Annotated in this window: 102 protein-coding genes, 1 tRNA gene and 2 riboswitches (2 of these 105 cut by a window edge); of the genes, 49 read left to right on the top strand and 54 right to left on the bottom strand. The window is 43.4% G+C overall.

Annotation, left to right across the window (positions count from 1 at the left end):
- On the top strand, window positions 1-116 hold the 3' end of the coding sequence (locus ACLI09_RS03230; protein ID WP_411418152.1) for an NAD-dependent epimerase/dehydratase family protein. Its footprint begins 814 nt before the window's first position; 116 of the gene's 930 nt are visible here — the last part of the coding sequence; the start codon falls outside the window, past its left edge; its stop codon occupies window positions 114-116.
- Between the two features lie 223 nt (window positions 117-339).
- On the opposite strand, the gene ACLI09_RS03225 is transcribed toward ACLI09_RS03230, so the two are convergent.
- Both ACLI09_RS03225 and ACLI09_RS03220 read right to left on the bottom strand, forming a co-directional pair.
- Window positions 340-663, bottom strand: a complete 324-nt coding sequence (locus tag ACLI09_RS03225) for a nuclear transport factor 2 family protein (protein WP_411418151.1) — start codon at window positions 661-663, stop codon at window positions 340-342.
- Window positions 664-683: 20 nt separating this feature from the next.
- On the bottom strand, window positions 684-1,466 hold the full coding sequence (locus ACLI09_RS03220) for an SDR family oxidoreductase (RefSeq protein ID WP_411418150.1): 783 nt from the start codon (window positions 1,464-1,466) through the stop codon (window positions 684-686).
- Between the two features lie 131 nt (window positions 1,467-1,597).
- On the opposite strand from ACLI09_RS03220, the gene ACLI09_RS03215 reads away from it, so the two are divergent.
- Window positions 1,598-1,954, top strand: coding sequence for a winged helix-turn-helix transcriptional regulator (locus tag ACLI09_RS03215; RefSeq protein WP_411418149.1), 357 nt, complete (start codon window positions 1,598-1,600; stop codon window positions 1,952-1,954).
- A gap of 166 nt (window positions 1,955-2,120) precedes the next feature.
- Here ACLI09_RS03215 and ACLI09_RS03210 read toward each other — a convergent pair whose 3' ends face one another.
- Together ACLI09_RS03210 and ACLI09_RS03205 are read right to left on the bottom strand one after the other, a co-directional pair.
- The gene (locus ACLI09_RS03210) at window positions 2,121-4,904 is read right to left on the bottom strand and encodes a T9SS type A sorting domain-containing protein (RefSeq protein ID WP_411418148.1); all 2,784 of its coding nucleotides are present in this window, start codon (window positions 4,902-4,904) and stop codon (window positions 2,121-2,123) included.
- Window positions 4,905-5,097: 193 nt separating this feature from the next.
- Window positions 5,098-5,171, bottom strand: a tRNA-Arg gene (locus ACLI09_RS03205).
- Window positions 5,172-5,330: 159 nt separating this feature from the next.
- On the opposite strand from ACLI09_RS03205, the gene ACLI09_RS03200 reads away from it, so the two are divergent.
- Window positions 5,331-5,843 carry an adenine phosphoribosyltransferase gene (locus tag ACLI09_RS03200; RefSeq protein WP_411418147.1) on the top strand — a complete coding sequence of 171 codons (513 nt, stop codon included), beginning with the start codon at window positions 5,331-5,333 and terminating at the stop codon, window positions 5,841-5,843.
- Window positions 5,844-5,906: 63 nt separating this feature from the next.
- Here ACLI09_RS03200 and ACLI09_RS03195 read toward each other — a convergent pair whose 3' ends face one another.
- The 4 genes from ACLI09_RS03195 to ACLI09_RS03180 all read right to left on the bottom strand — a co-directional run bounded on the left by ACLI09_RS03195 (window position 5,907) and on the right by ACLI09_RS03180 (window position 9,092).
- Window positions 5,907-6,179 carry a hypothetical protein gene (locus ACLI09_RS03195; protein ID WP_411418146.1) on the bottom strand — a complete coding sequence of 91 codons (273 nt, stop codon included), beginning with the start codon at window positions 6,177-6,179 and terminating at the stop codon, window positions 5,907-5,909.
- Between the two features lie 6 nt (window positions 6,180-6,185).
- Complete coding sequence (locus ACLI09_RS03190) at window positions 6,186-7,241, bottom strand: WD40/YVTN/BNR-like repeat-containing protein (protein ID WP_411418145.1); 1,056 nt, start codon at window positions 7,239-7,241, stop codon at window positions 6,186-6,188.
- 211 nt (window positions 7,242-7,452) lie between these two features.
- Entirely contained in the window at window positions 7,453-8,361 is a 909-nt protein-coding gene (locus tag ACLI09_RS03185; protein ID WP_411418144.1) for a bifunctional metallophosphatase/5'-nucleotidase, read from the bottom strand.
- On the bottom strand, window positions 8,361-9,092 hold the full coding sequence (locus tag ACLI09_RS03180) for a 5'-nucleotidase C-terminal domain-containing protein (RefSeq protein WP_411418143.1): 732 nt from the start codon (window positions 9,090-9,092) through the stop codon (window positions 8,361-8,363). The genes ACLI09_RS03185 and ACLI09_RS03180 overlap by 1 nt, the downstream gene beginning before the upstream one ends.
- A 114-nt stretch (window positions 9,093-9,206) precedes the next feature.
- Here ACLI09_RS03180 and ACLI09_RS03175 point away from each other — a divergent pair, with 114 nt between their 5' ends.
- From ACLI09_RS03175 to ACLI09_RS03145, 7 genes are all read left to right on the top strand, one after another.
- Window positions 9,207-9,719: a DUF6913 domain-containing protein gene (locus ACLI09_RS03175; RefSeq protein ID WP_411418142.1), complete on the top strand. Its 513-nt coding sequence runs from the start codon at window positions 9,207-9,209 to the stop codon at window positions 9,717-9,719.
- 2 nt (window positions 9,720-9,721) lie between these two features.
- Complete coding sequence (dapA, locus tag ACLI09_RS03170) at window positions 9,722-10,618, top strand: 4-hydroxy-tetrahydrodipicolinate synthase (protein ID WP_411418141.1); 897 nt, start codon at window positions 9,722-9,724, stop codon at window positions 10,616-10,618.
- 276 nt (window positions 10,619-10,894) lie between these two features.
- Entirely contained in the window at window positions 10,895-11,701 is an 807-nt protein-coding gene (locus ACLI09_RS03165) for an outer membrane protein assembly factor BamD (protein ID WP_411418140.1), read from the top strand.
- 9 nt (window positions 11,702-11,710) lie between these two features.
- Window positions 11,711-12,028: a DNA-directed RNA polymerase subunit omega gene (locus tag ACLI09_RS03160; protein WP_411418139.1), complete on the top strand. Its 318-nt coding sequence runs from the start codon at window positions 11,711-11,713 to the stop codon at window positions 12,026-12,028.
- A 13-nt stretch (window positions 12,029-12,041) separates the two neighbouring features.
- Window positions 12,042-13,253, top strand: coding sequence for a bifunctional phosphopantothenoylcysteine decarboxylase/phosphopantothenate--cysteine ligase CoaBC (gene coaBC / locus ACLI09_RS03155; protein ID WP_411418138.1), 1,212 nt, complete (start codon window positions 12,042-12,044; stop codon window positions 13,251-13,253).
- The gene (locus ACLI09_RS03150; protein ID WP_411418137.1) at window positions 13,246-14,130 is read left to right on the top strand and encodes a DUF4835 family protein; all 885 of its coding nucleotides are present in this window, start codon (window positions 13,246-13,248) and stop codon (window positions 14,128-14,130) included. The genes coaBC and ACLI09_RS03150 overlap by 8 nt, the downstream gene beginning before the upstream one ends.
- Before the next feature lie 66 nt (window positions 14,131-14,196).
- Window positions 14,197-14,700 carry a hypothetical protein gene (locus ACLI09_RS03145; protein ID WP_411418136.1) on the top strand — a complete coding sequence of 168 codons (504 nt, stop codon included), beginning with the start codon at window positions 14,197-14,199 and terminating at the stop codon, window positions 14,698-14,700.
- Window positions 14,701-14,846: 146 nt separating this feature from the next.
- On the opposite strand, the gene ACLI09_RS03140 is transcribed toward ACLI09_RS03145, so the two are convergent.
- Genes ACLI09_RS03140 through nadC form a run of 3 tightly spaced genes read right to left on the bottom strand, consistent with a single transcriptional unit; the run spans window position 14,847 to window position 17,081 of the window.
- Complete coding sequence (locus tag ACLI09_RS03140) at window positions 14,847-15,275, bottom strand: DUF2147 domain-containing protein (RefSeq protein WP_411418135.1); 429 nt, start codon at window positions 15,273-15,275, stop codon at window positions 14,847-14,849.
- Between the two features lie 21 nt (window positions 15,276-15,296).
- Window positions 15,297-16,223: a YihY/virulence factor BrkB family protein gene (locus ACLI09_RS03135; protein ID WP_411418134.1), complete on the bottom strand. Its 927-nt coding sequence runs from the start codon at window positions 16,221-16,223 to the stop codon at window positions 15,297-15,299.
- On the bottom strand, window positions 16,224-17,081 hold the full coding sequence (gene nadC, locus ACLI09_RS03130) for a carboxylating nicotinate-nucleotide diphosphorylase (RefSeq protein ID WP_411418394.1): 858 nt from the start codon (window positions 17,079-17,081) through the stop codon (window positions 16,224-16,226).
- A gap of 353 nt (window positions 17,082-17,434) precedes the next feature.
- Between nadC and ACLI09_RS03125 the strand changes: the two genes are divergently transcribed.
- The 6 genes from ACLI09_RS03125 to ACLI09_RS03100 all read left to right on the top strand — a co-directional run bounded on the left by ACLI09_RS03125 (window position 17,435) and on the right by ACLI09_RS03100 (window position 22,084).
- The gene (locus ACLI09_RS03125) at window positions 17,435-17,905 is read left to right on the top strand and encodes a hypothetical protein (protein ID WP_411418133.1); all 471 of its coding nucleotides are present in this window, start codon (window positions 17,435-17,437) and stop codon (window positions 17,903-17,905) included.
- Entirely contained in the window at window positions 17,902-18,528 is a 627-nt protein-coding gene (locus tag ACLI09_RS03120) for a hypothetical protein (protein ID WP_411418132.1), read from the top strand. Before ACLI09_RS03125 ends, ACLI09_RS03120 begins: the two co-directional genes overlap by 4 nt.
- Before the next feature lie 193 nt (window positions 18,529-18,721).
- Window positions 18,722-19,222, top strand: a complete 501-nt coding sequence (locus tag ACLI09_RS03115; protein ID WP_411418131.1) for a DUF6978 family protein — start codon at window positions 18,722-18,724, stop codon at window positions 19,220-19,222.
- Window positions 19,219-20,004: a DUF1828 domain-containing protein gene (locus ACLI09_RS03110; RefSeq protein WP_411418130.1), complete on the top strand. Its 786-nt coding sequence runs from the start codon at window positions 19,219-19,221 to the stop codon at window positions 20,002-20,004. Before ACLI09_RS03115 ends, ACLI09_RS03110 begins: the two co-directional genes overlap by 4 nt.
- Window positions 20,005-20,296: 292 nt before the next feature.
- A complete protein-coding gene (locus ACLI09_RS03105) occupies window positions 20,297-20,542 on the top strand; it encodes a hypothetical protein (RefSeq protein ID WP_411418129.1) in 246 nt (81 codons plus the stop codon).
- Between the two features lie 669 nt (window positions 20,543-21,211).
- A complete protein-coding gene (locus ACLI09_RS03100; protein WP_411418128.1) occupies window positions 21,212-22,084 on the top strand; it encodes a class I SAM-dependent methyltransferase in 873 nt (290 codons plus the stop codon).
- A 96-nt stretch (window positions 22,085-22,180) separates the two neighbouring features.
- On the opposite strand, the gene ACLI09_RS03095 is transcribed toward ACLI09_RS03100, so the two are convergent.
- Window positions 22,181-23,413, bottom strand: a complete 1,233-nt coding sequence (locus ACLI09_RS03095; RefSeq protein ID WP_411418127.1) for an ATP-binding protein — start codon at window positions 23,411-23,413, stop codon at window positions 22,181-22,183.
- 370 nt (window positions 23,414-23,783) lie between these two features.
- Here ACLI09_RS03095 and ACLI09_RS03090 point away from each other — a divergent pair, with 370 nt between their 5' ends.
- Entirely contained in the window at window positions 23,784-24,197 is a 414-nt protein-coding gene (locus ACLI09_RS03090) for a VOC family protein (protein WP_411418126.1), read from the top strand.
- A 316-nt stretch (window positions 24,198-24,513) separates the two neighbouring features.
- Here ACLI09_RS03090 and ACLI09_RS03085 read toward each other — a convergent pair whose 3' ends face one another.
- Both ACLI09_RS03085 and ACLI09_RS03080 read right to left on the bottom strand, forming a co-directional pair.
- On the bottom strand, window positions 24,514-25,446 hold the full coding sequence (locus tag ACLI09_RS03085; protein ID WP_411418125.1) for a hypothetical protein: 933 nt from the start codon (window positions 25,444-25,446) through the stop codon (window positions 24,514-24,516).
- A 368-nt stretch (window positions 25,447-25,814) separates the two neighbouring features.
- Window positions 25,815-28,343: a YCF48-related protein gene (locus tag ACLI09_RS03080; protein ID WP_411418124.1), complete on the bottom strand. Its 2,529-nt coding sequence runs from the start codon at window positions 28,341-28,343 to the stop codon at window positions 25,815-25,817.
- Window positions 28,344-28,517: 174 nt separating this feature from the next.
- On the opposite strand from ACLI09_RS03080, the gene uvrA reads away from it, so the two are divergent.
- From uvrA to ACLI09_RS03035, 9 genes are all read left to right on the top strand, one after another.
- Window positions 28,518-31,349: an excinuclease ABC subunit UvrA gene (gene uvrA, locus ACLI09_RS03075; RefSeq protein WP_411418123.1), complete on the top strand. Its 2,832-nt coding sequence runs from the start codon at window positions 28,518-28,520 to the stop codon at window positions 31,347-31,349.
- Between the two features lie 128 nt (window positions 31,350-31,477).
- The gene (locus ACLI09_RS03070) at window positions 31,478-32,203 is read left to right on the top strand and encodes a TIGR00730 family Rossman fold protein (protein WP_411418122.1); all 726 of its coding nucleotides are present in this window, start codon (window positions 31,478-31,480) and stop codon (window positions 32,201-32,203) included.
- Window positions 32,204-32,339: 136 nt separating this feature from the next.
- A complete protein-coding gene (locus tag ACLI09_RS03065; RefSeq protein WP_411418121.1) occupies window positions 32,340-35,174 on the top strand; it encodes an aminopeptidase in 2,835 nt (944 codons plus the stop codon).
- A gap of 195 nt (window positions 35,175-35,369) precedes the next feature.
- The gene (locus ACLI09_RS03060; RefSeq protein WP_411418120.1) at window positions 35,370-35,735 is read left to right on the top strand and encodes a VOC family protein; all 366 of its coding nucleotides are present in this window, start codon (window positions 35,370-35,372) and stop codon (window positions 35,733-35,735) included.
- Complete coding sequence (locus tag ACLI09_RS03055) at window positions 35,735-36,241, top strand: N-acetyltransferase family protein (protein WP_411418119.1); 507 nt, start codon at window positions 35,735-35,737, stop codon at window positions 36,239-36,241. The genes ACLI09_RS03060 and ACLI09_RS03055 overlap by 1 nt, the downstream gene beginning before the upstream one ends.
- Before the next feature lie 169 nt (window positions 36,242-36,410).
- The gene (locus ACLI09_RS03050) at window positions 36,411-36,584 is read left to right on the top strand and encodes a hypothetical protein (RefSeq protein WP_411418118.1); all 174 of its coding nucleotides are present in this window, start codon (window positions 36,411-36,413) and stop codon (window positions 36,582-36,584) included.
- Between the two features lie 217 nt (window positions 36,585-36,801).
- Complete coding sequence (locus ACLI09_RS03045) at window positions 36,802-37,230, top strand: META domain-containing protein (protein ID WP_411418117.1); 429 nt, start codon at window positions 36,802-36,804, stop codon at window positions 37,228-37,230.
- A gap of 88 nt (window positions 37,231-37,318) precedes the next feature.
- Complete coding sequence (locus ACLI09_RS03040; protein ID WP_411418116.1) at window positions 37,319-37,831, top strand: hypothetical protein; 513 nt, start codon at window positions 37,319-37,321, stop codon at window positions 37,829-37,831.
- On the top strand, window positions 37,828-38,682 hold the full coding sequence (locus ACLI09_RS03035) for a hypothetical protein (protein WP_411418115.1): 855 nt from the start codon (window positions 37,828-37,830) through the stop codon (window positions 38,680-38,682). The genes ACLI09_RS03040 and ACLI09_RS03035 overlap by 4 nt, the downstream gene beginning before the upstream one ends.
- Before the next feature lie 166 nt (window positions 38,683-38,848).
- Here the strand turns inward: ACLI09_RS03035 and ACLI09_RS03030 are convergent, their stop codons facing one another.
- The 3 genes from ACLI09_RS03030 to ACLI09_RS03020 form a co-directional block, all read right to left on the bottom strand.
- Window positions 38,849-39,094, bottom strand: a complete 246-nt coding sequence (locus ACLI09_RS03030) for a hypothetical protein (protein WP_411418114.1) — start codon at window positions 39,092-39,094, stop codon at window positions 38,849-38,851.
- 221 nt (window positions 39,095-39,315) lie between these two features.
- Window positions 39,316-39,708, bottom strand: coding sequence for a glyoxalase (locus ACLI09_RS03025; protein ID WP_411418113.1), 393 nt, complete (start codon window positions 39,706-39,708; stop codon window positions 39,316-39,318).
- A 42-nt stretch (window positions 39,709-39,750) separates the two neighbouring features.
- On the bottom strand, window positions 39,751-42,156 hold the full coding sequence (locus tag ACLI09_RS03020; protein ID WP_411418112.1) for a thiamine pyrophosphate-dependent enzyme: 2,406 nt from the start codon (window positions 42,154-42,156) through the stop codon (window positions 39,751-39,753).
- A gap of 494 nt (window positions 42,157-42,650) precedes the next feature.
- Between ACLI09_RS03020 and fabG the strand changes: the two genes are divergently transcribed.
- From fabG to ACLI09_RS02995, 5 genes are all read left to right on the top strand, one after another.
- Complete coding sequence (gene fabG / locus ACLI09_RS03015; RefSeq protein WP_411418111.1) at window positions 42,651-43,400, top strand: 3-oxoacyl-[acyl-carrier-protein] reductase; 750 nt, start codon at window positions 42,651-42,653, stop codon at window positions 43,398-43,400.
- 33 nt (window positions 43,401-43,433) lie between these two features.
- On the top strand, window positions 43,434-45,461 hold the full coding sequence (locus ACLI09_RS03010; protein WP_411418110.1) for a hypothetical protein: 2,028 nt from the start codon (window positions 43,434-43,436) through the stop codon (window positions 45,459-45,461).
- A 262-nt stretch (window positions 45,462-45,723) separates the two neighbouring features.
- Entirely contained in the window at window positions 45,724-46,155 is a 432-nt protein-coding gene (locus tag ACLI09_RS03005; RefSeq protein ID WP_411418109.1) for a hypothetical protein, read from the top strand.
- 99 nt (window positions 46,156-46,254) lie between these two features.
- Window positions 46,255-46,731, top strand: a complete 477-nt coding sequence (locus tag ACLI09_RS03000) for a DUF6146 family protein (RefSeq protein ID WP_411418108.1) — start codon at window positions 46,255-46,257, stop codon at window positions 46,729-46,731.
- A gap of 30 nt (window positions 46,732-46,761) precedes the next feature.
- Window positions 46,762-47,073: a DUF6787 family protein gene (locus ACLI09_RS02995; protein WP_411418107.1), complete on the top strand. Its 312-nt coding sequence runs from the start codon at window positions 46,762-46,764 to the stop codon at window positions 47,071-47,073.
- Window positions 47,074-47,206: 133 nt separating this feature from the next.
- On the opposite strand, the gene msrA is transcribed toward ACLI09_RS02995, so the two are convergent.
- Window positions 47,207-47,884: a peptide-methionine (S)-S-oxide reductase MsrA gene (msrA, locus tag ACLI09_RS02990; protein ID WP_411418106.1), complete on the bottom strand. Its 678-nt coding sequence runs from the start codon at window positions 47,882-47,884 to the stop codon at window positions 47,207-47,209.
- 100 nt (window positions 47,885-47,984) lie between these two features.
- On the opposite strand from msrA, the gene ACLI09_RS02985 reads away from it, so the two are divergent.
- From ACLI09_RS02985 to ACLI09_RS02965, 5 genes are all read left to right on the top strand, one after another.
- Window positions 47,985-48,656, top strand: a complete 672-nt coding sequence (locus ACLI09_RS02985; RefSeq protein WP_411418105.1) for an ABC transporter ATP-binding protein — start codon at window positions 47,985-47,987, stop codon at window positions 48,654-48,656.
- A 130-nt stretch (window positions 48,657-48,786) separates the two neighbouring features.
- A complete protein-coding gene (locus tag ACLI09_RS02980; RefSeq protein ID WP_411418104.1) occupies window positions 48,787-49,551 on the top strand; it encodes a TIGR02757 family protein in 765 nt (254 codons plus the stop codon).
- 103 nt (window positions 49,552-49,654) lie between these two features.
- Window positions 49,655-50,278, top strand: coding sequence for a glycoside hydrolase family 19 protein (locus ACLI09_RS02975; protein ID WP_411418103.1), 624 nt, complete (start codon window positions 49,655-49,657; stop codon window positions 50,276-50,278).
- A 129-nt stretch (window positions 50,279-50,407) separates the two neighbouring features.
- Window positions 50,408-50,902 carry a hypothetical protein gene (locus ACLI09_RS02970; protein ID WP_411418102.1) on the top strand — a complete coding sequence of 165 codons (495 nt, stop codon included), beginning with the start codon at window positions 50,408-50,410 and terminating at the stop codon, window positions 50,900-50,902.
- Between the two features lie 41 nt (window positions 50,903-50,943).
- A riboswitch (Fluoride riboswitch) is annotated at window positions 50,944-51,006 on the top strand.
- A 40-nt stretch (window positions 51,007-51,046) separates the two neighbouring features.
- Window positions 51,047-52,324, top strand: coding sequence for a voltage-gated chloride channel family protein (locus ACLI09_RS02965; RefSeq protein ID WP_411418101.1), 1,278 nt, complete (start codon window positions 51,047-51,049; stop codon window positions 52,322-52,324).
- Between the two features lie 214 nt (window positions 52,325-52,538).
- On the opposite strand, the gene ACLI09_RS02960 is transcribed toward ACLI09_RS02965, so the two are convergent.
- Window positions 52,539-53,390, bottom strand: coding sequence for an SDR family oxidoreductase (locus ACLI09_RS02960; protein WP_411418100.1), 852 nt, complete (start codon window positions 53,388-53,390; stop codon window positions 52,539-52,541).
- Between the two features lie 151 nt (window positions 53,391-53,541).
- On the opposite strand from ACLI09_RS02960, the gene ACLI09_RS02955 reads away from it, so the two are divergent.
- The 3 genes from ACLI09_RS02955 (at window position 53,542) to ACLI09_RS02945 (ending at window position 56,142) form a co-directional block, all read left to right on the top strand.
- The gene (locus tag ACLI09_RS02955) at window positions 53,542-53,913 is read left to right on the top strand and encodes a winged helix-turn-helix transcriptional regulator (protein ID WP_411418099.1); all 372 of its coding nucleotides are present in this window, start codon (window positions 53,542-53,544) and stop codon (window positions 53,911-53,913) included.
- A gap of 149 nt (window positions 53,914-54,062) precedes the next feature.
- Entirely contained in the window at window positions 54,063-54,497 is a 435-nt protein-coding gene (locus ACLI09_RS02950) for a response regulator (RefSeq protein WP_411418098.1), read from the top strand.
- Window positions 54,498-54,675: 178 nt separating this feature from the next.
- Window positions 54,676-56,142 carry an aminoacyl-histidine dipeptidase gene (locus ACLI09_RS02945; protein WP_411418097.1) on the top strand — a complete coding sequence of 489 codons (1,467 nt, stop codon included), beginning with the start codon at window positions 54,676-54,678 and terminating at the stop codon, window positions 56,140-56,142.
- Between the two features lie 93 nt (window positions 56,143-56,235).
- On the opposite strand, the gene ACLI09_RS02940 is transcribed toward ACLI09_RS02945, so the two are convergent.
- From ACLI09_RS02940 to ACLI09_RS02925, 4 genes are all read right to left on the bottom strand, one after another.
- On the bottom strand, window positions 56,236-57,060 hold the full coding sequence (locus ACLI09_RS02940; protein WP_411418096.1) for a hypothetical protein: 825 nt from the start codon (window positions 57,058-57,060) through the stop codon (window positions 56,236-56,238).
- Window positions 57,061-57,185: 125 nt separating this feature from the next.
- The gene (locus ACLI09_RS02935) at window positions 57,186-57,383 is read right to left on the bottom strand and encodes a hypothetical protein (protein WP_411418095.1); all 198 of its coding nucleotides are present in this window, start codon (window positions 57,381-57,383) and stop codon (window positions 57,186-57,188) included.
- Between the two features lie 2 nt (window positions 57,384-57,385).
- Window positions 57,386-57,952, bottom strand: coding sequence for a pentapeptide repeat-containing protein (locus tag ACLI09_RS02930; RefSeq protein ID WP_411418094.1), 567 nt, complete (start codon window positions 57,950-57,952; stop codon window positions 57,386-57,388).
- A complete protein-coding gene (locus ACLI09_RS02925; RefSeq protein ID WP_411418093.1) occupies window positions 57,952-58,461 on the bottom strand; it encodes a DUF6265 family protein in 510 nt (169 codons plus the stop codon). The genes ACLI09_RS02930 and ACLI09_RS02925 overlap by 1 nt, the downstream gene beginning before the upstream one ends.
- Window positions 58,462-58,598: 137 nt before the next feature.
- On the opposite strand from ACLI09_RS02925, the gene prfA reads away from it, so the two are divergent.
- Entirely contained in the window at window positions 58,599-59,672 is a 1,074-nt protein-coding gene (gene prfA, locus ACLI09_RS02920; protein ID WP_411418393.1) for a peptide chain release factor 1, read from the top strand.
- Between the two features lie 88 nt (window positions 59,673-59,760).
- Here the strand turns inward: prfA and ACLI09_RS02915 are convergent, their stop codons facing one another.
- The 24 genes from ACLI09_RS02915 to ACLI09_RS02800 form a co-directional block, all read right to left on the bottom strand.
- Window positions 59,761-60,012 (bottom strand): DUF5615 family PIN-like protein, encoded by a 252-nt coding sequence (locus tag ACLI09_RS02915; protein ID WP_411418392.1) that lies wholly within the window; start codon window positions 60,010-60,012, stop codon window positions 59,761-59,763.
- A 35-nt stretch (window positions 60,013-60,047) separates the two neighbouring features.
- Complete coding sequence (locus ACLI09_RS02910) at window positions 60,048-60,956, bottom strand: leucine-rich repeat domain-containing protein (protein WP_411418092.1); 909 nt, start codon at window positions 60,954-60,956, stop codon at window positions 60,048-60,050.
- Between the two features lie 183 nt (window positions 60,957-61,139).
- A complete protein-coding gene (locus ACLI09_RS02905; protein WP_411418091.1) occupies window positions 61,140-63,689 on the bottom strand; it encodes an alkaline phosphatase PhoX in 2,550 nt (849 codons plus the stop codon).
- A gap of 220 nt (window positions 63,690-63,909) precedes the next feature.
- Entirely contained in the window at window positions 63,910-65,748 is a 1,839-nt protein-coding gene (locus ACLI09_RS02900; RefSeq protein ID WP_411418090.1) for a cytochrome-c peroxidase, read from the bottom strand.
- 318 nt (window positions 65,749-66,066) lie between these two features.
- Window positions 66,067-67,698, bottom strand: coding sequence for a T9SS type A sorting domain-containing protein (locus tag ACLI09_RS02895; RefSeq protein ID WP_411418089.1), 1,632 nt, complete (start codon window positions 67,696-67,698; stop codon window positions 66,067-66,069).
- A gap of 146 nt (window positions 67,699-67,844) precedes the next feature.
- The gene (locus ACLI09_RS02890; protein WP_411418088.1) at window positions 67,845-69,071 is read right to left on the bottom strand and encodes a SusE domain-containing protein; all 1,227 of its coding nucleotides are present in this window, start codon (window positions 69,069-69,071) and stop codon (window positions 67,845-67,847) included.
- A gap of 211 nt (window positions 69,072-69,282) precedes the next feature.
- Window positions 69,283-71,055: a class I mannose-6-phosphate isomerase gene (locus ACLI09_RS02885; RefSeq protein WP_411418087.1), complete on the bottom strand. Its 1,773-nt coding sequence runs from the start codon at window positions 71,053-71,055 to the stop codon at window positions 69,283-69,285.
- An 8-nt stretch (window positions 71,056-71,063) separates the two neighbouring features.
- Window positions 71,064-72,266, bottom strand: a complete 1,203-nt coding sequence (locus ACLI09_RS02880) for a glycoside hydrolase family 76 protein (protein WP_411418086.1) — start codon at window positions 72,264-72,266, stop codon at window positions 71,064-71,066.
- A gap of 19 nt (window positions 72,267-72,285) precedes the next feature.
- Complete coding sequence (locus ACLI09_RS02875; RefSeq protein ID WP_411418085.1) at window positions 72,286-73,857, bottom strand: RagB/SusD family nutrient uptake outer membrane protein; 1,572 nt, start codon at window positions 73,855-73,857, stop codon at window positions 72,286-72,288.
- A 12-nt stretch (window positions 73,858-73,869) separates the two neighbouring features.
- A complete protein-coding gene (locus tag ACLI09_RS02870) occupies window positions 73,870-76,893 on the bottom strand; it encodes a SusC/RagA family TonB-linked outer membrane protein (RefSeq protein WP_411418084.1) in 3,024 nt (1,007 codons plus the stop codon).
- Window positions 76,894-77,046: 153 nt separating this feature from the next.
- The gene (locus ACLI09_RS02865) at window positions 77,047-77,958 is read right to left on the bottom strand and encodes an ROK family protein (protein WP_411418083.1); all 912 of its coding nucleotides are present in this window, start codon (window positions 77,956-77,958) and stop codon (window positions 77,047-77,049) included.
- Window position 77,959: 1 nt separating this feature from the next.
- On the bottom strand, window positions 77,960-78,682 hold the full coding sequence (locus ACLI09_RS02860; protein ID WP_411418082.1) for a GntR family transcriptional regulator: 723 nt from the start codon (window positions 78,680-78,682) through the stop codon (window positions 77,960-77,962).
- Window positions 78,683-78,838: 156 nt separating this feature from the next.
- Complete coding sequence (locus ACLI09_RS02855; protein ID WP_411418081.1) at window positions 78,839-81,007, bottom strand: TIM-barrel domain-containing protein; 2,169 nt, start codon at window positions 81,005-81,007, stop codon at window positions 78,839-78,841.
- Window positions 81,008-81,152: 145 nt separating this feature from the next.
- On the bottom strand, window positions 81,153-83,321 hold the full coding sequence (locus ACLI09_RS02850; protein WP_411418080.1) for a GH92 family glycosyl hydrolase: 2,169 nt from the start codon (window positions 83,319-83,321) through the stop codon (window positions 81,153-81,155).
- Between the two features lie 16 nt (window positions 83,322-83,337).
- Window positions 83,338-84,774 carry a glycoside hydrolase family 125 protein gene (locus ACLI09_RS02845; RefSeq protein WP_411418079.1) on the bottom strand — a complete coding sequence of 479 codons (1,437 nt, stop codon included), beginning with the start codon at window positions 84,772-84,774 and terminating at the stop codon, window positions 83,338-83,340.
- A gap of 24 nt (window positions 84,775-84,798) precedes the next feature.
- Window positions 84,799-87,102 (bottom strand): GH92 family glycosyl hydrolase, encoded by a 2,304-nt coding sequence (locus ACLI09_RS02840; RefSeq protein WP_411418078.1) that lies wholly within the window; start codon window positions 87,100-87,102, stop codon window positions 84,799-84,801.
- A gap of 2 nt (window positions 87,103-87,104) precedes the next feature.
- Entirely contained in the window at window positions 87,105-88,910 is a 1,806-nt protein-coding gene (locus ACLI09_RS02835) for a glycoside hydrolase family 2 protein (RefSeq protein WP_411418077.1), read from the bottom strand.
- A gap of 61 nt (window positions 88,911-88,971) precedes the next feature.
- Window positions 88,972-90,138 (bottom strand): glycoside hydrolase family 76 protein, encoded by a 1,167-nt coding sequence (locus ACLI09_RS02830; RefSeq protein WP_411418076.1) that lies wholly within the window; start codon window positions 90,136-90,138, stop codon window positions 88,972-88,974.
- Between the two features lie 67 nt (window positions 90,139-90,205).
- Window positions 90,206-91,333 (bottom strand): SusE domain-containing protein, encoded by a 1,128-nt coding sequence (locus tag ACLI09_RS02825; protein WP_411418075.1) that lies wholly within the window; start codon window positions 91,331-91,333, stop codon window positions 90,206-90,208.
- 26 nt (window positions 91,334-91,359) lie between these two features.
- Window positions 91,360-92,979 (bottom strand): RagB/SusD family nutrient uptake outer membrane protein, encoded by a 1,620-nt coding sequence (locus ACLI09_RS02820; protein ID WP_411418074.1) that lies wholly within the window; start codon window positions 92,977-92,979, stop codon window positions 91,360-91,362.
- 11 nt (window positions 92,980-92,990) lie between these two features.
- Window positions 92,991-96,110, bottom strand: a complete 3,120-nt coding sequence (locus ACLI09_RS02815) for a SusC/RagA family TonB-linked outer membrane protein (RefSeq protein WP_411418073.1) — start codon at window positions 96,108-96,110, stop codon at window positions 92,991-92,993.
- A gap of 252 nt (window positions 96,111-96,362) precedes the next feature.
- On the bottom strand, window positions 96,363-97,397 hold the full coding sequence (locus tag ACLI09_RS02810; RefSeq protein ID WP_411418072.1) for a LacI family DNA-binding transcriptional regulator: 1,035 nt from the start codon (window positions 97,395-97,397) through the stop codon (window positions 96,363-96,365).
- A 323-nt stretch (window positions 97,398-97,720) separates the two neighbouring features.
- On the bottom strand, window positions 97,721-98,890 hold the full coding sequence (locus ACLI09_RS02805) for an MFS transporter (RefSeq protein ID WP_411418071.1): 1,170 nt from the start codon (window positions 98,888-98,890) through the stop codon (window positions 97,721-97,723).
- A gap of 15 nt (window positions 98,891-98,905) precedes the next feature.
- Window positions 98,906-101,260, bottom strand: coding sequence for a GH92 family glycosyl hydrolase (locus ACLI09_RS02800; RefSeq protein ID WP_411418070.1), 2,355 nt, complete (start codon window positions 101,258-101,260; stop codon window positions 98,906-98,908).
- Window positions 101,261-101,500: 240 nt separating this feature from the next.
- On the opposite strand from ACLI09_RS02800, the gene ACLI09_RS02795 reads away from it, so the two are divergent.
- Entirely contained in the window at window positions 101,501-102,229 is a 729-nt protein-coding gene (locus ACLI09_RS02795) for a GntR family transcriptional regulator (RefSeq protein WP_411418069.1), read from the top strand.
- 159 nt (window positions 102,230-102,388) lie between these two features.
- Here the strand turns inward: ACLI09_RS02795 and ACLI09_RS02790 are convergent, their stop codons facing one another.
- From ACLI09_RS02790 to ACLI09_RS02780, 3 genes are read right to left on the bottom strand one after another with little or no spacing between them, the layout of a single operon-like run.
- Window positions 102,389-103,303 carry a helix-turn-helix domain-containing protein gene (locus ACLI09_RS02790; protein WP_411418068.1) on the bottom strand — a complete coding sequence of 305 codons (915 nt, stop codon included), beginning with the start codon at window positions 103,301-103,303 and terminating at the stop codon, window positions 102,389-102,391.
- A gap of 18 nt (window positions 103,304-103,321) precedes the next feature.
- Window positions 103,322-103,576 carry an Atu4866 domain-containing protein gene (locus tag ACLI09_RS02785; protein ID WP_411418067.1) on the bottom strand — a complete coding sequence of 85 codons (255 nt, stop codon included), beginning with the start codon at window positions 103,574-103,576 and terminating at the stop codon, window positions 103,322-103,324.
- A 4-nt stretch (window positions 103,577-103,580) separates the two neighbouring features.
- The gene (locus ACLI09_RS02780; protein WP_411418066.1) at window positions 103,581-104,324 is read right to left on the bottom strand and encodes an SDR family oxidoreductase; all 744 of its coding nucleotides are present in this window, start codon (window positions 104,322-104,324) and stop codon (window positions 103,581-103,583) included.
- Window positions 104,325-104,757: 433 nt separating this feature from the next.
- Window positions 104,758-104,853: riboswitch (TPP riboswitch) on the top strand.
- 67 nt (window positions 104,854-104,920) lie between these two features.
- Here ACLI09_RS02780 and thiS point away from each other — a divergent pair.
- Genes thiS through ACLI09_RS02740 form a run of 8 tightly spaced genes read left to right on the top strand, consistent with a single transcriptional unit; the run spans window position 104,921 to window position 111,529 of the window.
- Window positions 104,921-105,127 (top strand): sulfur carrier protein ThiS, encoded by a 207-nt coding sequence (gene thiS, locus ACLI09_RS02775; RefSeq protein ID WP_411418065.1) that lies wholly within the window; start codon window positions 104,921-104,923, stop codon window positions 105,125-105,127.
- Window positions 105,128-105,168: 41 nt separating this feature from the next.
- Window positions 105,169-106,992 carry a phosphomethylpyrimidine synthase ThiC gene (thiC, locus tag ACLI09_RS02770; protein WP_411418064.1) on the top strand — a complete coding sequence of 608 codons (1,824 nt, stop codon included), beginning with the start codon at window positions 105,169-105,171 and terminating at the stop codon, window positions 106,990-106,992.
- Between the two features lie 2 nt (window positions 106,993-106,994).
- Window positions 106,995-107,594, top strand: a complete 600-nt coding sequence (locus ACLI09_RS02765) for a thiamine phosphate synthase (protein ID WP_411418063.1) — start codon at window positions 106,995-106,997, stop codon at window positions 107,592-107,594.
- The gene (locus ACLI09_RS02760; RefSeq protein ID WP_411418062.1) at window positions 107,567-108,319 is read left to right on the top strand and encodes a hydroxymethylpyrimidine/phosphomethylpyrimidine kinase; all 753 of its coding nucleotides are present in this window, start codon (window positions 107,567-107,569) and stop codon (window positions 108,317-108,319) included. Before ACLI09_RS02765 ends, ACLI09_RS02760 begins: the two co-directional genes overlap by 28 nt.
- Window positions 108,309-108,935: a thiamine phosphate synthase gene (locus ACLI09_RS02755; RefSeq protein WP_411418061.1), complete on the top strand. Its 627-nt coding sequence runs from the start codon at window positions 108,309-108,311 to the stop codon at window positions 108,933-108,935. The genes ACLI09_RS02760 and ACLI09_RS02755 overlap by 11 nt, the downstream gene beginning before the upstream one ends.
- Window positions 108,923-109,696, top strand: a complete 774-nt coding sequence (locus tag ACLI09_RS02750) for a thiazole synthase (protein WP_411418060.1) — start codon at window positions 108,923-108,925, stop codon at window positions 109,694-109,696. The genes ACLI09_RS02755 and ACLI09_RS02750 overlap by 13 nt, the downstream gene beginning before the upstream one ends.
- A 10-nt stretch (window positions 109,697-109,706) precedes the next feature.
- Window positions 109,707-110,822: a 2-iminoacetate synthase ThiH gene (gene thiH, locus ACLI09_RS02745; RefSeq protein ID WP_411418059.1), complete on the top strand. Its 1,116-nt coding sequence runs from the start codon at window positions 109,707-109,709 to the stop codon at window positions 110,820-110,822.
- Window positions 110,819-111,529: a HesA/MoeB/ThiF family protein gene (locus tag ACLI09_RS02740; protein WP_411418058.1), complete on the top strand. Its 711-nt coding sequence runs from the start codon at window positions 110,819-110,821 to the stop codon at window positions 111,527-111,529. The genes thiH and ACLI09_RS02740 overlap by 4 nt, the downstream gene beginning before the upstream one ends.
- Window positions 111,530-112,063: 534 nt before the next feature.
- On the opposite strand, the gene ACLI09_RS02735 is transcribed toward ACLI09_RS02740, so the two are convergent.
- The 4 genes from ACLI09_RS02735 to ACLI09_RS02720 all read right to left on the bottom strand — a co-directional run.
- A complete protein-coding gene (locus ACLI09_RS02735) occupies window positions 112,064-112,318 on the bottom strand; it encodes a hypothetical protein (protein WP_411418057.1) in 255 nt (84 codons plus the stop codon).
- A gap of 81 nt (window positions 112,319-112,399) precedes the next feature.
- Window positions 112,400-113,770 (bottom strand): S41 family peptidase, encoded by a 1,371-nt coding sequence (locus ACLI09_RS02730; protein WP_411418056.1) that lies wholly within the window; start codon window positions 113,768-113,770, stop codon window positions 112,400-112,402.
- Window positions 113,771-113,887: 117 nt separating this feature from the next.
- Window positions 113,888-114,637, bottom strand: a complete 750-nt coding sequence (locus ACLI09_RS02725; RefSeq protein WP_411418055.1) for a hypothetical protein — start codon at window positions 114,635-114,637, stop codon at window positions 113,888-113,890.
- Between the two features lie 126 nt (window positions 114,638-114,763).
- Window positions 114,764-115,343: the 3' portion of a T9SS type A sorting domain-containing protein gene (locus ACLI09_RS02720; protein WP_411418054.1), read on the bottom strand. Its footprint extends 296 nt past the window's final position; the window shows 580 of its 876 coding nt (coding positions 297-876); the start codon falls outside the window, past its right edge — the gene reads right to left on this strand; its stop codon occupies window positions 114,764-114,766.

Raw genomic sequence — 115,343 nt, 5'->3', positions numbered from 1 at the left:
ACGAATTCCCGCTGCATTTTAGTTCCGCTAAGTTTGAAAAAGCGTTTAATTTTGTACCCACATCGTATGCAGACGGGATTAAGGAGACCGCCGCATGGCATTTGAGCCGGGCTTAGGGTACTGCTTGATGCGCTAAAAAAGCGTAAAAAAGCTCCAAATCAATAACTTGTAGCTCTTTGTTATCATAAAAGGGGGAAAAACCATAATAATTATCGTGGTAGTTTTTATGCAATGCTTTCTTCCTTCAGGTTGCATCGTCTCTATGGTTTTGCAACAACTCATGATTTAAACTATTAATACAGGGGAGCGACTCAGAACCAGGCACTCCCCTTGTTTTTCTTATTCTGTTACTTTCAAATGCCGGATCAGTCCGCCAGCAATATCAAAGTGAAATTTTAATACGATAGGGCTTCCGGGAAATGTGCCGGAACACTCCGCCGACAGGATGCTTGCCGTTCCATTTTCGATATATTCAAGAGGTTTCATTGTAGTCCGGTATTTTTTGTTCGCCTCGTCAATCCACTGCCTGATTTCCGGCTTCCCATTGTGGGTTTTGCCTTCATCAAATACCACGGCGGTTTCAGAAAAACAATCCGCATAGGCAATGCTGTCAAAACTGTTTTGCGCATTAACCAGGTCTGTTATTACTTTTGGTAAGTTCATGTTGTTATTTTTTTAGATTATTAAATTGTGGGTACTGTACCGCCATCGATTACATATTCAGTACCTGTCAGGTAGCCTGCCCTTGGTGAAACAAGGAAGCCTACTAACTCGGCTACTTCTTCGGGTTGTGCAGGCCTGCCATACGGTATTCCACCCAATGCATCCATAACACCTTGTTGCGCTTCTTCTACGGTGCTGTTTGCATTTCGCGCAATCTCGCCGAGCCAGGCTACCGATGCAGATGTGTTTATCCATCCCGGGGAAACCGTAAGTACCCGGACACCTTTTGGTGTAACTTCATTGGATAAGCTTTTGCTGTAATTTCTCAATGCTGCTTTTGCGGCGGCATAAGGCAGGGTAGAATCATAAAGGGGCAGTATGCCCTGAATAGAGGCTATATGGATAATAACACCACTTTTCTTACCTATCATTTGCGGCAAAAATGCCCTGTCCAGCCTAACCGGGGCCAGTAAATTGGCTTGCAGGGTTGATACCCAGTCTTCATCAGTTAATGCGTTAAATCCGCCTGCAGGCGTTGTTGAAGAACCCAGGTTGTTGACCAGGATATCCACTCGCCCATACATAGAGAGTACTTCGCTTACCAGCTTTTGCGCATCTTCTGCCTTACTCAAATCGGAAGGGATGAAATGCAGCCGGTTGTTTTCATTCTCCGGAACATTCCGGGCGGTTATAATCACCGTTGCCCCGGCTTGTAGCAGCCTTTCGGCAATGGCCCTGCCTGCCCCTTTTGTACCACCTGTCACTAAGGCAATCTTGCCTGACAATTCGTTTTGATAATCCATTTTTTACGTTTAAGTTTCTTTGTGCAAATCTCGGGAGTACGTTAGTTCCTCACAAGTACGGAGTTACGAATCATATAGGGATAAATTATTCCCCTATTGTGCATATAAGAACATAGGATTACTTTTGTGGTATGTATGAGAGAAAAACAATACCGAACCTTAATTGTGGCCTTGACCTGATAGGTGAAGTACTTTATGGCAAATGGAAAGTACGTTTGCTTTGGTTTATCGGGCAGGGGCATAAGCGCCCAAGCGAACTGCAGCGCAAAATACCGGATGCTTCCCGCAGGGTTTTAAATATCCAGCTGAAGGAATTAGAAGAACATGAACTTGTGACAAAAGTTATTTACCCTGTTGTGCCTCCTAAAGTAGAGTACAGCCTGACCGATTTTGGAAAAACGCTGATTCCGGTAATTTCAGCTATCGGGAATTGGGGAGATGAACATGAAGAACGTTTACGGTCGCTTATTTTAAAACGTTTTGATTAATCCCAAAGGGTGTAATCCTGTCAGGGTTAGTTATTCCGCACATCAAAACACATAAGGTTTTACAACCAAAAAAAGCTTAAAATCATTGATTTTAAGCTTTTTAATACGTGACCCCGACGTTGACAGATCCAGATCGGCCTTCATGTAGAGAGATTATGTTTACATATTATTGTTTTATAAGTTTAGCAACTAATCCTCCGGCGGATGTTATGATATATATGCCGGGACTTATATTACTTACATCAATATTATTATTTCCGGGTACTAATAACGCGTTCATAATGCTTTTTCCCGTAATGTCTGCAATCATAATTTCCGCGGCATTATCTACTTCGATATATAAATAGTTTACTACAGGATTTGGATACATCTTCCAACCGTTTGTTACAATTGTATCGACACCTGCAATCGCTATTGTAAAACAATCAGATGTTTGAGAACATCCGTTTTGGGAAACAATCACAGCATAAGAACCATTTTCGGTTGGCGTAAAGGAAGCCCCTGTTGCCCCATTGACTGATTGGTTATTCACACAATTAATCCATTGGTATGTTGCCTCAGTTGCAGATGCTGTCATCGTATTTTCCTGCACTGTTACACCGGCATCAACAGAATTTACTTCAACTGCCATTGTAGCTGTAGCAGCGCACTGCCCTGCATTTGGCGTAAAGGTATACGTGGTCGTCATAGTATTATTTACTTCCGGGCTCCACGTACCGGTTATGCCGTTATCAGATGTTACAGGCAGTGTAAACAGGCCTCCTGCGCAAATAGGCGCAACCTGGGTAAACGTTGGTGTAATGTTATTGCTAACTGTAACCGTCATTATAGTTGCTACTGCACACTGCCCTGCATTTGGCGTAAAGGTATACGTGGTCGTCATAGTGTTGTTAATTGCCGGGCTCCACGTACCGGTTATACCGTTATCAGATGTGAGGGGTAGTGTAAACAGGCTGCCTTCGCATATTGGTGCAATTTGGGTAAACGTTGGTGTAATGTTATTACTTACTGTAACCGTCATTGTAGTGGGTACTGCACACTGTCCTGCATTTGGCGTAAAGGTGTATGTGGTCGTCATAGTGTTGTTAACTGCGGGGCTCCACGTGCCGGTTATACCGTTATCAGACGTGAGAGGTAGTGTAAACAGGCTGCCTTCGCATATTGGTGCAATCTGGGTAAAAGTGGGTGTATCATTGTCAGAAACGCTCATTGTAACAGTATTGCTTGTAACAGTTGTGGTAGTGGCACATGGGGCATTGCTTGTCATGATTACAGAAATCAAGTCCCCATTAGCAAAAGTTGAAGCAGTATATGTTGTGCTGTCCGTACCAACATCGTTTCCATTGAGTTTCCATTGGTAAGAGGGCGTTGTACCGCCATTTACCGGTTCGGCAGTAAATACAACGCTTTGTCCGCTACAAACTGATGCTGAAGGGGAAGATATAGCAACTGAAGGGGTACACACCGGTAGGGAAGGGCCTATTAAGCACAGGTTAAAAGCGGCGCTGGAAAGCTGTCCCGCCGCATTTAATACCCTTATGTAATATACCTGCCCTGCAACAAAATTAGTACCTTCATAAGCCTCAGATGTACCTGTGGAAGAGTTATCACATAGTACTGCGGTACCGGCACAGGAACCCTGAAAAATCTCAAACGCGGGATCACCCGCATCGGCTGATAGCTCAATGTCCATATTAACATCAGTAGCTACAAATTTATACCACACATCCTGAACTACTAACCCCGCGCATGAGGCGGCAGTGTTACTTATTGTAGCATTGCTAAAGGTTCCGCCGGTATAGGTACAGGTAGTGCCCGGTATAAGCCACACCGCATCGGCACATAAGTCGTTATGCGGCACCACACAGCCCATAACCTGTGGTGTATTGTTTTGGGTGTTATTGCCGTTTCCAAGCTGGCCATAATAGTTGGCCCCCCACGTAAGGTAGTTACCACCGTTTTCAATACCCACATAGTGGTTACCCCCCGAATAAACCTCACGCCAGGCCGTACTTGTACCGGTTTGCACCGGTATAAGCGAACTTATATAATCGGCATTATCTCCCCATGTCCAGAGGGTTCCGTCGGCCTTAATGGCCATAGTATGGCTGGCATAAGCTATAACATACTTCCAGGCGCTTCCGGGAGAAATTTGTATGGGGGTGGTTACATCTACGCTGGTTCCGTTGCCCACCTGCCCGTCATTATTCCTGCCCCACATCCAGAGGGAACCGTCGGTTTTAAAGGCAGCCGTATGGTAATGGCCGGTAGAAAAAGAAGCCCAGTCTGTGTCTGTCCCAATCTGGGTAGGAATCGACACTCCTGTTAACGTGCCATTCCCTAACATGCCCTCATAATTAGCGCCCCATGCCCATCGTGTGCCATTATTTTTTAATGCTATAGAATATCCGTAGCCTGCGGAAACCTGTTTCCAGTCATTTTCCACACCTATTTGTATAGGGGTAAGGCTGTTTTGGCCTGTGCCGTTACCTAATGCCGAAAAGGCATTGCTACCCCAGGCCCAAAGGGTACCGTCCTCTTTAATGGCCAGCACATGAAAGGGCCCTGATGATATCTGCGACCAGTCGTTTGCTGTGCCGATTTGTACAGGCACGTTTGAACCATTATACATTGTTCCGTTTCCAAGGACTCCCTGGAAATTGCTTCCCCACGACCATAAGGTGCCATCCTGCTTTATTGCGATGGTATGATCTTCGCTGGCACTGATAGCCTTCCAGAGGCTACTGCCCACCTGTACTGGGATGTTACTATTAGTGGTGGAGCCTATGCCCAGTTGGCCGTTACCATTGGATCCCCAAGACCACAATGTGCCATCTTCTTTAATTGAAACCGAATGGGTCCATCCAAGGGAGAATGACTTTTGGCATTGTGATGCTACCGCCGCAGACATGAATAAGGCAGCAAGCAGAAAAGATATATTTTTTATCATAGTAACACTTTTATGGGAATAGGCGGCAAAGTTATTAAAATAGCTGAATTAACATTATTGCAGAAGATAAATTACTTAACATTAACAACTTAATAGTACAAATTAAGAATATAGAATATACTGAGTAATCAATACCTTTAAGGCTATAAAACAAAAAATCCCTAAATCGGTATGATTTAGGGATTTTATATCGTGACCTCGACTGGATTCAAACCAGTAACCTTCTGAGCCGTAATCAGATGCGCTATTCAGTTGCGCCACGAGGCCATTTTGCATTCAAACCCTTAGTACACAGGTGTGTTTCCATTGCCTGATTACTTTACAAAATAATATTTTGCTTTAGCGTTCAGTGAACTTGTTTGCGGGTGCAAATATACATATTAATGCGTAACTTGCAAGCCTCTTTTACTATAAAAACTAAAAAAAATGGCACTCCACCAGTATATACGTGACATTCAGGATTTTCCAAAACCCGGAATACTTTTTAAAGACATAACACCGCTGCTGGGCAATCCGAATGCTGTTAAAGAATGCCTGGACCTGCTCCTGCTCAACCTGCGCGGGCAAAAGATAGACAAGGTAGTAGGCGCCGAAAGCCGTGGATTTTTCTTTGCCACCCTTATGGCGCAGGAGCTGGGCGCGGGTTTTGTGCCGGTGCGCAAGCCGGGCAAACTGCCGTATGAAACCTTTTCTGCGGCCTACGAACTCGAATACGGCACCGATAATCTTGAGGTACATACCGATGCCATAATGCCCGGCGAACGCGTGGTAATACACGACGATGTGCTGGCGACGGGCGGAACGGCAAAAGCCCTGTGCGAACTTGTAGAAAAACTGGGCGGCGAAATAGTGCAGTGCAACTTTACTATGGAATTATCCTTCCTGAACGGGCGTGATAAACTGGCACCGTATGCAGTGTATGCGCCGCTGGTGTATTGAAGCTTTTAGCTTTCAAGCTTCAAGTTGACAGTTGATGGTTTGCTCACGAGGACTCTAATTATATTAAAATGCTATATTATTATCATTCAATATTTTTTGTAAACGGATAATTTCATTTACTAAATCCGGAACTACATTTCTTGCCATGGCAATAAAATCCTGATCTTCTTCTCTAAAAGTATAAGATTCCATGTCGTAATCCCTATCGCCATCCTCCCCCGTCATTATAAAACTACTGCCACTAGTAAAGTCTCGTCCTTCCCTGTAAGATACCCAGGGACCTTTAGTAGCTTTATCAGTTACTTCGATTATTTTATCTAAATCAATTTTATTCATAGCTTTTTACTTCAATTTAAACCTTACAACATTCTTCTGGCCGGCGGCAATTACAGTATGATTATCCGCAAACTGCAGCACGTTAAGATTAGTGGCATCGTGAATCTTTTTCCAGGTGGCGCCCTGGTCGTAGCTGTAAAAAACGCCGTTACGGCCCACGGTAATCAGTTCGTTGCCGTTGCTGCCGGGTATAAACTGCACGCACGATATGTAGCCGGGGCCACTCCCCTCTCCTGTCAGTTCCCAGGTCTTGCCTCCATCGGTGGTGAGCATTTTGTTGCCTTTATTAAGGTCGGGCTTCTCATAGTTACCTCCACCGGCAAAGCCAATGTTTTCATCATAAAAATCAGCTGAAAATATCCCGGTCATCTCACCACCCTGTAGTATTGGGGTATCAGCCACTGTCCACGTTTTGCCTTTATCTTCCGACAAAAACACGCGCGACTTTTTCCCTCCGGAAACAATCCAGGTCTTGCTGCCCTTAACAATAATATTGGTATTGCTGGCTGCAAAGGCTGCTTCACCGTCGGCTACGGGTGGAAGGTTAGCACAGTCGCGTTTTTGCCAGGTTTCGCCGCCGTTCGTAGTAGTCAGTATGCTCAGGCAGCCTGCCTGCGGGTCGCCCATTGCAATGCCCTCCTTATCGTCATAAAACTTCATACAGTCGTAAAACACCTTCTCCCCTGCTTCGGTATACACCTTGCGGGCTATTTTGCTCTCTTTGGAAATTTTATACAGCAGCGCAGGTGTGGCCACGCTAAGTACAAACACGTCGGTTTTGGTTTGGGCCAGTGACCTGAATTCAGGGAAAATTGTATCGCTGGCAATAATGCCGGAAAAATCCTTTTCACCCGTAAGCGATACATAGCCGTATTTACCGCCGTCTCCCGAGTACCATACCTTATCGCCATCTACAGCCAGCCCGCGGATGCTTATAAGGGTATCAGTAAGCAGGGTGTCGGTTTCAACGGTTGCAAATGAGGAGGCAAGGGCTTTTTTTTCTTCTTTTTTGCAGGAAAATAAAACCAGCGTGGTAAGGGCTATTAAGCATATTTTTTTCATAGGGAGTGAGTTTAAGCTAATATAGGGAATTTTGGCGGAAGTTGGATGTCCGGGGCTAAGGAAGGCGGAGCAGGAATGTCCGAAGAAAACAAAAGCCACGAATTACACAAATTTCACTAATTTAATCCGTGTAATTTGCATAATTCGTGGCTGCTTTTTCAGGTAAGGTTCTATTTCGAACGGAGCGCAGCGAAATGTAAGACTTAATACCCTACACTATAATAGTTTTGCCGCTACCGGATTTACGTCCGTTTTCAAAAGTAAAGTCGAGCCTGCCCACGTTAATGCCAAAGGCGCCCACCTGGTTAATAAGCACATCTTTACCATCAAGGTTTTTCTGGATGTAGGGTTTGGAAAGGAACGTATGCGTATGCCCGCCTATGATGGCATCAATATTTTTTGTGGTACGCCCCAGCATAAGGTCGCTTGGCTTCTGGTTGTCGTTATCGTAGATAAAGCCCAGGTGGCTCAGGCAGATTATCAGGTCGCACTTGTGGTCGAGCTTTAATATACGGCTCATGTCCTGCGCTACGTCAATCGGGTTATTGTATACGGTTTCCTTATACAGTTTTTTATCAACCAGGCCGTTAAGCTCTACCCCAAGGCCAAAGATGCCTATTTTAAGCCCGCCCTTTTCAAATATTTTATACGGTTTTACAAGTCCGTCCAGCACCGTGTTTTTAAAATCGTAATTAGCCGATACAAAGTCAAACGTTGCGTGCGGCATCTGCTTATAAAAGCCATCGATACCGTTATCAAAATCGTGGTTGCCCAGCGTGCCCAGGTCGTACTTAAGCATGCTCATGAGTTTCATTTCGAGTTCGCCCCCATAATAGTTAAAGTAGGGCGTGCCCTGAAAAATGTCGCCGGCATCGAGCAGCAGCACATGCTCCTCTTCCCTGCGCACCTGGTCTATCAGCGTTGCCCTGCGCGACACCCCGCCCTTATTGGCATACTTAGGGTCGTCTACCGGAAACGGGTCGATGTGGCTGTGCACATCATTAGTGTGCAGTATGGTAAGTTTTTTTATTTCAGGTTCGGCAAAGCTGCTTAATGATAAACCGCCCATAAGAAGGGCGCTCCCGGCAGCGGTTTTTTGTATAAAATCCCTCCTTTTCATTATTTCTCCTGTATTATGCGTTCTGTACGGATAACGGGCAGCGTATCTACCTCCTTAAAATAATCTATAAATAAGTCCCTGAGTTTATAATCCAGGTCATAGCGGGAAACGCCTTTGGCAAAAAACGCCATGTTGTCGCCGCCGTTAGCAAGGTAGTCACTCGTGGCAACATTATATATCTTATTTTGCTGCACGGGCTTGCCCTGCACGGTAAGTTCTTTAACGTTACCATCTTTATCAAACACCACTTTCATTCCACTCAGCGGGTGCGGCTTGTGCTCTTTGGCCAGGTACCGGGCTATTTCCCCCAGCTGTTCGCCCTTAAGTGCTATTACCACCACAGCGTTTTCAAACGGCATTATTTCAAAGGCGGTACGTGCGGTTACCGGGCCTTTGGCAATTATAGAGCGTATGCCCCCGTGGTTCATAAAGCAGATATCTACATGGCGGTGCTCACGCTGCATCAGTAAATTATCGGCTTTATCAAAGGTAACATCGGCCATCAGGTTGCCTATGGTAGTTTGCCAGCCGTTAATCGTTTTGCTTTTGTCAAGGGTTTCCGGGCAATAGGCAATTACGCTGTCCAGTTCCTTATTTATATGCTGGCGGTATGGCTTTACAAAATCCTCTATATCAGCAACATCGGCATACTCCGCGGTAACAGGCAGCTGCTTGCCTTCAATTTGTGTGTTTTGCAGTTTGTTAGAACCACAGGCAACAACGGCTGCCATTGTTAAAAATAACACAAACCGGTACATAGTTGTGTTATACTTTTTGTAATTTACCATTGTAACTTGGCCTTAATTTCAATAAATTTGCGTTCAGGCAATAAATGTACTATGTTTTTGAAGTTTATTAAAGATTTCAACCTAAAAAAGATTGTTAACAAAACATTATCGAATTATACGGCTCCGGCTGCAGAAGGAAAGATAAAAACGGTTGGGGTCATCATAGACGAAACCTACTTTGCCGAACGCGAAAAGCTTATACAGGAAATTGCCTCCCACGGCATTGCCGCAGGTAATATAGAAACACTCAGCTTTTTTGAACGGGTTAAAAAAGACCGCCTGCCCACATGCTGCTATTTTACATATAGCGATATAACTGCGGGGGGAATATATACTAAAGATGATGTTAACCAGTTTATAAACAAGCCCTTTGATTTGCTCATCAGTTATTATGACGTTCAAAAACCCCCTCTTTCCCTTGCAACCCTTAAAAGCAAGGCACTGTTTAAGGCCGGATTTTCTACCGTAAACAACCGCTTTAATGCATTTATGATAGCAGGGCGTGCCGAAGATTTTAAAGGATTTATTTCCGAGCTTTTTAAATACATAGTGATTTTTAATAAATTGTAACCATGCAGTCGTTAACAGGTACCGGGGTAGCGCTTATTACCCCTTTTAGAAAAGATTTTTCGGTAGACACCGAAGCGCTTGAGAGGATTGTTTCCTTCCAGGTGGAGAATGGCATTGATTACCTTGTGGTGCTGGGCACTACCGCAGAGGCCGCGACGCTTGATAAGGCCGAAAAGCAACTGGTTATAGCTACCGTTATTAAAGCCAATGCGGGCAGGCTGCCGCTTGTTATAGGGATAGGCGGAAACAACACTAAGGAGGTTATTGAAGAAATTAAAAGTACCGACCTCTCTGCATTTACAGCCATACTTTCGGTATCGCCCTATTACAGCAAACCCACGCAGGAAGGCATATACCAGCATTTTAAAGCCATAGCAGCCGCATCGCCCCTGCCTGTAATACTGTATAACGTACCCGGCCGAACTGCCAGCAACATGTTGCCCGATACGGTTATCCGCCTCGCGAAAGACTGCCACAACATAGTAGCCATTAAAGAAGCCGCCGGGGATATTGTGCAGGCCATGAGGCTGATACAGCGCGCGCCAAAAGGTTTCCTGGTAATAAGTGGTGATGATATGATAACCCTGCCCATGATACTTGCCGGCGGTGCAGGTGTAATATCGGTTATAGGCGAAGCCCTGCCAAACGAATTCAGCCGGATGGTGCACCTTGGCCTTGAGAAAAAAGCCGATGAAGCCTATGAGCTGCACTATAAAATAGCCGACAGCATCGACCTTATATTTGAGCAGGGCAACCCTGCCGGTATTAAGTATATGTTTAAGGAGCTTGGGCTGTGCGAAGATTTTGTGCGCCTGCCGCTGGTGAGTGTTGATACTAACCTTGCCGGGAGGATAAGCGCATTTTTAAAGAAATTTAAGGCCACTCCGGAATTGGTGTAGCACATTGGCAACTTATTACACAGAGTAACACGGAGGTTTCACAGAGGCTCACAGAGAATTTAAAGTTTTAAATCTCCGTGTATCTCTGAGAAACTCTGTGACACAATTCACAGCAAAAACACAATAAATCATACTATTTTCAGTTTAAGGGAAGGTGCCTATACAGGGCATCTTTTTTTGTGGAGGCTGCCCGCAAAAAATATTTTGTATTGAATAATTATTAACTAACTTTGCGGTTGCTTTTAAAACTGCACGCGCAGTGCTTGAAACTTTATTATGGCAAGATTTTTTTATACCCTTTTACTGGCACTACTGCTTACCTCGTGCAGCCAATTTCAAAAAGCTTTGAAGTCTGAAGACACCAAGCTTAAATATGATGTGGCCCAGGAGCTTTATGAAAAGGAGAAGTATGCAAAGGCAATTCGCCTTTTTGAGCAGATAGCGCCATCATACAGGGGCAAGCCGCAAGCCGAAAAAATGTTTTACATGTATGCCACGGCGTTATATAAAACCAAGTCATACTATACCGCAGGCTACCAGTACGACAGTTTTACGGCGACTTACCCCAAAAGCACAAAAGCAGAAGAAGCCGCTTTTTTAGGATCTAAAAGCTACTACTACCTTTCTCCCCGCTATAGCCTGGACCAGGTAGATACTTATAAAGCGCTTGAAAAACTACAGGCGTTTATAGACCGCTACCCTAACAGCCAGTACATGCCCGAAGCAAACCAGCTGGTTAAAGAACTAAGCTATAAGCTTGAGCTTAAATCATTTTCTATCGCTAAGCAATATTTTGATACTGCCGAATACTTTGGCGATTATACAGCGGCGCTAAAAACGCTTGACCTTTTTATGGAAGAGTACCCGGGCAGCGAACTTAGGGAAGACGCACTTTTCCTTAAATTTAATTCGGCTTATGAACTGGCCATAAACAGTATAGACAGCAAAATGCAGCAGCGTTTGCTGGATGCCAAAGAAAGCTATAACGACCTTGTAAAATATAAGGGCGAAACAAAATATAAAGACGATGCAGATAAAATGCTGGATCGTATAAACAAAGAATTACAGAAATTTTCTAAATAAAAGCGCACCATGGACTTAAAGAAAACAACGGCCCCCGTAAATACCATTACCTACAACAAGAATAAGATTGAGGAGCAGACAGGTAACATTTATGAAGCCATTACCATTATTGCCAAAAGGGCAAACCAGGTTAACAGCGAGATAAAAAAAGAACTTATAGAAAAACTTGAGGAGTTTGCTACCTATAACGACAGCCTTGAAGAAATTTTTGAAAACAAAGAACAGATAGAGGTTTCTAAATTCTACGAAAAACTTCCTAAGCCACACGCGCTTGCCGTGCAGGAGTGGCTTGAAGGCAAGGTTTTTTACAGGGAACCTAATAACTAATACACCTTTTTCCATGTCTGTTTTAAGCGGTAAAAATATCTTGCTGGGCATATCCGGAGGTATTGCCGCCTATAAAACAGCCACGCTGACAAGGCTATTCATAAAGGCAGGTGCACATGTACGCGTAGTCATGACACCTGCCTCTAAAGATTTTATTACCCCCCTTACCCTATCCACACTCAGTAAAAACCCGGTACATTCATCGTTTTATAACGACGATGACGAAAACGCGGTATGGAACAACCATGTGGAGCTTGCCCTCTGGGCCGACCTTTTTGTTATTGCACCCGCCACGGCCAATACTATGGCCAAGATGATTTCGGGCAACAGCGACAACCTCCTTATAGCCACGTATCTGTCGGCAAAATGCCCCGTGTATGTAGCCCCGGCTATGGATCTGGACATGTACCATCACGGCTCCACTAAACATAGTTTTGAAAAGCTGAAATCCTTTGGCAATACCATTATACCGGCAGAAAGCGGCGAACTGGCCAGCGGGCTGCACGGCGAAGGCCGTATGGCCGAACCTGAGCATATTGTAGCTTTTCTGGAAAAAGATATTGAAGGAAAATTACCCCTGCGCGGAAAAAAAATACTGGTTACCGCCGGCCCCACATACGAACCGATAGACCCCGTGCGTTTTATAGGCAACCATTCGTCCGGCAAGATGGGGTACGACATAGCCCTGGCAGCTGCCAACGAGGGCGCAGAAGTAATTTTGATAAGCGGCCCCACGCACCTCACGGTACAACATGCCAATATTACACTTGTAGGTGTAACGTCAGGCAGCGAAATGTATAATGCCTGCCATGAACATTTCGGCAAAGTGGATACCGCCATAGCCGCCGCCGCCGTAGCCGATTACCGCCCGAAAGTAGTGGCTTCGCAAAAGATAAAAAAGAACGACGGCAGCCTTATCCTGGAGCTCGAAAAGACGCGGGACATACTGGCATCGCTGGGCGAAATAAAAACGGGCCAGTTTTTGATAGGCTTTGCCCTGGAAACCGAGAATGAAATTGAAAATGCAAAGGCTAAGATCCGTAAAAAAAACCTGGATTTGATAGTACTGAATTCGCTTAACGATACAGGTGCAGGTTTTGGCAAGGCAACTAATAAAGTTACCTTTATAAACAGTAACTTTGAGGAGGAGCCTATGGAGCTGAAAACAAAGGAAGCGGTGGCCCTTGATATAATTAATAAGATAAAAACGCATTATAATGTATAAGTGGATAACAGCTGTGGCACTATTTTTAACCCTTACCCTTCAGGCGCAGGAGCTTAACGGTACCGTAACCATAAGTTTTGACCGTATTACCGATGCTAACCCGGAGATATTTAAAACGCTGGAGAAAGCCGCGCAGGATTTTGTAAACAACACGCGCTTTACTACCCGCAACTTTAACAGAAACGAACGCATTACCTGTTCGTTCTTCTTTAATATTTCTGCCTTTAACAACAACAATTTTACCGCTACACTGCAGGTTAATGCCCTGCGCCCGGTGTTTAACAGCACCTACACCACTCCCCTGATTAATTACAGCGATAAGGACGTAACGTTTACTTATAACCAGGGCGAAAACCTAATTTACAACCCCAGCACTTACGACTCTAACCTGGTATCGATACTGGCGTTTTATGCAAATATGATACTGGGCCTTGACGGCGACAGCTATGCCGAAAATGGTGGTACGCCTTATTTTGAGGCTGCCCAGGGCATAGCAACTGTAGCACAGGGAGGCGGCAGCAAGGGATGGAGCCAGCAGGATGGCAACCAGAACCGCTTTGTATTTGTTACAGATATGATGAGCAGCACCTTTAGCCCGTTTAGGGAGGCCATGTACAGCTACCACCGACATGGGCTTGATACCATGGCAGATGACCCTAAAAAAGGCAAGGAAAACACCATAAAATCTGTAAAAAAACTGGGGGAGCTTTATAAAGTGCGCCCTAATGCCTTTCTTACCCGTATATTTTTTGATGCCAAGGCAGACGAAATAGTGTCGATGTTTAGCGGCGGGCCTAATGTTCCCATAACAGAGTTGAGTGAAACCCTTAACAGGATATCGCCATTGAACGGCAGCAAGTGGGGGAAGATTAAGTAGTATTTAGTATTAAGAATTAGGTACAAAGCATTAAGACTGAGCCGGAAATTTTGAAACCTGTAGGATATGAAAAGCTCTGTATTAACAATGATGCTCTTTGCATTTAGCCTGACAAATGCCCAGGAAATGGAAATTTCTGAGGCTGATTTATATGAGAAAGCAGAGGCTAGCATGACTGAATATTACGACAGATATGCTGAAGCTGATTCAGCTATTATCATAACTAAAACATATCAATACTATTCGTCATTAGTCAAAAATTTCCCGAAGTCGGAAAATTATATTTATTACTTGTACACAAAAGGTTGCTTCGCTCACGATAGAGCAGAACAGAAACAATGTTTTAAAGAAGTTTCTGAATCAGGCTCCTGGACATATTATAGGCGAAAAGCGCTTATCTATTTGTGTTCCTACGCCATTGATGAGAAAGAATTTATTAGCGCAAAGCAGTATTTAGATGCTATTGGCAAAATGAAAAAACCAACTTTTATATGTGGAAATGAAAGAGAGACATACAATTCTCAATTAGAAGCTGTTCGTAAACGCCTAGAGGTTGCAATGAAGGATTGATATTCTCAACATCCACGCTGTATATTAGCCTGTAAGCTTTCCCGCTGCCGGCATCTACTCGCCTAAAATAAAAAACGCGGCTATTGACCGCGTTCTGTCTACTATCTTTTATCTTTTTCGGTTAATTTGAACTTCGTAATTCAAAATTACTTAACCCTCGTCCAGTACTGCGTCCTTCCGAGCAATGATACGCCCAGGTAGCCGCGCACTTTCAACTTATCTTTACCTTCAAGCTTTATGGTACAACTGTATAGCTTGCCTTTGTTAGGGTCAAGGATGTCGCCATCGGTATATTCATCATCATCTTTAGTAAGGCCCTTAATAATGGTTAGGCCCAGTATTGGCTTGTCTTTATCGGCACCTGAACAATCCTGGCATTTTTTGTCTTTGTTAGCAGGGTTAAGTATTTCAACCACTTTGCCATAAATCTTACCGTCCTGCTCATATATCTGAACAATCGACTTAGCCTCGCCGGTTTCATCATCAAAGGTTTTCCACTTTCCTGTTACCTGTGCCGTGGCTGAAAGTATTCCCGTAAGGGCCACAAATAAAATTGTAAAAATTATACGTTTCATAATTTAAGCTATTAGTTAATGCTAAATATACAAATTTTTTCTTTTTAATTTATGAATCAACGCATTTAGTTCAAATCCCAGTAAAAGGATAAAACAGTTAATCCATATATACAGCATTAATACAAGCAGCGTGCCAATACTGCCATACAACTCATTATACTTGCTAAACCGTACCACATAGATACTGAAACCGAACGAAGTAAGGCCAAAGAGCAGGGTACTAAATACCGAGCCATAGCTAAAGAAAGCGGCACTGCGGGTTTCCTTGGCGGCAAATTTAAACAGCAGGCTGGTGGTGGTTAATATCATCAGCAGCAGGAAGATATAGCGGCCCCACTGCAGCAGGCTTATCTCGGCGGGTATATAATAGCGGTTGCTGAATTTTTGAATAATTACCTCAAAAAATACAATGGCCGCCACAGTAATGATAAGCAATATACTAAGCACCAGCGATAAACCAATAGCAAGCGCATATTGCCTGAAATAGCGCCGCTTTATGGTAATGTGCATACTGCTCTGGAAACCGCTGAGTATGGCATTCATACCGTTGCTCATAAGCAATATGGCAAGTAAGATACCCGTGCTAAGCAGGCTTTTATGGCTGTTTAACAGAATGTCGGTCAATATATTAGCAATGGCATCATAGGTATTTGGCGGTACGTTATCGGCTACAAACTGCATAAAATCTTCCTGGAAGTTATCCAGCGGGATATAGGGTATCAGGTTGAGTATGAACAGCGCAAACGGGAACAGCGACATAAAAAAGCTAAACGCAATAGCCCCTGCCCTGTAGCTAATATCACCCTTAACAATTCCGGTAATATACAATTCAAGGAGATGGTATAGTGTAAGCCCTTCAGAATAAGGCAGTTTTATGCTTTTACCAAAGCGCACCAGGTTCTTTATCAAAGGAATGCGCTCCAGCTTATGTTCCAGTTCCACCGACATTTAAAATGCTTTTAGGCTAAGGTCCATGTTGTAAACCGAATGGGTCAGCGCCCCGCTCGATATATAATTCACGCCGCATTCGGCATAATGGCGCATGGTATCCTCGTTAATGCCGCCGCTGCTTTCGGTCTGGCAATAGTCGCCTATAAGGGCAACTGCCTCACGGGTAGTGGCATAGTCAAAATTATCCAGCAGTATGCGGTGCACGCCGGGGTTGGCTATAATTTCGCGCACCTCATCAAGGTCGCGCGCCTCTACTATAATTTTAAGGTTCAGGCCATTATCGTCCAAATACTCTTTAGTTTTTGTAATGGCCTGGGCAATTCCTCCGGCAAAATCTATGTGGTTATCTTTAAGCATTACCATGTCATACAGGGCAAAACGGTGGTTCTCACCGCCGCCTATTTTCACGGCCCATTTCTCTAAAGCCCTGATTCCCGGGGTGGTTTTTCGGGTATCGAGCACGCCCGTGCCGGTACCGGCCAGTATATCCACATACTTTTTTGTCTTGGTGGCAATGGCGCTCATACGTTGCATGGCGTTGAGTACCAGGCGCTCCGCTTTTAGTATACTTTGCGAAGAACCGTGCACATGAAAGGCAATATCGCCGTATTTAACGGGTGTTCCGTCAGATATAAACACCTCAACAGCAAGCGATTGATCTACATAAGCAAACACTTTTTGGGCAAAATCTACCCCTGCGAGTATGCCGTTGTCTTTAACCAAAAGCTTGGCGCGTCCGGTAGCGGTGGCGGGAATGCAGGCAAGTGAGGAGTAATCGCCGGGGCCTACGTCTTCGCGGATGGCATTGGCAATGATAATATCGAGTTCGGTCTGGAATTGCTGTTCAGAAATCATGGTTTTGTATTGTATGGCTAAGGTAGCGATTTTTTTTTGGAGCATCTTTTCATCGTCCACATTACTTTGCACAATGTTACACATTGTGCATTTTTTTGCCAAAAATCAAACTATTGATTTACAAATATTTACATTTTCATCTTCCACTTTTATAAAAAATACTGTAAAAGATGTTTTGCTTTCGAATTTCCATAGCGATTTTCTAGGCAGGTTGTACTGAAAGAATGGCTTCAGTACTGCGGCTTAAAATGGGTTGTAATTTTGTGGCGTGGGGATAGCAGAAGAATATACCTACTGATGGGTATTTTTTATATGTTAAAATTTTGTAAATTTCAAAATCATAAATCAACACAATGAGCAAACCCACCTACGTAATTTTACTGGCAACCGCCCTGCTATTTATTTATAACCATTTTATCTACGACCCCATTGCAGGAGAGGGCCCCGAACTTGACGCGCTAAACGACCTGCAAAAGCAAATCTTGGCCACGTTAAGCGAAATGACAAAATTGTTAATAAGCCTTTCTACAGCATTATTTGGCCTTATCGGATATTTTGCGCTCGAAAACTTTAAGAAGGTTGGCAAAATCGAATTAAAATTCCAGGCGGATTTTGTGGCTGCCTTTTGCGCTACCGCTATCTCATTAGACTTTGGCTACATTTTTATGGAAAAGCTTGTTGAACTTTTATCCGTAGGCGTTTTTAATCCCTACGACCGTATTATAAGCATACCCCGCAACCTGCAAATCATAGCGTTTTTGTGCGCCTTATTTTTTAGTGGCAGGCTCATCCTCAGAAACCTTTTTAAACCTGTTAGAGCATGAAAATACAGCTATTGTTACTCATCATCTCCCTGGGGCTTTCAGGCTATGCGCAAAACGCACCGGTAACCGACACGCTCAAAACAAACATAGATACCGCCTTTAAACAGTATGAAGAAAAAAGCCAGGTGTTTATAGCACAAGACCTGCAGGACAGCCTTAAAACCGAATATTATAATACTGCATCCGGGCTTACAGCAGATCGTTTTGATAATCCTGGCAGCGCAAAAACCCTCATTAAGTATTATAAAACCGCACCGGGGATACACGAGATTCTTGCAGACTTTACTAATAGTACCGACCAGTTTGATGAGGTGTTTTCTATAGGGCGTGTGCTATATATGAAAATACTTTTTGCTACAAAAAACGACGGTGTTGTTATGTCGATGCGACCGGGTACCCCAAACAAGTATGCCCGGCTTTTAGTTAGCGTAAAACCAGCCAACCAAAATGCATTTATTTACTTAAACGGTACTAAAAACTGTACTGTTGCCCAGGCCACAAAGGGGCTGCGTGTACACAGCGGCAAAAAATATAGAGTAGAAATAAAATCAGGCACAAAACTACTTTGCTCCCATGATGTTATCCTAAGTAGTCAGGAATCAAAGGATATTAGCTGCCCTTAACAGGAATTTAATTGCGTGATATTACGCGTATTTGCATACGGCTTTTTTTGGGTGGTTGTGATGAAGGGAGTGGTTTATCAATAAGTAATGGGTTATGATTTTTGTGGTGGGGGGAGTGAAGAGAAAATACATACTAATTAGGTATTTTTTGAAATGTTAAAACATTATATTTACAATGTATATCCAATAGCAAATGTTAACAAACGAAGATGTCAAATATCTTTTAGAACTTGAAAAAGTTTTAAAAGATCCTAATCAGGTAATTGATTTAAAACAGAAAAAAAATAGTATTGATCTTATTTCGCTTGAAGACTCTTCATGTAACTTTAGATTAGTAATAACAACTAATCAAAAAATTATTCTAAAAACTACATTACATCATTTGGAGAGCAACAACTTTACTGGATTGTTACGGATAGATTTTAAAGGCGGGCACAAAAACCCAGAAGAACTAAATTCTCATGTTCCATCATTTCTAATACCCTATGCTGGCAAATGGTTAGAACCTGATCAACCGCATATGCATTATTACGTGGAAGGCTATCGTCCACTAGCTTGGGCAATGCCAGTCATGGATACTGATTTTCCGATTAAGACTTTGGAAAATGTTAGCGATTTATATGACTTAATATTTAACTTTGCAAGGAGAATAAATATTATATCTCAACTTTCCCTACAACAAGCTATATTTTGAACTGGATTAATACATACGTCGATAACTATTATAAATGGCTAAGAGAAAAGACATTTATACATCAAGACTCGTCAACTGATTGGTCTCTGATTAGTACTCCTTTTCTTGGTGCTTTCAATGATACTATTGATATATATGCTCAAAAAAATGGCACTCAATTAGTTTTAAGTGATAGTGGTGAGACATTGAGTAATTTAGAATTGCAAGGCGTGCATATTCAAGGTTCAAAAAGGAGAAGGATATTACTTGACCAAATTCTTTTGAATTACGGTATTAAAGAAAATGATGATGAATTATTTCTTGAAACCAATCTTGAAAATTTTTCTCAATCTAAGCATAAACTCTTATCAGCAATAATTGAAATTAATGATTTGTGTGTATTATCACAGGCTAATGTAAGTTCAATCTTCAAAGAAGACGTTAGAAGTTATTTGGATGACTTAAACATAATATATACTCCTGATTTTATATCTAAAGGGAGCACTGGGCTTGAATTTAATTTTGACTTTCAAATCGCGCAGAGAAATAGAGAAATAGTTATCAAGTCTTATAATTCCGTTAATAAGTCAAACTTAACGAATTTTCTATTTTCATGGGAGGATATAAAGCCAGTGCGTGAAAAAACTACCAAAAAAAATGTTTCTGCAATTGCGATAATAAACGATATCGATAAAAATATTAAGCCAGAGTTTCTAGAAGCTTTGAAATCAAGAAGTGCTGATTATATTTTATGGTCTCAAAAAGACTCAGAAGAAAGTCATCGTCTTATTTTTGCAGCCTAATATTTACCGCGCTCTGTGCCTCCGCTCGCAAAAACGGTGCGTGAAGAAAGCTACCCTCCGCCTTCATCCCCGATTGCGCAGCATCCGCTTCATCCGCGTTTCGTTTACAAGTAACCATTAAATGAATTAAACAAATTATCTTAAAATAAATTGCCTGTGCGGCACGCACTATTTATAAACGGTCTATTTACAAATAACTCAAATACAGTTATTTATAATTTCCCTAACATATATTATCCGTAAATTTATACTACATCGAAAATAATAGTATAACCCACTAAAAATAAAAGCTATGGATATTAAGTTAGCAAATTGCTGTGGCAACTGCCACTACCATGTAAAAGGGCAACTGTGTAGCGTACACGAAGTAGTTACTGCCGAAACCCAGGCCTGCCCCGCTTATGAGTTTCGTGCCGTACTAAGCCGCGAGTCAGACTGTTTAAAATGTGCCAAGTTCCAGACCGAGCATTGCGCCCACCCCCATAAATCGGGCGAAGGCATGCTGTGCACCGTTTACTACCCAAGGATAGTGGCGTAACCGGTGTGTATGAGTTGATAGTGGTTAGCTGCCGGTGTGGGCAGCTGCAAATAAAATAGTATAATCGGGCTGCCCTTTTGGGTGGCCTTTTTTTATTTGACTAATTAGGTGACTAAGCCGTTGCCGCTTCGCCCTCTTCGTTATCGCGCCTGTTCTTAAAGGGTATCGATGCTATAAAGGTAGTACCCTTTATGCAGCTCCCTATCCTAAACGCACTCTCTTATAAAAACCCAAACCGTAGCCTAACATCTTTCATCGTAGCACCTTTAAATATAATTTTGAATTAAATCATACTTAAAGATTATGATGAACAAAATGTAGGGTACATTTTTTATTACTACTACGAGACTGTTTTGTATACTCTGCAAATTCGGCATGGCCTCGGGGCCATAGCAAAGAGGCTTTCAATATAGAATTCAGCTGCGGCTTCCGCGCCGTAATGCAATACTTCATACTCTTATCGAAGTATAGCAAAATTTTAAAATCTGTAAAAACGACATGCAATTTTTATAGTATATATTTTAAAAACACCTCTTTTTAATAATTCCTTATTTCTTCAGTACCAGATATTTTTTTAAAATTTCTTTAACCCAAATTCTTAGCTACCCTTAGTATTTTCATCTCTGGGTATATGCACCTTAAACAATAAATATATTTAATACACACCGCATGACGAATGAATTTAAAGAACTTTTAAAGCCCGCTACTGCTTTTGAAGAAAAAGACACTTACATTGAGTTTCCGGTACTGCGCCGTTCGCAGTCACTTGAGGCCAATGCTTATTACTTTGGCCACCCTGAGTGGGCTGAAGAGTACCTTACCTACTGCCACCGTAGTGATACATTTAAAAACCGCTGGCTTACTGCAGCAGAAGGGTGGGACGATAAAGTGGTAATTGATATAGGTTGTGGGCCCGGTAACATACAAGCAACGCTGCAAAGCAAGCCAAAAATGCTTATAGGCATAGATGTAGCACCGGAATCGCTGCGCCTTGCCGCTAAACAGGGATATACTTCCGTGCTGGCCGATGCTAATAATTTGCCGTTTAAATCGAGGGTTGCAGATATTGTGGCTCTTAACGCTGCGTTGCACCACACGGAAAATATGACCAGCGTGCTTAAAGAAGCGGCGCGGCTGGTAAAGCCCGGGGGTGTACTTATTACAGATCATGACCCCCAACATTCGGCATGGAATTATAAGGGCATTGCTAAAGCAATGTGGATTGCACGCCTGGCATACTATAGGCTGATAGGCCACAGTTTTCATAAATCGTCTGAGCAGCAAAAATGGGCATTGGCATGCGAAACCCACCACAAGCCGGGCCATGGTGTAACAAAAGAGTTTTTTGAATCTGTGCTTCAACCACTTGGGTTCGACGTAAAGGTATATCCCCACAACCATCATTTGGGCAGCGAAATATTTAATGGCGATACAGGACCGGTGGAGTTTAAGTACAAACTCGGTAATTTTTTATCAGGACGCAATCCTTCTGCCCCGCACAGCGCATTGACGCTTATGTGTGTCGCAAAAAAGGTACTGTAGCCGTAAAAATACTTACGCGCAACTTTATCTCTTACCAATAGGTATTAATTTAATTATACAATTGAGGCTGCCCCCGGGGCAGCCTCAATTGTATAATTAAGCCGTTGCAGCTTCGCTTCCCTCAGTATCACGGCGGTGTTTAAAGGGTATTGATACTATAAAGGTGGTACCCTTTTCTTTACCCGGGCTCATGGCATAAATATTACCCTTGTGCAGCTCTACAAATGATTTTGTTATCGAGAGGCCCAGCCCGTTGCTGGTTTCCTTACCGGTAGGCTTAGAACTTAGCTTGGCAAACTTGGTAAATAGCTTTTGCATATCGCCAAAGGTAAGCCCCTGGCCCTGGTCTTTAACCTCTATATGCACATAGTTGCCGGCTTCGCGGGCGCTTACTTTTATAGTGGTGCTTTCGTAAGAATATTTAATGGCGTTGCTCAGGAGGTTGTGCAGCACATCTGATATCTTATTACGGTCGCCTTCCAGCGGCGGCAGCGTATCCTGCACATACAGTTCTATAATTTGCCTTTTGCGGTGCGCCAGCAGCTCAAAGTTATTTACCAGGCGGTTAAACATATCGCGCAGGTCTACCGGCTCTATGTTAAGCGCCAGGTCTTTTTCTTCCAGCTCGCTGTGGGCAAGGTAATCGCCCAGCCTTTTTTGTATGTTAGCTACTGCCGATTTTATGTTGGCCGTCATCTTCTCGGCCATACCCGTATTTTTGGTCATTATCTCATTTGCAAGCTTTATGCTCGCAAGCGGATTTTTAATTTCGTGCAGCGCTATGTTCATCAGGTTAATTTGCGACTCTACACTCTTGCGGTAGCGCAGCCTGTTCTCCAGCTTGTCTATAACAATAGTACTCAGGGTACGCAGCATTTCCAGCTGCTGGTCGGTAGGGCGCTCGCGCGGTACCGAATCTACCACGCAAATGGTACCCATATTAAAGCCCTCGGGCGACTTAAGCGGTGCCCCGGCATAAAACCGTATACCGCCCTCGGCAGCCACATATTTGCTTTCCATAAGCGCATTATGGTCGTGCGTATCCTGAAAAAGGGTAATATCTTCCTGCAATATGGCCAGTGAGCACAGGCTGTCGTTACGGTCTACCTCATTTACAGGCAGCGAACTAAGGTTCGACTTAAAAAACACGCGGTCTTTATCTACAAAAGAGATAAACGCGCTGGGGGTACCAAAGATTTGAGATGCCATAAGGGCTATCTTATCAAAGGTGTCTTCGCTGTGCGTATCCAGTATCTGGTATTCGCGGAGCTTTTCCAGGCGCTCTTCGTCGTTTTTAGGTATAATTGATGCCGGCTTTTGGTATATCATACAGGTTAACGGGAATATTTATTGGTTCCACAAATATTCAGTTATCGAAAGTACGGCGAAATTTTCGATATCCGTTAAATACGGTTAAATGTTATAATAATTTTAGTATAATTTTGTAAGAAACGGGGTTGCCGTAGATTTTATGATTCGCTAAGTGTTTGATTTGCAATAAAGGTAATTTACCGAAACGGCGATGTGTACCGATTTCTGTGCTCATTGTAACCAGTCCCCGCCGTCGCAGGTTTTAGGTCGCGGCTTTTCCGAAGACACAAAGGCACAAGGTCGCAAATACCCCCTTAAGTTGTCGCTTATGCACATTAGCGGGCACGGGCCGCTACCCTACCTTTGGGTAAACTAAATCAAAACACGTATGGCAACCCAAATTTTTGTAAACATCCCTGTTAAAGACCTTGATAAATCGGTTACATTTTTTACGCAACTGGGCTACACCTTTAACCCACAGTTTACTAACGAAAAGGCCACCTGCATGATAATCAGCGACACCATTTATGTAATGCTGCTTACCGTGCCTTTTTTCCAGACGTTTACCACAAAGGAAATTGTAGATGCCCGCAAAGCCGTAGAAAGCATCATTTGCCTTTCTGCCGACAGTAAAGACGAGGTGAATGCAATGGTAGACAAAGCGGTAGCCGCCGGTGCCACGGTACCCAACCCGGCAACCGACTACGGCTTTATGTACCAGCACAGCTTTGAAGACCTCGACGGCCACCACTGGGAATTTGTATGGATGGATCCAAACGGCGCGCCCGAGCATGTGGGGTAGCATGAAATACCAGTTTATTTTAAGGCGGGGCGACGCCTCTTCCGACGGCTGTGCTAATTCGGGCAACACCCTAATGCGCACCGAACCGCAGCAAAGTGGGGAAAGTGTTGAGATGTCTCCTACCGTCGACATGGAACGAACGCCCGAGTGAAGCTTTTTTCCATTTGCTTCGCCTGTTCGGGCATTAGCCCTCGGGTCGACCGAAGTGGAAAAATCTCTATTAAAATGGCTCCTATCGTCGACATGGAACATGCGCCCGAGGAGGCTATTCCCCTCCTTCGGAGGGGTGCCGCAGGCGGGGTGGTTTTATGGTTATCTAATAATAAGTTATCTCATTTTTTTGCCATTTGTCCTTACCTTTTTCTACCCACTCTTTTAAAATGACATCACCTTTTTCATTATAAGTATATTTATAAATCTCATTGTCTCCATTTTTATTTTTGATATTGGTGAGATTACCATTACCGTCATAAAAGTATTCATGGATAACAGCACCTTCCCTAAAAATGAGCATCTTGCTTCGCTTACCATTTTTATAAGTAATATTTCCTGTATCAGGTACATCATCATTCTGGAGCTTACTAACCCATTTGACAAGTTTACCCTTTCTGTCATAAAAAGTTTCATCATAAGATTGCAACACTAACTGATTTGATTCATCCGTATCCCAATATTCTTCCCTTATGTGCAGCTGAGTTTGATATTTTTTTGTACAACTGCAGGGCCTTTCAATTGACAGGCAATCGTGGGTGGTTGTAAGTCCTAATTTGTCATCATAAGTATATTCGACATAACCCCAGTTTACATCTAAAGGCAACATACGGGTTTCATACACTAATTTATCGTCCTTATAAACATAGTGAAGTTCAAATATACTCCCGTCAGGGTCAGTTATTATCCTTTTAACCACTTTGTTTTTTTCATATTTATACTCTTTAATGCTGTGTAAGCCATCATAAAAATAAGAGTCTTCCCTAACCAAAAGCTTATCATCATAGGTATAAAAAGTCGTAGGAAAGTGTAAAGAATCGCGCATTGGATGCCGCAGGTCCCTATCCTTGTTTGTAATACGCTTAATGAGCCTGCCATGCTTATCAAATTCATAGAAATGCATAAAGCCCAAATCATCAGTTTCTATAACCCTTTGAGCCCTTTTATGATATCCTATGCTTACATTGGTCTCGATTTCCTGAGCGTGGCAAACGCAAAAGAAACAAGAAAATAGTAAAATGGAAATATATCGAAGCATCGTGTCGAATTGTTGGTTTTCAAATATATAAATGTTAACGTCAATATCAATAGATAATTATCTACTTACTCCATATCGTTTACATGCTATTTCTAAAAAACTGCGACTGCGGCTGAAAAGCATACAAACTCCCCCGCAGGCAGGGTGGTTTTACAAATGGAACGCGGATGACAAGGATTGAGCGGATAGACGCGGATTTTTTCACGCCCGACTGAAGCTATTCCCCGCCGCGGCGGGGCGCCGCAGGCGGGGTGGTTTATTTACGATGGCGCGAGGCTTTGGCTCGTGCCTTATTTTTATGGATACGAGCGGGATGCTCACACTAGCGGGGGGCCGGAGGTCTATTCACGGGGATGCTTACCTATGTCCTAATTTTTCACCAGCTTTTGTATATACTTCCTGCCATCATTTTCGAGCGAAATAAAATAAACACCATTGCTAAGGATGCTCAGCCCTTTTATTGTGAGGTCTGAATTTTGAAGCACCTCATTAAAGACTACCACTCCATTAAGCGATGTTATTTTCACCAGTGAAGTAGAACCGTTTAATCCGTCAGGCAAAAGTGTAATCTCCCCTGAAAATGGATTAGGATACACTTTAAACGTATTTTTACTATTACCCGTAAGTCCTAATTCCTCATTAACTGTAATAATAAGGCGTTTATAGGCTGATGTCCCAAAGTCATTTACTGCTTTCACCTTAAGAACATGTTCTCCAAGCGTAGTCCATTGTACCTGCACCCCTTGAGAAGTCTCTGTAAGTATACCACCTGATTCCAGGCTCCATTCTAAATCATTACTATTATTTGCAACTGTATAAGTTTCGATTGAATCAAGTTCAACTGTTGTATTACCAGACACAACGGGCATTACCGGAAAATTTGTAGCGATAGCCTCAAGTCCATAATAATGCTGATAAATTGTAAGGCTACCAGTTGCATTATTATATTCTGGATGCTCACAAAGCAGGCAGGGAACTTGTTCCCATGTTAATCCTGCATCTCCCGTGATGTAAAGGTCATAATATGTCATAAATTCAGGGGCGTGTTTTATCATCCATGTTGAATCGTTAAAAACGAAAAGGCTGTCATTTTGTAAAAGAATTGATCCGGGTACTGGATCATTAAAATCAATTTCGCTAAAAGTATTATTGTTCAAATCAACCTTATAGTAACTATTTCCCGCTATGGCTATCAGTGCTATGCTCTCGCCGAATCTGGTAGTACTAAAATACCCTTCTGGAGTGCCCGGTATCATCACAATCTCTTGCCAGCTGGCACCAAGGTCGGTTGTTTTGTACAAATGGTAATTATAAGTATTATCAGAAGTTGTTAATCCCCATGCATATATTTCATCCATGGATTTTATTAATGTTTCAAAAATTTCATCGCCGTTCGGCAACGGCACTGTAATCCACGTTTGCGCTTTATCCGGCGATACCTTTATATTATCCATAACAACTCGAGGCTCGTAAGAAACTATATTTTCATTAATCTGCCTGAAATTTGGAGCCCAATAAACATTTTCTACATCGATATGCGTAGTTTGCCACGTTTGGCCAAAGTCATAAGACTCTCTAAAGAAATCTCCCATTACATTAACAATATTACTCTGATAAATATAGCTTATATAATCTCCTTCTGCCCTCAGCAATTTTCCTCGGGTGTTTGCTATCATATCTTTTTGCTGCCAGGTAGCCCCGTTATCCTGAGAGGTAAATAAATAAAAGTTCGGATTTGTAGTATCACTATTATAACCATCATCCTTAGTTAGCGTAAATTTATTTGGACCATTTTGTAATGCACCTGTTGCATCCAGATGAGCCGTATTTGTATAAGAGTCAAATGCTGTCCAATCTTGCCCTCCTGTTTCCGTTCGGTACATTATTCTTCCAACAACACTGGTTCCTGACCCCTCTCCATTATCTATAACGTAAATTAAATCCGGGTTAACAACAGATATACCGGTAGGATATATAAAAGGCTTATTAGTCGGGACAATATCTACATCACCAGTATCCAAATTATATTTTATAAGATTTACCGAATCATAATCTCCGTTAAGTGATCCCATAGCATACAAAACATTATCTTTCACGATAGATGTCATGGTATTAAAATAATAACCGTTTGATTCCGTCAACTCCGTTATCTGGTTCCAGGTCGCACCTAAATCGTCTGACGTATAAAACTGCTGGTTTCCTGATAAAACAAGCTTATTATCAGCGGCAATTTGAATATCTCCAATTCCCCCGTTATATAGTGTATTAAATGCAGTACTAGGTACCTCCACCCACTGTAAACCCCCATTAGTTGTTTTGTATAAAGAGGCGCCACTCCAACCGATTCCTACATTTTCATTTATAAATCTAAAATTAACACCACCAATAAAGCCATTAAAAGTTGCGGTAAACTGGTTCCAGGTCCCCCCCCCGTCAACAGTCTTAATAAAGAATTTGTTTGTGTATCCGGTGTCATTGTTGTAAACATAACCTGTTGCATATCCCACCTCCTCATCTGCAAAGTCAATACTCTGGTAAGTAATATCTCCCGTGAAACTCAGGTCAACAGCTACTGGCTCCCATGTTTCTCCTTTATTAATGGTTTTTAAAAAAGTGTTAAATCCCCCTATAATAAAAGCTTTTTCTGCATTTACTATTTCAGTATCTGCTAATGTAGAATTATGAACGTACTCAGGAATGGGCATGGCTACAAAATTCCAGTTTTGCCCACCATCAGTTGTCCTCATCATTACATTCTGCCCGTAAGCGATACCAACAGAATCATCAAAAAACTTTATATCCCTCAGGCTTGCGGTTAAAAACTGGGAGTTTTCAACAGATTGAGAAAATGAAAAAATTCCTGTAAAAAGGAATATAAGAAGTAATACTCTTTTCATGGCTTGGTTGTTTTGGCCAAAAGTAAATAATTTTAGTTATTTAACAGTAAAATTTATTACACTTTGTGTCTCATAATTTTAATCCCACCCCCTCTTTTTAACACTCCCTTACCATTCCCCTAACCTTAAATTCTCCTCAAAAATCAGTACCTTTGCGTTTTGCAAAAAATTGATATGCTGAATACTGACGACACGATTGAAGTACTGGGCGCACGCGTTCACAACCTTAAAAATATAGACGTTACCATACCCCGCGAAAAGCTCGTGGTTATTACCGGGCTTTCGGGTTCGGGTAAGTCGAGCCTGGCGTTCGACACTATTTACGCTGAGGGACAGCGCCGCTATATTGAGACGTTTTCGGCCTATGCCCGGCAGTTCCTGGGTGGCCTGGAGCGCCCCGATGTCGACAAGATAGACGGCCTCTCGCCCGTTATTGCCATAGAGCAGAAAACCACCAGCAAAAGCCCCCGCTCTACCGTGGGCACCATTACCGAGATTTACGACTTTTTGCGCCTCTTATACGCCCGTGGCGCCGATGCCTACAGCTACAACACCGGCGAAAAAATGGTAAGCTACAGCGACGAGCAAATCCGCCAGCTTATAGTTGAGAAATTTGACGGTAAGCGCATTAGCATCCTTGCTCCGATTATCCGCTCAAGGAAAGGCCACTACCGCGAATTGTTTGAACAAATCTCTAAACAGGGCTTTTTAAAAGTGCGTGTAGATGGCGAAATTAAAGACATAGAAAGCGGCATGAAGCTTGACCGCTACAAGGTGCACGACATAGAAACCGTGATAGACCGACTGGCGGTTGACACCAGCGAAGATACCGACAAGCGCCTGGCCGACAGCATTAAAACCGCCATGTATCACGGTGAAAACGTAATGATGGTTATAGAGCAGGAAAGTAAGGAAGTGCGCTACTACAGTCGTAACCTTATGTGCCCCACCAGCGGCATCTCCTACCCTAACCCGGAGCCAAATAACTTTTCGTTCAACTCCCCTAAGGGCGCGTGCGACCACTGCAACGGCCTGGGGATTGTGAACGAAATCAACGTTAAAAAGATAATCCCAAATCCTAAGCTGAGCATAAAGCAGGGCGGTTTTGTGCCTTTGGGCGAATATAAAAGCTCGTGGATCTTTAAGCAGCTGGAAGCTATTGGCGAAAAGTTCGGCTTTAAGTTAACCGACGCGATAGAGAAAATCCCCGCCGAGGCGATGGACATGATACTGAACGGCGGCAAGGATAAATTTGTGGTAAACAGTAAAACCCTTGGCGTTAACCGCGAATATAAAATTGAGTTTGAGGGCATTTCGGCCTTTATAAAAAATCAGTACAGCGAAGAGGCCACGGCTGCCCTTAAACGCTGGGCAAAGGAGTTTATGGACGAGATTCCCTGCCCCGTTTGCCACGGCACACGGCTTAAAAAGGAGTCGCTTTATTTTAAGGTAAACGGCCTTAACATCGCCGAGCTTTCGGCTATGGATATCTCTGACCTTGCCGACTGGTTTGAAGAACTGCACAACAACCTTTCTGATAAACAAAAGGTTATCGCTAATGAAATTGTAAAAGAAATCAAGGCACGTCTTAGCTTTTTAGTAGATGTGGGGCTGAATTACCTTTCGCTAAGCCGTAGTTCGGGAACCCTTTCCGGCGGTGAGGCGCAGCGCATCAGGCTGGCTACACAGATAGGTTCGCAACTCGTGGGTGTGCTCTATATCCTTGACGAACCCAGCATTGGACTGCACCAGCGCGACAATGAAAAACTGATACATTCGCTTGAAGCATTGCGCGACATCGGCAACTCGGTAATCGTGGTAGAACACGACAAAGACATGATAGAACGCGCCGACTATGTTATTGACATCGGCCCGGCAGCGGGGCGCTTTGGCGGCCAGATCGTAAGCAAAGGCACCCCTGCCGAACTGCTTAAAGAGCATACACTAACGGCGGCCTACCTTAATGGCGAACGGTCTATCGAAGTGCCAAAAACACGCCGCGAGGGCAACGGCAAAAGCCTGAAGCTTACCGGCGCTACCGGCAACAACCTGAAGAACGTAAGCATAGAACTGCCGCTGGGCAAGATGATATGCGTTACCGGTGTTTCGGGTAGTGGCAAGAGCACGCTGATAAACGGCACCCTCTACCCCATACTTAACGCCCACTTTTTTAACGGCGTAAAAAAACCGGCCCTCTACAAAAAAATAGAAGGCCTGGAGCATATTGACAAGGTAATCGACATTGACCAAAGCCCGATAGGCCGCACCCCACGCTCTAACCCTGCCACCTATACCGAGGTATTCAGCGAAATACGCAGCCTGTTTACCATGACCCCCGAGGCCATGATACGCGGCTATAAACCGGGGCGCTTTAGCTTTAACGTAAGCGGCGGCCGTTGCGAAACCTGCGAAGGCAGCGGTATGCGCGTTATAGAAATGGCATTTTTACCGGATGTGTATGTGGAGTGCGAAACCTGCCAGGGCAAGCGCTTTAACCGTGAAACACTAGAGATTCGCTACAAAGGCAAATCGATAAGCGATGTGCTGAACATGACGGTTGATGAGGCGGTGCCTTTCTTTGAGCACATCCCGAAGATAAACCGTAAGATAAAAACAATACAGGATGTGGGGCTTGGCTACATTACCCTGGGGCAGCAAAGCACTACCCTTAGTGGCGGCGAGGCGCAGCGCATAAAACTGGCCAGTGAGTTATCCAAAAAAGACACCGGCAATACGTTTTACATCCTTGACGAACCTACCACCGGGCTTCACTTTGAAGACATACGCGTATTGATGGAAGTCATCAACAAGCTGGTAGACAAGGGCAATACCGTGCTTATCATAGAACATAATATGGATGTGATAAAGCTTGCCGATTACATAATCGACATTGGCTACGAAGGCGGCAAGGGCGGCGGCGAAGTGGTAGCTAAAGGCACACCGGAGCAGGTAGCGAAGAACAAAAAAAGCTACACCGCGCAATTTCTTAAAAAAGAATTACATTAGCAGGCTGTTTTTGAGCTATCAGCTATCAGCTATCAGCTATCAGCAGTCAGCGATTAGCAATTCAGCCATCAGCCAAAAAACAGGCGAACCGGAACAACTTGAAACCTTAAACCTTGAACTAAAGACCGATGTCAAAAGAAAAATACAGCAACGACGACGAGTGGATTAAAGAAGGGCTTACCCAAAAACCCTGGAACGAAATAAGGAGTAACGACTCCTGGGCCATTTTTAAAATTATGGCCGAGTTTGTAAACGGCTTTGAGACCATGGCCAAGATAGGCCCGTGTGTTTCGATATTCGGTTCCGCGCGCACCAAGCCCGATGATAAGTATTACCTCCTTGCCGAAGAAATAGCCGAGAAGATAGCCAATGCCGGCTACGGTGTTATAACCGGCGGTGGCCCCGGTATTATGGAGGCAGGCAACAAAGGCGCCAGCCGCGGTAAGGCGCCATCGGTAGGGCTTAATATAGAGCTGCCTTTTGAGCAGCATTTTAACCCCTACATCAGCCACGATTTTAACCTTAATTTCGATTACTTTTTTGTACGCAAGGTAATGTTTGTTAAGTACAGCCAGGGGTTTGTGGTAATGCCGGGCGGCTTTGGCACGCTCGACGAGCTTTTTGAAGCCGTAACCCTTATCCAGACTAAAAAAATCGCTAAATTCCCTATAGTGCTTGTAGGTACTGAATTTTGGGGCGGGCTTATGGCCTGGATAGAAGAAACCCTGATAGGCAAATTCCACAATGCCGGGCCGGACGACCTTAAACTCATAAAAGTGGTAGATACCGCCGACGAGGTAGTAGAAGTAATAGAGGCCTTTTATAAAAAATACAGCCTTAGCCCTAACTTTTAAAAGTTTAACAGCCGTAAACGCAACCCTAAGGGCAATTTTTCATCGTATGTATAGTTATAGCTGTGGTGTAACCCATCCGGCCTTTTATATGTGTAACCAAAACGAAAATTAATTTCTTTAAACAAAAGGAACCATTTTGAAGATTAGCTACAGGGTATTGTGTACTTTTTTAATGTTTGTTTGTTGTGCCACATTCGCGCAGCATAAAAATAACATAACCGCCCGGCTGGATGGGTCGGCAAAGGTTATGAGCGTACAGCAGGAAATTACCTACCTAAACAGCAGTACCGACACGCTAAACCACATTATACTTAACGACTGGAACAACGCCTATTCGGCCAAGACCACGCCGTTGGCAAAGCGGTTTACCGATGAGTTTATAAAGGCGTTTCACCTGGCTAAGGAGGAAGACCGCGGCCATACCGATATTTCCCTGCTAAAAGACCAGAACAACCGTATGCTGGAGTGGCACCGGCCCGAAGGCCACCCCGACCTTGTATACGTACAGCTGAAAAACCCTGTTTATCCCGGTAAGTCGTTTAGCATATCCATAAATTATAACGTAAAGCTGCCCAACGAACGCTTTACAAAATTTGGCTTCGACGATAAAACGGGCAACTTTAACCTGCGCGACTGGTACCTTGCCCCAGCCCGATATGAAAACGGCTTTGTGCAGTACAGCAACGAAAACCTTGACGACAGCGCCCTTGCCCCGGCAGATTATACTTTTAATTTAACCTTCCCCCCGCAATATAAAGTGTACAGCGACCTTAAAAAGGTCATTGAGATTCCCTTTGATAATTTTAATACCATAGAGTTTACCGGCACTAACCGCCCGGGCTTTAGCCTGGTGCTGGAAGAGCAGGACAATATGGAGGTGTTTAAATTTCCGTCGGCTACCATTTGCAGTAGTATGAAAGATAACCGGGTTAGCGATATTCAGCGCGCTGTACTGGTAGACAAAATAGCACAGTTTGTGGCAAACAACCTGGGCAAATACCCCTCCGAAAGCATACTCGTTACCCAGGCCGATTACGACCGTAACCCCGTATACGGCCTCAGCCAGCTGCCGTCGTTCATCCGCCCGTTCCCTGATTCGTTTACGTATGAACTGCGTTTTTTAAAGACTTTCCTCAACGCCTACCTGCGCGGTACCCTAAAGCTGGACCCCCGCAAAGACAACTGGGTGTATGACGGCCTGCAGATGGAGCTTATTACAAAGTACCTTCAGGAAAACCACCCCACCGAAAAAATGATGGGCAACCTGGGCACCTGGAAACTGCTGAAGGGCCACCATATATTTAACATCGGGCTAAACCAGCAGTACAATTATTTTTACCTGCTCATGGCGCGTAAAAACCTAGACCAGCCCATAGGCAATCCGCAGGATACCTTTATAAAATTTAACGAGCAGATAGCCGGAAAATACAAGGCCGGGCTGGCTTTTAACTACCTTGACGATTACCTGGGAAAGGATATAGTTATCAATTCGATAAAAGAATTTTATTCGCAAAATATGGCATCGGCGGGTGTTAACCGCAACGACTTTGAACTTGCCCTGGCCCGCAACGCGAAAAAGGATATAAGCTGGTTTTTTAACGCCGTTATCGATACGCGCGACCTTATAGATTATAAGATAGGCAACGTAGAGAAAACAAAAGATTCGCTTACCGTAACCCTTAAAAACGTAACGGGAACCCCAGTACCCGTGTCGCTATACGGTGTAAAAAAGGGCAGCAACGTGTTTAAGATGTATGTTGACGGGTTTAAAAAAGACAGCACTTTTACCATAGCACGCCAGGATGCCGACCGGCTTATACTGAACCGCGATGAAATAATGCCCGAGTATAACCCCCGCAATAACCAGAAGCCGCTTAATAACTTTTTCCCTAATAAAAGGCCCTATAAATTTACCTTTTTCCAGGATATTGAAGACCCCGCTTACAACCAGGTGTTTTATGTGCCCAGCTTTAGCTATAACCTGTACGACGGCTTGTCTCCCGGCATACGTTTCCACAACAAATCGCTGCTGGAAAAACCCTTTATATTTGATATTAACACGCTGTATTCTACAAACACCGGCGAAGCTACGGGCTCTGCCTCGCTGTTCTTTAACCAGTACATCCGCGAGGGGGCCTTGTATAATATCCGGTATTTCCTTTCGGGCAATACCTACCATTATGCACCTGATGCCCGCTACTATAAGTTTACACCTTCAATACAGTTCCGCATACGGCCGGATGATTTCCGCAAGAACGAAAAGCAGTACCTCAACATACGCCAGGTAATGGTGCGCCGCGAAAAATCGGACTACGTGGCCCAAAACACCCATGCCGACAGCTATTCTATATTTAACGGGCGCTACAGCAAGGTAAACTCTAATATATCGCGCCACATTAATTTTTATACCGATGTGCAGGTGGCAAATTCGTTTGGCAAGCTATCGGGCGAATGGCAGTTCCGCCGGCTTTTTAACGACAACAGGCAGGTAAACCTGCGGCTTTTTGCCGGCATGTTTATGTATAACGATACCGGAAGCTCTGATTTTTTCAGCTTTGGGCTTGACCGTGCCGCAGATTATTCGTTTGACTATAATTACTACGGGCGCAGTGAAACCAGCGGACTGTTCAGCCAGCAGTTTATAATGGCCGACGGCGGCTTTAAATCGATGCTTAAAAACCGCTTTGCAAATCAGTGGATGACCACCGCAAATGCCAGCTTTAACGTGTGGAACTGGATAGAGCTATATGGCGACGCGGGCCTTATGAAAAGCAAGTATAACAGCACTGAATTTGTGTATGACAGCGGTGTGCGCCTTAACCTGGTTACCGATTACTTTGAGCTGTACTTCCCGCTTTATTCCAGCAATGGGTTTGAGCCGGGCCAGGACAATTACGGGCAAAAGATACGCTTTGTGGTTACGCTGAGCCCCGGCGCGCTTATAGGGCTGTTTACGCGTAAATGGCTGTAGCAGTTGCTTTGTTATTGTAAAATACAGAGTTTCACCGAGCAGGCACAGAGATTCACAGAGCACTCAAAAAAACAGGCTGGCACAAAGAGATACCACCTTCGGTAAAAATACACATAGCCTTTATATCCACTCTCTAAGGCGCTATACGCTACTTTTCCATAACTTTTGTAACTTTGGCTAAAACCAGATACATTTATGAAAACAACAATATTGGGCCTGCGCACTGTGGGCTACAAAGTGAGCGATTTGGCTGAAGCAAAAGCCTGGTATACCAGGGCATTTAGCACGGAGCCTTATTTTGACGAACCTTTTTATGTGGGCTTTCACATTGCCGGCTACGAACTTGGGCTGATGCCTGATGAAAGCACCCCCGGCGACAGCGTGGTAACCTACTGGGGCGTAGATGATATTGAGCAGGAATATAATAAGTTCATACACCTGGGCGCTACCGTGCATGAAACACCGCAAAATGTGGGCGGCGAAATTGTAACGGCATCCGTAAAAGACCCGTGGGGAAACATTATCGGCTTGATATATAACCCCGAGTTTACATTGCCATAATGCAGGGCATTGTTATCCGTGAGGCTAAAGCCATTGATGCCGAAGCCCTTATCGCCTTAAAAAAAAGCTACATAAGGGGTACCACTACCATTCCGCTTTACGAAGACGAGTATACTAATACCATTGCAGATGAAAGCGCGCTTATAGCACGCTTTCAGGCAAGCCCTAATTCGGTACTGTTAGTTGCAGAGCATGACGGCCGGCTTATAGGCAACCTCGATATTACCGGTAGCCCCCGCCGGAAGCTGGCGCACACCGCTATGCTGGGTATGGGCGTAGCTACACATTGGCAAAACAAAAAAGTTGGCAGCCTGCTTATGGAGGCAGCAGTTAAATGGGCACTAAATGGTACTCCCCTAAAACTAATCTGGCTCGAATTATATTCAATAAACTATGCCGGCAGGCGTTTGTATGAAAAATTCGGCTTTAGTGAGTGTGGAACTGTAAAGGATTTCTTTCAGGAAGAGGTAGTTTGCGATAAAATTTCTATGGTTAAATATCTTTAATGTTACTAAATTATGCACGCATTGTATCGGGCTGAAATTTTGTTACATCAAAAAGGGTTTTCATTACAAATTTTGATTTAAAGTATTAAAATTTTATTAAAGCGCTCAGCCCCATTCGTTATTATTGCTAATTTCGAGACATAATATTACTGATTTTCTAAAAAACGCTATGAAAACTATCATTAACCCAAAATCTTTAACAAACATGAAACTGCTTAAATTTTTATTTGCAGCTATTGCCGGATTTGGGCTGGTAAAATTCTTCGGTTTCTTTACCGAAGATGACCTTAACGAAGAACGGGAAGACCTTTATGACGAAGAAGAATACCCTCTATTTGTATAACATCAGTTTCAAAGAAAGCAACATATAGCCACATCTGCACCCTTTACGGGTGCTTTTTTGTTTTTAGTTGCCCGCATTCCGCCAAAAATTTATCTCTGCGGTATATTGTGCCATCAGGTAATTTTCATGTAAAAAACCATGGGTTAAAGTAATCCTAATTAACAGGAAAGCCTTTTCAATACTGCGTAATTTTACGCCATAATCTAATACCACAACAATGAAAAAGCTATTTACAATTTTCAGCATCATATCTATCTGCACCCTGGCTGCCTCATGCGGCAGCACTAAGGGCGGCACCGCTGCCGAACTGCTTACTGCCGGTAACTGGCAGCTTGAGCGTATTAACGGCAAAGCCATATCAGAATCGGATTTTGCTAACGGTGTGCCGGTGGCTAACTTTAGCAGCGACTATAAAATTACGGGCAACAGCGGATGTAACCGTTACGGAGGGTCATACAACCTTAACGATGAGGGCGGCATGAACATCAGCCAGGTAATTTCTACCAAAATGTTTTGCGACGGCGTGCCGGGCGAAGCCCGTTACCTTGAGGCGCTGGATAAGGTTAATACGGCAAAAATAGATGCCGACAGGCTAACGCTGTATCACGATACCGAAGAGGTGCTGGTGTATAAAAAAACCGAATAAGCCTGCCTGTTTACGGGCTTGTAAAATTATGTTTGCCTTCCGGTGGTTAAATACCGGTTAAGGCATTTTTTTTTGTAAGTTTGAAACCATGAAACGTTTTATTGCCATTACCGCCGGCTGTATCTTACTGGGGCTTTTTGCATTGACAATTAGGGCAATGGTTGCAGTTACGGTTACAGTTCCATTTATGAAAAACGCAGGCCGTACTGTGCAAAAATACTGCGGGCTGGGTGTATTGTTTAACCGTGAGTCAACAGTTACGGGCTATGCCACCACATACAGGCTGTATCAAAATGGGCAATGGCAACGCTGGCAGCAGCTGCAACAGCCATCATATGACAAATACGCACAAAACGGCAATTATGCGGCCCTTAAGCACAGCCGTTTAGATATAAACCTGAGTAGATATTTTTACAATACCGCTAAAGATAAAACTGTAGAAGAAGTAAAAGGCACAAAGGCATATAAAGAGTTTGCAGGCCACCTGCTGTACTGCCACAGTAACGGCACCCGGCCGGATTCGCTGGAGGTATCGTATTACCAGCTGCACAACGCGCCAGACAGCTTAGGACTATTACTAACATTTAAAGCCGGATTGTGAAAAATAGGTTTAACGCGCTTTTAACGAATTTTCAGCAATGGCTGGAAAATTATAGCTTTTCAGATAAAAGCCTTTCCCGGTTCAGGCGTTGTGTGTATTTGCTATTGCTTGCAAAAATGGTATTGATATGGCCGCAGCTGGATGTTTTTTACCAGCATACGCTTTCGCATCAACTTCCCGATTTTATATTCTCCAGGCTGCTGTTTTACCCGGTATTCCATAACCTGTATTACCTGCTATGGGGCATTTTGTGTGGTATAGTGGCTTTTGCCATATTCTATAAAACCACCCGCCTGCTTTCGGTTATCGTTTTTGTAATAAGCATTAACTACCTTACCTTACTATCGCGGGCAGACAACCTGGCAGACAGCCTGCTTAATTTTTTTATTTTCTCGTTAATTTTTATTCGCGAAGGCGCCGTTAAGGGCACTGCCCGGCAGATGTTGAATAACGTAATGCTTTTAGCGCTACAGATGCATTTTTGCATACTGTATTTTTTAAATGCATACGGAAAAATAATTGTACCGGGGTGGCGCGACGGAAGTTTTATGCAGTTGGTATGGCGCATACCCTACTATGCCGATGTGCGCCTCGTGCCACAGTGGTTTTTAAACCCGGGGGTAGCCTTCGTAAGCGCGTGGTCGGTAATGCTGTTTGAACTGGTGTTTGCTTTTTTAATATGGTATAAGCCGGCAAGGAAATGGCTTTTACGTTGCGGGCTGCTGTTCCATATAGGTATTGCGGTATACTTATCGTTGCCCGATTTTGGCCTTACCATGCTTGTGGGCTATTTTTTATTTACCGACTATAAACAAACAGGTACAGTCCCTTTGCAGGCACCTGTTAATTAAAAGATACCCCCTGTAAAAAAAGGGAGCCGGCTGATAAGCCGGCTTTATATATTCCGTTTTGCGATGTTAAGCCACATCCGTTAATCCTGAGATTTGGCGGCCTGCCTTCCGGCTCCCGTAAACTGTGGGGTTAAACAAGTAGTAAGTGTTGAATAGTACCGGTATGTTACCAGGTACGTGTAATGTTCCTCCCGTCCCTTGCAGGTGTGGTGCGCCTGTTTACCAGGTGGCTCTCATGCTCGGTATGGTTTTGGTTTCCCCGCATGGCCACTTTAGGAAAAGAGGCTAGTTCTGCGGGGTTAACAATTGCTGGGTCATCATAGGGTAAATCAAAGTTACCGGATGAATGGCTCATTTGTCTGTTACCGCCCATATCGCCGTGATCGGGCCGGAAAGTAGTTGTTGTTGCCATAATTGTTATTATTTTATAGTATAAATGTACAACATTTTTATAAATTAATAAAATTTAACAGCATAAATTATCAATTCACTAAATCGATATAAATGTTATAATTCTAAAGCTACAATGTTTTCGGGGGTAAGCAGGGGTTTATTATGCAGGCGGAGGAAGAAATTTAGCCACTAATTTCTCTAATCCGATCCATGAAATTAGCGCAATTCGTGGTTAAAAAACTACTGCACTATAAGCTGCACCTGGTCTTTTAACCGCTCAATAAGCATGTTCATCATACGCTTATTTAAGTTAGAAGAATTTTTTATATACGCACGGTATTCACTTACCGTAAATGCCCCTATTATCATCCCTTTTAGCGCATTGCGGAATTTTTCATCTTTGTGTATGGCATTTTCTATGTACGATAACTGCTTATCGGTAGCCAGTGAAAAAAACTGCCCCTTTTGCTTTATGGCGTAATTAATAAATGCCTCTATAAACAGGTCGTTCTGAAATTTCAGTACAGGGCGTATGGTGGTATTCTGAAAAATTTCTTCAGCAGAAGACTGCGGGTGTATTTCACCCAATAGTGCAGGCCTCAGGGAAAGCAGGCCTTCGTCGCGATTGCTCATTTCTTCTTGGTATGTTGGGGTTATTACCTCCGGTTTCCGATTTTAATACAGTTTCGGGAACTTTGCAGGCATCGCTTCGTGCATAATGCCGTATACTGTTTCATAAATATCTTCTACAGACGGCTTGCTAAAATAGTCGCCGTCAGTAGCATAAGCGGGCCGGTGTGCCTTAGCGGCAAGGGTAGCGGGTTTGCTGTCAAGGTACCGGTACGCCCCCTGTACCTCTACTACCTGTTGCAGTATATATGCCGAAGCGCCTCCCGGCACGTCTTCGTCTATAATCAGGAGCCTGTTGGTTTTGGCTACGCTCTTAGCAATGTCGTGTGCCAGGTCAAACGGCAGTAGCGACTGCACATCAATTACCTCGGCATCTATGCCCGCCTCAAGCAGTTCTTTAGCAGCCTGTTCTACCAGGCGCAGCGTAGACCCGTAAGAAACCAGCGTAATATCATTACCCGTTTTAACGGTTTCTACCACACCCAACGGGGTTTTAAATTCGCCCAGGTTTACCGGCATTTTTTCTTTTAGGCGGTAGCCGTTAAGGCATTCTATTATCAGTGCAGGCTCGTCGCAGTCCATAAGGGTGTTGTAAAAACCGGCAGCCTTAGTCATATTGCGCGGTACCAGCACATATATGCCGCGTATGGCGTTAATAATCATGCCCATGGGCGAACCCGAGTGCCAGATGCCCTCAAGCCGGTGCCCGCGCGTACGGATGATAAGCGGCGCTTTTTGCCTACCGGCAGTGCGGTAGTGCAGTGTGGCAAGGTCATCGCTCATTATTTGCAGGGCATACAGCAGGTAATCAAGGTACTGTATTTCGGCAATAGGGCGAAGGCCGCGCATGGCCATGCCTATCCCCTGGCCTAAAATGGTAGCTTCGCGAATCCCAACATCGCTAACACGCAGTGTGCCAAATTTTTCCTGCATGCCCTCCAGCCCCTGGTTTACGTCGCCAATAGCCCCTGCGTCTTCGCCAAAAACAAGCGCTTCGGGGTATTTTGCAAACAGGGCTTCAAAGTTATTGCGCATTATCAGCCGCCCGTCTGCATGCTCCGGGTTATCGCCGTATTCCGGCGCAACGGCTGTGGCATCAAGCGCGTTTTTTGCTGACTGCGAGTGCAGGTGCGAGCTGTATTTGTGTTGGTTTTCCTCAGTATACTCTTTTATCCACACCGATAGCCGGTGCTTTAGTTCAGGCTCGTTTATCAGCAGGCGCAGTACTTTGCGTGCCGCTACGAGCAGGTCTTTACGCATTACTTCTTTAAGCGAAGTAATCTCGTACATGAACTTGTCTATAAAAACCTTGTTGTCGCTTTTATTGGCTATGTCCTTAAGCAGGGCGGCAAGGGTGTCGCGCTCTGCTTTAACAGGGTCCTGGTAGGCTGCCCAGGCATTTTTTTTGCTTTCCAGCACCGTGTCCCTTATTTCCGTTTCAAGGGCTTCAAGCTCTTCCTCAGCGGCAATACCGTTTTCCAGTATCCATTTGCGCATTTGCACATTACAGTCGTATTCGCCCTCCCAGGCCAGGCGGCCGGTGCTTTTATAGCGCTCGTGCGAACCCGATGTAGAGTGCCCCTGCGGCTGTGTAAGCTGTATTACATGCACCAGTACCGGCACATGTTCGGTGCGGGCTATCTGGCCGGCACGCTCATAAGCGGCAACCAGTTCGGGGTAATCCCATCCGCTTACGGTAATAATTTCAAAACCGTCAGTGTTTTCTTCCCGTTGGAAGCCTTTCAGTATTTCCGAAATATTTTCTTTAGTGGTCTGGTGGCTGGCGTGTACCGATATACCGTATTCGTCGTCCCAAACGCTTATTACCATGGGTACCTGCAATACGCCGGCAGCATTTATGGTTTCAAAAAAAACGCCTTCGCTGGTGCTGGCATTCCCTATGGTGCCCCAGGCTACCTCGTTGCCGTTTTCAGAAAAGTTAGCGCCATCAATGCCTTTTACATTGCGGTATATCTTACTGGCCTGTGCCAGCCCTAAGAGGCGCGGCATTTGTGCCGCGGTGGGCGATATATCTGAACTTGAGTTTTTTTGTTGTGTAAGGTTGTTCCAGTTTCCGTTTGCATCGAGGCTGTGGGTGCTAAAGTGCCCACCCATCTGCCTGCCGCCGCTCATGGGCTCGTGCTCCAACGACGGGTTGCCATACAGCCCGCTAAAAAACTGCTCTGCGGTATACTGCCCTATGGCAAACATAAACGTTTGGTCGCGGTAGTAGCCCGAACGGAAATCTCCGTTTTTAAATGCTTTTGCCATGGCCAGCTGCGGCAGCTCCTTACCGTCGCCAAAGATGCCAAACTTCGCCTTACCGGTTAGTACTTCGCGGCGTCCCAGCAGGCTGCATTCGCGGCTGGTAACGGCAATTTTATAATCATGGAGTACTTCGTCCCTGAAATCTTTATAAGAAAGTGCCTGCTTAGTTTCTGTTCCGGTCATAAAAATTGGTATTAGAGCAAATACAAATTTAATCAAATATGTGTGATTACCTAATTTTATGCCCAAAATTTAAATTGTACTATTTACAATAAAAATGGGTTTAATTTTTTCAAATAGCATTTATTTCTAAATTTATTGCTTTTATAATAAATAATTAATTGATTTTTGGCAAAATTTATGATAAAGAGTCTGCTTTACACATACCCTGCGGCAATGCCGTTTAGTCTGCTGAAAAAAATAACTCTTAAAAGGGTTAGTAAACAATGTTGGATGCTATTGCGCAGAGGTTCAGGCGGGTTAAAAAACCACTGCGTATAACTCTTTGCGCTTACCCCTAAGGACTTACCTCCTTTTGTAAAGTTAGCTTGCAAATGTTTGTATAAATAACACACAAAGATATGCCCTACTAATGCCACAAATTAGGAGTTAAGATTACCATACCCCGAAAGATTTTTTATATTTGTGGCTTTCTATACATAAAACAAACAGACACTATGAAATTACTGGAAGGAAAAACGGCTATTATTACCGGTGCAAGCCGTGGTATAGGCCGTGGTATAGCCTTAGTATTTGCACAGCAGGGTGCTAATGTGGCCTTTACATACAGCGCATCCGGTGAGGCTGCAAAAGCCCTTGAAGAAGAACTTAACAGTTACGGCATTAAAGCCAAAGGCTACCAGAGCAATGCCGCCGATTTTATTGAATCGCAAAAGCTTGTAGATGAAGTAGTGGCAGAATTTGGCACCGTAGATGTGCTTATAAACAACGCCGGTATTACTAAAGACAACCTGTTGTTGCGCATCTCTGAAGAAGATTTTGATAAAGTTATAGAGGTAAACCTTAAATCGGTTTTTAATATGACCAAGGCCGTGCAGCGCACCATGCTTAAGCAGCGCAGCGGCTCTATAATAAATATGAGTTCTGTAGTGGGCGTGCAGGGCAATGCGGGGCAAAGCAACTACGCGGCCTCTAAGGCGGGTATGCTGGGCTTTACTAAGTCGATAGCCATAGAGCTTGGCTCGCGCAACATACGCTGCAACGCCATAGCGCCGGGCTTTATACAAACCGAAATGACGGCGAAGCTGGGCGAAGATGTGGTAAAAGGCTGGGCCGATGCCATTCCGCTGAAACGCGGTGGTACGCCAGAGGATGTGGCGAATGCCTGCGTGTTCCTTGCCAGCGACATGAGCGCCTACATTACCGGCCAGACGCTTAACGTGGATGGCGGAATGATAACGGCGTAAACAATAATTTTTAAAAGGAAACGATATATCTAAATGACTGCAACTACGGTTTTACTACTTATTGTATCTGCACTGGCAGCGTTAGGGATATCGTTTTACCAATATCTTTTTAAAGCCAAAAAGAAAGGCCCCGTGTTTTTCTTTTTGGCCTTTTTGCGTTTTGTAACGCTCTTTTCGGTGCTGGTACTGCTTATCAATCCGGTGGTAACCCGTAAGGATTTACAAACCAGCAAAACCCCGCTACCCATATTGCTTGATAATTCGCAAAGTATAAAAGAACTGGGGCAGGATAACGTTGCGAAAGAGTTAGCCGACAAGCTTACGTCAAATAAAGCGCTTAAAGATAAGTATGATGTACAGCTCTACACCTTTGCAGAAGGCTTTGAAGCCGCTAAGGCACCCGACTTTAAGGGCAGGCAAACCCACATAAGCCAGGCCGCAGAGAATTTGCAGCAGCTGTACCGCAATACTACCTATCCGGTAGTGGTGCTGAGCGACGGTAACCAGACCATAGGCAACGACTACATTTACAGCTTTAAAGACAATACTACGGTATACCCGCTGGTTTTGGGCGATACTACCACCTTTACCGACCTTAAGGTAGGCCAGGTAAACGTGAACAAGTACGCTTTTTTAAAGAACAAATTCCCCGTAGAGGTGTTTTTGCAGTACAACGGTAACAAGGCTGTAAACGCGAGCTTTAGCATTATGCAGGGCAATGCGGTGCTGCACAAAGAAAATGTATCCTTCTCTCCTGATAAGCGTGCGCAGTCCGTTACGGTGTTGCTAAACGCCGAAAAGGTGGGCGTGCAAACCTACCGTGCCGTAATTACGTCGCCCGAGAACGAAAAAAACAAATACAACAACGTTAAGAACTTCGCCGTTGAGGTTATTGACCAGCGCAGCGAAGTGGCATTGGTGTCGGCCATAAACCACCCCGACCTGGGTGCGCTTAAACGCGCCATAGAAACCAACCGGCAGCGCAAGGTTACGATACTGAAGCCAGGCGAACTGAAGTCGCTTAACGATTATAACGTGCTGATACTTTACCAACCGGATGCTACGTTTCGCCAGTTGCTGGAGCAGAACAAAACCGCCGGGCTAAATACCTTTACCATTACGGGTAACAGTACCGACTTTAACCTGCTGAACCAAAGCCAGGATGTGGTAGGCTTTAAAATGTCGACCCAAAAAGAAGATTACCTGGCCGATTATAACAGCCAGTTTGGCACCTTTGCGCAGGAGGATATCGGCTTTGCCAATTTCCCTCCATTACAGCATCCCTTTGGCACGATCACCCTTAAAAAAGATGCTAACGTGCTGCTTAATGCCCGCATCCGCAATACGGCCACAGGTAGCCCGCTTATGGTGTTTGCTGAAAATGGCAACAAGCGCAATGCCTACCTGTTTGGTGAAAACATCTGGAAATGGCGTATAGAGAACCACCTTACTACCAAATCGTTTGACGGTTTTGATATTTTTGTGGATAAAACGGTGCAGTTTTTGGCAACAAACAGCAAACGTAAATCGCTGGTGGTAAACCACGAGAGTTTTTACAACAGTGGTGAGGCCATAGCCATTACGGCACAGTATTTCAATAAGAACTATGAGTTTGAGGAGAACGCCCGCCTTACGCTTTCGCTGAAAAATAAAACAACGGGCGCTTCAAAATCATACGATTTTTTAAAGGGCAGCAACGAGTATAAGGTTAACCTTGATGGGCTTGGTGCCGGGCAATATTCATTTACCGTAAAAGAGGCGTCAAGCAATACCAGTTATTCCGGTGCATTTGAAGTGCTTGATTTTGAGATTGAAAAGCAGTTTGTAAACCCCGACCTTGCCCGCCTTAACCAGCTTGCCGCCAATACTAACGGCATTGTATATTACCCAAATACCGCTGATGCTTTAATTAAGGCACTTGCCGAAAATAAAAACTACCAGCCTACCCAAAAGGTTATTTCTAAGAAATCGCCGCTTATCGACTGGGTGTGGCTGCTGGTTATCCTGTCGCTCTCCCTCGCCGTAGAGTGGTTTGTAAGGAAGTACAACGGGCTGTTGTAGGCTTAATTTACTGCGGTTAAATATTCCTGTTTTTTAAACGGTCAGATTATCTCATTCCTGCCTTTCATGTACCAGTGCGTGTCAGGAACTCTTAATTTCTTAACACTATCTTATTAAATTTCAGTAGCTTATTTAAATAAAAAGTTAAATAAGCAGTGCTATCTCCAATTTTAAGACATCGTTAATACTGGTGGCCGATGGCATTGCCTAACTTTAGGGTATAATAAAATATAAACGCATTATAACCTAAAAAAACAAAGCCATGGAAACGATAAGCACAGGGGCCGGAAAGCCACAAAACCTACCCCGGAATTTTACACACCATATGGATGCAGCCGGAACAAGCCCTAACCGGTACAGCGACAAAGCAGGCAAAGTATTTAAAAAAGAAATCAATAAAAGTTCAGGAATTATGAGTAACAAAAAAGTAATTTTAGGCATTGCAGCCGGTGTTGCAGCCTTAGCAGTAACCGCGGTAATTTTAAAACGTAAAGGATACCTTGACGGGGTAACTGAAAAAGCGGAAGAATTTGGCGCAAAAATCAAAGACAAATATGCCAGCCTTAAAGAAACAGCCGGCAAAAAATTTGAAGACGTAGTACACAAGGGAGAAGAAATTGCCGAAAGGGTTAAATCAAAAGCCGAGGCAAAAATTGAAGCGGAAGCTGATAAAGTTAACCCTGCCACAGTATAAGTTTTAAAAAAAGGCGGAGTTGCTCCCAACCATTTACAATAAAAGGTAATCCTAATGATGAGGGATTACCTTTTATTATTTACATTTAAAACGAATATTATGAGAGCATTTATCATTACAGCATTTACCATAGCCACAATAACAGGGCTGTCTGCCTGCCGCAGCAACCATCCGGCGGTGCTGGCTGACAGCAAAAGTGATACGCTTACAGGCAATGGCCAAAACCGGGTAGCGGTAGCTTCTGCCCCCACTGATACCGTACGCATAGCAAATGACTCGTTGCAATATGAGGTCATTATTATAGACCCCGGCTTTAACGGCTGGCTTTTAGGGCGCGCGCAGCCAAGGGGCTTTTATGGCGAACAGTACCTTAAAAATAAAAACCGCTTATGGGTAACCGAATGGAACATCCGCGTAAATAACCCCATGCGGTATGGAAACCTCTACCAGATGAGTATTGACTACAACCCCACCATAGACTATGGCTATGAAGTAAACTACCTGCTGTATAATTATCTTGTTTATTTTCAAAATGTAAACAATCAGCGCCTGGCGGGTATTGTACCTCCAAACTAAATATAATATATTTGCGCTATTGCCGCATGTATGGAAAAACTAAAGAAACGCTGGGGGCTGAAGTACAATTACCAACTCGTGGTAATATTTATTGTATTTGCCGTAACAGGTTCTACCTCAGCCTACGTTTCTAAACCCATACTGGCAGCCATGGGCATTACTAAAAACAGCCTCTCGCCCTGGGCCTATTACCCGTTATACATTCTCATCATTTTTCCGGCTTACCAGGTACTGCTTATGTTCTTTGGGTTCATATCCGGGCAATTTAAATTCTTCTGGGCGTTTGAAAAACGCATGCTAAGTATGATAGGGCTGGGATTTTTATTCCACAATGAGAAATAAGCCTCACCTTTAATTTATTACACAGAGAAACGCTGAGAAGCACAGAGATTCACAGAGAAAATGGGATACCATTCCCACTTAAAACCTCTGTGCAGCTCTGTGCCTGCTCAGTGAACCTCTGTGAAAATTGTCACTACTCTTTTAGCTTCGACTTATAATTCTTCTTCAGCTTAGCCAGTTTTGGCGCTATCACCATCTGGCAATACGGCTGGCTTTTGTTTAGCGCGTAATAGTCCTGGTGGTAGTCTTCGGCTTCATAAAAGGTAGTCGCCTTGCTAATTTTGGTTACCACTTTATCGCTGTAAATCTTTTGGTCGGTAAGCAGTTTTATAAAGTTTTCGGCTGCCTTTTTTTGCGCGTCGTTCAGGTAGAATATCTCGCTTCGGTACTGTGTGCCGGTATCATTACCCTGGCGGTTTAGCGTGGTAGGGTCGTGCGTTTCAAAAAATACCTGCAGCAGGTCTTCATACGCTATCTGCGTGGGGTCAAAAGTTATTTTAATCGCCTCGGCATGGCCGGTACTGCCGGTACATACCTCCCTGTAGGTGGGGTTAGCCACGGTACCGCCTATATAGCCCGAGGTTACGCTTTCCACCCCCTTAAGCTCGGTAAAAAAGGCTTCCGTACACCAAAAGCAGCCACCGGCAAATATGGCAGTCTCGGTTTTGGCCTTGTCTGTATCAGGCGTAACTGCCGGCTGATCACTGGCCGCTGGTTTTACTGATGCTACCATTTCATCGGTAATGGGCTTGGGCGTTCCCTGGCACGAAACGCTCACTATGGCAAGTATAAAGGCAAATGCTTTTTTCATAATTTCTGTAAGTTTTTTACACTCCTATATACGAAATATTGTGCCAAAAAGATGCATTATAAATGAATTTGTTTGTTTCTTTGCTAAAAACCATATCCCGATGATTGAAGCCCGCAATATACTTAAGTATTATGACGCCCTGCGTGTGTTAAAAGGTGTAAACCTGGACATTGCCCGCGGCGAAATCGTATCGATAGTAGGCGCTTCCGGTGCCGGGAAAACCACGCTGTTGCAAATACTGGGCACGCTGGATAAGCCCGAAGCCGATAAAACCTCAACCCTGTACATAGACGGCACCGATGTATTGCAGTTAAAAGACAAAGCACTGAGCAAATTCCGCAACCAGAAGCTGGGTTTTATCTTCCAGTTTCACCAACTTTTGCCCGAATTTACCGCGCTTGAAAACGTGTGCATACCAGCATTCATAGCCGGAAAAGGCAAAGCAGAGAGCGAGGCCGAAGCCAAAAAACTGCTCGATTACCTGGGCCTCTCCCACCGTATGGACCACAAGCCGGGCGCACTATCCGGAGGCGAACAGCAGCGTGTGGCCGTGGCGCGGTCGCTGATAAACAAGCCTGCCGTTATCTTTGCCGATGAGCCATCAGGTAACCTTGATACCGCCTCTGCCGAAAACCTGCACAAACTGTTCTTTAAGCTGCGCGACGAAATGGGCCAGACCTTTGTTATCGTAACCCACAATGAAGAACTCGCCGACATGGCGGATAGGAAGCTGGTAATGAGCGATGGGAACATCCTGATTTCAGATTTTTGATTTCAGATTTCAGATTTAAACATCACTCAAATGTAACGTTTAGTGTAAAATAGTGATTGAGCATTAAAGACCAGAGTGAAGCTCAATCTGAAATCTACATTCTGAAATCTGAAATTCTTATATTTGCACCATGACTGCTGCCGAATTAAAAGAATTTCTTGACGAAAAAGTTTACCTGTACAACAAACCCGATTTTATAGACAGCGACCCCATACAGATTCCCCACCTGTTTACCCAAAAAGAAGATGCCGAGATAGCGGGTTTCCTGGCGGCAACCATAGCCTGGGGCAACCGCACTACGATAATTAACAACGCTAAAAAGATGATGGCACTTATGGGCGAGAGTCCGTTTGATTTTGTGATGCACCACAAACCCCACCATCTTGAAACGCTGGAAACCTTTGTGCACCGCACGTTTAATGGCGGCGACTTTGGTACGTTCATCTCTGCCCTGCAACACCTGTACCTGAACCACGGCGGCCTCGAAGGAGTTTTCGCCAGGCACCAGAAAGACAGCAGCCTGCAGCCTGCCATTACCGAATTTAAAAAAGCTTTTTTTGAGGTGCCCCACCAGCCCCGTACGCACAAGCACGTGAGCGACCCTATTGCCGGCAGCGCCGCGAAGCGCATTAACATGTTCCTGCGGTGGATGGTGCGCAACGACAGCACAGGGGTAGACTTAGGCATGTGGAAAAGCATCTCGCCTGCCGCCCTTTCCTGCCCGCTCGATGTGCACAGCGGCAACGTAGCCCGTAAACTGGGCCTGCTTACCCGCAAGCAAAACGATGCCAAAGCCCTTGCCGAACTCGACGCGCAGCTACGCCTGCTGGATGCCACCGACCCGGTAAAATATGATTTTGCGTTGTTTGGGCTAGGGGTGTTTGAGGGGTTTTAGGGGCTTGCAGTATAGCATATTGTCTATCAGCAAAATACCTACTGTTGGGTATTTTTAGCTGCATTAATTGTGTTAAATTTAATAAAAATTTAACACTTACAGCATGAACAAATTTATAAGCGATTTCCAAAGTAAATATGGCCTCTCTGCCGATGGTGTGATAGGGAAAAATACACTCTTAAAAATAATGAACGTGTATATGATTCCTACAGTTGAAGCCACAGCGCATTTTGTGGGCAACACCTACCATGAAACGGGCGCATATACCGTGTTTTCTGAAAACCTTAATTATTCGGCCACAGGGTTAGTAAAAACGTTCCCTAAGTATTTCCCGTCTGCGGCGATTGCCGAGCAATATGCCCGGCAACCCGAAAAAATTGCCAATAAAATATACAGCAACCGCATGGGCAACGGCAATGAGGCGTCGGGCGACGGATGGAAATTTCGCGGCAGGGGCGCGCTGCAAACCACCGGCAAGACAAATTACACCCTGTTAGGCAAGCACCTGAATATTGACCTGGTTGCAAACCCGGAGAGCGTTGCCGATAAGTATGCTTTTGACAGCGCCATATTTTATTTTAACTCAAACAAGTTGTGGACCATGGCTTCTAAAGTTGATGACGTTTCCATTGCAAAAGTGCGCAAAGCAGTGAACGGTGGAAAAATAGGCCTGGAGGATGTTAACGCCAAAGTAAAATATTTTTATGGCCTGATTACTAAAAAGTAAGTTTTTAAAACCTGTTGAACACCTGCCCCGGCGATTTTCGTTGCTGGGGTTGGGTTGTTGAGAATTAAAATCAAATCTTTTACGAAAATTAAATTGTAGAGAAATTACTGTTGCAAATAAAAACGATATATGAGAAATATTTTGGTTATCAGGGGTTCAAGAGATGGTGGAAAGTCAACAACAGCTGCTTATATATATAATGAGTTAGTTACATTATGTGTAGAGGAACATCGGTTTAAAAATTGGCCCAGAAATGAAAAGTTCATTACAACTAACACAAGTAACCTACAATATAATAGCCATAACGAATTAATTGATTTTGTAGCAATTTTCGAAATTAATGGCAAAATTGTGGTAATTATCTCAAGGGGTGACGTGCCTGACGATTTAGAACAGGACATTAAAGATTTACTTACCAAGCATAAGGTTAACTTTGATATATTAATTTGCTGCGCACGGTTGAGAAATGTTCCAAACTCTACAAGGCGCAAAATTCAAGATATATTTAAAGAAAATATTGAAGACTTCACTACAGCTAAAAGTAATACAAATGACAAGAAAACTGTTAAGATAAAAACTATAAGTGAAATAATCAGAAGAGTAAAAGAGATAACAAAATTGTAGATTAATCCATTTTATTATAAGTAAAAAAAACTATATTTGCTATTCAAATCGGCAATGATGTCTGCCCTGAACCGCCCTAAAAAGCTGATGGCGTCTACTTAATGGCTTATGCCACTGTAGATGTATTTTATAAAATCAGACATAATGAACAACCTGAAACCGCAACCTGCCGCAACATCCTTTAAACAGTACCTTATATCGCTTGCCACATGGCTGCTGCTTGCCATACCCATTGGCGTGCTTGTAGGCTCGGCATCCGCGTTTTTCCTTACGGCCTTAAACTGGGTGACAGACTATCGTGAAAACCACCTGTGGATAATAGCGTTGCTGCCCCTGGGCGGGCTCATCATCGGGCTAACCTACCATTATTACGGCGAAAGCGTGGTAAAAGGCAACAACCTCCTGCTGGAAGAACTGCACACGCCCAAACAAATCATCCCGCTGCGTATGGCGCCGCTGGTGCTGTTTGGTACGCTAATTACCCACCTCTTTGGCGGTTCTGCCGGGCGCGAGGGTACCGCCGTGCAAATGGGCGGTGCCATTGCCGACCGCTTTACAAAATGGTTTATGCTACGTGATATCGACCGTAAAGTCATCATCATTATGGGCATCAGCGCGGGGTTTGCGTCGGTATTCGGTACACCATTGGCCGGGGCCATTTTCGCGGTAGAAGTCATGCTACTTGGGAGTGTGCGCTATAAGGCCCTCCTCCCCAGCCTCGCCGTTGCCTACATCGCCGATTACGCCTGCATGTTCTGGAACGTAGGCCACACGCACTACAGCATCCCCTCCGCCCCCGCCCTGCAACCGGACACGCTACTTTACACGATACTCTGCGGAATACTATTTGGGCTGGCCGCGCTGCTGTTCAGTAAAACAGTACATTTTTTTAGCACACAGTTTAAAAAGTACATCACCTACCCCCCCCTGCGCCCGGTGGTTGGCGGGGTGGTAATCACATTACTAATCTGGGCTATGGGCACTACAAAATACATTGGCCTGGGCGTACCCACCATTGTCGACTCGTTCAGCATACAGCAACCCTATTATGCCTTCCTGATAAAACTACTGCTCACCACCCTTACCCTCGGTGCGGGCTTTAAAGGCGGAGAGGTTACCCCCCTGTTCTTTGTAGGCGCTACACTGGGCAGTGCGTTGTTTCTCATTATCCCGTTGCCCATGGCGCTGCTGGCGGGCATGGGTTTTGTAGCGGTGTTTTCTGGAGCGACCAATACCCCCATAGCCTGTACCCTTATGGGAATAGAGCTTTTCGGCACCGAAGCTGCGCTTTATTTGGGCATTGCCTGCTTTGTGGCGTACTTATTTTCGGGAAATAAGGGCATCTATGCTTCGCAAATATCCGCAGGGCCAAAGCATTTTTTGCTTGCTAAACTGAAGTATAAAAAATCGGGAGGATTATAATCGGGGTATTTGTTACACAGAGATTCCCGGAGAAGCACAGAGATACACAGAGAAAAAGAGGTAACACCCTCGGTGTGAGGCCACAGACCGATATGGAAACTGTGTCCGCACCACTCTGTGTTCCCGCGCTGTAAGCGCAATCTCAATTTTAAAATCTCTGTGTATCTCTGCGCCCCTCTGCGAATTTCTGTGTTATAATTTAATAACGCTCTAATTAAGAACCGTATACCCCGGTTAAATACTCCTTAAGTGTAGTCGGTTTTTTGCCGATAAGTTTAGAAAGGTCGGCCTCACCGGTTTCGAGTTCGCCGTCTTTAATGGCCTGCGCGAAACCGCCCAGCATCCAGATGAACATTTCCGGCACACCCGCGCTTTCCAGCGCCTGCTTATACACGGCAGCCTCGGGGCTGGTATAGGTTATCTCTTTCCCTGTAATTTCAGAAATGTACTGCGCCACATCGGCAAACGAGTAGGTCTCGTCGTTCGCTATGGCATATTCTTCATTCTCATGCCCTTCAGATGTAAGCACTACGGCAGCCGCAAGCGCCATATCCTCGCGGGTTGCAAACGGCACCCTACCCTCCCCGGCAGGGAAGAAAATTCCGTTCTCCAATACCTGCTCACCTATAAACATCGGTACGACATCAGCATACAGGCTGTTGTTTAACAACACATACGGCAGGCCCGATTCCTTAAGGTAATCAGCTGTAAGCGCGTGGTCTTTCGCTAGTATACCGGTAGCCGAATTATGCGGGTCTTTTTCCTCGATGCTGGTGTAGGCAAGCAGTGTTGCGCCCGCCGCCTTAGCCGCGTCAATAACATTTTTATGTTGGCCAAAACGGTCGTTAAAATCGTTAGAAGACACCAGCAATACCTTATCAACCCCCTCAAAAGCCGTCTGCAACGAATCAAAATTGTGGTAATCACCTGTACGCACGGTAACGCCTTTGTCGGCAAAGTGCTGTGCTTTTTGTGCATCGCGTGCCAAAACGGCGATTTGCGAAGCGGGTATTTTTTCGAGTAAGTAAGTAAGTAACCGTGGCCGCGCCAAAGTGTCCGGTAGCACCTGTAACTAATATCATATTTTTGTGTTTTAAAAATTTATAATGTCTTGCTTTAAATACATTACAAACTTACGTACATTTGCTATCCAATAGATAGTACTATCCTTTTAGATAGCGGTACCCAAAAGGATAGCGCCGCAAAATATGATGAATATGGAAGCAAATGTAATACAGCTGATGCCCCAGGTAAATTGCCACAAGGCGATGGTAATGCCCATAAAAGATGCTCTCGAGGCGCTGAGCGGCAAGTGGAAACTGCCCATATTAGTTACCCTGAGCAGCGGGCCTAAGCGCTTTAAGGAGATTGCCAAAGAAGTAGGCGGCATTACCGATAAGGTGCTGAGCAAGGAGCTTAAAGACATGGAACTGAACAAGCTGGTAAAACGCACGGTATACGACACCTTTCCTCCCACGGTAGAGTATGCGTGGACCGACCACAGCCGTACCCTGGGCGATGTAATGCACGCCCTTGAAGCCTGGGGCAAGCTGCACCGTAAAACGGTTATAGGAGGATACCAACGGTAACCATCCGGTCATACCATTTTTTTTATAGTAAACCGGCCAACAGTAGCAAACCGCCTTTCGCCGAAAGCAATATACAACTGGGCGCAAATAAAAAACAGGGATTATTATTTACGATACTTTTGCTAAAGATTACAATATAAACCGTCGCGATGAGCAAACATATTATAATAGTAGATGACGATGAAGACGACCGCCTCTTCTTTCGCGAAGCGGTAAAAGGTAGCGGTGTGGATGCGGTTTTTAATGAATATGCTAACGGCGAATCTTTTTTGGAGTATATGCAAAATAGTACCGCCCCGAAGCCCGATTTTATTTTTCTTGATATAAATATACCCCGCATAGACGGCTATGATATCCTGAATGCCATAAGGGCCTACGACAATTATGCCGACACCAGGGTAATAATGTTTACCACCAGCCACGATGAAGACGAGATAGCAAAGGCCATGCTGGGCCGCGCCTCCGGATTTACAACCAAGCCCGCAGATTATAAAGTACTGGAAGAAACAATAAAAAATGTAGTTACGCATTTTACCGTACGGCAAACGCAGCAACTGTTTCTTACCATAGTAAACCCCGAATAAGAGTGCCCCAAAACTCCGCTTATGTATTACGCAGGCCGCTTTTGTTGAAGCGGCCTTTTTTTGCATCACCTAACTATTCTTTGTGAAACAGCTTTTAGGGCGGTAAACCAAAAAGAAAAACTTTGCCACATCAACCCATACCCCTAACTTTGCCGCAGCAACAAAACTACAAACATACATGAGCAACGAAATAAGGAACCTGGAACCTAAAGCATTGTGGAATAAATTTGCCGACCTTAACGCCGTGCCACGCCCTTCTAAAAAGGAGGCGCGTGTAATAGCGTTTATAAAAGGCTTTGGCGAAACACTGGGGCTGGAAACCCTGGTAGACGAAGTGGGTAACGTGATTATTAAAAAAACGGCCACCCCCGGTTTAGAAAACCGCAAAACCGTAGTACTGCAAAGCCACCTAGATATGGTGCACCAAAAAAATGCCGATACGGTTTTTGATTTTGATACGCAGGGCATAGAAATGTATGTGGATGGCGACTGGGTGCGTGCCAAAGGCACTACGCTGGGCGCAGATAACGGCCTGGGCGTTGCCACCATAATGGCCATACTGGAAAGCACCGATATACCCCACCCTGCCATAGAGGCGCTGTTTACCATAGACGAAGAAACCGGCATGACCGGGGCCATGGGCCTTAAAGGTGGGCTGCTTGCGGGGGAAATACTGCTGAACCTGGATACCGAGGAAGACAATGAAATAGACATAGGCTGTGCCGGTGGTGTAGATGTTACCGCCGAGCGGGGCTACCATGTGGAAGAGGTTGCCGAAAACTCTGTAGGGTATACCATTACCGTTAAGGGCCTTAACGGAGGCCACAGCGGCATGGACATAAACAAAGGCCTGGGCAATGCTAATAAGATACTGAACCGCCTGCTGTTTGACGGCTTTGAAAACTTTGGCCTGCAGGTGGCTGAAATAAACGGCGGCAGCCTGCGCAATGCCATCCCCAGGGAGAGCGTGGCGAAAATTATCATCTCTGAAATTTTTGATGAGGCATTTGTATTTGACATGCAGGAGGTTATAGGCGACATAAAAGCCGAATTTAAAACCACCGAGCCTAACCTGCAGATTGTTATAGAAAAAACTACCGATACGCCCCAAACGGTTATGGAACTTGGCGTGCAGGAAGGGCTTATACGCGCGCTGTATGCCGCCCATAACGGCGTATACCGCATGAGCGCCGATATGGATAACCTGGTAGAAACCTCAAACAACATAGCGCGGGTTATTGTAAAAGACGGTAAAATTCACGTGGGCTGCCTTACACGCTCATCGGTAGAGAGTAGTAAGTTTGACCTGGCCAATGCCCTGCGCAGCACCTTTGAGCTGATAGGATGCGAGGTAACCATCAGCGGCTCCTACCCCGGCTGGACACCAAACGTGGCTTCGCCCATACTGGAAGTTTTAAAAGAAGTATATGAAAAACAAAACGGCGAAAAACCGCATGTTGTAGCCTGCCACGCCGGGCTGGAGTGCGGCATACTGGGCACCAATTACCCCGATATGGATATGATTTCCTTTGGTCCTACCATAAAAGGCGCCCACAGCCCCGATGAGCGTGCCAGCATTTCATCGGCACAAAAATACTGGAAGTTTGTACTGGAAATACTGAAGAAAATACCGATTAAAGAATAGGCTGTGTTGAGTGGCAGTAGCTTCACTAATTAATTTATAAAAACCAGCGGTTCTTAAATCGAGGACCGCTGGTTTTTTTATTCAAAATCAAAATTACCCAAAAGCTATAGGATCTGTTCCAAAAAACTTACTTTTCGGTTTCATAAAATGTTCATTTGGGAGATGAAACCATGTCAGTGAATTATCTTCATTTAAGACTTCAATTTTATTTTTAAATCTTTCGGGATTTTCAAATAAATTTTCAATTATGGAAGAATTTGCAGTCGGGTCCTGATAGACTATCTTTTTTAGGCGATTAGCATTTAATGCAGAAAATAATTTTTGATCGACTTCCCTGTTAAATGGAGGAAAGGAATATCCGATTACAATCAGTACTTCGGTTTCGGAGAATATATTAATTATACTCTTGTACATTTCGCTATCTGATTTATGTTCCCAAGCATATTTAATGTATTGGTCGAAATTAGTGCTACCATCTTTTGTAGATTCTAATAGATTATCAAGGTACTTCCAATAATTATTAAAATCGCCTGCGTAATTTAACTCTAACGAACTATCATCTTTGTTCTTAAAAAAACCTCGGTGTCCATTTAGGTGGAATACATCATTTATAGACTTATTATCTTCTTTAAATTGAAAATAATTTTCATTTAACTCTTCTAAATTTTTTACCTCATTATCTAATAAAAAAGATTGAAAAGCTTTTTCAAGTTGCAAATCATAATTCCAGGAAATAAATTTAAAGTTATCATCCATTTTAATTTTCCCACTGATGTTATCTAACAAAATAGAAAATAAAGCGGTGTATCTCTGATCAATTTTTTTATAATCCTTTTTAGATAAGTCTTTGTAACGGGTATAATAAAAATTTTCCCATAAATCAAAAAATACACTCACAGCCATTTTAAGTAATCTCAATTCCTGTTGTTGATTTGTTAAATATAATTTTCTTGCGTATGTGTCAATAGTGTTGTACTCTTGAGCTTTTTTTCCAAAATAGCCAATATACCATATAATTTTTTCCTTTTCGACAGATAATAAATTTAGCTCTGACTCATTGAAGATATATTGCTTGTTAACTTTTTGCTGAGTGGTATATCCTGCCTCAATGAGACTGTCTGATGTTTACCAAAATTTAATTCATATTGAGCCAGTGCCATCATCATTTCAGCTTGTTCGTTTAATATCGGGCATGAATAAAAACTCGCCCCTGCACCTAAATAATATGTAATTTTAGCCATACCTAATCAATATCAATGTTATACTTATACAAAAGCCCAGGCAACCCCTCCCTGCTGAATTTTGCTTTTTTTATGCGGTTGATCTCCGGGTCTATAGTGTAGTTAATGGCGGTGCACAGGTCGGCTTTCTCTAAAATGGTATTTTCAAATATAGCATTACGCAGGTCGCAATCGGTAAATACCGCACCAGTAAGGTCGGCTTCGGTAAAGTCAGCTTCCCCCAGCGGGCAGTTGATAAAGCGTGTGCCTTTAAGTTTCATTTTATAAAACGAAGCCAGCTGCATATAGCAGCCTTCAAACCCCACGGCAAACAAAAACGGGTCGCAGGTGCTGAACTGCACACCCAGCAGCTTGCAGTTTATAAACGCTGCTTCCTTAAAAGCGGTAGCCACGGTTTTTATATTGCTCAGGTTGCAATCGTCAAACCGGCACTGGGTAAACACAATGCCATTAGGGCTGCTTGCGTTAAAATTACAGCCGGTAAAGGTGCAGTTGTCGTATTCTGCTGTGGGCAGCGCGGTTATGGTAAAATCTTCTTTAGTAAAAGCCTTATATTCAACAAATAACATTATCGTTTCCTTTTCATCCTGAAAATTTCTGAAGCGTGCTTACCTTCTTTTGTGCCCGATATTTCAGCCACAAGTGAGTCCGGCGCCACTTTGCTGTACATTATTTTAGAAGGGTAATCGTGCTGCGGGTTTTCAAAAATAACACGTTCATCATTTATATCAGTCATTACAAATGGTATCGCCTCACCCTCATTTTGGTTGGCTACGCTTACGTTATACGACATCTTTCCATAAATATCCACAAGGGCAACGCGTTCTGCAAAAACAGTATCGCCTTTTACAATAAAGTAACTTTCACCTATGTAAAGTGAGTCGTTTTCCTTTTTCCAGTTTTCTACTAAATCGCCTTCAGCCGATTTGTTTTCCCATTGGCCTATAAACCAGCGTGCTTTTGCCATGTTAGGGTGTGCATCGGGTATTTCAGCCGCTGCAGCGGGAGTTTCTTTTCCGGCTTGTTTGCAGCATACAAGCGCAAGGAGCGCAATTGCGGGGAGGAACATTTTTTTCATGATTGTTTGATTTGGCCTGCAAGATACAAAATATTGCAAATGTGTAGCAACACAATATTTTTTTGCGTTTGACGGATATAGCAACAATCAAAAAAATTACGTAATTTTGCACATCCAAAATTCGGAGAGAAATGAGTATGATAGACAGGTTACAGTTTATAAAACAGCGTTTTGACGAGGTGAGCGACCTTGTAATAAACCCGGATATTATAGCGGACCAAAAACGCTATGTAGCATTAAATAAAGAATATAAAGACCTTAAGGCACTGGTAGATAAGCGTGACGAATATATACTGCTTACCGCTAATATTGACGAAGCTAAAGAAATTATTGCCGACGGCAGCGATGCCGAGATGACCGAAATGGCTAAAATGCAGCTGGATGAGGCGCAGCAAAGGCTGCCACAGCTTGAAGAGGAAATCAAGTTTATGCTGATACCTAAAGATGCTGAAGATGCCAAGAATGTAATGGTAGAGATACGTGCCGGTACCGGCGGCGACGAGGCCAGTATATTTGCGGGCGACCTTTTCAGGATGTATACCAAATACTGCGAAAACAAAGGCTGGAGAACCAGTGTGGTAGACGTGAGCGAAGGCACATCGGGCGGTTACAAAGAGGTAATTTTTGAAGTTACCGGCGAAGATGTTTACGGCACCCTTAAGTTTGAAGCCGGCGTACACCGCGTGCAGCGTGTACCGCAAACCGAAACCCAGGGCCGCGTACACACATCGGCAGCTACGGTAATGGTACTGCCCGAAGCAGAAGAATTTGACGTACAGCTGGACATGAACGAGGTGCGTATTGACTATTTTTGTTCATCGGGTCCCGGTGGCCAGTCGGTTAACACCACTAAGTCGGCAGTAAGGCTTACCCACATCCCTACCGGGCTTGTGGCGCAGTGCCAGGACGAAAAATCGCAGCATAAAAATAAAGACAAGGCTACCCAGGTATTGCGCTCACGCCTGTATGAAATGGAGCTTGCCAAAAAACAGGAGGTAGACGCGGCAAAACGCAGCAGCCAGGTAAGCAGTGGCGACCGGTCTGCCAAGATTCGCACCTACAACTACTCCCAGGGGCGTATTACAGACCACCGTATTGGCCTGAGCCTGTTTGACCTTGACGGCTTTATGAACGGCAACATCCACAAGATGATTGACGAGCTACAGTTGGTAAACAACACCGAGAAACTGAAAGAAAGCGACGTGTTTTAAAGAAACGTTGTTTCAGGAATATATTAAATGCCTCGCTTTTTGGTGAGGCATTTTTATTTACATTTATCATTCAAAACCTTCAATCCTTTCAACGTATACATTTACAAGTAAAGTCTTTGTTCAGCAGTAAAACTTCATTCCAAAGCTTTGAAACAGCTGCATGAAATTCGTTCATTTTCATATTTACAAAACGAATGTGTATTACCTTAGGAGATGGTTCCCGAAGGATTATTTTATTTGAAAAGTCAGCATCCTTAGTAATTATAGTCAAATTGTTTTCGGCTGCATAATTCCATATTTGCCCATCTGTCCAGGTATCATCAATATCTTTTTGGTGGATGTAGGCATCTTAGGTTAAAAAAAACTTCCCCTGCTCTACGAGCTGGTGTATACGGCACAGCCCGGCAGCGCCTTTTTAATACGCTCAATTTCCTGCGGCGGAAGGGGGTTTCCGTTTAGTATAAGGGTCTTTAAACTAACCAGGCCACTAAGGTCCTGCGGCAGTGCCGTAAGCCTGTTGCCTGCTAATGATAACAGCTGTATGTTTTTAAGGCCGTTAATGCTTGCCGGTAGCTGCTCCAGCTTGTTGTTGTTTAAAAACAGGGTCTTCAGGTTTACAAGGTTGCCTATCTCTTTTGGCAGTATGCGCAACTGGTTGTATTCAAGCTTTAAATCTTCCAGGTTTTTAAGGTTGCCCAGCGCGGCACCGCACTCATTAAACTGGTTATAGCCCAGGTTAAGCGCCTTTAGTTTTTTAAGGTTAAAAACCTCGTCAGGCAGGTAGCTGAGCTGGTTGTTGTCAAGCTCCAGCACCTCCAGGCTTTTACAGCCTGATATGTGCGCGGGCACATTAGTTATTGCATTATAACTCATGTGCATAAACCTCAGCTTTTTAAGCGCTCCTACGCCCTGTGGCAGCACTGTTATCATATTATCGCTGGCGTCAAGCCTTATAAGGCTTTTAAGCCCTGTTATCTGCTGTGGCAGGTATTTAATGGCATTAAGCTTTACATTTAAAACCTCCAGGTTTTTAAGGGTAAAAACGCTGCCCTCAATTTCTTCGAGGTTATTGCCCATAAGGTTTAAAAAGGTAAGCTGCTGCAATCCTTCTAAACCGTCTGGTATTTCAAAAAGGCCTTTGTCGCGGTAGTTTAGCTGTGTGGCGGTCTCTTTATGCATAAGGGCATCGGCCACGGTGGCATAAACCGGCGCTTTTACCGGGTTTGCATTTTGGGCAAAAGCCCCACCCGATACCAGGATTATTGTTGCTACTATTTTTTTCATGATTTTAGTTTAGGGGTATTGCCCATAATTTTTTTGACATTGCATTCCCTGCATTCCCGGCGTACCAATGGCCGTGCACAGATTTACAAAGCAAATTGGAAACCATACCCTGCAGTGATAAAAAAATTGATAAACAAAAAGGAGCCGGCATTGCTGCCGGCTCCGGTAAATATTCTATTTACACTATTTAACCTTTACAATTTTGTAAGATGCTGTAGCATTACCTGCGTGCACGGTAAGGATAAACACCTGGTCTGAAGGATAAGCAGAAAGGTCTACCTGTAGGCTGGCGCTTCCTGTTGCCGATACCTCAGTTACTTTGCGGCCTACTATATCAAATACTTCTACCGTAGCATCCTGACCTGCAAAATTGCCGGTAAGGTCTACTTTTACAATACCGTTAGTTGGGTTAGGGTACACTTTTACATTTGCTGTAAGGGCAGGGTCATTTGTGCCTGCGGCTGTCTCAACAGTAATATAATCAGTTTTTGTTTCTGTTTCGCTGGTACCTGCTGCATTTGTAGTAACAAGGCTTACGTTATATGTACCTGCCGTGGCATAAGTAACTACCGGCGACTGTGCTGTAGATGTTGCAGGGTTACCACCTTCAAACGTCCAGGCCCATGATGTAGGGGTGTGCGTACTAAGATCAGTAAACGTTACCTGCGTGCCTGTTGTAACAGTAACATCGTTAGCTACAAAGTCAGCGCTTGGTGCCTGTAGCCCCAGGTTAGAACCTAAAGAGAATACCACTACGGCACTTGCATTAAACGTCACCTGGTTGCCTGTAGCATCAGTTTGTGGCGTGTTTCCTGAATCGGGGTGCTGTACAGAGAAAAATCCGTATTTAAAATCAGGTGTAAAGGTTAAACCTGTTGGCTCTGATCCGGCAGGCATAGAAGAGTGCAGTAGCACATGCGGCATGCTCTGGCGGTGATCTGGCCTTACTACCCAAATGTAGTTTTTACCACCATCCTGAAGTAGCCAAAGGTTACCTTTATCATCAAAAGTAATGTTATCGTTACCATCACCCCAAGGCTCAACAACCGTTCCTGACGCGGTTTCGATAGGGTAAGACATACCACCTACAAAAGTTTCAAAGTTACTTATGGTCATGCCGTTATCTTTAAACCTGTAGATGCGGTTTTTACCTTTAGATGTAAAGTATATCATGCCGTCAAGCGGGCTGATTTCGCAGTCTTCAACACCGTTAAAGTTAGTGCCTCCTAACGAAAGCGCTACAGATGTAACGTTATTACAATCAGCCGGTGTAGTATTTGGCACTTGTATCCATGTAGCTGTAGAAGAGGCAGGCTCATCACTTTGCAGGCCAAGGTCAAGCTTAAGTACATAAAGGTTTCCTGCGGTAAGGTCTCCAGGTGTTGTAGGTACAAACTTGTAAACACAGTTTGTGCCACCATCTTCACCTTCATAAGCGGCAGTACCTGCAGCATTAACTACTACATTTTCATGGTTCATACGGCCCAGTTTCCACAGTTTGTCTTTATTACCGTCGTTATCATAATCTTTAACCGCTGCAGTAGCCGGGTCAATCTCCACAAGCCAGCCCACATCCTGGTAGCCGTCTCCGTTTGAGTCGCCACCACTGGTATTTTCTTCAGCAGTTATAACAGTATTCCACGGTGTAGTACCGCCAGAGCAGTTACGTATTGTAGTAACCAGTGATGGGGTATACATGTCTACCGCCTGTGAGTTATCCTGTACCCAAAGCGATGTGTTTTCATTAAAATGCGTATTAACAATACTAACACCCCCAGGGTTGTTTTCATGGTTTACCGCAACACGGCCCAGGGTTGAGCTGCCGTTTACCGGTACATAAGCGGTATAGTCATGGTTGCCCGGCACGGTGCCTGGCTCGTTGCCACCTGTACCCAGAGTATACGTTTCGCCTTCTTTAAGCATCATCTGGAAACGGTGCTCTGCCGGTATAATCATGTTAGGCGTCTGCCCTGTAGGGTTAATTGATGTAAAGCAGCCAATGTGCGGCTCCTCGCAACTTACTACAGTAGGCGCGTCCTGAACATACATATCAAACTTAATGTCTGAACTACTCGCGCTGCGGTTGTGCACCTCTACAGCTATACGGTTAACGCCTTGCGTAAAAATTGTTTTTGGCACTTCATGCACAAAATAACGCTGCTCATCGGCGCCGTCTATGGTTTCAGCAGAAAAAGAAAGGTAGTTAAAATTACCTTCAGGCATGTTGTCGCGAAACGCCTCAACACCGTTTACATATACTACTACGCCATCATCACGCTTAACGCCAAATTCAACCATTTCGGCCACATCGGCAAGGTTGATGTTAATGTCGCGGAAAAAGTAAGTGGTAACATATTTGTTCTCACTGTCTGCACCATACGATATTGTTGTGTTAACAGCATCGCCATAACCAAGTGGGGCCGGACCACTTGCCCATGCACTGTTATCGGTAGCTACTAAATTCCAGGCAGTGCCGTCAAGGCTGGTACCGCTATCAAGGTAGTGCCATTCAGAATCTTTACCTAAAGGGTAAGAGGCCGGTTCTAATGTAAAAGCGGCTTTTGCTGTTTTAACAGCTGTTTTGTTTTGTGTGGCAGGCTTGGTTTCTGCCACTGTTTTTGTACTTTCAGCGGCAGTTTTGCCGTCTGTAAATTCCGGGAACTCTCCCGAGACAACAACCGCAAAACTCCCTAAGGAGAATAGCAGTGCTACAGGTAGTAGTCTTTTTTTCATGTGGGTAATTTTTAGTTGTGTATAATCCTGTTACAAAACTACCCCTTAATGGTATCTTTAACCTTAAGCCCGCCTTAAGGAATATTTAAAGAAAGGTAAGCTGTACCGCCCTGTTTTGAACAAAATGTTACGTGCTTAAAGATGCCTTAAGCTTTTAGTAACGGGCAGTAATAGTTTTTTTGACATACCCGTAACGGTAACATAACAGCCCCGGCTTATTTTATAGGTGTGCCGCACTTACATCGTTAAGCGATGTTATAAACGCTACCAGGGCTTTAACCTCGCTATCAGTAAGGTTTAGCGGGTCGGGAGGCAGCGTTTGGTTTGTTACGTTAAGGCCCAGGCCACCGCCACCGCCCTTGTTATAAAAATCTATAACCTGGTCAAGCGTGGCATAAGCTCCGTTATGAAAGTAGGGTGCCGTAAGGGCCGCGTTGCGCACCGTGGTGGTTTTTACAGAGCGCTCATATATCCAGGCATACTCATTATATATCTGGTTATCCAGCCTACCTTTGTCTTCGTCAAGTTTTGGGGCACTTGCCAGCGGATTAGCCAGTACACCCAGTATCTCACTTTCATTTTCATTATACAGCGGCGGCACAAGCCCTGCAAAGGTGGGCACAAAGTGGCAGGTGGCACAGGCAGCCTTGCCCATAAACAGGTTAAAGCCCTGCCTGGCATCCTGGTTTAGCGTATTATTTTCGCCCCGTATGTATTTATCAAAATCGCTGTTAAACGATTGTAGGGAGAGTACATAGCTGGCAAGGGCCTTGCTGAAATTTTCGCGGGTAACACCTTTTTTACCAAATAGTTTTTTAAACTGTTGCTGGTAGCCCTTATTAGCCTCAAGCTTTTTAAGTATGGCACTATACGCTGTATTAAACTCATTTGGGTTAAAAATAACGTGTTCTGCCTGCTGCTCCAGTGTAAAGGCGCGCAGGTCATAAAAATAACGGTCGGCATACACGGCGTTTAGCAGGGTGGGCGCGTTGCGCAGCACGGTTTTTCCCTGTACATTGCTAAGCGATTTAGGTATACCATCTGTAAAAGCCTTATCGGGAGCATGGCATGAGGCGCAGTTCATTGTATTATCTGCGCTGAGCAGGTTATCATAAAAAAGGGCCTTGCCCAGGGCACGCAGCCCGGCGCTATCCTCATCCGGCTTAAGTTGCGAAAAAAAATAGGGGTTTAAAAAATCGGTTCCAAATATCGACTGGCTTTTAGGGTTCCATGACGAAGTTTGCACTAAATTTTCATCATAGGAATTTTCAAGCAATCCGAGATTTTTATAAAGGGGGTCTATAACATTTTTTATAAAGGCCAGGCGGTCAAAATCATTAAACGAATTTTGTGTGCTTAGCTGGCTAATACCTGAATCTAAAAGAGAAACGTTAGTAGCAAAATTAGCACTTGCAGCATATTCCTGTTTATAAAACTCTTTTATGCCCGTAAGTGACGCTTTAGCCTCATTAAGCGCGTTTAACGATCCGGGGGTATCAAAGCCGGTTATGCCCAGGCTCACCATGCGCACAAGCTGCACGCGCATGGCGGTTACCCCAAGCCTGTTTCTTAAGCCATTTTTCTCTAAGCTTTTATAGAGGTTTGAATAGCTGTTTTTAAGCGTTTTTGCAAGAGCTTCAATTTCATTTTTCTGGCTGGCAGGGTCTTCAGAAAATATCATTTCGTCCAGCACCTGCAGGCCCACCGGCTGCAGCACCTTAGGCATTGTGCCTTCTTTTTCTATATGGAGGAGCGGCGCACCGTTAATATTCTCCTTCACAAATTCAGGATAATGAAACGCCAGGTAAAATTCTGCCTTTTTGTAAGACAGGCGGGTTTTGGTTAGTATGTGTTGCAGAGAATCAACGGATGCCACACCCTGCTTGTAGGCTTCGGCTGTTTTGTCCAGCGCAATAATGTTTTGGTTAAGTTCAAAAGTATACTGCGCTACAACGCCGTTTTCGGTATATACAGGCTGGGTTTTAAAAGAATATAATACAATGATAACCAAGGCCGTAAACACTAACGCACCTGCCCTATAACTAAATTTCTTAACCATAATGCTACAAAAAATTGATTTAGGCGCAAACATAACCATTACAGTTGTGCGCAAGATTAACAGGCAATTATCAAATGATTAAGCATTAAGAAACTTATAAAAAGCATCCCTGATAACAAGGTTAAAATGACAGCATTTAAAAAGAACTTTCCAGGTTTTCGGCAGTGTAATGGCGCAAAGTGTACTTTACTGTAGGCTCGGCATCAAAAACATGGGCGAAAACAAATCGATACACATTTATGAGTATAAAAAAGCCCGTTCATCTTTTAGACAAACGGGCTTTTACCACAACAAAAAAACTATAAACTAACGCAAAAACTATATTTTTATCACTTTCATTGTTTTCTGGCTACCGGTAGCCGATGTAAGTTTTACAAAATATACTCCTGTTGCTAATCCTGCAAAAGAAACTTGCGACATGTTCGATTTTTCTTCTTTCAACAATTGGCCGGACAGGCTGTAAACCGAAATATTATTAATATCGGCTGCATTTGAAATTGTTAGTATGTCGCTTACAGGATTTGGATAAACACTTGTATTTGCAATTGAAAAGTCCTGTGTCGCAAGTGGGGTTAACACCGCGCTTACCGCAAATAAATTAAATACACTTTCAGATGCTGCCATGTTTGCCGTTACACTTTCCAGCTGTTTTGCCTGGTTAGCTTCAGCTACAGGAACAACAATCTGGAACAGGTTTGGCGCATTGCCAAAGTTGTCAAGCTGGCCTGTAACCATGTTACCTCGGCCTATTGCAGTCGCAACCATTTCAAGGCCGGTGTTAGAAAACCATCCCGGTACTGCAAAATCTCCTGCATCCTGGGTAGTGCCGTCAGCAAAGTGAAGCGTAATATCTACGTTAGCACCGTTGCTTGATGTTACTAAAAGGTACACCATTTCTGCGGCTTTAGGGGTTGCAAATGTTAGTGTCCCTTCTGCCTCTCCTGTGCTTAAACGCAAGGCGTTGTTAGCAGTGTATGCGCCAAATTGGTAATCAGGTCCCGGAGCCATATTGCTTATAATTCCGTCTTCAGGCAAGCCAAAGGTTATAGGCGCATCTTCAGCTGTAAGCTGCAGGCCTTGAGAAATAAGTACATAATCAAAATTATCTACATCGTTAGTTGTAGAAGTACTCATGGCGCCAACGCCGTTTGCAACAACATCATAGTTAAAACCTGATGCTATTGTAAGGAAATCTGAATTTTCAGGGGCTTCAGTTACTAATAGCCCCGTTGCACCCATAAGGTTAAACACAGTTTCGTCGTTTTGTTTTGTAATAGTTACACCAGAAACCATTTTAGACTGGTTTTCTTCGCTTATCATAATCTCAATCTGGAACAGGTTTGGCGCGTTGCCAAAGTCATCAAACTGGCTGGTTACAATATTAGCGCGGCCAATGCCAGTCGCTACCATAGGCAAACCTGAAGCTGAAAACCAGCCCGGTACTGCGTAGGTACCTATTGCCTGAGTTGTACCGTCAGAAAAATTCACGGTGCCTGTAACATCAGCTCCATTGCTTGACGTTACCAGCAAAAACAGCTTCTCTAACGATTGCGCGTTTGAAAACTGTAAAGTACCCTCACTGCCGATAGTGGTAAGGCGAAGTGTATTGTTTGCCGAATACGAGGCTAATTGATACGTGTGAGGTGATGTAAGGTTTGATATTAAGCCGTTTTCAGGAAGGCCAAAGGTTATTGGCGTAGCATTTGCATCAAGCTGAAATCCACGGGAAATAAAAACATAATCAAAATTATCGGCATCGTTTGTTACCGTAGCGCTAAGGGGCCCTACTCCATTGGCAATGATGTCCTCATTATAGCCGGAGCTTACTGCCATGTGGGCAAAATTTTCGCCCTCAACCATTTTGGTTTTCTTTACTTTCGGCTCCAGTCCGTTGTCTCCAAAGGCGTGTGCAGGAGCAGAAATAACTATTGCCGCAACAAGGGCAATCATTTTTGCTGTTAAATTGTAATTTTTCATCATAAGTATTTATTAGTTATTAATAGGGTGGCTGATAAGGCAGGGTACAATCGCTGTGCAATAATTATCACATAAAAATGCTTACAGCGATTGTTATATGCCCATTTGCCAAGATTTTTTTAATTTAATTCTAATTCATGGTAATAGCTGTCTGCCGCCGGGTCAAACACAATACGCACTGTAAAGGCGTTGCCGTTAAACGCGTCCGGAAACTTCCATGCTCCCTCCCACTGTGTTACCCCGGGCGCTAAAAAGTAGGTGTTATAGTATGATGCGGGCTGGCTGCCGTTAGGGCGCACATTATAAGCCGTAAATCCGTTTATTACCGAAGCGTTCATATCGGCATTGTGGTAACTGCCAAGTGCTGCCGGCTGGCCGTTTAGCTCATAGCTAAAGCGGTACCTTTCTTCTTCCCATCCTAACCACGACGGTGCTTCGGGAGCGCCCGGCGTAAGAAACTGAAAGTTACCGTTAGTAGCTTCAAACACGTGGTTGCCTACATAGGTAAGCTGTGCTTTATAGAGCTGGTTTGCCATTATTATAAGCTGCACATTTTCTATTTTTTCAAAAGATACAGTAAGATGCGTGAGGTCCATCCTTACCCGGTAAGCCCCTGCTTCGAGCGTAAAGGCTGTAGACTGATTGCCAAATGTAATTTCGTTATCTGCATTAAGATGGTAAATGGATGCGGTTTCGGCATCGTTAGAGTTCGCAATATAATATTCGCCTCCTTGCAGGTACGTGACAGATTCAAACATTCCGGGGTCAAAGTTATCGCCGGGCATTTGATTGGTTAGCTGTTTAAACGCGACAGCATTTGAAATATCTGCACCTTCTGTGGCTGACCCATATATGTACATAAACTCCGGAAACGTGGCCAAACCTTCTGGACGCGTAAGGGTAAGGGTAAACGTTTCTTCAAATCGCTGTACAAAATAGCTGCTCGAAGCCTGAACCGTCCAGATAACCTGGCCCGTACCCAGGGGAGCAATACCGGCAGACTCTGCAATAACATTCAGATAGGCCTGGCTTAACGACAGGCTGGCCGCGGTGCCGGTACTGTTTGATACGGCTTTGTATATGGGATCTGAAAAATCGCCACCTACCACATCAAAAAGCACGGTATACTGCACAAGGCCTCCATCTTTAGCCTGTGCCGGAGTCCATGAAAACGAAAGTGGCGTTCCGTTTTGAGTGTCTATTGTAACAGGCGCGTTATTTAATGGTGTAACCAGGTTGCCCGTTTCCACTATTTCGGGTTGAAGCCCATTACTGTCGTCATCTGAGCAGGAAGAAGTGCCTATAGCTACGAGTAGGGTTAAAAACACATAAATTATTTTTTTCATGGGTTCATATTTTAAATTAAAACACATTTCTATAAATCGATTTAGTAACTCATACGCAATAATCCCAAATTATCAGGTACAAATGTTTGCACATTGTAAACTTAATAGATTATGGGGTATATTTTACGTATTCAACAATTTTTTATGCACTTTTTTTGTTAAATAAAATTATTCCACTTTTTGCGCATATTTGCAAGTGGCTAAAATAAATTTACTTTATAAATGACTTTACAACTAATGCTGGGGAATCACTGTTATTTTTTATTGTATAGTGATTACAAGCTGCGGGAATAATAAACGTTTCGGCATAGGCAAACACTGTACTCTTCCCTTCAACAATTACTTCGATATGCTCCCCCTCAACAAGGCTAAGCACATGTGCTTTCTGACGGGTTGCAATGGTAACTTCGGTAGTTATGCTGTACCTCTGCACATCATACAAATGGTTAGCGTGCGTAGGTAAATGTTCCAATGTCCAGTCATCACCCGTTTCAATCACTTTAGGTGATGATATTAATTCGGCACTTACCTTGTCGCCTTTGCGTTCAAAGTTAAGATTCTCCATACCCCTGTCTATATTTATAGGGCGTGGCTTGCCATCCATATCCAGGCGCACCCAGTCATACATTTTGAATGTATAGATGTAAGGGGTCGCACTAATTTCAAGTACCAGGTTGTTTTCTCCTGAGCCGTGTATAGTACCGGGAGGGATAAGATACAAGTCGTGCTTATTAGCCTTAAATGCCTGTACATAATCGGTAATATTAAGCGCAACGGCATTATCGGCACTGTGCTCTAAAGCCTGCCTAAATTCATCCGGGTTAATATTTTCCTGAAAGCCAAGGTATACCAGTGCATCGTCTTTTTTATCGAGTATATAATAGGTCTCCTCCTGGGTTATCGCTTCGCCAAAATGCTGATGCATGTACTCCAGTTGCGGGTGGCATTGTATGGAAAGGTTGCCCCCGTCAAACGTGTCAAGGAAATCGAAGCGGATAGGGAACTCATATTTATAGGTATCAAAGTCAGTGCCCAGTACATTCCGGCCGGCGCTATACATTAAAAAATCAAACGAATACTCCAGCATCACGCCCGCACTCTCAATGATAATACCGTTTTCAGGTACTATAAGCTCAAAAGACCATGCATAATTGGGTACATTTTTTTCCAGGCCCTCAATCCTGTCTTTTATCCAGCTACCACCCCACACACCCGGCTCAAACCAGGGCCTTACCCTTATTGGGCTTTGGGATAGTTTACTAATACTGTCGCGCCATGTATTGCCGGTGGTCCATGTAATTTCATCCGTGCGCTGCCCGTCTACAAGGTAGTCAATAGCTGCTTTAACGGTGTTTTTATGCTTGTTTAGTACTACCCAGTCTACAAAGTAAAAACGTTTGTACATTTTTTTAGGGTTAAAGGCCGAGCCTGAGCCCAGGTTAGTAACCGAACCTGCCCTTGACCTGAATTGTATTTCGTTTTTACTAATGTCAAAATAAACTGTTTTGGCCTCCACCGGAAGCATATGCGCGCCTATACCGTAGTATATCACCAGGCCACCCCCATGCTGTGCACTGCACAATTCATTAAGTGCCTCAGCGTTATAAAAGTCGCTGAGTTCAAGATTTGCTATTTTACCAAAAACAGGATCGTCGCCGCCTAAAAAAGGAGCAATCATTTCATCAATTTCGTGCTCAGGCTTAAGCGCGCTTTCTATAGTAACCCAGGTAGGCTGCACACCCAATACTATAAAAGCTTCATTAAGCTTTTGTTTTACATCGTTAAAGCGTATACCACCATATCCATCTATTTTAATGCAGTTATATTGGGCAAGCTCTTTTGCCAGGGTATCGTAGCCAATGGCTATATTTCCATCGGGAACAGAAAATACCGGATAAATATCATACCCGTTTACCGATGGCTTGTTAGTAACCGGCAGCTCAAACTGGTCTGTCTCCCTGATTTTTGATTGTGTAGTGTTCATTATTTATTTTATTCTTCATTTAAATACAACGATGCCCTTCCATACGCCTCTACTAAAGCAGCCTGGTGCAGCAGCCAGTAATACCTGCCCGGGTTATTGCCAGACCAGTCTTCATAAAACTGTCCCTGGGTGTTTCTCGCATTATCCCATGCATAATCAAGGTTATTGACAAACACCTGAACATACTGGTCGGCCTGGGGAACATGGGCCGAAAGCCTTATATAGGATGTCATTAACTCGGTATTAAACCATGAATCGTTAGCCGGGTAAAACAACCTGTCATTACGCACGCTTGTCCACTCAGAAAATGCCGACTGGGCCGTAGCCGTAGCCTGTGTAATGTACAACTGGTCTCCTGTTATTTCAAAAAGGTCTACCGCCGCCATAATCATCATTGCCGCATTATATGTCCATTTTGTAGCATCAATTTGCTGGGTGGTTATATGCTTACTGTTATAGTACAGGTTATCGCCGGGATCACGAAGTGTATTATAATTCCATAAATACGTTCTCTTTGCAAAAGAAAGGTAAACAGGGTTATTAGTAAGCTTATACAGTTCTGCGGTAACAAATGATGCGTATGCCGTAGTATTAGCCGCTTTTATGCAGTTAGGGCCTGAGTTACAGCCGGCGCTCTGGCCTTCAAACCAGTACAGGCCACCACCCAGTACATCATCTTCGCCGGACATTATAAACTCTGCGACAGAAATTGCCCGCTCCAGATAAAAAGGCTTGTTAGTATTTTTATAGGCATCAATAAGCTCCATCGCAACAATGGCGCTGTCATCATAATAATGGTCAGTACTTTGTATAGCGGCCACATAAGCCTGGTAAGTAGGCAAATTTGGCCTGTTGTCATAATATGCCTCAAGGCCGCCAAATTCTTTATTTAAGATTGCTTCATCATACCCCAGCTCATACAGTACATTTCCTGCGGTAAGCATACCAACATAAGGCCATAGGTAGCTGTACTGGTTGGTGTCTCCACCTTGCGCAGGAAAATTTTCGCGGTACAAATCACCTATGGCATAGTGCGTTTGTATCATGTCATACGTAAGCTTTGCCCTTTCTTTATAGCTAATTGTAGTGCCGGTAGTATCTGTACCGCCGCCATTATTAATCATCTGTTCTCCGGGAGATGGGTAGTCATTACACCCAAAACACGCTAAAGCTAAAGCTAAAACTATAACATTCATCATTTTTGTTTTCATAGTCATTAATTGTTTCTTATTACCAGTTAGGGTTTTGCGAAAGGTTTGGGTTAATATCTCGTTCGCTCAGTGGTATAGGCCATAAATAGTGCCTGCCTACATTAAATGTCCTGAAATCAACCCTTGTATAGCCGTTATCTTCCGGGCTTAAATCAGTTTTAATACCATGTGCCCAGCCGTTTAGCACATCCTCAGCAATTCTCCACCTGCGTATGTCGAAAAAGCGGTGGCCTGCCTCAAATGCCAGCTCTACCCTTCTTTCATTCCTTACAAGCTGTGTTAAGTCTGCCTGGGTGCCGCCGGGATACTGCAACGCGCTGGCGGCAAGGCCCGCACGCTGGCGGATAGCGCCTATGGTCAAATCCCAGTCTGCCTGGCTAAATGTACCTAATGCTATTTTAGCCTCGGCATAGTTTAGCAATACTTCGGCGTAGCGTATTAAAATCAGGTTAGTGCCTGAATAGATTTGGTTCCTGGCCTGGTTGTCGTAAAATTTATTTACATAATACCCTGTAGGGGTAGAATTTGACGAAAAATTTATACCGTCGGGCGATGATCCGGGTGTGGTAGTAATAGTAACCTGGGCACCACTAAAATTTGTGAGTACAGTGCCATTACGTATTATTGATGCCGATAACCTGGGATCCCTGTTTGCATAAGGGTTTAGCTCGTTATAACCTGAAGCAGGGTTATCTATTGGCAGTCCATTAATCATAGTATAGGTATCTACCAACTCTTGTAGCGGAGAAAAGTTTGCATAGCCACCTAACGATGGTGGTATGAGGGAGTATTGTATATCATGCTCCCTGTTAGTAGGTATATATTGCAGGCTTAGTATAACTTCAGGATTTACCTCGTTAGCCTGCTTAAATAAATTTGCATAGTTGCCAAATAAAGAATACTGCCCTATAAGCTGTTCTGACAGTGCCGCTGCCTGGGCGTAATCTTCATTATATAAATGTACCCTTGCCTTAAACGCTATTGCAGCGCCTTTAGTTATTCGGCCCGATTCGGTAGCAGGATAGCTCTGTGGCAGTTCTTCTATAGCCTGCTCCAGCTCGCTGTATATAAAATCCACCACTTCCTGTTTTGGTGTACGGGTTAGCACAAGTGCCTGCTCAATACTTATTTCATCCCGCACTAATGGCACATCGCCATAAAGTTCTATAAGATAAAAATAGTGCCATGCCCTTATAAACCTTCCCTGCCCTTTGTATGCAGTACGGTTTGTTTCAGTAATATCGGTAACATTATCCACGTTATTAAAGAAAATATTAGTGCGTCGGATGGCCTCATACCTCGAAGACCAGAAACCGGTAACAACACTGTTAGAAGGATCGTAGTTTCCGCTGGCAATATTGCGGTAGTCTTCGCGGCCCTTGCTGTAAGCATCATCAGATAATGCGCTAAGAAACAAATAAGTATCATCATCCATTAAATCGGCATACATTGAGTTTAAGAAAATACGGGCATCTTCATCCGTTTTCCAGAAATTCAATTCGCTTTGAGAATCTACCGGCGACAGGTCAAGGTCAGACGAACAACCAAAAATTACCAGTAAAATAAACGTCAGTACTGTATATTTTTTCATAATCACTTTTTTTTAGAAATTTACGTTTAACCCTATAGACCACACCCGCGCCACAGGATATGCCCTGCCGCTGGCATCTACGGCTTCCGGGTCTACACCAAATTTTGTAAGCGGGCTTACCGTTAGCAGGTTAAAGCCGGTGGCATATATTTTAAGGCTTTCTATACCGGCAAAGGGTATATCTTCTTTTTTAAGCGTGTAGCCCAGCTGTACATTTTTCAATCTTAAATATTGCGCATTGTGTATATAAAAATCAGAACGTGCGGCATTATTTATAGATTCTGAACCTACTGTAAGGCGGGGGTACGAAGCATCAAGGTTATTGGGCGTCCAGCGGTCAAGATGGCTTTCTAATACGGGGCCTTCATTATTGTTGTGAAACGCCTCTACAATTTCCCCCCTAAGCCACTGCTGCCTTTTCCCTACGCCTTGTATAAAGAATGAAAAATCCCAGTGTTTATAGTTAATGTCATAAGTAAACCCGTACGTATACCTTGGGAATGCATTACCAAAAATAAACCTGTCGTTTTCATAATCAATCTTGCCATCATTATTACGGTCTACATAGCGGATGTCGCCCGGTTTTACGCTGGTGGCAAATATAGGTGTGGCACTTTGCGCAACCTCTTCTGCAGAGTTATAAAACCCATCAGACCACAGCGCGTAGTATGAGTTTATAGGATAGCCTTCTTTAAGTATGGTTTGCACGTCAAACCCGTTTATGTATTCCCTGCCCCTAAAGTTCTCAACAATATTTTGGGTATCAGAGATATTGAATTTTACCCCATGGTTAAAACCACCGGTCTGAAACCTGTAGCCGGCCGAAATATCCCAGCCTTTATTACTTACCGACCCTGCATTTTGAAAGGGCTGCCCCAGGCCGTATGTAGCAGGCACAGGAAGTTGCAGTAATATATCTTCAGTAAGGTTTTCAAACACGTCGAAAGAAAGGTCCAGCTTTTTGTTAAAGAAAGAAAGGTCGACACCAATGTTTTTCATCGTGGTGGTTTCCCAGGTGCGGTTACCGTTAGATACCGAGTAATATGCGCCCTGTGCAGCACCTCCGCCAAAGGAATAAACGTTACTTGATGTACTTACTAAACTCTGGTAACCATACAGGTCGTTTATATCCTGGTTGCCTACCTGGCCCCATGACGCCCTTACTTTTGCAAGAGAAACAACATCTTTAAGTGGTGCAAAAAAGGCTTCTTCGCTCACTACCCATCCTGCCGAAACAGACGGGAAAACACCCCAGCGGTTTTCGGTAGAAAAACGCGAAGAACCATCATACCTTAGGTTTGCCTCAAACAAATACCTGTCGGAAAAATTATAGCCCAGCCTGCCAAAGAACGAACTGATAGACCATTCGTTACCAGATCCATATGTACCGCTGCGCTGTATTTCCTGTGTGTTGTTAATTACCCCGAAGTTATTACCCGGAACATTAAGCCCCGTTACACCAAAAAACTCTGTTTTATTGGTTTCCGATGACGTACCTGCCATTATATCAAAATTGTGCTTATCAGCAAATGTTTTTTTATAGGTAGCAGTCAGGTAAGGATTAATATATAGCGTGCGGCTGTAGCTATCTGAAACCGAGTTTTGATTGTTGCCACCACCGGGATAAACATAGGCAATAGAACGACGGAACTGGTGCATTTTATTACTTACCACATTACCTCCTATTACACCATGCAGCACTAAGTTCTTTAACGGCTCATAATCAAGGGTAAAAGTAGCCAGTACCTCATCATTTTGATAGTTTGTAGACCCACCTTCCATTAACTGTGCCAGCGGGTTAGAGTTACTGCCGCTTACAAGGGTATAATTTCCGTCCTCGTCTATTATATTATAAATAGGAGGAGTACGCACCGTAGGCTCTATAATAAAATCAGTATAATAGGCATGGTCCTTTATATCATTTCGGGCAAACGACATACGGCCGCCAACCTTAAGCTTAGCGTTTACAATTTTATCAAAGTTCATCCTTGCGTTATACCTTTGATAGCCGTAGCCCGGCCCCTTAAACATGCTTTCCTGGTCAAGATAACCTAACGAAGCCATATAGCTAAGCCCATTATCTGAACCGCTTAACGAAAGGTTATGGCTGGATTGCATTGCATAATCTTTATATAAAGCCTCGTTCCAGTTTACATTAGGGCCATTTTCTTTAAAGCCTAATATCTGTTCCTGGGTAAAAGCCGGCGCCATACCGGAGTTTACAAGCGCTTCGTTTCGCAATGTGGCATATTGCCAGGAGTTGGCAAACTTGGGGAAATTTGTCGCTTCCTGCATGCCAAACATGGTTGAATATACAAACTTAGGTTTGCCTTCCTTACCGGTTTTAGTAGTAACAAGTATTACCCCACTTGCAGCGCGGGAGCCGTATATAGATGCCGACGCGGCATCTTTAAGGATTGAAATACTTTGTATATCATTAGGGTTTATATTGTTTAACGACCCTGGAACGCCATCTACCACTACCAGCGGTGTATTACCATTTATAGTGTTTACACCCCGGATATTGATAGATGACACTGAGCCCGGCGCAGAGGTATTTTGCTGTATGATAAGACCCGAAGCTTCGCCCTGTAAGGCCTGGTAGGCATTGGCAACGGGCTTTCCGTCGATATCCGAAGCGCTAATTTCACTTACTGCACCGGTTAAATTTACCTTTTTCCTGGTTCCGAAACCAATAACTACAACATCATCAAGCTGATTAACATTGGCAGAAAGCACAATATTAATAGTGGTTTGATTTTCTATAGCTACAGTTTTTGACGCGTATCCTATATATGATACCACAAGAACGGCGGGGTTTGTAGTTAACTGAATTTGAAAACTACCGTCAATGTCGCTCGTTGCAACATTAGAGGTTCCCTGTTCTAAAACAGATGCTCCCGGCAAGGGCCCGTTATCATCGGCTACAGAGCCGCTTACCATACGGTTTTGCGCGCTGGCCGCAAATCCGAAGAACAAAAGGATGGCCAATAATTTTAGTTGTTTTTTTAGCATGGCTATATCGATTAAGTACATATGTTTGAACATATGTAAAATTATAAAAAAAATATACACTCCAAAATTTTATTCAACTATTTTTCAATTTTTATTAAAAAACAGTTGAATAAAATACATTTGCCGTTTTTATACGTGATTTACCTGATTTGTGTAAACAATAATTTATCAGCACTACATAACCTTAAGGGTTGGTAAAAGCTCTTGATAGTAAGCATCGTCTAACAATAATGCACTACCTATTATTGCAGCTTCTTCACCAAAATTTGAAACGTAAATTTCAATATCTGGTAATGCTTTACTAACAGATGGGCCAAAAAATGAGTATGCCTTAGATATGTTCCCTCCTATTACTAAAACTTCTGCATTAAACTTTTTAAGGTAAGGAAGTAAGAACTTACCCAGCTCCTTACCCAGCCAGTCAAATACTGGCTGCACATAAGGGTCATCGTTAATAAGGCTACATAGCACTTGCACATTTTGAACTGATTTACTTGATAAAGCGGTATAATAGTTTAATATCCCACGTGTTGAGAATACATCATCTGCAAACTGGTTGTTATAGAGCTGGTTGTAGAGAAAACCTCCCTTGGGCAAAAGTTCGCCACTCAGCACCGGCTGTCCATCTACCACAAAAGAAGAACCAAAACCTGTACCTAATGTAATTGCAACTGCACGCGAATATAACGATGCTTTGCCTATTTGGGTTTCGGCAACTGAGAACGCAGTGGCATCATTTATAAACCTTATCTTTGAAGAATCAATTGCTAAGCGGGCGGCAAGTTCATTTCTTACATTCACGCCAAACAATGCATCAAGTTTATCAACATTCTGCATTTTACTTATACCATTATAATAATCAAAAGGGCCAGGCATAGCAATGCCGATACCCTGTATTTCTAAAACATTTTTTTTTGAAATCGATTTAGAAATTACGTCAGACCATGCATCTAAAATTTCATCTTTAGGCGCATGCGCATTTACTTTTGAATATGCCAGGGAGTCCGGAATAATTTTTTTGTTTGAATGTTCAAACATACCGCTTGTTATGTGGCTTCCGCCTATGTCAACACCTATACTATACATTTTATTTTCTTATTTCAATTGAATATGTAAACTTGTCGTTACGGTAATAACCTATGTTGTATTCTAATGGCCTGTCGCCGGGGTCGAGTACAAAACGTTCCCTTATTAAAATAGGCTCATCTTTATCGATACCCAGAAGTGACGCAAAATTTCCTGCTCTTCCCGCTTTAATTTTTTCCCGGGATACTGAGGGCATCCAATGATAATCCTGCTCTAAAATTTCATACAATGGCCTCTGGAAATCTTCTTTACCTGTTAAGCCTATACGTGGCTGAAAATAGCTTTCAAAAAACACAAACGGCTCATCAGTCCCCTTTAACCTGCTTAGCTTCAAAATCTTAGTATCAACATCAATATTCAGGAAATTGGCTATCTTTTGGTTTACCGTAGTCCACTCTATTTCTAGCTTAAGGTTTTTAAACGGAATACCCATTGAGCTCATCTCCTGTGTAAAACTGTGCCACTCGCTAAGGTTTGTTGTAATATCCTTAGAAGAAACTTTAGTACCTACACCTTTTTTTCTTGTAATCAAACCTTCATTTTCAAGTTTATTTGCAGCCTGCCTGATGGTATTACGGGATACGCCTAACCGTTGCGACAGTTCTACCTCCCTGGGTAAAAATGCCCCGTTTTTGTATTCCGGCAAATTAATTAAAGAACGTAAAAGCTGCTCCACCTGAATATGAAGCGGTATAGGGCTGTAATGATCTATTTTTAGTTCCAAGAGCAAAATTTTGATTGTTTGTCCTTTTGTATGGACAAAACAAAAATACGAATATAAATTTAAAATCCTAAAATTATACTTTCCGCTCTGTAATTTCTAATCATTATTTGCAGCCCCATGTTTACCTGTTAGACAGGCATAAGTACCCGCCCCTCATTAAGGTAATAAAACAGTTATACCATCTTTTAAAGTGCCTGTTGCATTGTATTCTTTACCGTTAATTAAAACTCTTGCATTTATTTTATTTATTTCCTTACTGCTGTCTCTTTTTCCGGCCTTGTCTTTAAGCCTGATGATTACTTTTTTACCCTTGGTTTGCGCAACAAAATCAAGAAGGCTGTAGTCGCCTTTTTTATACTCTAAACCATCGTAACCGTCTATATACAGCTGGCCGGCTGCTTTACCGTTTTTGTCTAAGCACACTAAAAGCGTTAGCGTATCAAAAGAGTTTTCGTTAGTATTTTGAATCACGTTGCCTAACGGCAGTATACTGCCGCCCTTTACTTTAACAGTGGCCTGGTACTCATCTTCTAAATCGCCGTCAATAAGGCTGAATTTTTCCCATATGCCGGAAGGCAGGTGAGGGTTTTTAGCAAAGGCAGGGATTACCAAAAGGTTTTCGCCTACAAGGAACACCTGCTCTTCTGCCCTGAGGCTTGCATCTTTAGTATCGGCAAAAAATACGGGAGCCATAACCGGCAGGCCTGTGGTGCTCGATTTGTAAAAACTGGTATACAAATACGGCAGCAGGCGATAACGGCGCTCTAATGCAATGCGCGACGATACTTCTATTTCAGGGCCGTAAGCCCACGGCTCTTTATTGTTTGTACCCGCGCAGGCATGGCCACGGGCAAATGGCATAAACACACCAAAGCTAATCCAGTTAGCCCACAACTCACCGGTGGTGTTTCCTAAGAATCCGCCTATATCCGGGCCGTTAAACGGCTGCCCTGAAAGCCCCAGCGTTATAGACATGGGTACTGAGAGTTTTAGATGTTCCCAGCTTGCGTAGTTATCGCCGGTCCAGGTGGCGGCATAGCGCTGCCCGCCCAGTAAGTTAGAACGTGTTAGCAAAAACGGCCTCTTGTTAGGGTTAGCTGCGATGATGCCGTTATAAGATGCCTCTACCATAAGCCTGCCATAGGCGTTGTGGTACAACAAATGCGGCCCCTGGGGCAGGTTGCCCCCACCCCTGTGTACGTTGTCATGTGGCATGGTGCCCAGACGCTCGCTCTCAGGTATATCGCTTTCAAAAACAGCGGGTTCATTTACATCATTCCATACGCCGTCTATACCGGTAGCAAGAAAATCTTTGTAGAGGCCTGCCCACCATTCCCTTGTTCTGGGGATGGAGTAATCCGGAAAGGCGCAGTAGCCGGGCCACACCTGGCCCTGATATTCTTTGCCATTGCTTCTTTGTACCCAAACATCATTTTTTGAACCGGACTGGTACACACTGTAGGTAGTATCAGCCTTTACACCGGGATCTATCATATACACTGCCCTGAACCCCTTGTTATGCAAATCGCTGTTAAGCGTTTTAGGATCGGGAAATCGCTTTTTATCAAAGGTGAATACCTTGTACCCATCCATATAGTCAATGTCCATCCAAATAACGTCGCACGGCAATTTCTTTGCCCTGAATGTGTCGGCTATCTCCCTTACCCGTGTTTCGCTATCGTAAGAAAAGCGGCACTGGTGGTACCCTAACGTCCACCTGGCGGGCATTTTCATAGTACCGGTAAGTTCTGCCAAGCCTTTTAACACCTCCTGCGGAGAGGCCCTGTCTATAATAAAAACACGAAACAGCGCCCCCTCGGTATTAAAAACTATTGCATCAGAATTTGTATGAAGCTCCGCTTTCCATGACGTATCAAACAATACCCCAAACGCAGTACCGTCTTTTCGCACTCCCATTACCCACGGATGGCTCTGGTACAGGCGCTTACCGCCTTCTACGCTGTAGGCACCGGTATCGGTATTCCATAATTTAATTGACTGCCCGTTGCGTAACAGCGGGCCGGTAACCTCTCCCCCGCCGTATAAGCTCACATCTCCGGTAAGGGGTAAACGTGCGCTTGCCTTATTATTTTCAAACGAAATTTCGGGCACCAGCGTCCACGAGGATGGCATGGTGCCTTTAGCGACCGGATCATTTTCTAAAATAAGCGAGGGGGTTTTATTTTTGTCGAATCCTGTGGGTACAAACATTACTATGTTGTCTCCTACCAGAGTTTTACTTTGTATGGTAACCGCTTTTTGCGCAGTCCCGCTTAGTACGGAAACTACCGTTATTGCAAAAGCAATACAGTTTTTTATTTTCATAATCAATACCTTTTACTTGCTGACATACACGAACTAATCGTTTATATTGCGCTGTTACGATTAAATGGGTTCTTTTAAAGTATAAAGGCACCTGGCTTTACCGCCAGGCACTTTATACCCATTTAAAAAACCCAAACTCAATTTCTTATTTTGTTTTAACCTCCAGTGTACCGCCTTCAGAGAAAAGTGTGTGTGGTATAAAATATCCGTTTACTTTTTTCCCGTTAAGCAATATCTCTTTTAAATTTCGGGTTTTGCCACTGTTTGTAATCGTAAACTTTTTGCCCTGCCCGCTAGTCCATTCTACCTTTTCAAACACAGGAACTGTTACTATATACTCGGTGTCCGACGGCGACAGCGGGTAAAGACCCAGGGCAGCCCACACATACCAGGACGACATTTCGCCTGCATCATCCATACCACTCATTGCAAGGCCCTCGGGGCCTATGCCATACATGGTAGCCAAAACTTCATCAATAATTTTTTGAGATTTTTCGGGCTTGCCCACAAAGTGGTATGAAAAAGGCGACTCATGTGCCGGCTGGTTGCCATGGCAGTACTGGCCTATAAAGCCGGAAATGTTCCAAGCAATGTATTCAGGGTTCCACGGTTTGGTAAAAAACGTATCCAGCTTTTGTTCAAACGGCTCTTTACCCCCGTACAACTTTACCAGACCTTCCATATCCTGCGGCGCATAAAACGATACATTCCACGCGTTCGCCTCCCGGTACATGTACTCATAATATGGATATTCCGGGTTAAACGGTGTTATCCAGCTGCCGTCTTCAAGCCTTCCCCTCATAAAGTTAGTCGACTTGTCGAATACATTTGCATAATTTTTTGAGCGTTTAGAGAGGTCTTTATAATGCTCGTCGTCCTTCAGTTCTTTTGCTAAAAGCGAAAGCGCATGGTCGTCGTAAGCATACTCGAGCGTTTTTGTAACGCCGGCCTTTCCTTTGCTCTCTACGTGCGGATTTTTAATATCCGGATCTGATATATATCCTTTTTTAATGTATTCGGCTATAAAAGGGCGCGTGCCCCCCTCTTTGTAGGCGTTATTGATTAAAAGTCCGTAGGCTTTTTTCACATCGTAATTTCGTATCCCGCGGGCATACGACCCTGCAATAAAAGACGCTGCGTGGTCGCCGTGGAAAAACGTAGGCATGAAGCCTTTAATCTCTCCCTCGTTTATCATCGAGTTGATAACATCGTTAGTTACCTCTGGCGAAAAAATGCTCAGCAGTACCAGCTTGTTCCTGTAATCGTCCCAAAGCGACGGTAAAGTGTAATACCTGTAGGTTTCTTTTCTGGTTTTACCGGCATCATCGGTAAACTCACCGTTAACATCGCTCCGTAAGGCAGGCCATAAAAACGACCTGTAGAGCATGCTGTAAAACATTTTATTCTGGGCTTCGGTACCGCCCTGTACTTTGATTTTGCCTAAAACGGTTTCCCACTCTGAGTCGCCCTGCGCTTTAATTTCATCAAAGGATTTACCGGCGGCTTCGGCCTTAAGGTTTTCGGCGGCGTTTTCAACACTCACAAAAGACAAGCCTATTTTTAAGGTTACCGGGCCCGCGCCGTCTTTTACAGACACCAGGGCATAGCCATCGCTTTTACCAGCCTTAACACTTTCAATACCGTTTATTTCAGTGCTTACTGTTGCATAAAAATATACTTTTTCTCCACCGGTCCTTTGGTAACCGCTAATACCATCTTTACCTGCCTGCTGTAACTGCCAGTCGTTAACATGGTTGTTTGCTTTTCCCAGGTCAAAAAGTATCCTGCGCCCTTTGTTGTTTCTAAAGGCATACTCATGAATACCACACCTCAACGTAGAAGTAAGCCTTACCTGAACATCATAGCTTTTAAGGTATACCTGGTAATACGCCGGGCTTGCTTTTTCGTTATCGTGATTAAACTCTGATTTAAACGGATAAGACGCGCTGGCAGGAACCGGCAGTACCGGGAGGTGGCACAAATTCCAATGCCCTTTATTAGTATGCGTAAAGCTTACTATTTCTTTCATTTCATACTCGTAGCCCGCGCCGGAGCCGTACTTTGTCATGGGGCTGAGCTGCACCATGGCATTAGGCACAGACGAACCCGGAAACACCAGCCCTGCCCATACGCGCATATCGGCCGGTGGGGTATACCCTATAATTTTAGTGTCTAATAGGGGCGCTGTACCTATAAAGGGGTTTACCAGCGGGGTAAGCTTTTTAGTAGTCTGGGCCGCTGCCGGTATCATAATTCCCGCAGAAAGGCATACTCCCATAAGGGCAAAACGTATCCTGCTTTTAAAATAATTCATAGTAATAGTATTAAATTTAAGAGGCTAACAATGATGGATTTTTCTTGTAAGTATCCCACAGCAGCTCTCCAAATAGTGTATTTATCCAGGCAAACCATGCCCTTGTAAAGTTTTTAGCATCGTCTTTATGAAACGACTCGTGCATAAAGCCGGTATCGCCGTGGCTGGCTTTCAGCATTTTAATGCATTCCTTAATTTCCTCGTTATTGTTGCTGGTCATGGCCCTCATTATGATAGCCATTGGCCAGATCATATCCATACCTACGTGGGGGCCTCCTATACCCTCGGCAACCTTCCCTTTAAAGAAAAACGGGTTATCGGTAGAAAATATAAACTTCCTTGTGTTTTGGTAAATGGTATCGTTAGCATCTATGGCGTTAAGGTAGGGCAATGCCAAAAGGCTCGGCACGTTTGCATCGTCCATTAACAGGTGGTTGCCAAAACCATCAACTTCAAACGCATAGATATCGCCATATTTTTTGTGGTTAACAATGCCGTATTTTCTTATCGCTGCATCTACTTCAGCACCCAGGGCTTCCAGTTCTTTTGCGGTAGCTTCATCTTTTTTGATGGTACGCATCATTTCCGCCGCCTGCTTCATGCTTACTACGATAAAGAAGTTTGACGGTATCAGAAACGAGAACACCGTAGCATCGTCACTCGGCCTGAATGCAGAGCACACCAGCCCTACCGGGTTAACCGGATAGCCGTAACCTTTAAGCGGCCTGGTATCGGTTGCAAACTGTGTTGTCCTTTGAAACGAATACGGGTTTTTACCTGTTTTTTCCTGCTGGTCTTTAAATACCTGCAGGGTTGTTTTAATGGCTTTTACCCAGTTGGCATCAAATGGGGTGGTGTCGCCGGTGTTTTTCCAGTAATTGTAAGCCAGCCTTATAGGGTAGCAAAGCGAATCTATTTCATATTTGCGCTCGTGTACACCCGGCTTCATATCGGTGTGGTCTGTTGTCCACTCGCCTTTTTTTTGTGGGTCGTTATAAAACGCATTGGCATACGGGTCTTTAAGCACGTATTCGGTTTGCCTGTTTATAACGCCTGCAATAAGATTTTTAAGTTTTTTGTCTTTGCTGGCAAAGGCCATATAAGGCCATACCTGTGCAGAGCTGTCTCGCAGCCACATAGCGTCTATATCGCCGGTTATTACATAAGTATCGGGCTTGCCGTTTTTCTCAGAATAGGTAACTGTAGTATCGAGCGTGTTGGGAAAACAGTTATTAAACAGCCACGCCAGTTCTTTGTCTTTTACATTTTTTTGAAATTCTTCTATGGTTTTCTCAACCAGCATACTTTCAAAATTCCGTTTGTTTTTGGGGGTTCTTAACACCGGAAAATCTTTTATCGCCATGCCGGGCGCAGCCGCAAATAACTCGGAAGGGTTTATTAGTGTAAGGCTACTTAGTAATGCTGTGTTTTGTAAAAACTTTCTTCTTTCCATTATTATTACAAGTTTATGCGTAAGCTATTTTTCGTTTGTAAGTGAGTAGGGCAAATCTTCTGTGTCGAATTCCCTGGTTGTATCGGGTGTATCGGTCATTTTAAAATCTATTACCGCACCGTTAGTAAGGTCGTTATGGCTTAGCCAAAGCTTAGTATAGGCTTTACCATTAAAGGCAGCCGATTTTATATACCGGTTAGCATCGCTGTTATCGGGGGCATTAATAATTACCTGCTTACCGTTGTGCAGCTTCAACGTAACCTTTTTAAACAGTGGCGCTCCCATAACATACTGATTTGTTGCCGGGGTAACCGGGTAAAAACCCATGGCCGAGAATACATACCATGCCGAAGTTTGCCCGTTATCTTCGTCTCCGCAGTAACCGTCGGCACGCGGGTTGTACAGCCTGTTAAGCGATTCCCGTACCCAATATTGCGCCCGCCAGGGCTTGCCTGCATGGTTATACAGGTAAATCATGTGCTGTATGGGCTGGTTGCCGTGGGCATACTGGCCCATGTTTGCAACCTGCATTTCCCGCATTTCGTGGATAAAGCCGCCATTAAAGCTGTTGTTAAATACCGGTGGCAATTTAAACACACTATCCAGCTGCTTTGCAAATACTTCTTTGCCGCCCATAAGGTTGATAAGGCCCTGCACATCATGAAAAACCGACCAGCTGTAGTGCCAGCTGTTACCCTCGGTAAATCCTTCGCCCCAGCGTATAGGGTCAAACGGTTCCATAAATTTACCCGACGACATTTTTCCCCTCATCAGGTTATGCTGCGGGTCGAAAATGTTTTTGTAATTGAGGCTCCGTTTTTTATACAGTTCAATTTCCTTTTTAGGGCGCTTAAGCGCTTTTGCCAGCTGGTAGATGGCAAAGTCATCATAGGCATACTCTAAGGTGCGCGCGGCACTCTCGTTTACCACATCATAAGGCACATAGCCCAGCTTATTATATTTATTTACGCCTACCCTGCCTACTGCCTTAAGCGGCCCGGCATTGTTTGCGCCATGCAGCACCGCCTCGTATAACGTGTTGATATCATAGCCTGCCTTGCTGCCCAGCTTAAGGTAAGCGTCAGACACTATAGAGGCAGAGTTATTCCCTATCATGATGTCCCGTAAACCGGGGCTTGCCCATTCAGGAAGCCAGCCGCTCTCTTTGTAAGCGTTAACCAGCCCTTCCTGCATTTTTGCATTAACTTCAGGATACATAAGGTTTAGTAATGGGAACAATGACCTGAAGGTATCCCAAAAACCTGTATCAGTATACATATAGCCGGGTAATACCTTACCATTATAAGGGCTATAGTGCACTGCACTGCCGTTTGCGTCATACTCGTAAAACATACGGGGGAACAACAGCGAGCGGCACAGGCACGAATAAAACGTAGTGTTTTGCGCAGCGGTGCCACCTTCGGGAACAATGCGGATAAGGTTGTTATTCCAGGCATCTTTTCCCTGCTGTTTTACTTTATCAAAACTTAGTGCTTTAACTTCGTTAAGGTTACGTTCAGCCTGCTCATGGCTAATGAATGACGACGCTACTATGGCGTTTACCTTTTCGCCCGGTTTGGTTTTAAAGCCTATTACAGCACCGGCATGGTTACCGGTAAGTTCAGGCTGGTTGCCTAAATTGTCTCCGTTAAACGTTGCCGTAGACGTAAAGGGCGTATCAAAAACAATTACAAAGTAATTTTTAAAGTTAGCCGGTACCCCGCCACTATTCTTTGTACTATAGCCTATTATTTTATTCTCACCGGGAATTACTTTTATATATGAACCGTTATCAAATGCGTCTATAACCACATACGCCTGGTCGGTTTCAGGAAATGTAAACCTGAAACGGGCGGCCCTTTCGGTAGGTGTAATTTCGGTAGTAACATTATGCTCTGCCAGGTATACCTTATAGTAGTATGGTGTTGCTTCTTCCGCTTTATGAGAAAACCAGCTTTGCCTTTCGTCTTCCTTAAACTTAAGGCTGCCTGTTACGGGCATGATAGAAAACTGTCCGTAATCGTTCATCCATGGCGATGGCTGGTGTGTTTGCTTAAAGCCTTTTATCTGGTTAGACGTATAGGTATAGGCCCAGCCGTCGCCCATCTTCCCGGTTTGCGGTGTCCAGAAATTCATACCCCACGGGCGGGCTATTGCCGGGTACACATTGCCATTGCTTAGTTCGTGGCGGGAGTCGGTACCCATTAAAGGGTTTACCCAGTCTACCGGCGTTTTGGCATCGGCTGACTTTACAACAACTGCCTGTTGCGCAAATACCGTTGTAACAGGCGCCAGGGCGAAAAAAAATAACGCAGCTATTTTTCTCAAAATTATTCGCTTATACTGTTAATAACCTCTTGATTTACTTTGTTTACCCGCTGGAAATCCATTTTATCTACTTTACGGTCGTAGGTCATAAAGCCGTTTACTTCGCCTTCCACATCGGTGGTCTGGGTATAAACCGCAGCAGAAAAGCCCGATTTGGCAAGCTTTTTAAGTTCCTCGGCATATTTTATATAAAGGTCGGTAGTCTCGGTAGTATTTTTAAATTGGGTGTACCCCCAGTTCCTGTCGGTTTGCCAAAGGTGGCCTTCTATAGGAAGGCCTATTCCGCCATATTCACCCAGCACTGTTACGCGCCTTGCATCATACAGTGGCATTTTTGGGCCGGGATAGTGGTGTATATCCAGTATATCAGCGGTCTGGAAATGGTTGCCCCCGCTTGATGAGTTTACAAGCCTGGTAGGGTCATAATTTTTTGTCCACTCTGCTATTTCAACTGTTTTAAACTGACCCCAGGCCTCGTTAAAGGGTACCCATACCGCAATACACGGATACGGATACAGATTGTCTAAAATTTCTCTCCATTCCCTTTTATAAATCGCTTCAGATTCTGCCGTTCTTTTAAGCTCGTTACCGTCAAAATACTGGTGCATTTGCCATATCGGGTTGTCATCGCCGCTGGGCATGTCCTGCCATACCAGTATGCCCATCCTGTCGCAATGGGTGTACCAGCGTTGCGGCTCTACCTTAACGTGCTTGCGTATCATGTTAAAGCCTAATTCTTTTGTTTTAACAATATCATACTTCAATGCTTCGTCAGACGGAGCCGTATACAGGCCATCGGGCCACCAGCCCTGGTCTAACGGGCCAAAATGAAAATAGTCTTTATTGTTAAGCTGCATCCTTACAATACCCTGCTCATCTCTTTTGGTAGAAATTTTGCGCATTGCAAAATAACTTTTCACCTCATCTACCGCTTTACCCGATGTAATCAGCTTAACTTTTACATCATACAGGTACGGGCTTTCCGGCGACCATAGTTTTGGATTTTTAAGCACAATATCTACTGCCTGGCCGGCAACAGCCTTACCCGACGCAATAGGCCTGTTATCCTGCAGTACGGTCACTTCTACAATATCTCCGGCAGCTGTACCTTCCGTTTGGGTTGCGATGCTTATCGTGTTATGGTCGATATCAGCCGTTGGCCTTACTGCTTTAATGTGTTTTTTATTAACCGGTTCCAGCCAAACGGTTTGCCAGATGCCGGTAACAGGTGTGTACCATATGCCTTCAGGTTTTTTTACCTGCTTGCCCCTTGGCTGCGGGCCGTCGTTAGTAGGGTCCCATACTTTAACTACCAGCTTTTGGTTTTTGCCCGTAATAAAAGGGGTGATGTTGAATGAAAATGGCGAGTACCCACCGGAATGCGAACCTACCTTTACATCGTTTATGTATACATCTGCTTTCCAGTCTACCGCACCAAAGTGAAGCAGGATGTCTTTTCCTTTCCAGGCATTATCTACAGTAAAATTAGTTTCATACCATAGTTCGTTTTTACCACCCACCTCTTTCATAACACCTGATAGGCTGGACTCCGCAGCAAAAGGCACGAGTATCTTACCATCAAATTTTAGGGGTTCGGCCAAGCCGGCTTCCTGTATGGCATAATTCCACAGTCCGTTAAGGTTTTTCCACTGGCTGCGTTCCATTACGGGGCGGGGATACTCCGGCAGAACATTATTAACATTAACAGACTCGGCCCACTTAGTTTTTATTTTATCGCCTGCGGGCTTATATTGTGCGTAACTTATTGTACTGATTAACAATAGCAATACTGCAACTTTATTCTTCATTGTAAATAGTTTAAAATAAAAATACCCGGTAATCTTATGAGCAGATCACCGGGTTATATCATTATAAGTGTCCTGCTTCGTCCAGCATTGCGGCGGCTTCTATAAGCATAACGCCACTTATCTGGGTAGAGAAATCTACATTGCCCGAAGGCAGGTTTCTCCAGTTTGGCCCAAACAGCATCGCCGGCCTTAAAATGCCCCTGTTATATGCGGTAGTGGCATTAAACCTGAAAAAGTTTACAAACGACTGTTTATCGGTAGAGTTAATATTGGGCTCCATGATAAGCTGTGCAAGGTATCTTACAAGAATGCCTTTAAACAAACCGCCATCGCCCTGGCCTTCATCTCTAAGTATTCCTTCGGTTGTAAGCTGGGGGCTGGTAGTAAGCGTCCGTGCGGCTTTAACGGCTTCGGTTAAGTAACCCGCCTGCCCTGTAGCTTCGTACATCATATGGTTTAAGCCTATCCAGGTACCCATATTATAGGTAAATACCCAGCTTGAATTAACCACTTCCACACCGTTTTGCATTGAGATGTTATCCCATACAATACCGGTTAGAGGGTCTACCAGGGTATTTTTTTGCCAGTCATAAATTTTCTGTGCCCACTCCAGGTCCTCAGGATTTCCGTCTATTTCATACAGCTGCAGCGCTATAATTGCCGCGGGCGCGTTAGATACGGCATTTTTTTGGTACGGCGTATCCTGTTTCCAGGTAATACCGCCTCCAAAAACGTCATCTGTCCAGCTTTGTTTAATGATTGTCCAAAGCTCTTCCGCCACATCTTTATATTGTTCATCGTTTGTAGCATTGTAAGCACGCAGGCTGGCATTGGCAAGCCATATCATATCATCGTTAAAAACATTGTTGTAGGTATTGTTGTTCTTTATTTTAATACCTTCTAACAAAGCCTTCATTTTAGGCAGGTAGTTTTCGTCGCCGGTACGGGTGTAACCGTCATACAGCACATCAAGCATGTGTGCATTTCTCCAGTAATGGAATGTAGGATTACCCGAATTATTCTCGGTAAACGTACCGTTAGAGCCTAAAAATGTATTGTATGTGGCCTGCTGTAAAGAATCGGCAGTTTCTGACCATGTGTACACTTTTTCATTCCCTCCCGAAAAATCAGGATTGGTTAAAGGTATCGGGTCATCAGAACACGATACCGCTAAAAACAGGCCCGCGCCTGCCAGTAAAGTACTTTTTATTGCTGAAATTGTTTTCATAGCTATCTTGTTAAAAAGAAACATGCCTGAGGGAATCAACCCAAACCCAAAGGCATATTATAATTAATTATAAAATTGTAAAACTGTGCGTGTATGCCTGAGAATCTCCGCTAAAGTCTATAAGCGCGTTTACGTTGCTGTAATCAACCTCTGAAGCAAACTTAAAGGTGTTGTTCCACCTGTCGCTGGTAACGGGTACCATATACCAGTATGATTCAGGAGAATCTGCGTTTGGCCTGTTGTTATCTACATTTACACTGCCAAACCACTCATCACTGCTGGTACTGCCATCTGACATTGTAAATTTGAACTTGTAACGCTCATCCCTGCCCCATGATTCCTGCCTGAACTCTATATATTTGTTCAGCGCTTCCCAGGTGCCGTGGCCCGCATAGGTGTAATCGAACATGAATACATCATTTGGTGCAAACCATAACTGAACATTTTGCACTTCGGTAATGTTTGTAGAGCCATCGCTAAAGTCTACCCTTATCCTGTATACTTTATCGCCACCGCTGTAGGCAGTACTACCGTCTTGCTTCAGTTTGTTATTGCTGTCTATATAATACTCTTCAGGAGTACCGGTTATGCGCGTAATAAATTTATAATCGCCGGCAGAAAGTTTGGTGTAAATTTCAAAAGTGCTCGCACCTGTCTTTTTAAAAGGTAAAGCCATTGACGCATTGTCTCCCTCTTCAGATGCAGTGCCTGTAATATACACCTGGTCTGGCGCGGGGAACCCGCCCGGGCGTTGCAGTTCTATAGTATGTGAAACCGCCGCCATCATAAAGTTAAGCCCTTTAGACGAACGCACCGTCCAAATAAGTTTGCCCACAGTTTCAGGCTCTATACCGGCCATACCGGCTATAGCATTTAACCTTGTAAAACTAAGGTTAAGGCTTTTTTGAAATCCGTTGCCATCGGCAGGTATCACATATACCGGGTTAGAGAAATCTCCGCCTTCCTTGTCAAATACCACATCATAAAGCACTACGCCGTTATCTTCTGCCTTAGCGCCCTCCCACTCAAACAAAGCCGATCCCGGCGCAGCAAGATCATAAAACCTGTTGTCTTCGGGCAGGTATAATGCCTGCACAGCAGATACATTAGTGTGGCTTACACGGTCATCATCAGAGCAGCCTACGGCAACAACGGCCATAAATAGAAACAATAATTTTGAATATATAGTTTTCATAAGATTTATTTTAATGTTTAAATAGTTTACCAGCCGGGATTTTGTGTTAAGTTACCATTTACCAAGCGCTCATCGCGCGGTATAGGCCACAGGTAATGCTTACCCGGGTCAAACGTGCGCAGGTTAGCCCTTATGTACCCATTATCCTGAGACGGTATGCCAAACTGTGCTCCATGCGCCCATCCGTTAAGTACGTCTTCGGCAATTTCCCATCTTCTGATATCAAATATCCTAAGGCCTTCCATAGCAAATTCAGTACGGCGCTCATTACGGATTGTTTCGCGTAATTCAACCTGGGATAAAGAGGCATCAAAAGAAAGGGCCGCATTATCAGTAAAGCCTGCACGCATCCTTATCGGCCTGATGGTATTATTCCACACGGCGGCATCAAACTGGCCTAGTTCATGCTTAGCCTCAGCGTGCATTAAAAGCACATCGGCATAGCGTATCAGCATAAGGTTAAGGCCCGACTGAAGCGATGTAAGGTGTTGCGGATCAAAATACTTACGGGTGTAATATGCCGTAGGCGATGCTGACGAACCCTGAACATACTCATCCGGAGTGCCAGATCCCGGCGCTATAAGTATGGTAGACACACTGCCGTTAGGGTTTGTCCATTGATAGTTATGATACACTACCGTGGCTTTAAGCCTTGGGTCCCTGTTTGTATACGGGGTATTTTCGTTATAGCCTGAACCGGCTTCATCAATAGCCTGACCGTTAAGCATGATATAGCTGTCTACAAGTTCTTGTGTTGGTGCCAGGGAGTTAAGCCTTGCGCCCACCGATATGGGTGCGATATCAAAAAACTCGCCCCACATCCTGAACTGGGGGACATACTGTATGCTCAGTATATCCTCACTGCTGTACTCATTTTGGGGAAGGAAAATACCCTCGTAAGACGGAAACAGGCTGTAGTTACCAAAAGCGCCATCCATAAGTTGCTCCGTAATATCTGCCACTTCCTGCCACCTGCCTTCGTATAAAAGTACGCGCGCTTTTAGTGCCATGGCAGCCCCTGAGGTTATCCTGCCTTTATCGGCAGTTGCATATTCCGCATTCGTTGGCAATACGGCAGCAGCGGCATCAAGTTCGTTCAGTATAAAGTCTACCACTTCGGCATGCGGCGTCCTGGTGATGCTTAACGCTTCTTCCAGTGATGGGTCGCTTGAGATAAGCGGTATATCACCAAACCAGGTAGTGAGCTGAAAATGCTGGAACGCCCTTAAAAATCGGGCTTCGCCTTTCATCCTGTCTATAAGTGTAGCGTCTGCCCCCTGGATGCGGTCTATATTTTCAAGTAAAATATTACATGTTTTTATGCCGGCATACCTGCTGCCCCATTCATCTTTAAAACGGGGTAATGAAGCATCATACGTACCGGCTGCAATAGAGGCTGCACCGGCTATATCGCCACGGCCGTTAAAAGCATTATCTGACAGCGCTTCGTTATAAAAAAAGTTTGTGCTGTTTTGCATTTGAGAGTAAGCAGTATTTAATACTGTTTGTGCACGGCTTACGCTTGTCCAGTAGTTAACATCGGTAAATACGTTTTCGGGCGCAAGGTCAAGGTCTTCGCAACCCGCAGCAAAAAGCAGCAGGCCCAGCGAGACAATTTTTACATAATTTTTTATTATTCTTTTCATTTTCATTTTTTTTAGAAAGTAACGTCCAGGCCAAGGCCATAATACTTTAATGTAGGGTAAGCCCTGCCACTATTGCCTCCGGATGGCGTCATACTGTTGTTAAACTCAGACAGTTCAGGGTCTACAAATTTAACTTTAGATAGTGTTAGCAGGTTTTGCCCCGATACATACATCCTGAAGCCGGCAATGTCTAAGCTCTCCAATAATTTTTTAGGCAATGAGTATCCTAACTGGATATTTTTTAAACGGGCATAAGCACCATCGTATAAATACATATCAGACCCCCTCCTGAAATTGTTAGTATTAGATTGTGTACCGTTATTAGCTAGGCGTGGATATGCCGCATCCGGATTTTGTGGTGTCCAGAAATCAAGCTGGTGGGTATACATGGTCATGCCGTAGTTGTAGTGGAACGGCTCTACCAGTTCTCCCCTAATCATCATGGTACGCTTACCTACACCCTGGATAAATATACTCAGGTCGAAGTTTTTAAACCCTACATTGTAGGTAGCACCAAAGGTGTACCTTGGGAACGGGTTGCCAAATATAAATTTGTCAGAATCGTTAATAACACCATCCTTATTAAGGTCTACATACCTGTTATCTCCCGGAGATACGCTTATACCTTCCGGCACGGCAGCCCCCTGAATTTCTTCCCAGCTGTTAAAATAACCATCTCTTCTTAATCCTACATACGAATTAAATGGCAGCCCTTCGCGCAATATTACCTGAAGCTCTTCAACGCCGGTTAAACGCTCCTGGCCGTTGTTATAATCAAGCACTTCGTTCCTGGCATCTCCCAGGGTTAATGTAAGGCCATGGTTAAACAACTTACCATTGTGCCTGTAAGTAGCGGTTACTTCCCATCCCTTGCTTCCTACTTTACCTGCGTTAAAGCTGGGCAAGCTGGTACCAAAAACTCCCGGAACCTGCGGAGGTATAAGTATGTCTGATGTTGTTTTATTAAAATAATCAGCAGTAAGGGATAGCGCGCCGTTAAAAAAATCGGCGTCAAAGCCCACGTTAAACGTTGCGGCCCTTTCCCACTGTAAATCCTGGTTTGCAAAATTGTAGCCGGTACCGCTTACACCCTCATTGTTAAAGCCGTAAGCATTTTGAAATGTAAAGAATGTGGTTTGGTACTGAAAGTTACCCACGCTCTGGTTACCCAAAACACCGTAAGATGCCCTTAATTTTATATTACCCACTTTATCCCTGTACGACTGCATAAAGTTTTCACGGGCTATGTTGTACCCAAGCGTAGCTGACGGGAAGAAGCCCCACCGAATTTCTTTACGGAATTTTGAGGAACCATCGTACCTAAAGCTAAACTCCCCAAAATATTTATCATCAAAATCGTAAGAAGCACGCCCAAACAGTGAGTTAAGGCTATTTTTTGATGAGCTGTCGTTAGAGTTGTAAGAATTTTCGGCAATTACGGTTTCGCTTACAGGTGTACCTAAATCGGGATCGGTAAATTGCTTAAATACACCTATACCCCTGTCAGAGTGATTTTCGTTAGAGTAGCCTATTAAAGCCCCTACAGTGTGTTTTTGGGCAAAAACTTTGTCGAACTGTGCCAAAAACTGGGTGTTTAGGTCAAGGCTCTTGCGGGTTTCGTCGTTAGTATTCCTGTCGGCGCCATAAATACCCTGTGGTGAAAACCTAACTTCTTTAACCCGGGCAAACATAGAATTATTCCATACGCGCCCGCCGAATACTGTTTTAAGTTTTAAATAATCTGTAACTTTTAATTCAGCATTGATAGACCCAAAAACATCGTCATTGTCATACTTCCTGAAGCCTCCTTTTTCAAGAATACCAAGTGAGTTAAACTGCTGAAGCACATCGTTGGTAAGGTAGTTTCCGTCTGCATCAACCTGGTCGTAATACAACGGGACCCTGAAGGCATCTACCATAAGGGTACCGGTGCTCGATGAATGGTCAGTAATTTTTTGCTTAGCGTAGGTAAGTATAGAGGTGAGCTTAAATTTCCCGTACTCGTTTGTAAGGTTAACCCTATAGTTATAGCGCTCCATACCTTTTGATGGGCCTACAAAATTACTCCTTTGGTTAAGGTAACCTAAAGATACCAGATACGTAGAGTTTGCACTACCTCCAGACACCGTAACATTATGGTTTTGCTGTAATGCGGGCCGTACAATTTCTTCGGCAAACCATTCTGAATCGCCCTTAGCCTTAAACGCTGCGATTTGGTCAGCGGTAAAAACAGCGGTACTTTCACCCGAATTAAAGGCAGCTTCATTGCGCAGCATGGCGTTTTCATATCCATGTACCGGCTTTGTAAAATAATGCGGCATGTTATAACCGCTTAATGTGTTTAACTGTACGGTTAAAGGGGTTTCTTTACTACCTTTCCTTGTAGTTATAAGCACTACACCATTGCTGGCCCTCGACCCGTATATAGCAGCACTACCGGCATCTTTTAAAACAGATACACTCTCTATATCGGCAGGGTTTAGCGCATTTATATCGCCGCCTACAATACCGTCTATAACAATCAGCGGGCTGTTATTACCCAGGGTACTAATACCCCTGATATTGATATTTAAACCCGCGCCCGGTTCAGAATTTGTTTGCTGGATGGTAAGGCTGGGAGATTTACCCTGAAGCGCCTGGGTGGTATTAACAACCGCCCTGCCTTTAAAATCATCGTCTCCCACCTGGTCTATCGCACCAATAACTTTTGTACGCTTTTGCGTACCGTAACCTACTACCACCACTTCGTCAAGACTGGTAGTGTTATTTTCCATAACCAGGTTAATAGGAGCGCCATCTCCTGCTTTTCTTTCTACCGTGGTCATACCAACATAGGAAAAGACCAATACAGACTGAGACGACCCAACCCTGATGGTGAAATTACCATCTAAATCAGACGCGGCAGAATTAGTAGTGCCTTTCTCTGTAACCGACACCCCGGGCAGCGTTTCGCCCGAGGCATCTTTAATAACTCCGGTAATAACTACCGGCTCCTGAAAATAAGCAAATGCTGTACCTGAATTAAGCAGTAGCAGCAACAAAATAATGAAGCCCGGCCTTAATAGCAAGTCCTGAAACCTGCTAATAGTACTCCCGGGCGGCAAGGCTCGTAGAACAAATTTTAAATTCATTTAAGTTAGTCTAAGTTTGGTTAAATAATTTGGGTTAAACTATTGCAAAACAAATATACTAAATCGATTTAGTAAAAAAAATGTTTTTTTATATAATTATAAAATTAATGTTAATTAATACGATAAATCTAAAAATTTAATATTAAAATTACTTAATGCTCAATGTAATCTTAAATATCAAAAAATAAAAGCCGATTTTTATATAATAAAGGAGAAAAAATTTGGGCGAAAATTCAATCGTTATAGTGGTAATTAACGTGTGGTTACTGATATTGACGAGTTTCTAACCACAAGTTCTGCGTCCAGAACAATTTTTTTGGGCAAAGGTACCACGTCTTTCGTTTTAAGCAGGTTTAGCATAAGCTCCATTAATTGATTGCCCATTTCCCAAAGGGGCTGAGATACCGCAGTAATTGTAGGGGTAAGTACACTAAAAAAATCATTATCATCAAAAGTTACCATACCAAGCGTTTCCGTTAGCTCCGGGGCATTTTTTTTAAGGGCTTCAAGCGCCTTAAGGGTAAGATAATTTGTGGCAAAAAATACAGCATCTTTATGCTGCGCATTTTTTAAAAAATTTAGTATAAGCACTTTACTTTCCGGAGTATGTGTATCCTTAAAAGGAATAAAAAGCACTTGTGGCACTAATGCATTTTCCTGTACCGCCTGCTTATACCCTTCCAGCCTTGCAAGCATTTGCGTTTGCTGGGTATCTGTAGTAATAAATACAATATTTTTATAGCCGTTTTTAATTAAGTGCATGGTTGCCTCATATGATGCTTCCTTATTATTAATAACCACAATATTGCACTCTAAGTCCTCAAAATACCTGTCTAAAAGTATAACCGGTATATTTTCATCAACAAGTTTTTTAATTACGGGGGCCAGGCCCGGAGACGGAACAATTATAAATCCGTCAACCTGCCTGAATGTAAAAAGGTTTATAAGCTCAATAGATTTGTTATCATCATTTTCGTTACTGCAAAAAATAACTTTATATCCTTTTTTATATGCTATATCTTCAATTACCCTGGCCAGCCTGGAAAAGAAACTGTTTGAAATGTCTTCTACCATAAAAACCAAAATATTCGACCTGCCGGTTCTTAAACTTTTGGCAAGCTGGTTAGGCTGATAATTAATTTCCGCCACATAATCCAATACTTTTTTTGTTAGTTTGGCAGAAATATGTTTTTCCTCAGCCTTGCCATTAAGAATAAAGGATACCGTGGTTGAAGAAGTGTTGAGCGCTTCTGCAATGGATTTTAACGAAACTTGTTTCTTTTTCATTACATATTGGTTACTATTATAGAAATTTTAGTCGGTATAAAATCGGCAGCAATATGTGGGCCTGTAAATACAATCATGTCAAAACATGGTAACAGGGCATATAAAATGTGCTCAATAATTATAATCAGGTTGGCTGCAAATATACCAACTCATTTTACATATTAAGTTAAAATAAACACACGTGGGCTAAAATACATGTGGATTTGACACATGAACAGTGTATATAAGATAATAAAAAGGGTATAAAAACGTATATATAAAGTAAAAGCAGGACAAAATAATTGCCCTGCTTTTTAATTATTGTGTATTATAATAAAACTATTTTAAAGACTTATCTCGCTAACATTATTTTTTAGCCTAAATGATGTATACAATAAATACAGTCCGCAAAATAATATAACGGCCACCGCGCCTTGTAGTGACCCGGCAACATCGGTAGCAAAACCCATAAGCGGTGGTAAAAAGGCACCACCCGCAACACCGGTTATCATAAGCCCCGATATTTCGTTAACCAATAACGGCCTTGATTTTATAGCCAGTGTATATATTACAGCAAAAATACTGGAAGAGCCCAACGCGGTAACACACACAAAAAATAAAATTAATTCCTGCTGTTTTACAAATAGCAATATGGCTAACGATAGTACAACCACGAGCATATTTACTTTAAAAAACACAATTTCAGAAAATTTGCGCAGTAACAAAACGCCCAGTACCGTTCCTATAGTGCGGGCCGCAAAATAGTAGCTGGAACCATAAGTGGCCGCTTCTACCGCAAGCCCCGCCCTTTCTATAAGCAGTTTTGGCGTAACAGTATTCATGCCTACGTCAAGGCCTACTATACATAAAATGCCACCAAAGGCTAATAGTGTATTACCATCCTTAAGCAAACTGAAGGTTTTGCCAATGCTGGCTGTCTTATCGCTTTTAGCACCCTCATCTATTTTAGTTGCCAGCAACCACAACATAGACAGCAGCGTAACCGCCGTATACACATAAAAACTTTTTTCCCACGAGCCGTACTTAAGCGAAAAATAACCTACAATAAGCGGGCCCGTAAACGACGATATGGCTTTTACAAACTGCCCAAAGGTTATAAAGCTTGTTAACTGCCTGCCGGAAACCACATTGGTAAGCAGTGGATTTAAGGCTACCTGCAATATGGTATTGCCTATACCTAACAGTACAAACGTTATATAACAGGTAACTTCTGTAAACTGTATAATAGGTATAAGCGTGGCGATTAGCGTTATGAATAAACCGGCCAATACCATTTTTTTCCGGCCTACCGAATCCATTGCCATTGCTACGGGAATAGAAAGTATAAAGAACCATAAAAAAACCATGGAAGGTAAAAAACCGGCCTGGGTTTCGCTCCAGTTAAATTGCAGCTGGGCATAGGTAACCGATATGCCTACCAAATCGCAAAAGCCCATGATAAAGAAGCCAAATAATATGGGGAACAGCGCTGACGAATATTGTTGTTTTTGCATAATTAAATTGAACTGTTATTCAGTCCTTTTTTTATTGGGTTCTGCCCCTACCGACATTTTTAACGTACCTCCCTTTGCTATATCGTTCAGGCCTATAGAAAGCTTATCCATGTTTTTACCGTTAAGCGATACATCCTGAAGATATACATTAGCCTTTTCATTATTGCTTACTTCTATTGTAAACGGCTTGCGGCCGGTTGATGCAGGAAGTTTTACCGAAACTTTATCAAATAACGGGCTGCTTACCTGGAACGACGGATTGATGTCGGTCAAGCCTTTTACATCAAACAGCCCTATTGAAGACATTACATACCAGGCACCTAGTTGTCCCTGGTCTTCATCCTGTCCGTAACCGTAGCCGTGTATACCTTCGGTACCATAAAACTCGTCGCAAATGGCATGTACCCATTTTTGGGTTAAATAAGGCTTGCCCGAATAGTTAAACAACCACGAAATGTGCAGGTTAGGCTGGTTACCGTGATTATAATAACCCGAAAGCCCCGCAAACGCATCTATTTTAGTACCGCCGCCAAAAACATTTTTTTGCGATATTTCAAAAATTTTCTCGAGTCTTTCGTTAAACGTGTCTTTGCCTAATGTTGCCACTAACTCATCTACAGCGTGGGGAACATAAAAAGTATATTGCCATGCGTTTCCTTCCTGGAAACCTCTCCACGGTTGCGACGGGTCAAAGTTTGATACAAAATTTCCGTTAGCATATTTTGGCCTTATAAATTTAGTCTCGTTGTCATACAGCAGCTTCCAGCCGTTTGATAATTTTATAAGCTGGTTATAATCATCCTTCTTGCCCAGTGCTTTTGCAAATTGTGCTACCGCATAGGCGCTGTATGAATACTCCAGGGTGTGCGATGCCGAGAACCCTGAGCCCTGTATAGTGGTATTAAAACCGATGTCGTCTATTTGTGGCGAGTAGCCGCGCTCCACAAACTGCTGCACATCCATTTTTCCGGCGCCTTCTATACGGCTCCTCCACTCAAGTTCGTTTTTAAGCGCCGCCGCATATGCTACATCAACATCATAATTTTTTATGCCGCTGTTGTAGGCAGATGCTATAGCCAGACCGGTAAAGTTTGTACCCACCCCCGAAACATATTTGCTTGATGCTATACCGTCTCCTAACCAGCCTGCATCTTTATATACAAGCAATTGCGCCTGTACCCAGTCGGCATAATATTCCGGGTATGCCAGTGCCCATAGCTGGGTAAGGTTCCAGAAACCGCCCCATATGGCATCGCTGTTATAGTAATTATATTCAGGAACCCCTTTATCGTTTACAGGTATCTGCCCCACTTTACCATTGTTCATCGGGTAAGCGCCATTTACATCGCTGCCCAGGCCACGCCCCAATAACGCATGGTATAAACCGGTATAAAATTTAATTTTATCCGTTTCGTTTTTCCCTTCTACGCTTATCCTTCCCAGATACTCGTTCCATACCGCCAGGCTTTGTTTTTTGGCTTTGTCAAAAGTAAGTTTCTTAGCCTCGGCATCAAGGTTTAGCTTCGCATTGGCCACAGAGGTAAAAGATAGTCCTATTTTAACGGTAATGGCTTCATTTTCTTTAGTAGTAAACGTAAAGTAAGCGCCCGACCCTTCACCTGCAATTTCTTTTTCGCCGGCTTTCCTGTCTTTTTTATTAAACACGCCATATGCCGCGGGCTTCTTATCCAGCACTGCATAAAAATACATGGCAACCTCAGCACCTTCCTGATATTTTTTTACATACTCGGGCGTAGTTATTACATAGCCTTCTACACTGCCGTTTTTGTTGATGGTAACCTTAGCATCTTTAACCGCGCCGCTTTCGCCCTGCCTGTTGCCGATGTCGAATATAATATGCGATTGTGATGACTTAGGAAACGTGTAGCGCTGAAAACCTACCCTTTTTGTTGCGGTAAGTTCTGCCTTAATATTATAATCTTTTAATAAAACAGAATAATAGCCCGATGTTGCATGCTCATCTTTACGGTCAAAAGATGACCTGTAACCTTCATCATTATTTTCAAGGCTTCCCGGTATGATTTGCAGCGTTCCCACACTTGGTGCCACTACAATACCCCCTACCTGAAATTCGTGCAAACAGGCAAAACCTTCTATAGAGTTTTCCCTATGGTCGTAGCCTGTGGCTTCCCATCCCTGGGCATTACCTAAGTGCGCGTTTGTAGACGGGCCTAATTTTGCCAGGCCAAAAGGCACAGCACCGGGTGTATAAAAAAACCAGCGGCTGTGTGCCGTACCTATATTAGGGTCTACATAATCGGATAACTGGTTGTATTTTTTTTGGGCGCTAATTAACTGCAAAGCAAAGCACGCCATAAGCAGTAGTATAATGCTTATATTTTTTTTCATATTGTATTGTTTAACGATTATCAAAATTGCGGATATAAAATATGCTGTATACTTTTTTTCAAATAAAATAATTCATTTCACATTGTACATATGTATGTACAATATCGTTGTAGCAAAGTAAAGTAATTGTATTGATATAACAAAATCTTATTTTTAATCGTGCAGAATTAATTAACTTTGTACCAATGCGAGTGCGTAAACTTCAGTAAATAATGGTGGCCTACGGAGGAATTAAGCAATATGAAGATTAAATTAGACCATAACAGCCCGGTACCCCTTCATATTCAGATAGAAGAGCAAATACGGATAGCCATAAAGGCAGATGAATATCAAGGCGGAAAAAAATTGCCCAATGAAATGGATTTGTCTAAACAATTAGGCATATCCCGCAGTACCCTTAGACAGTCATTAAACAAGCTTATGATTGAAGGCTTGCTGGTGCGTAAAAAAGGCGTAGGCACTTTTGTAAAGAAATCCGGAATAAACTCTAAAGCCCAAAACTGGCAAAGTTTTTCCCAGGAAATGAAGACTTTGGGGGTTACCATCAAAAACTACGAACTTCATATAAGCTGGGTATATCCGGATGAGCAGCTGTGCCTGTTTTTTGACATTAATAAAAATGTAAAAATACTTAAGTTAGAACGCCTGCGCGGTAAAGAAGAATATCCGTTTGTTTATTTTATATCCTATTTTCACCCCAGGATAGGATTAACCGGTAACGAAGATTTTACACGCCCCCTGTATGACATTTTAGAAAGTGACTATAATTCTGTAGCAAATTTTTCTAAGGAAGAAATAAGCGCCATAGCGGCCACGCCCTTTTTAGCGGAGAAGCTTGAAATTAAATCCGGCGAGCCGGTACTTAAACGCATGCGCTTTGTATACGACCCCGGTACGCGCCCACTCGAATGGAACGTGGGCTATTATAAAGCCGACAGCTTTACCTATACGCTTGAATTTGAACGTTAAGTTTCACTTTATTTAACCAACTAATATTGCCTTTACATACTAATCTGCAACAAAAAAGTTCAACCAGCTGAAGGTTTTAAAAAATACCATGCGTTAAAGTAAAACTATTTGCCGCATCGTTGCGGCAACAAATTCTAAAGTATCAGATAATAAACCTTTTTAATTAAATGCGGCCCTAAATGCCAGGGGTGACTGGTTGGTCTTACTTTTAAACATCTTACTGAATGACTGTGAATGCTCAAAGCCTAACATAAAAGCTATTTCGCTAACGGTAAGGTTTGTAGTTGAGAGTTTTTCTTTGGCAATGCTAATAAGCTTGTTTTGTATATGTTGTTGTGTACTTTGTTGTGTATGGATGCGCAGGAGGCTGCCCAGATAGTTAGGCGAAATATTTAGCTGAACCGCCAGGTCAATTACGGTAGGAATGCCTTTTTCAGATACTACACCTTCCTCAAAAAAGTTGTTGAGTATTTTCTCAAAGCGTTCCAACAGCTCATGGCTTGATTTATTACGGGTTAAAAACTGGCGCTCGTAGAAGCGTTCCGAATAAATAAACAACCGTTCCAGCTGTGTAATAATTAGCTCCCTGCTGAACTTATCAATATTAGACTGATACTCCTTTTCAATATTTTGAAAAATATCTACAATTATAGCCTCCTCCTTTTCAGAGAGGAACAATGCTTCGGTAACTTCATAGTGGAAATAATCATATAATCGCATCTTTTTTATCAGGGCCGTGTTCCATAAAAAGTCAGGGTGTATCAATAGCAGCCACCCGCTGGGCTCAACCTTGGCATCGGGGTTTATTTCAACTTTTAAAAACTGGAGTGGTGATACAAAGGTTAATACCCCTGAATCAAAGTCAAATTGCTGCTGCCCGTAATTAAATTTGGCAGTTACATCCCGCTTTAAGCCAATAGAATAGAAATTCTGTATCCATCGTAATTCTTTTTCATCTGTTGGATATTTTACCTTGCTGTAGTCAACAAGGCTAACCAGCGGATGTTCCGGCTTAGGAAGGTTACAAAACTCATGAAACTGTGCTATCGAGTCAAAGCGGAATGTATAATCCATAACTGCTAAATTAATCAATTAGTTTTCTTTATAAAAAACCATACCACCATGATACAGAATGCCGTCTTTAAATTCGCCGTCGGCAGTAAATCCCGTATCGTCTTTATAGTCAATATGGTTTCCTGTTACAGTATAGCTCCCCTGGTAAGCACTCTCGCGGCTACCCCTTGCTTCGTCATATCGGTTTCCGGGTAATAGCTCATGGCGGATTCGCCCATCCTGGGTAACCCACATCCCCAGGTAACCTTTGGTTTCTTCCATTGTCTGTTCCATTATACTACAACGCTTTTTGGGCCGTAGGCCTTACCACAATCTCATTAACGTCAACATCGGCCGGTTGAGATATTGCATAGGCTACAGCCCTTGCAATAGCCGCTGCCGGAAGCAGGTTAACCCTGAACTTTTCTATAGCCAGTTGTTTTAATGCTGGGTCTGATATACTTTCGGCAAGTTCCGACTCTGTTGCTCCCGGCGCCACTAACGTAACCCTTATATTGTTACTTACTTCCTGGCGCAGGCCATCTGACAACGCCCTTACAGCAAACTTCGTTGCACTGTATACTGTTGATGTCGGCCCCACCCAGCGGTCAGCCACTGAGGTAATATTTATAAACTGGCCACTGTCTTTGCTTTCAAATACAGGCAACGCGGCCGCAATGCCGTGTAAAACACCTTTGACATTTACATCGACCATGCTATGCCATTCTGATACTTTGTAGCTGTTTAGCATAGAAAGGGGCATTACCCCGGCATTGTTTATCCATACATCTAAAGTACCGTATTTTTCAACCCCGTAACCTGCAAAAGCAATTACATCATCGGGATTTGTAACATCAAGCTTTTTGTACACAGCCTCACCGCCGTTGTCGAGAATAGAAGCTGTAATGGCTTTTAAATTGTCTTCACGCCTTGCGCCCAATAACACTTTTGCACCTAATGCAGCCAAATGATAGGCTATTGCTTCGCCAATACCGCTGCTGGCTCCTGTAACAGCAACTACTTTCCCTTTAATGTTTTCCATCTTTCCTATATTTATATGTTTGAAAATGATGGTACAAAGGTGGTTCGCCTTTAAATTTGTTATGTAGCCCAATCCATCAATTATGTAGTATAATCGTGAATTAAATCTATGTACGGCAAGATGGAAAAAGTTAATCCTTCGAAATATTTACTGAGTAATTTCCTTCGTTCAGATAATAAGACTATTTAATCAACCTCTCAGTCTTATTTAAAAATTTATCTATAGCAGACTTGATATCAACAACTAACTATTCAGCAAGCACAACTAGCCACCAACTAAATTCCTACAGTGCAATGTAGCAACTCCGGGCACCAAGTTAAATAAATTGTGGTTCCTGTATCGGGACAATTGCACAACTTATAAAAAGATAAAGCTTCACAATCTTAAAATAAATTAGATTATTTTGTTTTAAATAAAAATGCACTTACATTTGTTTTCACTTTAGGGGTGTCTACAAATGTAGGCTGAGATTTTACCCTCTGAACCTGATGCAGTTCATACTGCCGTAGGGAAAAGTAAGATGACTTCGTGGTATACCATTGCGTACACCTGTAGCCATTCCTAAAGTATATATCTATATATACTAATTAACAGGAATGGAACTTACAATAAACAACCAGACTAAAAATTTTGCACAAAGCGAACTTACCATACAGGCCCTGCTTGATATAGAAACTCCTGCTAAGCAAAAGGGCATTGCTGTGGCCGTTAACAACAGCGTAATCCCAAAAACCAATTGGGATAGTCATACCCTCTCCCCTACTGATCAAATTCTAATCATCTCTGCTACACAGGGCGGGTAATGTGCTATTGCTACAAACTAAAAAACAATAAATACACTATTATGGAAAATTCTGAACATCAAATATCGCGCTCGCCCTTTCCCAATTCAAAAAAAATTTATGTAGAAGGCAAACTGTATCCTGAAATAAAAGTAGCGATGCGTGAAATAGCGCTGCACGACACCAAACTGTCTAACGGTAGCGTAGAGAAGAATTCGCCGGTTACAGTGTATGACACTTCCGGACCTTATACTGATGTTACTACCGAAATAGACATCCGTAAAGGCCTGCCACGCATTCGTGAGCAATGGATTTTAGACCGCAATGACGTAGAAGAATTGGATGGGATTTCATCCGAGTATGGAAAACAACGGTTGTACAATCAAAAGCTGGACCACCTGCGTTTTGAATACCTGCACAAACCCATGCGCGCTAAAGAAGGAGCCAATGTAACACAGTTATATTATGCCAAACAAGGCATTATAACACCTGAGATGGAATACATTGCCATACGTGAGAACCAGCGCCTCGAAGAGTTTGAACAGCAAAACCCAAAACTATGCAACCAGCATGCAGGTAATAGTTTTGGCGCTAATACCCCTAAAACTAAAATTACGCCGGAGTTTGTGCGCAGTGAAGTAGCCAGCGGGCGCGCCATTATACCTAATAACATTAACCACCCTGAGAGTGAACCCATGATTGTGGGGCGTAACTTTTTAGTTAAGATTAATGCCAATATTGGCAACAGTGCGGTAACCTCAAGTATTGAAGAAGAGGTTGAAAAAGCGGTATGGGCCTGCCGCTGGGGTGCAGATACCATTATGGACCTATCTACCGGTAAAAACATTCATGAAACCCGCGAGTGGATCATCCGAAATTCACCGGTACCCATAGGTACGGTGCCCATTTACCAGGCTTTGGAAAAGGTAAAGGGTGTTGCCGAAGACCTTACCTGGGAGGTTTTTAGGGATACCCTTATAGAACAGGCAGAACAGGGCGTATCATATTTTACCATACATGCCGGGGTATTGCTACGCTACATTCACTTAACTGCAAACCGCGTTACGGGCATTGTATCGCGCGGTGGCTCTATTATGGCAAAGTGGTGCCTGTTCCATCACAAAGAGAATTTTTTATACACACATTTTGAAGAAATATGCGAAATAATGAAGGTATATGATGTGGCATTTTCTTTAGGCGACGGCCTGCGCCCAGGCTCTATTGCCGATGCCAATGATGCGGCACAGTTTGCCGAACTGGAAACCCTGGGTGAGCTTACAAAAATTGCCTGGAAGCATGATGTACAGGTATTTATAGAAGGCCCCGGCCATGTACCTATGCACATGATAAAAGAGAACATGGACAAACAACTGGCGCATTGCGGCGAAGCTCCTTTTTACACCCTGGGCCCGCTTACTACAGATATTGCACCGGGTTATGACCATATTACATCGGCCATTGGGGCGGCCATGATAGGCTGGTACGGTACCGCTATGCTGTGTTATGTAACGCCCAAAGAACATTTGGGGCTTCCTAACAAAAAAGACGTTAAAGACGGGGTTATTACATATAAAATAGCTGCCCATGCAGCCGACCTTGCAAAAGGCCATCCCGGAGCACAGTACCGCGACAATGCCCTTAGCAAAGCGCGTTTTGAATTCAGGTGGGAAGACCAGTTTAACCTGGCGTTAGACCCTGATACCGCACGCGAGTTTCATGATGAAACCCTTCCTGCAGATGGTGCCAAGGTAGCCCACTTTTGCTCTATGTGCGGCCCCAAATTCTGCTCTATGAAAATATCGCAGGAAATAAGGGACGTTGCCGAACAAGGCATGAAAGAAAAATCGGAAGAATTTGTTGAGAGTGGCAAGGAAATTTACCTCTAAAGATGATTGTAGTTTCCAGCCAAAGCCCTTTAAATAAAGAAGCAGCTACTATTAACGCAATGTTTGATAATGGGCTTAAGCTACTGCACATCAGGAAGCCTGATGCAACTGTAAAAGAATTGAGGCACCTGATAGCGGGTATAGATTTGCAAAACTATCATCAATTGGCATTAAATCAGCACCATGAGATAGCATCTGATTATGGTATAAAACGGCTTCATTTTAAAGAAGTTGAACGGTTAAAACAATCTGAAAGACAACTAAACTCTTTGAAGCAAAATGGATATATGCTGTCCACTTCAGTCCATAGCTGGGAATCTTATGAGGCACTTACTCCAATGTTTAGTTACGCCTTTATCGGCCCGGTATTCAACAGCATTTCTAAAGAAGGATACAATGCAATGAAGCACATAGAATCAGGCGGCAATAGCACTGTAAAGCGAATAGCAATTGGTGGGATATCAAAAGAAAATCTCGACAGTAAAATACTAAAAGCCTTTGATGGCGTAGCGGTGTTAGGTTCAATATGGCTAAGCGGGGAACCACTAAAAGAATTTAAATTACTACAACAGAAATGGACTACGGCAGGCAGGCAATTTTAAGCATAGCGGGATTTGACCCTTCGGGCGGTGCGGGTGTACTGGCAGATGTAAAAACATTTGAGCAGCACCGTTGCCTGGGTTTTGGGGCTGTTACGGCGCTTACGGTACAAACTGAAGATGCATATTATAAAACGGTTTGGCAGCCTTACCAAATGGTTATTGACCAATGTGAACCCTTGTTTAACCAATATAAAATCGAAGTTGTAAAAATTGGTATTATAGAAAACCTCGATACATTACTCGATCTCGTAAACTGGATAAAAAGGAAGAACAATAACATAAAAATTATCTGGGATACGGTACTGTCGGCATCTGCAGGAAGCAGTTTCATTTCTTCAATAGACAATACTGTACTATCCGATATTTTAAATAAGGTTTATTTAATTACACCAAACAGTATAGAAGCTTGCAGGTTAACCGGTGATGAAGACTCTAAACAGTCTGCTCTTACACTTGCTGCGCACTGCAGCGTTTACCTGAAAGGGGGGCATTCAGTGCAGGAAAAAGGCGTAGACTTTTTGTATGCCAATGACAAGACAACACCGTATTTACCTTCTGAAATTAACCTTCCACAAAAGCATGGGTCTGGTTGTATCCTATCGTCAGCCATAGCGGCTAATCTCGCTTTGGGAATACATATTGAAGAGGCATGCAGGCTGGCTAAAAACTATATTGAAAGAGCATTAAAAAGTAACGAAAACCTTTTGGGCTACCATGTACAGTAAAATACAATACATATCGCAGGGCGCAACAGCATTACAGCAGTTAGATGCCGTCAAAAATGCGCTTGATGCAGGCTGTACCTGGGTGCAGCTGCGCTTTAAAGATGCCACAGAAATTGAGGTACTCAAATTATCTTCACGAGTTAAAAAGGTGATAGAAGGATATGCTTGCACCTACATAATAAACGATTACCCCCACATTGCCAAAGAAATAGGTGCTGATGGTATTCACTTAGGGTTAGATGATATGCCGGTAGAAAAAGCACGCGAAATTATAGGGCCAAACAAAATTATAGGCGGCACAGCAAATACACTTACGCATGTTATGCAAAGATGTAAAGAGCAGTGCGATTACATTGGCCTGGGGCCCTACCGCTTTACAGCAACAAAAGAAAAACTGAGCCCGGTTTTAGGCTTACAAGGTTATATTGATATAATGCAGCACCTAAAACGACATAATGTTCAAATGCCTATTTACGCCATTGGCGGCATACTACAGGATGATATACCTGCCATTCTACACGCCGGTATTTACGGGGTAGCGCTTTCAGCGCTTATCACTAACCATCCACACAAAAAAGAACTACTAACAAATTTAAACACACTATGCAGCCATTAACTATAGCCGATAAAACCTTTACATCCCGTCTGTTTTTAGGTACCGGCAAATTTGGGTCGAACAAGCTTATGGAAGGGGCAGTTATAGCATCAGGCAGCGAACTGGTTACTGTGGCGCTCAAACGTGTAGACCTGCAAACCGATACCGATGCCCTGCTTAACAGCCTGCAACACCCACACATTAACCTGCTGCCCAATACATCGGGTGCCCGAACGGCTAAAGAGGCAGTTTTTGCGGCGCAGCTGGCACGCGAGGCCCTAGAAACCAACTGGCTAAAGCTTGAAATTCACCCTGACCCCAGGTATCTATTACCCGACCCTATAGAAACGCTTAAAGCAACCGAAGAACTAGCTAAACTGGGATTTGTGGTACTGCCATACATACATGCCGACCCGGTTTTATGCAAACTGCTTGAAGATGCCGGTACTGCGGCTGTAATGCCTTTAGGAGCACCTATAGGCAGTAATAAGGGCCTGCGGACGGTTGATTTTTTAGAAATCATTATCCAGCAGAGCCGTGTGCCTGTAATTGTAGATGCCGGAATAGGCGCTCCGTCTCATGCAGCACTGGCTATGGAACTTGGCGCCGACGCTGTACTGGTTAATACCGCTATTGCCGTTGCGGGAAACCCGGTACTCATGGCCGAAGCTTTTAAAGAAGCGGTAATTGCAGGCAGAAAAGCCTTTGAAGCTAAACTGGCAGGAATAGTTAGTACCGCAATCGCATCCAGCCCGCTCACCTCTTTTTTGTTTGATAATTAAGTAAACGCACATGGCAACTTTTAAAGATATTTTTGACACCTACAATTGGAATGAGGTAAGCCAAAGAATATACGCCACCACAACACAGGATGTAGCACTGGCTTTGGCGAACAGAAAGCGCACACTTGACGATTTCATGGCACTTATATCGCCGGCGGCACAGCCCTATTTAGAACAGATGGCCCATGCCAGCAGGGCCCTTACACAAAAGCGGTTCGGCAAGACCATACAAATGTATGCGCCAATGTACCTAAGTAATGAATGCCAGAATATTTGTACCTACTGCGGTTTTAGCCTTGACAACAAGTTAAAGCGAAAAACACTTAGCGATAGTGAAATACTGCAGGAATGTGATGTCTTAAAAAGCATGGGCTTTGACCATGTGTTACTGGTAACGGGCGAGTCTAATTATACCGTAAACATCAACTATTTTTTAAATGCTGTTGGGCTTATCAAAGATAAATTTGCCAATATATCGGTAGAAGTACAGCCCTTAAGTACCGATGAATATAGGGCGCTGCATAAGGCGGGTGTTTATTCGGTACTCGTATATCAGGAAACCTATCACAGGGAGGCCTACAAGGTCTATCACCCGAAAGGAAAAAAATCCAATTTTGATTTCAGGCTCGAAACACCTGACAGGGTGGGCAAAGCAGGCATCCATAAAGTAGGCCTCGGCGTATTGCTGGGGCTGGAAGACTGGCGTACTGATAGTTTCTTTAACGCACTGCACCTCGATTATCTGCAAAAGCAGTACTGGCAATGTAAATATTCGGTTTCCTTTCCGCGATTACGGCCTGCAGAGAGTATAATAGAACCTAATTTTATTATGACCGATACCGATATGGTGCAGCTTATTTGTGCCTACCGTTTATGGAACGAAGACCTTGAAATTTCCATTTCAACCCGTGAAAATGAGAAATTCAGGGATAATATCATTTCATTGGGAACTACCAGCATGAGTGCGGGTTCTAAAACCAATCCCGGTGGTTATGTGGTAGACCCGGAGTCATTAGAACAATTTGAAACCAGTGATGAACGTTCGCCGGCAGAGATAGCAGCAATAATCTCAAATGAAGGTTACGAACCGGTTTGGAAAGACTGGGATAAAATATATTCAGTATGAATGCCATAAATACCTTTTTACGCTACAGCCGCCAGATGATGGTGCCCGAAATAGGTAACGAAGGCCAGCAAAAGCTAATCGATGCAAAGGTTTTGGTTATTGGCGCGGGTGGCCTTGGCTGCCCAGTTTTGCAATACCTTGCCGCTGCCGGTGTGGGAACTATAGGTATTGTAGATTTTGATGTTATAGAACTGCACAACCTGCACAGGCAAATTTTGTATCACGATAAAACAACCGGACAAAGCAAAGCAATTATTGCTCAAAAAGTGTTAATGGAACTAAACCCACATGCAACGTTTCACGTTTTTGATGAAAAGCTAACACCTGACAATGCTGAACGTATTATATCTGATTTTGATATAATTGTAGATGGCAGCGATAATTTTGCTACCCGATATTTGGTTAACAATACCTGTGTTCAATTAAGTAAACCGCTGATTTATGGCAGCATCCTCAAATTTGAAGGGCAAATAGCGGTATTCAATCATAATACCAGTAAAAATTTACGGGACTTGTTTCCGGAACCTCCCGAGCCTGAAGATGTTCCAAATTGCAGCCTTAACGGTGTTATAGGTACACTGCCGGGCATAATAGGCACTATGATGGCACAGGAAACTCTAAAGCTTATCATCGGCATACCTGTATTACACAATGAACTATTGCTTTTTAATACATTACAATGGAGTTTTATGAAGTTACGCTACTAGATTAATAATTTCTATGCGTAACATAAGATAAAAAAGGGGATAAGATAAATATGAATAACTGGTTTTTTAGGAAAACTGGTTTATAATAAACCTGTTTTTAGGAACATTTGGCACTCATTTATCAAAATCATGCCTTGAGCGATTTAAGTTGTTATTGTTATATTTATCACAAATAGAGAACATTACACTTTTTTAAACCTGTTTAATTCATTAAATACGTAAAATTGACAAATAGTTATTATGATTATAGCTATTTATGTTTCAATATCATATTAATCACCTTTTATAGGACTAATTTTAAATTCTATTAAAATCTGGTTCAGATGGCTGCATTCAATGTGTGAGGTTTTTATCAAGCACAAGTTGATTAAGCATGATGTAAATTTTAAATTTAGCCTAAAACAAAATAGGACAACTAAATTACTTATGTCAAATTTAGCAACTCTACTAACAATTTGAATTAATTAGCAAGATATCGCATCATAATGGTTTGGCGTAAGATAACAATATATATGGCAAAATCAAACAGTCAGCTCAAGTCTTTCGGTATTGTGTTTTGCCTATTTCTGTATTCATCTTCCGGATGCTTTTAAACATAACGCCCTGCACAGATTTCTTTTTCTTTACATACTCCTTAGTACATTGCTCCAATTCAGAAAGCAGAGATTTATATTTCTGGTAATTCTCTGCAAGTTTCGCTATGCCTTCACGTGTTATGGAATCTTCTTCAATTGAAGTTTTATTTTTAACTATAGAGGACAGCTCCTCGAATCTGCAAAAGGCTCTCATGATATTTTCATGGTCTTTCGCATTTATTCCCTGCATAATTTTTACTTTGTAATTTATCGTTGGGCTTGATGATGTTCTGATTTACTCTTTGACAACAGGCCAGATTTTTTTAATGATTACCGGCTTAGCCGCATCTTTAGGCAGGGTTTTATCCAGGATATTTGCCATAGTATTTTTACCCTGGGCCAGGCGCCCCTTTCCTGAAATTATAGCAAGTGCCTGATGGAACAATACTTCATTTACATCCCCCAATGGAAAAACTTCCAGCGACTGTAATTCATCCAGGATAACTGATGGCGGTATCCCATTCCTATAGTTGCCCTCACCGTTGGCGTTGGAAAGTTTATAAATAGCAGGGTATAACACCCAGCGGCCGTCTGTACCCGCAACCCTGTCGTCTTCAATCGGGAAACTGGCCATATCTTTACCAAACGTTTTTTTACCTATGGTAATTACTTCCATATACGGTTTAAGGTTATTGATAATAATTTCTGACGCAGAAGCTGTGCGGTTTCCAGAGAGGATGTAGACTTTTTGGATTGATGGGTGGGCGGCACGCAGGGATTCAAAACTAACCTGCGACTCATTCATTTCCAGGGCTTCTTTAAAAGTCTGGTTGATTTCTCCACCATTGCTGTTACCTTTAAAAGTGATAAAAGGATCGCCGGGCTGTATAACGGGGGATAACAGAATACTTAATGCTGTGGCTGAAGACACATCTCCGCCACCGTTATACCTTAAATCTACCACAATCTCATTTACGGCCTGGTTTTTAAAGTCCTGAAATGCTAGTAAGAGCGACTGTGAAAGCCCGATATCAAAATGCGGAATTTCAATATAGCCCACTTTATTATTTTGTTCAGTAATGACCTGGTGGTGGACAGGTTGTAAAAAGGTAAACCCCTTATGGATAGTAACCTGTTGCGGATCTGTAAATCCCGATTCTTCAAAATATGCAACTACTTGTAAAGTGGCATTTTCAGTATTCATTAAATTTTGATAGAGATTGTCGTAATTTTCCTGGTTTAAGACAATATTGCCAATAGCCGTTATCAATTGTCCGCGATGCAGGCCACTATTTTCAGCAGGGGAACCCGACAGCACATATAGTACCACACCAAATACCTGTCCGTCATGTTCAACAAAAGAAACATCAAAACCAAACGAGCCACTCAGGCTTTTGGGAAACGTTTCTGCTGAAGCGGTATGGATTGCATAAGAAAAAGGATCATCAGTATGCAGCAGCGTTGTAAAATAGGCTTTAGGATCTAAAGACAAATCACCTTTGCCCGGCATGCTTTCGTTCCAGTAATAATAGCGTTTCATTTGTGTATAAATCCACTCGTTTACATACTCATTTGTACCTTCTTTGTATGTTATAGAAATATCGTCGTTAGTTTGGCAGGCAACCAAAAAGCTTACTAACAATAGTATTAAAATTGATTTCTTCATCCTAAAGTTTTGGTTTTAAATAACTTTTCCGAGTAAAAAACAGCCATTATTACGCTTACAGCATATTCATTTTCAAATGAGTATAAGTTTTTACTTTTTTTTATTACTATCGCTGGTTCATTCCAGATAATCTGCCACATCAATATCTCCTTTTATAACTACTGTTCCGTTTTCCATTTTTTCCTGCAGTACAATCATATTGGCACCAATAGTCTGACTTATCTGGACTTGTATGGGTGTTGTACCCGTATAAGGTTCAGTGGTTCCTGGTTTGTAAAGCTCCAGGAATACCGGGGCTGTATTGCTAAAAAAATTGTAAACCTTTAATTCAGAGAAATCATCTGTCCCAATGTTTTCAAATGTGGCAAGTACAGTTCCATTTCCTTTTTTTAATACACCTTTTACACTTTCAAGATTATAACCTGAGTATTCTCCCAGATTAGGAAAAAGGAATACAAAGCCCACCTGGCCCAAATTTACACTAGGCTTTACAGCATAGACCTCAAGAAAAATATCCGGCAAATTAAAAAAATAGAAGTCCTTATAGTCTGCAATATTATCGTAAGTGATTTCATATTTTGCCCGCTCATTCCCTGTGTCATTGTCGTAAATACCTAATACATCCGATTCTCCCTTATCTACTACGAAGTGCAGTGTAGTTTCAATATTTTCATTATAAAAGCTGCTGCCATTAATCAGCACCGGTTCATTATTAAACCTTAGCTGTACCGCACCTGGGGCAGAAAAACCTTTTATATTTATCGTGCCGGCTTTTTGTGCCACGTCAAATTCTTCGGTAAGTTCGTTTTCGCAGGATGATGTTGCTAACACTAATAATGCGAGTACTAAAATTCTTGCTTTTTTCATAAGTCTTTTGTTTTATTCTTATCCCTTTCGGGATGTTTTAGCTTCCCAAAGCTTTTTTAATATAGCTTTGGGAGGCTTTTAGATTTCTCCACCCGAAATGTTACAGTCGAAATGAACATTTATACATTACATTTTAATGAACTTCAACTTTTCTACTACCGCACCATTTGTTACATGCATAATATAAGCTCCGGCAGCTAAAGCCGACACTTCTATCTGGTTACTGTAAGGGGCTGTAAATACTTCCTGACCCATAATATTATATACCTTAACGGCTGTAGTTGTTGGCTCAAGGGCTGGATTTAGTTGTAATTGTAAAGTGGAAGCCACCGGGTTTTGTACTATTTTGGTATGGGTTTTAGGAGCGTTTAAATCCTCAACACCTAATGTTGAAGCGAAAATGCCCATTCGGTCAATATTGATAGGCGCTATTTGAAAAGTGTAATCAGTATCATTGGTTGATAACAATCCAATATAGATGGTGCTGCCTGCAAAGGTGGAAACATCTAAAATACTTTCTGCAAATTCATTAGGATTTGCAGGAAAAACTACATCATCGGTAACAAAATAGTATCCCTGATTTCCCTGTGTTTGCAATTGCTGAAAACCAGCCAAATCTGGAGATGTAGAAATAAATACTAACCTTCCGGATGCATTATTTTGATTAGAATATACCTTATTCCAATATATGGCTAATTGTATAGTG

The sequence above is a fragment of the Flavobacterium sp. RHBU_24 genome (assembly GCF_046613695.1).
Lineage (GTDB): Bacteria > Bacteroidota > Bacteroidia > Flavobacteriales > Flavobacteriaceae > Flavobacterium.
Note: the sequence above shows the minus strand (reverse complement) of the source record. Positions and strands in the feature narration are given on the sequence as shown.

Excerpts from the sequence above, each read along its gene's own strand:
- ACLI09_RS03225 (WP_411418151.1), bottom strand. The coding sequence starts at position 663 with ATGAACTTACCAAAAGTAATAACAGACCTGGTTAATGCGCAAAACAGT.
- ACLI09_RS03220 (WP_411418150.1), bottom strand. The coding sequence starts at position 1,466 with ATGGATTATCAAAACGAATTGTCAGGCAAGATTGCCTTAGTGACAGGT.
- ACLI09_RS03215 (WP_411418149.1), top strand. The coding sequence starts at position 1,598 with ATGTATGAGAGAAAAACAATACCGAACCTTAATTGTGGCCTTGACCTG.
- ACLI09_RS03210 (WP_411418148.1), bottom strand. The coding sequence starts at position 4,904 with ATGATAAAAAATATATCTTTTCTGCTTGCTGCCTTATTCATGTCTGCG.
- ACLI09_RS03200 (WP_411418147.1), top strand. The coding sequence starts at position 5,331 with ATGGCACTCCACCAGTATATACGTGACATTCAGGATTTTCCAAAACCC.
- ACLI09_RS03195 (WP_411418146.1), bottom strand. The coding sequence starts at position 6,179 with ATGAATAAAATTGATTTAGATAAAATAATCGAAGTAACTGATAAAGCT.
- ACLI09_RS03190 (WP_411418145.1), bottom strand. The coding sequence starts at position 7,241 with ATGAAAAAAATATGCTTAATAGCCCTTACCACGCTGGTTTTATTTTCC.
- ACLI09_RS03185 (WP_411418144.1), bottom strand. The coding sequence starts at position 8,361 with ATGAAAAGGAGGGATTTTATACAAAAAACCGCTGCCGGGAGCGCCCTT.
- ACLI09_RS03180 (WP_411418143.1), bottom strand. The coding sequence starts at position 9,092 with ATGGCAGCCGTTGTTGCCTGTGGTTCTAACAAACTGCAAAACACACAA.
- dapA (WP_411418141.1), top strand. The coding sequence starts at position 9,722 with ATGCAGTCGTTAACAGGTACCGGGGTAGCGCTTATTACCCCTTTTAGA.
- ACLI09_RS03165 (WP_411418140.1), top strand. The coding sequence starts at position 10,895 with ATGGCAAGATTTTTTTATACCCTTTTACTGGCACTACTGCTTACCTCG.
- ACLI09_RS03160 (WP_411418139.1), top strand. The coding sequence starts at position 11,711 with ATGGACTTAAAGAAAACAACGGCCCCCGTAAATACCATTACCTACAAC.
- coaBC (WP_411418138.1), top strand. The coding sequence starts at position 12,042 with ATGTCTGTTTTAAGCGGTAAAAATATCTTGCTGGGCATATCCGGAGGT.
- ACLI09_RS03150 (WP_411418137.1), top strand. The coding sequence starts at position 13,246 with ATGTATAAGTGGATAACAGCTGTGGCACTATTTTTAACCCTTACCCTT.
- ACLI09_RS03145 (WP_411418136.1), top strand. The coding sequence starts at position 14,197 with ATGAAAAGCTCTGTATTAACAATGATGCTCTTTGCATTTAGCCTGACA.
- ACLI09_RS03140 (WP_411418135.1), bottom strand. The coding sequence starts at position 15,275 with ATGAAACGTATAATTTTTACAATTTTATTTGTGGCCCTTACGGGAATA.
- ACLI09_RS03135 (WP_411418134.1), bottom strand. The coding sequence starts at position 16,223 with ATGTCGGTGGAACTGGAACATAAGCTGGAGCGCATTCCTTTGATAAAG.
- nadC (WP_411418394.1), bottom strand. The coding sequence starts at position 17,081 with ATGATTTCTGAACAGCAATTCCAGACCGAACTCGATATTATCATTGCC.
- ACLI09_RS03125 (WP_411418133.1), top strand. The coding sequence starts at position 17,435 with ATGAGCAAACCCACCTACGTAATTTTACTGGCAACCGCCCTGCTATTT.
- ACLI09_RS03120 (WP_411418132.1), top strand. The coding sequence starts at position 17,902 with ATGAAAATACAGCTATTGTTACTCATCATCTCCCTGGGGCTTTCAGGC.
- ACLI09_RS03115 (WP_411418131.1), top strand. The coding sequence starts at position 18,722 with ATGTTAACAAACGAAGATGTCAAATATCTTTTAGAACTTGAAAAAGTT.
- ACLI09_RS03105 (WP_411418129.1), top strand. The coding sequence starts at position 20,297 with ATGGATATTAAGTTAGCAAATTGCTGTGGCAACTGCCACTACCATGTA.
- ACLI09_RS03100 (WP_411418128.1), top strand. The coding sequence starts at position 21,212 with ATGACGAATGAATTTAAAGAACTTTTAAAGCCCGCTACTGCTTTTGAA.
- ACLI09_RS03095 (WP_411418127.1), bottom strand. The coding sequence starts at position 23,413 with ATGATATACCAAAAGCCGGCATCAATTATACCTAAAAACGACGAAGAG.
- ACLI09_RS03090 (WP_411418126.1), top strand. The coding sequence starts at position 23,784 with ATGGCAACCCAAATTTTTGTAAACATCCCTGTTAAAGACCTTGATAAA.
- ACLI09_RS03085 (WP_411418125.1), bottom strand. The coding sequence starts at position 25,446 with ATGCTTCGATATATTTCCATTTTACTATTTTCTTGTTTCTTTTGCGTT.
- ACLI09_RS03080 (WP_411418124.1), bottom strand. The coding sequence starts at position 28,343 with ATGAAAAGAGTATTACTTCTTATATTCCTTTTTACAGGAATTTTTTCA.
- uvrA (WP_411418123.1), top strand. The coding sequence starts at position 28,518 with ATGCTGAATACTGACGACACGATTGAAGTACTGGGCGCACGCGTTCAC.
- ACLI09_RS03070 (WP_411418122.1), top strand. The coding sequence starts at position 31,478 with ATGTCAAAAGAAAAATACAGCAACGACGACGAGTGGATTAAAGAAGGG.
- ACLI09_RS03060 (WP_411418120.1), top strand. The coding sequence starts at position 35,370 with ATGAAAACAACAATATTGGGCCTGCGCACTGTGGGCTACAAAGTGAGC.
- ACLI09_RS03055 (WP_411418119.1), top strand. The coding sequence starts at position 35,735 with ATGCAGGGCATTGTTATCCGTGAGGCTAAAGCCATTGATGCCGAAGCC.
- ACLI09_RS03050 (WP_411418118.1), top strand. The coding sequence starts at position 36,411 with ATGAAAACTATCATTAACCCAAAATCTTTAACAAACATGAAACTGCTT.
- ACLI09_RS03045 (WP_411418117.1), top strand. The coding sequence starts at position 36,802 with ATGAAAAAGCTATTTACAATTTTCAGCATCATATCTATCTGCACCCTG.
- ACLI09_RS03040 (WP_411418116.1), top strand. The coding sequence starts at position 37,319 with ATGAAACGTTTTATTGCCATTACCGCCGGCTGTATCTTACTGGGGCTT.
- ACLI09_RS03030 (WP_411418114.1), bottom strand. The coding sequence starts at position 39,094 with ATGGCAACAACAACTACTTTCCGGCCCGATCACGGCGATATGGGCGGT.
- ACLI09_RS03025 (WP_411418113.1), bottom strand. The coding sequence starts at position 39,708 with ATGAGCAATCGCGACGAAGGCCTGCTTTCCCTGAGGCCTGCACTATTG.
- ACLI09_RS03020 (WP_411418112.1), bottom strand. The coding sequence starts at position 42,156 with ATGACCGGAACAGAAACTAAGCAGGCACTTTCTTATAAAGATTTCAGG.
- fabG (WP_411418111.1), top strand. The coding sequence starts at position 42,651 with ATGAAATTACTGGAAGGAAAAACGGCTATTATTACCGGTGCAAGCCGT.
- ACLI09_RS03010 (WP_411418110.1), top strand. The coding sequence starts at position 43,434 with ATGACTGCAACTACGGTTTTACTACTTATTGTATCTGCACTGGCAGCG.
- ACLI09_RS03005 (WP_411418109.1), top strand. The coding sequence starts at position 45,724 with ATGGAAACGATAAGCACAGGGGCCGGAAAGCCACAAAACCTACCCCGG.
- ACLI09_RS03000 (WP_411418108.1), top strand. The coding sequence starts at position 46,255 with ATGAGAGCATTTATCATTACAGCATTTACCATAGCCACAATAACAGGG.
- ACLI09_RS02995 (WP_411418107.1), top strand. The coding sequence starts at position 46,762 with ATGGAAAAACTAAAGAAACGCTGGGGGCTGAAGTACAATTACCAACTC.
- msrA (WP_411418106.1), bottom strand. The coding sequence starts at position 47,884 with ATGAAAAAAGCATTTGCCTTTATACTTGCCATAGTGAGCGTTTCGTGC.
- ACLI09_RS02985 (WP_411418105.1), top strand. The coding sequence starts at position 47,985 with ATGATTGAAGCCCGCAATATACTTAAGTATTATGACGCCCTGCGTGTG.
- ACLI09_RS02980 (WP_411418104.1), top strand. The coding sequence starts at position 48,787 with ATGACTGCTGCCGAATTAAAAGAATTTCTTGACGAAAAAGTTTACCTG.
- ACLI09_RS02975 (WP_411418103.1), top strand. The coding sequence starts at position 49,655 with ATGAACAAATTTATAAGCGATTTCCAAAGTAAATATGGCCTCTCTGCC.
- ACLI09_RS02970 (WP_411418102.1), top strand. The coding sequence starts at position 50,408 with ATGAGAAATATTTTGGTTATCAGGGGTTCAAGAGATGGTGGAAAGTCA.
- ACLI09_RS02965 (WP_411418101.1), top strand. The coding sequence starts at position 51,047 with ATGAACAACCTGAAACCGCAACCTGCCGCAACATCCTTTAAACAGTAC.
- ACLI09_RS02955 (WP_411418099.1), top strand. The coding sequence starts at position 53,542 with ATGGAAGCAAATGTAATACAGCTGATGCCCCAGGTAAATTGCCACAAG.
- ACLI09_RS02950 (WP_411418098.1), top strand. The coding sequence starts at position 54,063 with ATGAGCAAACATATTATAATAGTAGATGACGATGAAGACGACCGCCTC.
- ACLI09_RS02945 (WP_411418097.1), top strand. The coding sequence starts at position 54,676 with ATGAGCAACGAAATAAGGAACCTGGAACCTAAAGCATTGTGGAATAAA.
- ACLI09_RS02935 (WP_411418095.1), bottom strand. The coding sequence starts at position 57,383 with ATGGCTAAAATTACATATTATTTAGGTGCAGGGGCGAGTTTTTATTCA.
- ACLI09_RS02930 (WP_411418094.1), bottom strand. The coding sequence starts at position 57,952 with ATGTTATTTGTTGAATATAAGGCTTTTACTAAAGAAGATTTTACCATA.
- ACLI09_RS02925 (WP_411418093.1), bottom strand. The coding sequence starts at position 58,461 with ATGAAAAAAATGTTCCTCCCCGCAATTGCGCTCCTTGCGCTTGTATGC.
- prfA (WP_411418393.1), top strand. The coding sequence starts at position 58,599 with ATGATAGACAGGTTACAGTTTATAAAACAGCGTTTTGACGAGGTGAGC.
- ACLI09_RS02910 (WP_411418092.1), bottom strand. The coding sequence starts at position 60,956 with ATGAAAAAAATAGTAGCAACAATAATCCTGGTATCGGGTGGGGCTTTT.
- ACLI09_RS02905 (WP_411418091.1), bottom strand. The coding sequence starts at position 63,689 with ATGAAAAAAAGACTACTACCTGTAGCACTGCTATTCTCCTTAGGGAGT.
- ACLI09_RS02900 (WP_411418090.1), bottom strand. The coding sequence starts at position 65,748 with ATGGTTAAGAAATTTAGTTATAGGGCAGGTGCGTTAGTGTTTACGGCC.
- ACLI09_RS02895 (WP_411418089.1), bottom strand. The coding sequence starts at position 67,698 with ATGATTGCCCTTGTTGCGGCAATAGTTATTTCTGCTCCTGCACACGCC.
- ACLI09_RS02890 (WP_411418088.1), bottom strand. The coding sequence starts at position 69,071 with ATGAAAAAAATAATTTATGTGTTTTTAACCCTACTCGTAGCTATAGGC.
- ACLI09_RS02885 (WP_411418087.1), bottom strand. The coding sequence starts at position 71,055 with ATGAACACTACACAATCAAAAATCAGGGAGACAGACCAGTTTGAGCTG.
- ACLI09_RS02880 (WP_411418086.1), bottom strand. The coding sequence starts at position 72,266 with ATGAAAACAAAAATGATGAATGTTATAGTTTTAGCTTTAGCTTTAGCG.
- ACLI09_RS02875 (WP_411418085.1), bottom strand. The coding sequence starts at position 73,857 with ATGAAAAAATATACAGTACTGACGTTTATTTTACTGGTAATTTTTGGT.
- ACLI09_RS02870 (WP_411418084.1), bottom strand. The coding sequence starts at position 76,893 with ATGTACTTAATCGATATAGCCATGCTAAAAAAACAACTAAAATTATTG.
- ACLI09_RS02865 (WP_411418083.1), bottom strand. The coding sequence starts at position 77,958 with ATGTATAGTATAGGTGTTGACATAGGCGGAAGCCACATAACAAGCGGT.
- ACLI09_RS02855 (WP_411418081.1), bottom strand. The coding sequence starts at position 81,007 with ATGAAAATAAAAAACTGTATTGCTTTTGCAATAACGGTAGTTTCCGTA.
- ACLI09_RS02850 (WP_411418080.1), bottom strand. The coding sequence starts at position 83,321 with ATGAATTATTTTAAAAGCAGGATACGTTTTGCCCTTATGGGAGTATGC.
- ACLI09_RS02845 (WP_411418079.1), bottom strand. The coding sequence starts at position 84,774 with ATGGAAAGAAGAAAGTTTTTACAAAACACAGCATTACTAAGTAGCCTT.
- ACLI09_RS02835 (WP_411418077.1), bottom strand. The coding sequence starts at position 88,910 with ATGAAGAATAAAGTTGCAGTATTGCTATTGTTAATCAGTACAATAAGT.
- ACLI09_RS02830 (WP_411418076.1), bottom strand. The coding sequence starts at position 90,138 with ATGAAAACAATTTCAGCAATAAAAAGTACTTTACTGGCAGGCGCGGGC.
- ACLI09_RS02825 (WP_411418075.1), bottom strand. The coding sequence starts at position 91,333 with ATGAAAACTATATATTCAAAATTATTGTTTCTATTTATGGCCGTTGTT.
- ACLI09_RS02820 (WP_411418074.1), bottom strand. The coding sequence starts at position 92,979 with ATGAAAAGAATAATAAAAAATTATGTAAAAATTGTCTCGCTGGGCCTG.
- ACLI09_RS02815 (WP_411418073.1), bottom strand. The coding sequence starts at position 96,110 with ATGAATTTAAAATTTGTTCTACGAGCCTTGCCGCCCGGGAGTACTATT.
- ACLI09_RS02810 (WP_411418072.1), bottom strand. The coding sequence starts at position 97,397 with ATGAAAAAGAAACAAGTTTCGTTAAAATCCATTGCAGAAGCGCTCAAC.
- ACLI09_RS02805 (WP_411418071.1), bottom strand. The coding sequence starts at position 98,890 with ATGCAAAAACAACAATATTCGTCAGCGCTGTTCCCCATATTATTTGGC.
- ACLI09_RS02800 (WP_411418070.1), bottom strand. The coding sequence starts at position 101,260 with ATGAAAAAAAATATAAGCATTATACTACTGCTTATGGCGTGCTTTGCT.
- ACLI09_RS02795 (WP_411418069.1), top strand. The coding sequence starts at position 101,501 with ATGAAGATTAAATTAGACCATAACAGCCCGGTACCCCTTCATATTCAG.
- ACLI09_RS02790 (WP_411418068.1), bottom strand. The coding sequence starts at position 103,303 with ATGGATTATACATTCCGCTTTGACTCGATAGCACAGTTTCATGAGTTT.
- ACLI09_RS02785 (WP_411418067.1), bottom strand. The coding sequence starts at position 103,576 with ATGGAACAGACAATGGAAGAAACCAAAGGTTACCTGGGGATGTGGGTT.
- ACLI09_RS02780 (WP_411418066.1), bottom strand. The coding sequence starts at position 104,324 with ATGGAAAACATTAAAGGGAAAGTAGTTGCTGTTACAGGAGCCAGCAGC.
- thiS (WP_411418065.1), top strand. The coding sequence starts at position 104,921 with ATGGAACTTACAATAAACAACCAGACTAAAAATTTTGCACAAAGCGAA.
- thiC (WP_411418064.1), top strand. The coding sequence starts at position 105,169 with ATGGAAAATTCTGAACATCAAATATCGCGCTCGCCCTTTCCCAATTCA.
- ACLI09_RS02765 (WP_411418063.1), top strand. The coding sequence starts at position 106,995 with ATGATTGTAGTTTCCAGCCAAAGCCCTTTAAATAAAGAAGCAGCTACT.
- ACLI09_RS02760 (WP_411418062.1), top strand. The coding sequence starts at position 107,567 with ATGGACTACGGCAGGCAGGCAATTTTAAGCATAGCGGGATTTGACCCT.
- ACLI09_RS02755 (WP_411418061.1), top strand. The coding sequence starts at position 108,309 with ATGTACAGTAAAATACAATACATATCGCAGGGCGCAACAGCATTACAG.
- ACLI09_RS02750 (WP_411418060.1), top strand. The coding sequence starts at position 108,923 with ATGCAGCCATTAACTATAGCCGATAAAACCTTTACATCCCGTCTGTTT.
- thiH (WP_411418059.1), top strand. The coding sequence starts at position 109,707 with ATGGCAACTTTTAAAGATATTTTTGACACCTACAATTGGAATGAGGTA.
- ACLI09_RS02740 (WP_411418058.1), top strand. The coding sequence starts at position 110,819 with ATGAATGCCATAAATACCTTTTTACGCTACAGCCGCCAGATGATGGTG.
- ACLI09_RS02735 (WP_411418057.1), bottom strand. The coding sequence starts at position 112,318 with ATGAGAGCCTTTTGCAGATTCGAGGAGCTGTCCTCTATAGTTAAAAAT.
- ACLI09_RS02730 (WP_411418056.1), bottom strand. The coding sequence starts at position 113,770 with ATGAAGAAATCAATTTTAATACTATTGTTAGTAAGCTTTTTGGTTGCC.
- ACLI09_RS02725 (WP_411418055.1), bottom strand. The coding sequence starts at position 114,637 with ATGAAAAAAGCAAGAATTTTAGTACTCGCATTATTAGTGTTAGCAACA.